The organism is Pseudomonas sp. P4_C4 (genome assembly GCF_056402055.1).
In genome coordinates this window covers 1-112,886 of record NZ_JBFUID010000022.1, presented here as the reverse complement: position 1 = coordinate 112,886, position 112,886 = coordinate 1, and the positions used below count along the sequence as shown (strand labels likewise).

At 59.6% G+C, this 112,886-nt stretch carries 104 protein-coding genes and 1 pseudogene (1 of these 105 running past the window's edge); 50 read left to right on the top strand and 55 right to left on the bottom strand.

The window, feature by feature from the left end; genetic code table 11:
- The 5 genes from AC1DXW_RS13900 to AC1DXW_RS13880 form a co-directional block, all read right to left on the bottom strand.
- Nucleotides 1-250, bottom strand: the 5' portion of a protein-coding gene (locus tag AC1DXW_RS13900) for a helix-turn-helix transcriptional regulator (RefSeq protein ID WP_477756321.1). 392 nt of this gene lie to the left of the window's left edge; 250 of the gene's 642 nt are visible here — the first part of the coding sequence; it begins with the start codon at nt 248-250; its stop codon lies beyond the left edge, outside the window.
- A 108-nt stretch (nt 251-358) separates the two neighbouring features.
- Complete coding sequence (locus AC1DXW_RS13895) at nt 359-1,486, bottom strand: NAD(P)/FAD-dependent oxidoreductase (RefSeq protein ID WP_477756320.1); 1,128 nt, start codon at nt 1,484-1,486, stop codon at nt 359-361.
- 133 nt (nt 1,487-1,619) lie between these two features.
- Complete coding sequence (locus tag AC1DXW_RS13890) at nt 1,620-2,564, bottom strand: ornithine cyclodeaminase family protein (RefSeq protein WP_477756810.1); 945 nt, start codon at nt 2,562-2,564, stop codon at nt 1,620-1,622.
- 137 nt (nt 2,565-2,701) lie between these two features.
- On the bottom strand, nt 2,702-4,192 hold the full coding sequence (gene rhlB / locus AC1DXW_RS13885; RefSeq protein ID WP_477760095.1) for an ATP-dependent RNA helicase RhlB: 1,491 nt from the start codon (nt 4,190-4,192) through the stop codon (nt 2,702-2,704).
- A gap of 98 nt (nt 4,193-4,290) precedes the next feature.
- On the bottom strand, nt 4,291-4,947 hold the full coding sequence (locus AC1DXW_RS13880; protein WP_477754486.1) for an alpha/beta hydrolase: 657 nt from the start codon (nt 4,945-4,947) through the stop codon (nt 4,291-4,293).
- Nucleotides 4,948-5,414: 467 nt separating this feature from the next.
- Here AC1DXW_RS13880 and AC1DXW_RS13875 point away from each other — a divergent pair, with 467 nt between their 5' ends.
- The 6 genes from AC1DXW_RS13875 to AC1DXW_RS13850 all read left to right on the top strand — a co-directional run bounded on the left by AC1DXW_RS13875 (nt 5,415) and on the right by AC1DXW_RS13850 (nt 11,785).
- Nucleotides 5,415-6,446 carry an amino acid ABC transporter substrate-binding protein gene (locus AC1DXW_RS13875; protein WP_477754487.1) on the top strand — a complete coding sequence of 344 codons (1,032 nt, stop codon included), beginning with the start codon at nt 5,415-5,417 and terminating at the stop codon, nt 6,444-6,446.
- Between the two features lie 65 nt (nt 6,447-6,511).
- The gene (locus AC1DXW_RS13870; protein ID WP_477760094.1) at nt 6,512-7,693 is read left to right on the top strand and encodes an amino acid ABC transporter permease; all 1,182 of its coding nucleotides are present in this window, start codon (nt 6,512-6,514) and stop codon (nt 7,691-7,693) included.
- A 10-nt stretch (nt 7,694-7,703) separates the two neighbouring features.
- Nucleotides 7,704-8,801: an amino acid ABC transporter permease gene (locus tag AC1DXW_RS13865; RefSeq protein ID WP_477754489.1), complete on the top strand. Its 1,098-nt coding sequence runs from the start codon at nt 7,704-7,706 to the stop codon at nt 8,799-8,801.
- A 30-nt stretch (nt 8,802-8,831) separates the two neighbouring features.
- Entirely contained in the window at nt 8,832-9,596 is a 765-nt protein-coding gene (locus AC1DXW_RS13860; protein ID WP_223459875.1) for an amino acid ABC transporter ATP-binding protein, read from the top strand.
- 235 nt (nt 9,597-9,831) lie between these two features.
- On the top strand, nt 9,832-10,491 hold the full coding sequence (locus tag AC1DXW_RS13855; RefSeq protein WP_477754490.1) for a FadR/GntR family transcriptional regulator: 660 nt from the start codon (nt 9,832-9,834) through the stop codon (nt 10,489-10,491).
- The gene (locus AC1DXW_RS13850) at nt 10,481-11,785 is read left to right on the top strand and encodes a CynX/NimT family MFS transporter (protein WP_477754491.1); all 1,305 of its coding nucleotides are present in this window, start codon (nt 10,481-10,483) and stop codon (nt 11,783-11,785) included. The genes AC1DXW_RS13855 and AC1DXW_RS13850 overlap by 11 nt, the downstream gene beginning before the upstream one ends.
- A gap of 13 nt (nt 11,786-11,798) precedes the next feature.
- On the opposite strand, the gene AC1DXW_RS13845 is transcribed toward AC1DXW_RS13850, so the two are convergent.
- The 5 genes from AC1DXW_RS13845 to AC1DXW_RS13825 all read right to left on the bottom strand — a co-directional run bounded on the left by AC1DXW_RS13845 (nt 11,799) and on the right by AC1DXW_RS13825 (nt 17,738).
- Nucleotides 11,799-12,449 (bottom strand): DUF1120 domain-containing protein, encoded by a 651-nt coding sequence (locus AC1DXW_RS13845; RefSeq protein ID WP_477754492.1) that lies wholly within the window; start codon nt 12,447-12,449, stop codon nt 11,799-11,801.
- Nucleotides 12,450-12,531: 82 nt separating this feature from the next.
- Nucleotides 12,532-13,146 carry a DUF1120 domain-containing protein gene (locus AC1DXW_RS13840; RefSeq protein ID WP_477754493.1) on the bottom strand — a complete coding sequence of 205 codons (615 nt, stop codon included), beginning with the start codon at nt 13,144-13,146 and terminating at the stop codon, nt 12,532-12,534.
- Nucleotides 13,147-13,232: 86 nt separating this feature from the next.
- The gene (locus AC1DXW_RS13835) at nt 13,233-14,375 is read right to left on the bottom strand and encodes a DUF1120 domain-containing protein (RefSeq protein ID WP_477754494.1); all 1,143 of its coding nucleotides are present in this window, start codon (nt 14,373-14,375) and stop codon (nt 13,233-13,235) included.
- A gap of 10 nt (nt 14,376-14,385) precedes the next feature.
- Nucleotides 14,386-16,869, bottom strand: coding sequence for a fimbria/pilus outer membrane usher protein (locus tag AC1DXW_RS13830; RefSeq protein WP_477754495.1), 2,484 nt, complete (start codon nt 16,867-16,869; stop codon nt 14,386-14,388).
- Between the two features lie 140 nt (nt 16,870-17,009).
- Nucleotides 17,010-17,738, bottom strand: coding sequence for a fimbria/pilus chaperone family protein (locus AC1DXW_RS13825; protein WP_477754496.1), 729 nt, complete (start codon nt 17,736-17,738; stop codon nt 17,010-17,012).
- A 473-nt stretch (nt 17,739-18,211) separates the two neighbouring features.
- On the opposite strand from AC1DXW_RS13825, the gene AC1DXW_RS13820 reads away from it, so the two are divergent.
- From AC1DXW_RS13820 to AC1DXW_RS13805, 4 genes are all read left to right on the top strand, one after another.
- Nucleotides 18,212-18,838 (top strand): response regulator, encoded by a 627-nt coding sequence (locus tag AC1DXW_RS13820; protein ID WP_477754497.1) that lies wholly within the window; start codon nt 18,212-18,214, stop codon nt 18,836-18,838.
- Between the two features lie 120 nt (nt 18,839-18,958).
- Nucleotides 18,959-19,429, top strand: coding sequence for a nuclear transport factor 2 family protein (locus tag AC1DXW_RS13815; protein ID WP_477754498.1), 471 nt, complete (start codon nt 18,959-18,961; stop codon nt 19,427-19,429).
- 40 nt (nt 19,430-19,469) lie between these two features.
- Nucleotides 19,470-19,790 carry a GIY-YIG nuclease family protein gene (locus AC1DXW_RS13810; RefSeq protein WP_477754499.1) on the top strand — a complete coding sequence of 107 codons (321 nt, stop codon included), beginning with the start codon at nt 19,470-19,472 and terminating at the stop codon, nt 19,788-19,790.
- An 88-nt stretch (nt 19,791-19,878) separates the two neighbouring features.
- Complete coding sequence (locus AC1DXW_RS13805) at nt 19,879-20,814, top strand: glutathione S-transferase family protein (protein ID WP_477754500.1); 936 nt, start codon at nt 19,879-19,881, stop codon at nt 20,812-20,814.
- Nucleotides 20,815-20,952: 138 nt separating this feature from the next.
- Here AC1DXW_RS13805 and AC1DXW_RS13800 read toward each other — a convergent pair whose 3' ends face one another.
- A complete protein-coding gene (locus tag AC1DXW_RS13800; RefSeq protein ID WP_477754501.1) occupies nt 20,953-21,303 on the bottom strand; it encodes a glutaredoxin family protein in 351 nt (116 codons plus the stop codon).
- Complete coding sequence (yejK, locus tag AC1DXW_RS13795; RefSeq protein ID WP_008018580.1) at nt 21,303-22,307, bottom strand: nucleoid-associated protein YejK; 1,005 nt, start codon at nt 22,305-22,307, stop codon at nt 21,303-21,305. Before yejK ends, AC1DXW_RS13800 begins: the two co-directional genes overlap by 1 nt.
- A gap of 396 nt (nt 22,308-22,703) precedes the next feature.
- Here yejK and AC1DXW_RS13790 point away from each other — a divergent pair, with 396 nt between their 5' ends.
- Nucleotides 22,704-22,985: an HU family DNA-binding protein gene (locus AC1DXW_RS13790; protein ID WP_007905514.1), complete on the top strand. Its 282-nt coding sequence runs from the start codon at nt 22,704-22,706 to the stop codon at nt 22,983-22,985.
- Between the two features lie 71 nt (nt 22,986-23,056).
- Here the strand turns inward: AC1DXW_RS13790 and rlmF are convergent, their stop codons facing one another.
- The 5 genes from rlmF to AC1DXW_RS13765 form a co-directional block, all read right to left on the bottom strand.
- A complete protein-coding gene (gene rlmF, locus AC1DXW_RS13785) occupies nt 23,057-24,085 on the bottom strand; it encodes a 23S rRNA (adenine(1618)-N(6))-methyltransferase RlmF (RefSeq protein WP_477754502.1) in 1,029 nt (342 codons plus the stop codon).
- A gap of 171 nt (nt 24,086-24,256) precedes the next feature.
- On the bottom strand, nt 24,257-27,103 hold the full coding sequence (locus AC1DXW_RS13780; RefSeq protein WP_477760093.1) for a valine--tRNA ligase: 2,847 nt from the start codon (nt 27,101-27,103) through the stop codon (nt 24,257-24,259).
- Between the two features lie 238 nt (nt 27,104-27,341).
- Complete coding sequence (locus tag AC1DXW_RS13775) at nt 27,342-28,658, bottom strand: MFS transporter (RefSeq protein ID WP_477754503.1); 1,317 nt, start codon at nt 28,656-28,658, stop codon at nt 27,342-27,344.
- 261 nt (nt 28,659-28,919) lie between these two features.
- Nucleotides 28,920-30,152 (bottom strand): transporter associated domain-containing protein, encoded by a 1,233-nt coding sequence (locus AC1DXW_RS13770; RefSeq protein ID WP_477754504.1) that lies wholly within the window; start codon nt 30,150-30,152, stop codon nt 28,920-28,922.
- Nucleotides 30,153-30,164: 12 nt separating this feature from the next.
- Nucleotides 30,165-30,977, bottom strand: a complete 813-nt coding sequence (locus AC1DXW_RS13765) for a cytochrome C assembly family protein (RefSeq protein ID WP_477754505.1) — start codon at nt 30,975-30,977, stop codon at nt 30,165-30,167.
- 210 nt (nt 30,978-31,187) lie between these two features.
- Between AC1DXW_RS13765 and ffh the strand changes: the two genes are divergently transcribed.
- From ffh to AC1DXW_RS13710, 11 genes are all read left to right on the top strand, one after another.
- The gene (gene ffh / locus AC1DXW_RS13760; RefSeq protein WP_056726162.1) at nt 31,188-32,564 is read left to right on the top strand and encodes a signal recognition particle protein; all 1,377 of its coding nucleotides are present in this window, start codon (nt 31,188-31,190) and stop codon (nt 32,562-32,564) included.
- Between the two features lie 250 nt (nt 32,565-32,814).
- Complete coding sequence (rpsP, locus tag AC1DXW_RS13755; RefSeq protein ID WP_108214983.1) at nt 32,815-33,066, top strand: 30S ribosomal protein S16; 252 nt, start codon at nt 32,815-32,817, stop codon at nt 33,064-33,066.
- Between the two features lie 5 nt (nt 33,067-33,071).
- Nucleotides 33,072-33,608 (top strand): ribosome maturation factor RimM, encoded by a 537-nt coding sequence (gene rimM, locus AC1DXW_RS13750; RefSeq protein WP_150754524.1) that lies wholly within the window; start codon nt 33,072-33,074, stop codon nt 33,606-33,608.
- Nucleotides 33,609-33,610: 2 nt separating this feature from the next.
- On the top strand, nt 33,611-34,363 hold the full coding sequence (trmD, locus tag AC1DXW_RS13745) for a tRNA (guanosine(37)-N1)-methyltransferase TrmD (RefSeq protein ID WP_007897583.1): 753 nt from the start codon (nt 33,611-33,613) through the stop codon (nt 34,361-34,363).
- A 45-nt stretch (nt 34,364-34,408) separates the two neighbouring features.
- Nucleotides 34,409-34,759: a 50S ribosomal protein L19 gene (gene rplS, locus AC1DXW_RS13740; protein ID WP_003175895.1), complete on the top strand. Its 351-nt coding sequence runs from the start codon at nt 34,409-34,411 to the stop codon at nt 34,757-34,759.
- A gap of 99 nt (nt 34,760-34,858) precedes the next feature.
- Nucleotides 34,859-35,755 (top strand): site-specific tyrosine recombinase XerD, encoded by an 897-nt coding sequence (xerD, locus tag AC1DXW_RS13735; protein ID WP_477754255.1) that lies wholly within the window; start codon nt 34,859-34,861, stop codon nt 35,753-35,755.
- Between the two features lie 254 nt (nt 35,756-36,009).
- Nucleotides 36,010-36,741, top strand: a complete 732-nt coding sequence (gene dsbC / locus AC1DXW_RS13730; RefSeq protein ID WP_477754254.1) for a bifunctional protein-disulfide isomerase/oxidoreductase DsbC — start codon at nt 36,010-36,012, stop codon at nt 36,739-36,741.
- A gap of 133 nt (nt 36,742-36,874) precedes the next feature.
- Complete coding sequence (locus AC1DXW_RS13725) at nt 36,875-38,179, top strand: homoserine dehydrogenase (protein WP_007998527.1); 1,305 nt, start codon at nt 36,875-36,877, stop codon at nt 38,177-38,179.
- A 66-nt stretch (nt 38,180-38,245) separates the two neighbouring features.
- Entirely contained in the window at nt 38,246-39,655 is a 1,410-nt protein-coding gene (thrC, locus tag AC1DXW_RS13720) for a threonine synthase (protein WP_223459908.1), read from the top strand.
- 119 nt (nt 39,656-39,774) lie between these two features.
- On the top strand, nt 39,775-41,130 hold the full coding sequence (locus AC1DXW_RS13715; RefSeq protein WP_477754253.1) for a transporter substrate-binding domain-containing protein: 1,356 nt from the start codon (nt 39,775-39,777) through the stop codon (nt 41,128-41,130).
- A 160-nt stretch (nt 41,131-41,290) separates the two neighbouring features.
- Nucleotides 41,291-41,578, top strand: a complete 288-nt coding sequence (locus AC1DXW_RS13710; protein ID WP_477754252.1) for a DUF3509 domain-containing protein — start codon at nt 41,291-41,293, stop codon at nt 41,576-41,578.
- Nucleotides 41,579-41,748: 170 nt separating this feature from the next.
- Here the strand turns inward: AC1DXW_RS13710 and AC1DXW_RS13705 are convergent.
- A pseudogene (locus AC1DXW_RS13705) lies at nt 41,749-42,126 on the bottom strand (TIGR02285 family protein); the annotation flags it as partial.
- Between the two features lie 3 nt (nt 42,127-42,129).
- Nucleotides 42,130-43,329: a CaiB/BaiF CoA transferase family protein gene (locus AC1DXW_RS13700; protein WP_477760092.1), complete on the bottom strand. Its 1,200-nt coding sequence runs from the start codon at nt 43,327-43,329 to the stop codon at nt 42,130-42,132.
- A gap of 147 nt (nt 43,330-43,476) precedes the next feature.
- On the opposite strand from AC1DXW_RS13700, the gene AC1DXW_RS13695 reads away from it, so the two are divergent.
- The 3 genes from AC1DXW_RS13695 to AC1DXW_RS13685 all read left to right on the top strand — a co-directional run bounded on the left by AC1DXW_RS13695 (nt 43,477) and on the right by AC1DXW_RS13685 (nt 47,182).
- On the top strand, nt 43,477-44,019 hold the full coding sequence (locus tag AC1DXW_RS13695) for a YaeQ family protein (protein WP_223459916.1): 543 nt from the start codon (nt 43,477-43,479) through the stop codon (nt 44,017-44,019).
- 66 nt (nt 44,020-44,085) lie between these two features.
- Nucleotides 44,086-45,795: a single-stranded-DNA-specific exonuclease RecJ gene (recJ, locus tag AC1DXW_RS13690; RefSeq protein WP_477754250.1), complete on the top strand. Its 1,710-nt coding sequence runs from the start codon at nt 44,086-44,088 to the stop codon at nt 45,793-45,795.
- 280 nt (nt 45,796-46,075) lie between these two features.
- A complete protein-coding gene (locus tag AC1DXW_RS13685; protein WP_477754249.1) occupies nt 46,076-47,182 on the top strand; it encodes an NADH:flavin oxidoreductase/NADH oxidase in 1,107 nt (368 codons plus the stop codon).
- A gap of 67 nt (nt 47,183-47,249) precedes the next feature.
- Here AC1DXW_RS13685 and glpD read toward each other — a convergent pair whose 3' ends face one another.
- The 4 genes from glpD to AC1DXW_RS13665 form a co-directional block, all read right to left on the bottom strand.
- Complete coding sequence (gene glpD, locus AC1DXW_RS13680) at nt 47,250-48,788, bottom strand: glycerol-3-phosphate dehydrogenase (RefSeq protein WP_477754257.1); 1,539 nt, start codon at nt 48,786-48,788, stop codon at nt 47,250-47,252.
- A 199-nt stretch (nt 48,789-48,987) separates the two neighbouring features.
- Nucleotides 48,988-49,743 (bottom strand): DeoR/GlpR family transcriptional regulator, encoded by a 756-nt coding sequence (locus AC1DXW_RS13675; RefSeq protein ID WP_007971301.1) that lies wholly within the window; start codon nt 49,741-49,743, stop codon nt 48,988-48,990.
- A gap of 95 nt (nt 49,744-49,838) precedes the next feature.
- Nucleotides 49,839-51,344, bottom strand: coding sequence for a glycerol kinase GlpK (gene glpK / locus AC1DXW_RS13670; protein ID WP_477754248.1), 1,506 nt, complete (start codon nt 51,342-51,344; stop codon nt 49,839-49,841).
- Nucleotides 51,345-51,418: 74 nt separating this feature from the next.
- The gene (locus AC1DXW_RS13665) at nt 51,419-52,270 is read right to left on the bottom strand and encodes an MIP/aquaporin family protein (protein WP_477754247.1); all 852 of its coding nucleotides are present in this window, start codon (nt 52,268-52,270) and stop codon (nt 51,419-51,421) included.
- A gap of 348 nt (nt 52,271-52,618) precedes the next feature.
- Between AC1DXW_RS13665 and ybaK the strand changes: the two genes are divergently transcribed.
- Together ybaK and AC1DXW_RS13655 are read left to right on the top strand one after the other, a co-directional pair.
- Nucleotides 52,619-53,089 carry a Cys-tRNA(Pro) deacylase gene (ybaK, locus tag AC1DXW_RS13660; RefSeq protein ID WP_477754246.1) on the top strand — a complete coding sequence of 157 codons (471 nt, stop codon included), beginning with the start codon at nt 52,619-52,621 and terminating at the stop codon, nt 53,087-53,089.
- Nucleotides 53,090-53,178: 89 nt separating this feature from the next.
- Nucleotides 53,179-53,961, top strand: coding sequence for a PhzF family phenazine biosynthesis protein (locus AC1DXW_RS13655; protein WP_477754245.1), 783 nt, complete (start codon nt 53,179-53,181; stop codon nt 53,959-53,961).
- 124 nt (nt 53,962-54,085) lie between these two features.
- On the opposite strand, the gene AC1DXW_RS13650 is transcribed toward AC1DXW_RS13655, so the two are convergent.
- Complete coding sequence (locus AC1DXW_RS13650; RefSeq protein ID WP_477760091.1) at nt 54,086-55,195, bottom strand: ABC transporter ATP-binding protein; 1,110 nt, start codon at nt 55,193-55,195, stop codon at nt 54,086-54,088.
- The gene (argF, locus tag AC1DXW_RS13645) at nt 55,192-56,112 is read right to left on the bottom strand and encodes an ornithine carbamoyltransferase (RefSeq protein WP_218426903.1); all 921 of its coding nucleotides are present in this window, start codon (nt 56,110-56,112) and stop codon (nt 55,192-55,194) included. The genes AC1DXW_RS13650 and argF overlap by 4 nt, the downstream gene beginning before the upstream one ends.
- A gap of 573 nt (nt 56,113-56,685) precedes the next feature.
- Here argF and AC1DXW_RS13640 point away from each other — a divergent pair.
- A complete protein-coding gene (locus AC1DXW_RS13640; protein ID WP_477760090.1) occupies nt 56,686-58,794 on the top strand; it encodes a molybdopterin oxidoreductase family protein in 2,109 nt (702 codons plus the stop codon).
- Between the two features lie 97 nt (nt 58,795-58,891).
- Nucleotides 58,892-59,233, top strand: a complete 342-nt coding sequence (gene grxD, locus AC1DXW_RS13635; RefSeq protein WP_007971318.1) for a Grx4 family monothiol glutaredoxin — start codon at nt 58,892-58,894, stop codon at nt 59,231-59,233.
- A gap of 176 nt (nt 59,234-59,409) precedes the next feature.
- On the opposite strand, the gene bfr is transcribed toward grxD, so the two are convergent.
- Together bfr and AC1DXW_RS13625 are read right to left on the bottom strand one after the other, a co-directional pair.
- Nucleotides 59,410-59,883, bottom strand: a complete 474-nt coding sequence (bfr, locus tag AC1DXW_RS13630; protein ID WP_223548157.1) for a bacterioferritin — start codon at nt 59,881-59,883, stop codon at nt 59,410-59,412.
- A 198-nt stretch (nt 59,884-60,081) separates the two neighbouring features.
- Nucleotides 60,082-60,300 carry a bacterioferritin-associated ferredoxin gene (locus AC1DXW_RS13625; protein ID WP_008053520.1) on the bottom strand — a complete coding sequence of 73 codons (219 nt, stop codon included), beginning with the start codon at nt 60,298-60,300 and terminating at the stop codon, nt 60,082-60,084.
- A 311-nt stretch (nt 60,301-60,611) separates the two neighbouring features.
- Between AC1DXW_RS13625 and AC1DXW_RS13620 the strand changes: the two genes are divergently transcribed.
- The gene (locus AC1DXW_RS13620) at nt 60,612-61,214 is read left to right on the top strand and encodes a peroxiredoxin (RefSeq protein WP_477752702.1); all 603 of its coding nucleotides are present in this window, start codon (nt 60,612-60,614) and stop codon (nt 61,212-61,214) included.
- 211 nt (nt 61,215-61,425) lie between these two features.
- On the opposite strand, the gene rnt is transcribed toward AC1DXW_RS13620, so the two are convergent.
- Entirely contained in the window at nt 61,426-62,103 is a 678-nt protein-coding gene (gene rnt, locus AC1DXW_RS13615; protein WP_046043606.1) for a ribonuclease T, read from the bottom strand.
- Complete coding sequence (gene pyrC / locus AC1DXW_RS13610; protein ID WP_477752701.1) at nt 62,100-63,146, bottom strand: dihydroorotase; 1,047 nt, start codon at nt 63,144-63,146, stop codon at nt 62,100-62,102. Before pyrC ends, rnt begins: the two co-directional genes overlap by 4 nt.
- Nucleotides 63,147-63,305: 159 nt before the next feature.
- On the opposite strand from pyrC, the gene AC1DXW_RS13605 reads away from it, so the two are divergent.
- Nucleotides 63,306-64,211, top strand: a complete 906-nt coding sequence (locus tag AC1DXW_RS13605) for a flagellar protein MotY (RefSeq protein WP_477760089.1) — start codon at nt 63,306-63,308, stop codon at nt 64,209-64,211.
- Nucleotides 64,212-64,340: 129 nt separating this feature from the next.
- A complete protein-coding gene (locus AC1DXW_RS13600) occupies nt 64,341-65,558 on the top strand; it encodes an argininosuccinate synthase (protein ID WP_007972320.1) in 1,218 nt (405 codons plus the stop codon).
- Between the two features lie 149 nt (nt 65,559-65,707).
- Here the strand turns inward: AC1DXW_RS13600 and AC1DXW_RS13595 are convergent, their stop codons facing one another.
- Nucleotides 65,708-66,418, bottom strand: a complete 711-nt coding sequence (locus AC1DXW_RS13595) for a hypothetical protein (RefSeq protein WP_477752699.1) — start codon at nt 66,416-66,418, stop codon at nt 65,708-65,710.
- 484 nt (nt 66,419-66,902) lie between these two features.
- Between AC1DXW_RS13595 and AC1DXW_RS13590 the strand changes: the two genes are divergently transcribed.
- Complete coding sequence (locus AC1DXW_RS13590; protein WP_008053528.1) at nt 66,903-67,529, top strand: response regulator transcription factor; 627 nt, start codon at nt 66,903-66,905, stop codon at nt 67,527-67,529.
- A gap of 80 nt (nt 67,530-67,609) precedes the next feature.
- On the opposite strand, the gene AC1DXW_RS13585 is transcribed toward AC1DXW_RS13590, so the two are convergent.
- From AC1DXW_RS13585 to metG, 8 genes are all read right to left on the bottom strand, one after another.
- Nucleotides 67,610-67,789 (bottom strand): PA3496 family putative envelope integrity protein, encoded by a 180-nt coding sequence (locus AC1DXW_RS13585; RefSeq protein ID WP_477752698.1) that lies wholly within the window; start codon nt 67,787-67,789, stop codon nt 67,610-67,612.
- 106 nt (nt 67,790-67,895) lie between these two features.
- Nucleotides 67,896-68,534, bottom strand: coding sequence for an endonuclease III (gene nth, locus AC1DXW_RS13580; protein ID WP_477752697.1), 639 nt, complete (start codon nt 68,532-68,534; stop codon nt 67,896-67,898).
- Between the two features lie 25 nt (nt 68,535-68,559).
- Entirely contained in the window at nt 68,560-69,144 is a 585-nt protein-coding gene (locus AC1DXW_RS13575; protein WP_477752696.1) for an Rnf-Nqr domain containing protein, read from the bottom strand.
- Nucleotides 69,137-69,748: an RnfABCDGE type electron transport complex subunit G gene (locus tag AC1DXW_RS13570; RefSeq protein ID WP_477752695.1), complete on the bottom strand. Its 612-nt coding sequence runs from the start codon at nt 69,746-69,748 to the stop codon at nt 69,137-69,139. Before AC1DXW_RS13570 ends, AC1DXW_RS13575 begins: the two co-directional genes overlap by 8 nt.
- Nucleotides 69,745-70,731: an RnfABCDGE type electron transport complex subunit D gene (locus tag AC1DXW_RS13565; RefSeq protein WP_477752694.1), complete on the bottom strand. Its 987-nt coding sequence runs from the start codon at nt 70,729-70,731 to the stop codon at nt 69,745-69,747. The genes AC1DXW_RS13570 and AC1DXW_RS13565 overlap by 4 nt, the downstream gene beginning before the upstream one ends.
- Complete coding sequence (gene rsxB, locus AC1DXW_RS13560) at nt 70,718-71,731, bottom strand: electron transport complex subunit RsxB (protein ID WP_477752693.1); 1,014 nt, start codon at nt 71,729-71,731, stop codon at nt 70,718-70,720. The genes AC1DXW_RS13565 and rsxB overlap by 14 nt, the downstream gene beginning before the upstream one ends.
- Nucleotides 71,728-72,297 carry an electron transport complex protein RnfA gene (locus AC1DXW_RS13555; RefSeq protein WP_477760088.1) on the bottom strand — a complete coding sequence of 190 codons (570 nt, stop codon included), beginning with the start codon at nt 72,295-72,297 and terminating at the stop codon, nt 71,728-71,730. Before AC1DXW_RS13555 ends, rsxB begins: the two co-directional genes overlap by 4 nt.
- A gap of 126 nt (nt 72,298-72,423) precedes the next feature.
- On the bottom strand, nt 72,424-74,475 hold the full coding sequence (gene metG / locus AC1DXW_RS13550) for a methionine--tRNA ligase (RefSeq protein WP_223459964.1): 2,052 nt from the start codon (nt 74,473-74,475) through the stop codon (nt 72,424-72,426).
- A 245-nt stretch (nt 74,476-74,720) separates the two neighbouring features.
- On the opposite strand from metG, the gene apbC reads away from it, so the two are divergent.
- Nucleotides 74,721-75,815, top strand: coding sequence for an iron-sulfur cluster carrier protein ApbC (gene apbC / locus AC1DXW_RS13545; protein ID WP_477752691.1), 1,095 nt, complete (start codon nt 74,721-74,723; stop codon nt 75,813-75,815).
- Between the two features lie 102 nt (nt 75,816-75,917).
- Here the strand turns inward: apbC and AC1DXW_RS13540 are convergent, their stop codons facing one another.
- Complete coding sequence (locus AC1DXW_RS13540) at nt 75,918-76,676, bottom strand: SDR family oxidoreductase (RefSeq protein WP_477752690.1); 759 nt, start codon at nt 76,674-76,676, stop codon at nt 75,918-75,920.
- A gap of 163 nt (nt 76,677-76,839) precedes the next feature.
- Here AC1DXW_RS13540 and AC1DXW_RS13535 point away from each other — a divergent pair, with 163 nt between their 5' ends.
- The 4 genes from AC1DXW_RS13535 (at nt 76,840) to groL (ending at nt 80,352) form a co-directional block, all read left to right on the top strand.
- Complete coding sequence (locus AC1DXW_RS13535) at nt 76,840-77,571, top strand: HugZ family pyridoxamine 5'-phosphate oxidase (protein WP_477752689.1); 732 nt, start codon at nt 76,840-76,842, stop codon at nt 77,569-77,571.
- A gap of 66 nt (nt 77,572-77,637) precedes the next feature.
- On the top strand, nt 77,638-78,114 hold the full coding sequence (locus AC1DXW_RS13530; RefSeq protein ID WP_477752688.1) for an FxsA family protein: 477 nt from the start codon (nt 77,638-77,640) through the stop codon (nt 78,112-78,114).
- A gap of 248 nt (nt 78,115-78,362) precedes the next feature.
- Nucleotides 78,363-78,656, top strand: a complete 294-nt coding sequence (locus tag AC1DXW_RS13525; protein WP_047532658.1) for a co-chaperone GroES — start codon at nt 78,363-78,365, stop codon at nt 78,654-78,656.
- A gap of 49 nt (nt 78,657-78,705) precedes the next feature.
- A complete protein-coding gene (groL, locus tag AC1DXW_RS13520) occupies nt 78,706-80,352 on the top strand; it encodes a chaperonin GroEL (protein ID WP_150728305.1) in 1,647 nt (548 codons plus the stop codon).
- Between the two features lie 122 nt (nt 80,353-80,474).
- Here groL and AC1DXW_RS13515 read toward each other — a convergent pair whose 3' ends face one another.
- On the bottom strand, nt 80,475-81,218 hold the full coding sequence (locus AC1DXW_RS13515) for a phosphatase PAP2 family protein (protein ID WP_477752687.1): 744 nt from the start codon (nt 81,216-81,218) through the stop codon (nt 80,475-80,477).
- A gap of 54 nt (nt 81,219-81,272) precedes the next feature.
- On the bottom strand, nt 81,273-83,222 hold the full coding sequence (locus AC1DXW_RS13510) for an LTA synthase family protein (protein ID WP_477752686.1): 1,950 nt from the start codon (nt 83,220-83,222) through the stop codon (nt 81,273-81,275).
- 202 nt (nt 83,223-83,424) lie between these two features.
- On the opposite strand from AC1DXW_RS13510, the gene colR reads away from it, so the two are divergent.
- From colR to AC1DXW_RS13485, 5 genes are all read left to right on the top strand, one after another.
- Entirely contained in the window at nt 83,425-84,108 is a 684-nt protein-coding gene (colR, locus tag AC1DXW_RS13505; protein WP_007985839.1) for a two-component system response regulator ColR, read from the top strand.
- Nucleotides 84,098-85,372, top strand: coding sequence for a sensor histidine kinase (locus AC1DXW_RS13500; RefSeq protein WP_477752685.1), 1,275 nt, complete (start codon nt 84,098-84,100; stop codon nt 85,370-85,372). The genes colR and AC1DXW_RS13500 overlap by 11 nt, the downstream gene beginning before the upstream one ends.
- A gap of 154 nt (nt 85,373-85,526) precedes the next feature.
- Entirely contained in the window at nt 85,527-86,195 is a 669-nt protein-coding gene (locus AC1DXW_RS13495) for a class I SAM-dependent methyltransferase (protein WP_477752704.1), read from the top strand.
- Nucleotides 86,196-86,199: 4 nt separating this feature from the next.
- Nucleotides 86,200-86,913, top strand: coding sequence for a lipopolysaccharide kinase InaA family protein (locus AC1DXW_RS13490; protein WP_477752684.1), 714 nt, complete (start codon nt 86,200-86,202; stop codon nt 86,911-86,913).
- A gap of 2 nt (nt 86,914-86,915) precedes the next feature.
- A complete protein-coding gene (locus tag AC1DXW_RS13485) occupies nt 86,916-87,143 on the top strand; it encodes a hypothetical protein (protein WP_477752683.1) in 228 nt (75 codons plus the stop codon).
- A 184-nt stretch (nt 87,144-87,327) separates the two neighbouring features.
- On the opposite strand, the gene AC1DXW_RS13480 is transcribed toward AC1DXW_RS13485, so the two are convergent.
- The 7 genes from AC1DXW_RS13480 to AC1DXW_RS13450 all read right to left on the bottom strand — a co-directional run bounded on the left by AC1DXW_RS13480 (nt 87,328) and on the right by AC1DXW_RS13450 (nt 99,250).
- Nucleotides 87,328-90,354 carry a multidrug efflux RND transporter permease subunit gene (locus AC1DXW_RS13480; protein WP_477752682.1) on the bottom strand — a complete coding sequence of 1,009 codons (3,027 nt, stop codon included), beginning with the start codon at nt 90,352-90,354 and terminating at the stop codon, nt 87,328-87,330.
- A gap of 13 nt (nt 90,355-90,367) precedes the next feature.
- Nucleotides 90,368-91,516, bottom strand: coding sequence for an efflux RND transporter periplasmic adaptor subunit (locus tag AC1DXW_RS13475; RefSeq protein WP_477752681.1), 1,149 nt, complete (start codon nt 91,514-91,516; stop codon nt 90,368-90,370).
- Between the two features lie 197 nt (nt 91,517-91,713).
- Entirely contained in the window at nt 91,714-92,814 is a 1,101-nt protein-coding gene (locus AC1DXW_RS13470) for a DUF1513 domain-containing protein (RefSeq protein WP_477752680.1), read from the bottom strand.
- Nucleotides 92,815-92,828: 14 nt separating this feature from the next.
- The gene (locus AC1DXW_RS13465; protein ID WP_477760087.1) at nt 92,829-93,893 is read right to left on the bottom strand and encodes an imelysin family protein; all 1,065 of its coding nucleotides are present in this window, start codon (nt 93,891-93,893) and stop codon (nt 92,829-92,831) included.
- Nucleotides 93,894-93,920: 27 nt separating this feature from the next.
- Complete coding sequence (locus AC1DXW_RS13460; RefSeq protein ID WP_477752678.1) at nt 93,921-95,348, bottom strand: di-heme oxidoreductase family protein; 1,428 nt, start codon at nt 95,346-95,348, stop codon at nt 93,921-93,923.
- Between the two features lie 280 nt (nt 95,349-95,628).
- Complete coding sequence (locus AC1DXW_RS13455; protein ID WP_477752677.1) at nt 95,629-96,975, bottom strand: imelysin family protein; 1,347 nt, start codon at nt 96,973-96,975, stop codon at nt 95,629-95,631.
- 223 nt (nt 96,976-97,198) lie between these two features.
- Nucleotides 97,199-99,250 (bottom strand): putative bifunctional diguanylate cyclase/phosphodiesterase, encoded by a 2,052-nt coding sequence (locus AC1DXW_RS13450; RefSeq protein ID WP_477760086.1) that lies wholly within the window; start codon nt 99,248-99,250, stop codon nt 97,199-97,201.
- 1,221 nt (nt 99,251-100,471) lie between these two features.
- Here AC1DXW_RS13450 and AC1DXW_RS13445 point away from each other — a divergent pair.
- The gene (locus AC1DXW_RS13445) at nt 100,472-100,738 is read left to right on the top strand and encodes a DUF6124 family protein (protein WP_115947380.1); all 267 of its coding nucleotides are present in this window, start codon (nt 100,472-100,474) and stop codon (nt 100,736-100,738) included.
- 130 nt (nt 100,739-100,868) lie between these two features.
- On the opposite strand, the gene AC1DXW_RS13440 is transcribed toward AC1DXW_RS13445, so the two are convergent.
- The 3 genes from AC1DXW_RS13440 to AC1DXW_RS13430 all read right to left on the bottom strand — a co-directional run bounded on the left by AC1DXW_RS13440 (nt 100,869) and on the right by AC1DXW_RS13430 (nt 102,640).
- The gene (locus AC1DXW_RS13440; RefSeq protein WP_008022038.1) at nt 100,869-101,465 is read right to left on the bottom strand and encodes a superoxide dismutase; all 597 of its coding nucleotides are present in this window, start codon (nt 101,463-101,465) and stop codon (nt 100,869-100,871) included.
- Nucleotides 101,466-101,629: 164 nt separating this feature from the next.
- Complete coding sequence (locus AC1DXW_RS13435; RefSeq protein ID WP_477752675.1) at nt 101,630-102,232, bottom strand: LysE/ArgO family amino acid transporter; 603 nt, start codon at nt 102,230-102,232, stop codon at nt 101,630-101,632.
- 6 nt (nt 102,233-102,238) lie between these two features.
- Complete coding sequence (locus AC1DXW_RS13430; RefSeq protein WP_477752674.1) at nt 102,239-102,640, bottom strand: ACT domain-containing protein; 402 nt, start codon at nt 102,638-102,640, stop codon at nt 102,239-102,241.
- Between the two features lie 96 nt (nt 102,641-102,736).
- Here AC1DXW_RS13430 and AC1DXW_RS13425 point away from each other — a divergent pair, with 96 nt between their 5' ends.
- From AC1DXW_RS13425 to AC1DXW_RS13415, 3 genes are all read left to right on the top strand, one after another.
- Complete coding sequence (locus tag AC1DXW_RS13425) at nt 102,737-103,630, top strand: LysR family transcriptional regulator ArgP (protein WP_477752673.1); 894 nt, start codon at nt 102,737-102,739, stop codon at nt 103,628-103,630.
- Nucleotides 103,631-103,684: 54 nt separating this feature from the next.
- Nucleotides 103,685-104,677 carry an NAD-dependent epimerase/dehydratase family protein gene (locus tag AC1DXW_RS13420; RefSeq protein WP_477752672.1) on the top strand — a complete coding sequence of 331 codons (993 nt, stop codon included), beginning with the start codon at nt 103,685-103,687 and terminating at the stop codon, nt 104,675-104,677.
- 117 nt (nt 104,678-104,794) lie between these two features.
- Nucleotides 104,795-105,667, top strand: coding sequence for an ATPase (locus tag AC1DXW_RS13415; RefSeq protein WP_477752671.1), 873 nt, complete (start codon nt 104,795-104,797; stop codon nt 105,665-105,667).
- Between the two features lie 173 nt (nt 105,668-105,840).
- Here the strand turns inward: AC1DXW_RS13415 and AC1DXW_RS13410 are convergent, their stop codons facing one another.
- Together AC1DXW_RS13410 and pobA are read right to left on the bottom strand one after the other, a co-directional pair.
- Entirely contained in the window at nt 105,841-107,358 is a 1,518-nt protein-coding gene (locus tag AC1DXW_RS13410) for an MDR family MFS transporter (protein WP_477752670.1), read from the bottom strand.
- 78 nt (nt 107,359-107,436) lie between these two features.
- Nucleotides 107,437-108,630, bottom strand: coding sequence for a 4-hydroxybenzoate 3-monooxygenase (gene pobA / locus AC1DXW_RS13405; protein ID WP_477752669.1), 1,194 nt, complete (start codon nt 108,628-108,630; stop codon nt 107,437-107,439).
- A gap of 181 nt (nt 108,631-108,811) precedes the next feature.
- On the opposite strand from pobA, the gene AC1DXW_RS13400 reads away from it, so the two are divergent.
- Entirely contained in the window at nt 108,812-109,708 is an 897-nt protein-coding gene (locus tag AC1DXW_RS13400) for a helix-turn-helix domain-containing protein (RefSeq protein ID WP_477752668.1), read from the top strand.
- A 9-nt stretch (nt 109,709-109,717) separates the two neighbouring features.
- Here AC1DXW_RS13400 and AC1DXW_RS13395 read toward each other — a convergent pair whose 3' ends face one another.
- Entirely contained in the window at nt 109,718-109,894 is a 177-nt protein-coding gene (locus AC1DXW_RS13395) for a hypothetical protein (RefSeq protein ID WP_162837843.1), read from the bottom strand.
- 231 nt (nt 109,895-110,125) lie between these two features.
- Complete coding sequence (locus tag AC1DXW_RS13390; RefSeq protein ID WP_477752667.1) at nt 110,126-111,031, bottom strand: LysR family transcriptional regulator; 906 nt, start codon at nt 111,029-111,031, stop codon at nt 110,126-110,128.
- Between the two features lie 235 nt (nt 111,032-111,266).
- Here AC1DXW_RS13390 and AC1DXW_RS13385 point away from each other — a divergent pair, with 235 nt between their 5' ends.
- Together AC1DXW_RS13385 and AC1DXW_RS13380 are read left to right on the top strand one after the other, a co-directional pair.
- Nucleotides 111,267-112,151 (top strand): MBL fold metallo-hydrolase, encoded by an 885-nt coding sequence (locus tag AC1DXW_RS13385; RefSeq protein ID WP_477752666.1) that lies wholly within the window; start codon nt 111,267-111,269, stop codon nt 112,149-112,151.
- Between the two features lie 56 nt (nt 112,152-112,207).
- Nucleotides 112,208-112,822 (top strand): NAD(P)-dependent oxidoreductase, encoded by a 615-nt coding sequence (locus AC1DXW_RS13380; protein ID WP_477760085.1) that lies wholly within the window; start codon nt 112,208-112,210, stop codon nt 112,820-112,822.
- Nucleotides 112,823-112,886: the final 64 nt, after the last annotated feature.

The window sequence follows — 112,886 nt, the reverse complement described above, 5'->3', positions numbered from 1 at the left end:
AGTTGAGCTTTTCGTAAGGCCCGATGTTTCGCTCGCTGACATCGTCGCTGAGCATGTCTTCCAGCGCCGAGTCGTCGCCGATTTCCCGCTTGGACAGGTTGTTGGCGATGTAGTCGACCTTTTGCGTACGCAGGTCGTGCAGCACCACTTCAGCATGGGGAAAGAACAGTGTGGCGATGGCATCGGCGATCGCCCGGAAGTTATCCAGCGACGCAGTGTTCGGGGCCGAGTCTTTTTCGGGGGCGTTCATACGGTGGAACTCCAGGCAGCGTCAGCGCCCCATCAAAGGGGCTCTGAAAGTGTGCCGTAATCGTGTGGGCGCGTCACCTGAGGATCAGGATCAGGATCAGGATCAGGATCAGCCGAGACGGGCAGGGGAGAGCATTTCGGCATTCAGGCCGAAACGGCCAAGTGACTCGGGCAGCGCTGCACCGCGCACCAGTGCCGCGCTGGCCTGGCCCATGGCTGGCGATGTCTGGATGCCATAACCGCCCTGTGCCGCGACCCAGAACAGCCCCGGTACCTGTGGATCGAAGCCGGACAGCAAGTCGCCGTCGCTGACGAAGCTGCGCAGGCCGGCCCAGGTGCGAGTCGGGCGGCGAATGGTCAGGGTCGTGGCCTCCTCGATCTGGTAGATGCCCATGGCGATGTCCAGCTCTTCGGGCTGTACGTCGTGGGGTTCGACCGGGTCGGCGTTGGCCGGCGAGCCGAGGAACATCCCGGCGTCGGGTTTCATGTAGAAGGATTCGTCGAGGCTGACCAGCATCGGCCAATGGTGGATGTCCACGCCTTCGGGGCCGGCGAAGATGAACGCGGCACGGCGTTTGGGTTGCAGGCCCAGCGGCTTGGCGCCAGCCAGTTCACCGATTTTGTCGGCCCAGGCGCCGGCGGCGTTGATGATGATCGGTGCGCTGAACGTCTGGCTGCCGGTCTGGACGTGCCATGTACCCTGGCCGTCGCGGCTCAGGCTGACGACTTCGCTATCGGTATGCACGTCACCCTGGTTGCGGCGGATACCGCGCAAATAGCCCTGGTGCAGGGCGTCGGTGTCGATGTCGCTGGCGGTCGGGTCGTAGATGGCGCCGTGGACCTTTTCCCGGCGCAGGATCGGCACCAGCGCGCAGGCCTCGTCGACGCCGAGCAATTGCATCTCTGGCACCGTGGTTTTTGCGCTCTGGTATTGCCTGTTCAGTTCGTCCGGGTCACCGGTCAAGTCCACGGTCATTTCGCCACGCGGGGTCAGCAGCGGGTGTTCGCAGAAACCGCTGGGCGGGTTGTCGAAAAAGTCCCGGCTGGCCAAGGTCAACGCCCGCACTTGCGGGGTGCCGTAGGCCGCGGTGTACAGCGCCGCCGAACGACCGGTGGAGTGATAGGCCGGATGGGATTCGCGTTCGAGCACGATCACGCGGCCGTGCTGCGACAGCCAGAAACCCGTGGAAGCACCGGCAATCCCGCCGCCGATGATGATGAAATCTGCCTGGCTCATGAACGTCTCCTGATAACGCGCGATGCCAATGGTTCGGTACCCTTGTAGGAGCGAGCTTGCTCGCGATGGTGGATCAGGCACCACTGTGTCGACTGACACACCATCGCGAGCAAGCTCGCTCCTACAGGGGGGGTTAGTGCTGCAGGCGATAGATCGCATTGGCCAGCGCAATGTCTTCCAGGCCCAGGCCGATGGAGCGGAAGAACACATGGCGGTCGTAGCCGGGACGCTGGACTTTCTCGCTTAGCAGGTCAGGCAGGTCGCCGACAATCGCACTCCTGTCCCAGCCGTGTTGTTCGGCGGCGATCAGCATTTCACCGGCCGAGCCCGGGGTGGTCAGGCGATAGTCGCAGAACACCTGCATGTTGTTGAGGCTTTGCGGCGGCACTTCGTGGGCACGCGGCGCGTTGGTGCTGATGGAGGTGATCAGCGCCGGTTTGCGCAGGCTTGACGGATCGATCACCGGACCGGCGGACGAGGTGCAGAGCATGATCACGTCGGCGTCCTGAACGGCAGCTTCGCGACTGTCGACGATGTTCAGGCGTGGCTCGATGTTTTTCAGCAGGCTCACGGTTTCGGCGTCTTCGCTCACGCTCGGCGAGTACAGGCAGATGCTCTGCCAGTCGCGCAGGCCTTTCACGTAATGCAGGTGCGCCTGGGCCACTTTGCCGCTGCCGATGATGGCCAGGCGATTGGCTGTGAGTGGCGCGAGGGCGTCGACCGCCACGGCGGTGGTGGCCGCAGTGCGCGCGGTGGTCAGTTCTCCGGCATCGCACAGCAACAACGGCTGGCCGGTCTGCATCGACATCAACAGCGTCCACGCTGTCACCAGCGGCCCCTGTTCACGGACGATGTACGGCGATGTCTTGATCCCGTACACGCCGTCTTCGGCCAACACGCCCAGGTAATTGATGAAGTCGCCGGCGCCCTGGGGAAATTCCACCAGTTGCTGCGCCGGTTGCACGGCTTGCCCGGCGGCCAGGTCGCGGAACAGTTTGCGCAGGATCTGCGGCACATCGACTCGCGCCAGATACTCGCGGGCCTGGGCTTGGGTAATCACTTGGGGCGTGCTGGACATGGTCGGCTCCGGGACTTGAAGTAAACTAATTTGTCCATTATGGACTTTTAGTTGTAGCGAGCAAGCTCCTGTTGAAAAAAGCCGGGCGAAAAAAAAGCGCAGTCCGTTTCCGGCTGCGCCTGTTTCTGCAACGTCACTCAGTGCGGACGTTTGCGCTCAACCGCCCGCAACAGGTGGGTCGGTGGCGTTTCACAGCTGATCTTGCGCCCCAGCAGTTCTTCGATGGACGGTAGCTGGTAGGAGTCGTCTTCACCGGCAAAGCTGATGGATACACCGTCGGCACCGGCACGCCCGGTACGACCGATGCGGTGCACGTAGTCGTCCGGCACTTCCGGAAGGGTGAAGTTGATCACGTGGCTGATGCCGTCGATGTGGATGCCGCGGCCGGCCACGTCCGTGGCGACCAGTACGCGGATCTTGCCTTCGCGGAAGCCTTCCAGGGTTTTTATGCGCTTGTGCTGCGGCACGTCGCCGGACAGTTGCGCGGCGTTGATGCCATCGCGCACCAGGCGTTCCTCGATGCGTCGCACTTCATCCTTGCGGTTGGCGAACACGATCACCCGCTCCCAACCATTGTCGTTGACCAGGTTGTAGAGCAGTTTGTATTTGTCGGCACCGGCCACCGCGTAGATGTGCTGCTCGACGTTTTCGCTGGCCACGTTCTGCGCTTCGATCTCGACGATCGACGGGTCGGTGGTCCATTGCTTGGCCAGGTTCATCACGTCTTCGGTGAAGGTCGCGGAGAACAGCAGCGTCTGACGCTCGGACTTCGGTGGCGTCTGGCGAATGATCTGGCGCACTTGCGGGATGAAGCCCATGTCGAGCATGCGGTCGGCTTCGTCCAGCACCATCACTTCGACCATGTCCAGATGCACGTCGCCGCGCTGGTTGAAGTCCAGCAGACGGCCCGGTGTGGCCACGAGGATGTCGCAGTGGCGGGCTTCGAGGTGCTTGAGTTGCTTGTCGAAGTCCATGCCACCGACGAACGTCATGACGTTGAGGCCGGTGTACTTGGTCAGGTCGGCGGCGTCCTTGGCGATCTGCACCACCAGTTCGCGGGTCGGTGCGATGATCAGCGCCCGCGGCTCACCCATGTAGCGCTCTTTCGGCGGCGGGGTTTGCAGCAGCTGGGTGATGATCGAGATCAGGAACGCAGCGGTTTTGCCGGTACCGGTCTGGGCGCGGCCGATGGCGTCTTTGCCCGCGAGGGTGAAGCCCAGCACTTGGGCCTGGATCGGCGTGCAATACGGGAAGCCCAGGTCCTGGATGGCGTGCATCAGCTCGGGGGCGAGTTTGAAATCGTGGAAGCGGGTTTTGCCTTCCTGGGGCTCGACAACGAAGTCTTCGAGTTTCCATGGGATGACCGGCGCCTTGGGCTTGGGTTCGCGGCGCGGTTTGGCGGGTTTCGGCGTTTCGCTGAGCGGCTGCTCCGGGGCTGTTGTCGCCGCAGGCTGGGCAGATATTGCGGTCTTCGGCTCATGCTTGGGTGCCGCGGTGGTGGCGGCCCGTTCAGACTGATTACCGTCGGTGCGGTGGCCGGGAGCGTGAGACGCAGGGCTGGGAACTGGCGCGAGTTGCTCAGTCTCGCTTTTACCGAACATTTTCTTGAGTGCTTTGAGCACGGTCATCTCATCAATTGATTAAGGAATGTACGCCGGCCAGTGTAATGCAAGAAACGGGCGCGGCGTAGGGGGATGGATCAAAGGGCGCTTTTAATCCTGAACGCTCAGCGCAAGCGCTCGGCGAGCCAGATGCCGATGTCGCGAATTTCTTCGGGTAACACTTCGTGACCCATTGGGTATTCCTGCCATGTCACGGTGACACCACGCAGCTTCAAATGCTCATAGGCGCTGCGTCCCATCGAGTTTTGCACCACGTCGTCATACTGGCCGTGCATCGTCAGCACCGGAATGCGCTGCTGGCTGGCGGACAACTCCAGTTCATCGCTGAAGGTCGGTGCATAAGTAGAAAGGGCAACTACGCCACCCAGTGGTCCCTGCCACTTCAGAAACGCGGTGTGGAATACCACGGCACCGCCCTGGGAAAAACCTGCCAGGAAAATCCGCGAGGCGTCTATTCCGCAGGCTCGCTGCGCCTCAATCAATTCGATGATCCAGTTGGCAGACTCTTCAAGTTGTTCGCGATTGATCGCGCGCGCCGGGCTCATGGCCAATATGTCGTACCAGCTCGGCATCTCGTAACCGCCATTGATGGTCACGGCGCGGCTCGGTGCCTGGGGCAAAACGAAGCGGGTGCTCAGCAGGCTTTCCTGTAGCGCTTCGGCCACCGGCAGGAAGTCATAGCGGTCGGCGCCCAGGCCATGCAGCCAGATGACGCAGGCGTCTGCGGTCTTGACGGGTTCAAGAATCAAGGGGTTGGTCATGGCTGCTCCAATGTTGTGCGTGCGCGCTCATCAAGTGCGTGATCCAAGTGCGCGTCAGGTTGATCCGTTAAGAAGATGTCGCAAGGGTACAAGTTTTGCTATTGACCTGCAGTTGAAGCGCTTTGGCAGGCGGTGTGGTACGGGCTTTGCTATGGAGAAACGGTGCAACACATCTCGCGCCCGGCGGTAACACTATCAGTGTACTGCCGACTGTGGGATAGCAATGAATCCGGTGATGGATGTTCGCCAAGGGCCGGTACGGGGCTTCGCGAACGTGAAAGGGCTACAGCCCGTTCGGCCGACTGGTGAGAGTGAGTTTTCCATGACGTGGATTTTCTCCTAATAGACTCATAGCTAACGTCTTACGTCGGTTGACCCCAAAAAAAGCCAACACGGGTCGACTACGCCTCAAAAGGGTGCGACTGGACTCACGCTCCGACACAACAAGAGCAAAACTGGAGGTTTGAATGAAGATGTTGAAATCCACCCTGGCTATCGTGACTGCAGCCGCGGTACTCGGTGTCAGCGGGTTTGCCCAGGCGGGCGCAACCCTGGATGCAGTGATGAAGAAAGGTTTCGTGCAGTGTGGCGTCAGCGATGGCTTGCCAGGCTTCTCGGTTCCGGATTCCACCGGCAAGATCGTGGGTATCGATGCGGACTACTGCCGCGCAGTAGCGGCGGCTGTCTTCGGCGACGCGACCAAGGTCAAGTTCAGCCAGTTGAACGCCAAGGAGCGCTTCACCGCGCTGCAATCCGGCGAAATCGACATCCTGTCGCGCAACACCACCATGACCAGCTCCCGTGACGCGGGCATGGGCCTGAAATTCCCGGGCTTCATCACCTACTACGATGGCATCGGCTTCCTGGTAAACAACAAGCTGGGCGTCAAGAGCGCCAAGGAACTGGACGGTGCAACCATCTGCATCCAGGCCGGTACCACCACCGAACTGAACGTTTCCGACTACTTCCGCGGCAACGGCCTGAAATACACCCCGATCACGTTCGACACCTCCGACGAAAGCGCCAAGTCGCTGGAATCCGGTCGTTGCGACGTACTGACCTCCGACAAATCCCAGTTGTTCGCCCAGCGCAGCAAGCTGGCTTCGCCGAAGGACTATGTGGTTCTGCCGGAAACCATTTCCAAGGAACCTCTGGGCCCAGTCGTGCGTAATGGCGACGACGAGTGGCTGGCCATCGTGCGCTGGACTGGCTACGCCATGCTCAACGCTGAAGAGGCCGGCATCACTTCGAAGAACGTCGAAGCCGAAGCCAAGGGCACCAAGAACCCGGACGTTGCCCGTCTGCTGGGTACCGACGGTGAATACGGCAAAGACCTGAAAGTGAAGAAAGACTGGGTCGTGCAGATCGTCAAGCAAGTGGGTAACTACGGCGAAGTGTTCGAGAAAAACCTCGGCAAGGGCACTCCGCTGGAAATCGACCGCGGGCTGAACGCTCTGTGGAACGCTGGCGGCATTCAATACGCACCACCAGTGCGCTGATGGTTCTATCACCCGGTGGGCCAACCACCGGGTGATGTTCTGTTCCATTATTTGCGGGGCACTTCATGCAAAATTCAATCGGCGCACCAAAGCAGAGGCTCAGCCTCAGCGATCCGAAAGTGCGTGCGTGGCTATTTCAGATCATCACCATTGTCGCGGTGGTCTCGATGGGCTGGTATCTGTTCGATAACACCCAGACCAACCTTCAGCACCGGGGCATCACCTCCGGTTTCGACTTTCTGGAGCGTAGTGCCGGATTCGGCATCGCTCAACACCTGATCGACTACAGCGAATCGGACACCTATGCCCGAGTGTTTGTCATCGGCCTGCTCAACACGCTGCTGGTGACCTTCATCGGCGTGATCCTGGCGACGATCCTCGGGTTCATCGTCGGCGTGTCACGGCTGTCGAAGAACTGGATCATCAGCAAGGTAGCGACGGTGTATGTGGAAGTCTTCCGCAATATTCCGCCACTGCTGCAAATCCTGTTCTGGTACTTCGCGGTGTTCCTGACTATGCCGGGGCCGCGCAACAGCCATAACTTCGGCGACACCTTTTTCGTCAGTAGCCGCGGCCTGAACATGCCGGCCGCCCTGATGGCGGACGGGTTCTGGCCGTTTGTGGCGAGCATTGTGGTGGCCATCGTCGCCATCGTGCTGATGAGCCGCTGGGCGACCAAGCGCTTCGAAGCCACCGGTGTGCCGTTCCACAAGTTCTGGGTGGGCCTGGCGATGTTTCTGGTGATCCCTGCGCTGTGCGCGCTGATCTTCGGCGCGCCACTGCACTGGGAAATGCCGAAACTGCAAGGCTTCAACTTCATCGGTGGCTGGGTGCTGATCCCGGAACTGCTGGCGCTGACCCTGGCCCTGACCGTGTATACCGCGGCGTTTATCGCCGAGATCGTGCGTTCGGGCATCAAGTCGGTCAGCCATGGCCAGACCGAGGCGGCGCATTCCCTCGGCCTGCGCAATGGTCCGACCCTGCGCAAGGTGATCATCCCGCAAGCCCTGCGCGTGATCATTCCACCGCTGACCAGCCAGTACCTGAACCTGGCGAAGAACTCCTCGCTGGCGGCCGGTATCGGTTATCCGGAAATGGTCTCGCTGTTCGCCGGGACCGTGCTGAACCAGACCGGGCAGGCGATCGAGGTGATTGCCATCACCATGAGCGTGTACCTGGCGATCAGTATCAGCATTTCCCTGCTGATGAACTGGTACAACAAGCGCATTGCGCTGATCGAGCGGTAAGGAAAAGCGCATGAGCACTCATACTTTCAAACCTGACATGCCGCCACCGAGCAAAGTCTTCGGGCCGGTGGCGTGGATGCGCGCGAACATGTTCTCCAGCTGGCTCAATACCCTGCTGACCCTGTTTGCGTTCTACCTGATCTACCTGGTGGTGCCGCCGATCCTGCACTGGGCCATCCTCGATGCCAACTGGGTGGGCACCACCCGCGCCGACTGCACCAAGGAAGGCGCCTGCTGGGTGTTCATCCAGCAGCGTTTCGGCCAGTTCATGTACGGCTACTACCCGACAGACCTGCGCTGGCGCGTGGACCTGACGGTGTGGCTGGCAATCGTCGGCGTGGCGCCGTTGTTCATCTCGCGCTTTCACCATAAAGCGGTGTACGGGCTGGGCTTCCTGGTGCTGTACCCGATCTTTGCCTACTTCCTGCTGAATGGCGGCATTTTTGGCCTGACCAGCGTGGCGACCAGCCAATGGGGCGGCCTGATGCTGACCCTGGTGATCGCCACCGTCGGCATCGCCGGTGCGCTGCCGCTGGGGATTGTCCTGGCCCTCGGTCGTCGTTCGAACATGCCGGCGATTCGCGTGGTCTGCGTGACCTTCATCGAGTTCTGGCGCGGCGTGCCGTTGATCACGGTGCTGTTCATGTCCTCGGTGATGCTGCCGTTGTTCCTGCCTGAAGGCATGAACTTCGACAAACTGCTGCGGGCGCTGATCGGCGTGATCCTGTTCCAGTCGGCCTACGTGGCCGAGGTGGTGCGCGGTGGTCTGCAAGCGATTCCCAAGGGGCAGTACGAAGCGGCTGCGGCGATGGGGCTGGGCTACTGGCGCAGCATGGGCCTGGTGATTCTGCCGCAAGCCCTGAAGCTGGTGATCCCCGGCATCGTCAACACCTTCATTGCGCTGTTCAAGGACACTAGCCTGGTGATCATCATCGGCCTGTTCGACCTGCTCAACAGCGTCAAGCAAGCCGCCGCCGATCCGAAATGGCTGGGCATGGCCACTGAAGGCTATGTGTTCGCCGCCCTGGTGTTCTGGATTTTCTGTTTTGGTATGTCGCGCTATTCCATGCATCTGGAACGCAAGCTCGACACTGGCCACAAGCGCTGAAGCGCCGTACCTAATTTAGGAAGTTCTCCAATGAGCGAAGCAATCAAAAAGCCTGTGAGCCCTGAAGGCATTATTCAGATGCAGGGCGTGAACAAGTGGTACGGCCAGTTCCACGTGCTCAAAGATATCAACCTCAACGTCAAGCAGGGCGAACGTATCGTGCTGTGCGGCCCGTCGGGCTCCGGCAAGTCCACCACGATCCGCTGCCTCAACCGTCTGGAAGAGCACCAGCAGGGCCGCATCGTGGTCGATGGCGTAGAGCTGACCAACGACCTCAAGCAGATCGAGGCGATCCGCCGTGAAGTCGGCATGGTGTTCCAGCACTTCAACCTGTTCCCGCACCTGACCATTTTGCAGAACTGCACCCTGGCGCCGATGTGGGTGCGCAAGATGCCCAAGCGCAAGGCCGAGGAAATTGCCATGCACTACCTGGAACGCGTACGCATTCCGGAGCAGGCGCATAAATTCCCGGGGCAACTGTCCGGTGGTCAGCAGCAGCGTGTGGCGATCGCCCGCGCGCTGTGCATGAAGCCGAAAATCATGCTGTTCGACGAACCGACCTCGGCACTCGACCCGGAGATGGTGAAAGAGGTACTGGACACCATGATCGGCCTGGCCGAAGACGGCATGACCATGCTCTGCGTGACCCACGAAATGGGCTTCGCCCGCACCGTGGCCAACCGCGTGATCTTCATGGACAAGGGCGAAATCGTCGAGCAGGCGGCGCCGAACGACTTCTTCGACAAGCCGCAGAATGAACGGACCAAGCTGTTCCTGAGCCAGATCCTGCATTGATCGAACCCAGGCACTGAAATAAACCCGGACTGAGTTCCGGGTTTATTTTTGTCTGCGTTTTTGTGTCCATCCATGTAGGAGCTGCCGCAGGCTGCGATCTTTTGATTTTGTTTTTAAAACGCGAAGATCAAGAGATCGCAGCCTGCGGCAGCTCCTACGGGGGGTTGTGTGGGTAGCTTAACCTGACTAACATGTCAGAAAATTCATCCTATGATTGGATGAGAGGGCGAATTCCATGTCTGAAATCTCTCCATTGGTAAAACGATCCCTGGTCGATCAGGCCCTCGACCAACTGCGCCTGCGTATCAACCAAGGCGTTTGGGTAGTGGGCCAGCGCTTGCCCACCGAGCCTGAGTTGTCCGCCGAGCTGGGCATCAGCCGCAACACCGTGCGCGAAGCCATGCGTGTGTTGGCGTTTTCCGGGTTGATCGAGATCCGTCAGGGCGATGGTAGTTACCTGCGGGCGGTGGTCGATCCGCTGGACACGCTCAAGGCGTTGTCCCGTTGTTCGCTTGAACAGGCTCGCGAGACCCGGCACATCCTTGAAGTCGAGGCCGTCGGCCTGGCAGCCGTGCGCCGCACCAATGAAGACCTGGTTGCATTGCGCGAGGCGCTGGGTGTCAGCGGTAGCCACTACCACGGCGATCTCGACACCTACATCGCCTGCGATCTGGTGTTTCACCGCCGCTTGGTGGACGCCGCGCATAACCCGACCCTCAGCGAGTTGTACCGCTATTTCTCCAGCATCGTCGGCGCGCAGTTGCGCCAGACCCTGAGCGTCGTCCCGCGCCGCCAGGAAGTGTTCGACCTGCACATCGAGTTGCTCGATGCCGTCGAACAACGCGACCCGGAACGGGCTAAAGCCCTGTCGAGGCAGTTGATCAATGAACCTTGAAACCGAGAAGTCCATGCACCGCAGTGATTTATCCGCAGCCTCAAAACGCTCGGCAGAGCTGGAAGAGCTGCTGATCGATGCCGAGGCCGATGACGAACAGGTCCAGCAAACCCACCCGGTTCTGCGCCGGCCGTGGCTGTTGCTGCTGGGGCTGATTCTGGTGGCGCTGAACCTGCGCCCGGCGCTGTCGAGCATGGCGCCGATGCTCAGCGAAGTGTCGAAGTCCCTCGGCTTGTCGGCATCTGCTGCGGGATTGCTGACCACGTTGCCGGTGCTTTGTCTTGGCCTGTTTGCGCCCTTGGCACCCGTGCTGGCGCGGCGATTTGGTGCGGAGCGGGTGGTGCTGGGCATTCTTCTGACTCTGGCGGGCGGGATCATCCTGCGCAGTTCTTTTGGCGAGATGGGATTGTTTGCCGGCAGCGTGCTCGCCGGTGCCAGCATCGGCGTGATCGGGGTGTTGCTGCCGGGCATCGTCAAACGCGACTTCCCGAAACAGGCCGGGACCATGACCGGCGTCTACACCATGGCCCTGTGTCTGGGCGCGGCGATGGCGGCGGGTGCGACCGTGCCGCTCAGTGAGCATTTCGACAAGAGCTGGGCGCTGGGGCTCGGCTTCTGGGTCATCCCGGCATTGGCCGCCGCGCTGTTCTGGTTGCCGCAAGTCGGCCAGAAACACGGCGCGCACAACGTCGCCTATCGCGTTCGGGGATTGCTGCGCGACCCGCTGGCCTGGCAAGTGACCTTGTACATGGGCCTGCAATCGTCCCTGGCCTACATCGTGTTCGGCTGGTTGCCGTCGATCCTGATCGGGCGCGGGCTGACCCCGACCCAGGCTGGGCTGGTGCTGTCGGGTTCGGTGATCGTGCAACTGGTCAGCTCTCTCGCCGCGCCATGGCTGGCAACGCGCGGCAAGGATCAGCGGCTGGCGATTGTGATCGTGATGGCGCTGACCCTCGCTGGTCTGTTCGGTTGTCTGTATGCGCCGATCGAAGGCTTGTGGGGTTGGGCGATCGTGCTGGGGCTGGGGCAGGGTGCCACGTTCAGCCTGGCATTGACCCTGATTGTGTTGCGCTCGCGGGACTCCCATGTGGCGGCGAACCTGTCGAGCATGGCCCAGGGCTTCGGTTACACCCTGGCGTCCATGGGGCCGTTCGCGGTCGGTATCGTGCATGACTGGACCGGCGGCTGGACGGCCGTGGGCTGGATTTTTGGCGTCATTGGCCTCGGTGCGATCATCGCCGGGCTCGGTGCCGGGCGGGCGCTGTATGTGCAGGTCAGCAGTGAGAAAATTTAATCGCGACGCACACCTATAAATAGACAACCTCCAGGGTCGCGGAGCCGTCGAGTGTTGCATCGTCACTCAAGTCCAGTGTTGAGGTGGGGGCAATGACCGTGACGATCGTGACCTGACTGCTCAGGTTCTGAATCGCGACAGGGCCTGCGGTGCTGCCTGCCACATGGGTGAAGCCCAGATAGCTTTTTGCGGCAATCGGTATGGGGCTCGACCTGGATGAACTCCACGCCCGCCCTCCAGTGGTGGAGTCGGTTCGATAGACTTCAGGCCAAGCGTCCACTACGGTGCTGGCGGGATCGAAGTGCAACGAAAACAGCCCAATCCTGTTGTCGCTGCGGTCGAAATTCAGGCCGTAATAGATCTCACTGTTGACGATGGCCGAGCCTTCCCGGTTGTCCCGCATGATCAACGCGAAACGGGCCGCAGCGTTGCAACTGATGTTGAGGTCAAGGAATTGATCACGCAGTTGCGTCCTTTTGTCTACGTTCAGGTCCTGCCGGGATATTTTTCCGTAGTCGACAAGACCGTTATTGGAAAAGAACGGGGTGCAGGCGACTGGAGTGATTGTGCCGTTGACAGTCATATCGGCGGTAGATGCGGCCAGGGCGCAAGTCGTCGTGCTCAGCAACAGCGCTGCGGTCAGGGCTGTAGGGATACGTTTCATCGGTAAATTCCTTTTTGAGAAGAAGGTATAGGTACTGAACCGCCCGTTCATACAGGCAGCGAACGGTTCAGCGCCTTGGTCCTTAGAGGTATTTCACTTCGAACGTCGCGGAGCCATCAATGGTGACTTCGTCGTTCAGGGTCAGCGAGTCGGTGCGGGCAATGTAGGTGTCGACCTCAAAATCAAAGGTGACATCTTTTGCATCAATCGGTGCGTTGCCGCCAGTAGCGGCAACGGACAAGAGATATCCCGCTTGAGCATCAGTTGCTTTCTCCCAGGTTGATCCGCCGTCGTCTGATTTGATTGCATCCAGCGAAGTTGCCCCGTCTTTGACTTGCATGACTTTGGGGAAAAAGTAGCCCAACGGTTCGTTGGCGGGGGTCAGACCGAGGCCAAACCAATCACCCGAAGATGTGCCGTCTTTATTGTCAATTGGATTCAGTGCGAACTTGGCTGAAGCATCACAGGATACGACCAGTTGAATTGGATGTTTCCCAACCAGTGTATTGCTTTCTTTATTAAGGTCTCCTGACGAGATCTTGCCGAGATCAATGACACCGCCGCCGGAGAAGGTCGGCGTGCAAGCGACAGGTGTGATGATGCCTGTAACCGTCAGGTCAGTGCTCGACGCTGCGAGCGCAAAAGGCGCGGCACTGATCAGTGCTGTTGTGGTGAGTGCTGCGAAGTACTTTTTCATGGATGAAACTTCCTTACTACTGTTGTTGACCTTGAATGGCCCGGGGCGCGTGATTGCACCTTGGCTTCAACAAGGCAGGGTGAGTGTTACGGGTAAAGCATTTCGATCGTCGCTGAGCCGTCGAGGTGAACGGCGGTGCTCAGGTCCAGACTGGCGGTGGGGGCAATGACGGCATCGACTGTCACCGTGGTTGTGAGGTTCTGGATCGAGGCGGCCCCTGCGGTGCTGGCGGCGCTGTCGGTAAAGCCCAGGTAGCTTTTCCGGGCGATCGGTATGGGGTTCGAACTGGAGGTGCTCCAGGCCACGCCCTGGGTGGTGGAGTCGGTTCGATACACGCGGGCAAAGCTGTCCGCGCTGGCGTTGGCGGGATCGACATTCAGTGAGTACAGGCCGATCTTGTTGCTGCGGTTATCCAGTCCCAGCCCGTAGTAAATCTCGCTGTTGACCGTCGCCGTGCCTGAGCGGTTGTCATGCATGACCAGGGCAAATTGTGTCGGAGCGTCGCAGCCAACTCGCAGGGTTAAATCCTTGGGTGGCAATCGGGTGTTCCTGTCAGGGTTCAGGTCGTTTTTTGATAACCGGCCGAAATCCACCAGGCCGCCATTGGACAGTTCCACGTTGCACGCGGCGGGCGCGAAACTGGCGCGCAGGGTTATCTCCCTTGAGCGTCCCGTAGCGACCGCATCGAACAGGCCGGTGGTTTCCCAGACAACGGCGTCACGCACCTGCAACGCTTTTTCCTGCGCCCAGGCTGTCAGTTCCAGTTGCGCCGACAGACTTTGCCCTTGCACCGCCACACCGCCCCGAACCGGAACGATGGCTTGCTGCGGTCGCCAAAGCAGACTCGAAGCGGCGGCTTCGGGTACCTGGCCAACGGCGGAAATCAGGCCCAGGTCCACCGGTTGCCCATCGAGCACAGCGTCACTCATGCGCACGGCATAGCTGCCGTGTTCGGCAAAGTGAAAGCGCTCTGCGGTCGCGGCCATGGCGCGGTAGAACAGAGTCATGTCGGTGGGTTGTGGGCAGCTCAGGTTCAGACTCAGGCGGCGCTCGCCCAGGGTTCGCTCTGCGGAGCCATTGGCGCGTATAGCCCTATTCGTCAAACCGTAATCGAGTACCGGCTGACTCAGGGCGAGCTGGCATTCATCGGTGAGCGCCCAGGCCTGTGGCGCAAGTCCGCTCAACATCAAGGTGCCGAGTGTTAACAGCAAAGGGTGGGACAGCTTCATAGAATCATCCTTAAAGAGTCCGGCACTGGGCGGCAGCGGTCTCGTAATACACCTGGGTATTGGCCTTGGCCGGCAGTTCGAAACGCAGTTCGCAGCGCTCAAGCCCCGGTGCGGTTATCCACAGGTCGCGGGTGTCCAGGACGTTGGGCAGAAACACCAGGCCGCCTTCTTGAGCGAGCGTGACGAACTCTCCGTTTGCGGTGCTAACCGTCGCGCCACGGGGCAGGGGGGCACCGTTGTCGGTGGTGACTTTGAGCAAGGCACGGCGGGTCAACGTGACACCGAATTCAACCTTGTCGACGGCGCCGCGCCCGGCCCAAACCACGGCCAGTCCGTTGTTGATATCGAGGTTGCGCGGCAGCGAGCGGGTGTCGACTTCTACCGGGCTGCGACCATAGGCGCTCACTTGAGGAACCACGGCCTGGCCCTGCCAATCGGTCCAGACCGGACCGCTGGGGGTCGAGACTTTGATGGCGCTCGTATCGCCCACCGAAAGCAGCGCGAAGGTGTCCCGCACGGCATATGGCGATAACGTCAAACCGTCGCCGTGCAACACGGCGCCGCCACGCGCGCCAATCTGGTAACTGGAGTGTTCGGCATCGGAGCGGGTGTAGCTCAAATCCAATTGGCTGTAGCGCGGCAGCAGGGAAACCCCCGCCGAGGACTGCACTTGTTTGTCTCGTGTGTCGTGCTCAACACCGACCCGGTAACTCAACTGATCGTTGACCTGTTCGTTCAAGCCGACACCGCTGCGGTATTCGCCTGCGGAGCTGCGTACCCAAGTGCGCGCCCGACGATTTTCACCCAGCGGAATACTGAAACTCAGGTAAACGCTGTCGTCACTGCGTTGGGTGCCATTGACTTGCCATTGTGCCGTGGCCGACACCGACACGCCGCCGATCTGGGTGCCCCAGGACGCCAGCGCGCGGCTGCTGTTCTGTCCGTCGAATGTCGTTGAACGATTGAAGCCGCTGCTGAACGCGCCAAGCCCTGGGTATGACCAGGCCAGCGACAGGCTTTGCCGATCACGGTAACGCGACTGGCTACGTTCCGACTGAGTGTCGAACACGGCCTCGGACAGTTCGCGATAACCGACGGTCCGGTGCGAAGTTCCGGCATTGATCGACCACTGCTCACCCAGGCGTTGCGAAATATTCAGGTCGGCCTGAAGCCCTCTGTCGGCTTCGCGGGTGCTGGTGTCGGCCGCTTGCAGGGTGGTCTGGATCTGTGTGCCGGGCCCCGTCAGCAGGCCAAGACCTGCGCCCGCTGCACGGTAGTCGGCGGTCCCCGTGGCGCCGGCGCTGAGCAGGGCATACGGGTTGAGTGCTCCGCTCCAGCCGCCGCTGATCACCCATGGGTCGCCGCTCTGTGCCACGCCGAGACTGCGTACCTGGCCTGCGGCCAACGAAAAACCGGGTGCCGGCAGGCCAACGCCGAGCATGGCGACGGGAACTGTGAAGCGTTGCTCGCTGCCATCCGCTTCCTTGACGGTGACTTCAACATCGGAGCGACTGTCGAGCCGACGCACGTTACTCAGGGAAAACGGCCCGGCCGGCACCACGGTCGAGTGGATCAGCGAACCGTTCTGGCGAATTTCGACCTGAGCCTGGCTGCGGGCAATCCCTTCGATGGGATTGCTTTGGCTGTCGACCTGGAGCGCCTGCTCGGTCATGACCTGGACACCGGTGATCTGCGCGCCGGCCAGTACCGGGTTGTAGAGATTGACCTGGCCCGCTTGAAGCACCGTCTCATGGCTGGCAAAGGTGCGCTGGGCGTAAGCCGCCAGGTGAGTGGTACGGGACACATCGTTCTGCCAGGTCTGCACCTGACGACTGCGCACAATCCAGTCGCCGGCATTGAAACCGGCTTCGGTATTGGCCGAGATGTAACGGTTCGATTGACTGCCGTATTGGCTGTGAAGGCTGTTGACGTCGTAGTTGAGTAACCCGGCGACGCCGCCGGTTTGATAACCCGAGATATCCCGGACCGTCGGACGTATCGCCTGGGTGGGCACGATCAATGACAGGCCGAGGTTGGCCGGGTCTTGTTCGATTCGGGTTTGCGACCAGGTGGCGAGGACATCGAAACAGCCTTTGTCGTTGGCCGGGGTGGGGGGCACAGTCAGGTTTGCCGCATCGAGCAGGGCACGGTCAAAGCACAAGTCGCCTTCGCGGTTGAACGTGACGTCCACCCGGCCACGGCGCATACCATTGACCATGAGGGTGATCGGATGTCGGCCGGCGGTGAAGTTCGGAGCGGCCAGCAGCAGGGTTGCAAGGCCTGGGTCGATACCGCGTTGTGTCAGCATCTTCTGGTCGAACGAAGTCTGCAACGAAGCGTCATTGAGATCTTCGGCATAGGCGTCGGTCCCCATCACTACATTGCTTAGCAGCAACACCATGCCGGTACGAAGTCGCGACAGATGAGGGAGTTTGCGGATCGCCCGAATCGCAGGCATGGCTTCGCCATCACGGTATTTCAATACGGTGTTCATGAGGTTCACTTGGGGTTTGCCTGTGTGCTGGCCTATTCCGCTACGGCTTCAGACCTGCATGTAGCGACGGAAAAACAGGCCGTCACCTTGAAGTATTGGCGCCAGCTATTCCCTGAACGGCGCTATCGGTGGTGTCAGTTTCAGGGGGCGAGCAGCGCGTCATAGGGAGGCACGGCAAAGCCATAGACGGTCGCGGGATGAATTCGAACCTGGGTGGCAGCCTTTACGGGGACCGGAACGCTGATGTGGTCTCCAGGCAGTACGTAGGTTCGCGGTAGCATTGCACCGCTCCCGGAAGGCAACAGTTGCACTTCCTGAGCCAGACGTACGACATAAGGTGTTTCGTTGCGTACGGTCAGTTGACCATCCTGCAGCGACCATTTCAGGTCGGTCCATGGTGTGCGGTTGGGCGCCAGGCCTGCGGGGTGAAGGATGACCGGCAGGTTCTGGCGCACCGTCACGCCGACACGGGCATGCCCGGCTTCGGGAGCAGATTTGCCTTGTGGGATGCCTTCAAAAATCACCCGCTTCAAACGCTGGGTGAGCAGGGGCTTTTCTGATTGCAGGATGAAGCGCACCAACTGCGTCCCGGAGGCTTCAACGCGTGCCAAGGGGGGCGTCACGAACACCAAAGGCTCGGTGTCTTCGGGAATGTCTTCGAGGGTGACGTGCAGCAGCGCCAGGCTGCTATCGGTATTGGTTACAGAGACAGCGGTTTCCCCGTTGGCTTCATTGACGATGACCACTGAAGTATCGGGCACCATGCCGTCGGCGTGGACCTGTGCGGTCCATAACAGAGCGCAGGCACCGATACCCGTATGGGTCAAACGGCGCACTTGCTTCAACAATATTGTCTTGATGTCTCTCATTGAAATTCCCGGATAAAAGACCGTTGGCATGGCTCGCGATACAGGTAGCGCAGGGATTGCGTGAGTAAGAATGCAGCGCGCAGGGTCATTGGCGTCTTGTTCACGTATTCGATAGTCAGGCAGAGAGTGAGCGCAGTTCTTTACGGCTACGGCCGGACTGCTTGGCAGGCGACAATTTATCGAGCAGGCGGAGCGGGAGGAATGCAACTAGTACGAAAAGAGAGGGGGGTATGTATGAAAGGGTGTTGCGGACTACGTAACGTTTTCTAACGAGGAATCCTTTGGTTGTAATCCTCATGCGTAGTCTTCAGCGCGCTGCAATGTAGGAACCATCTGTTTGTTAGATGGGCAAAGAGTCAGCTCATTGAATACATTGAGGGGGCGACGTTAGAGGTTTTTTCGGGGCGTTGTGGAATGGGTAAGAACGGCGCTATTTTCCGCGCCTTCGCGCCACAAGCAGGAGGTATCCCACAATGCGAGTCGTTATTGCTGACGACCATTCCGTCGTTCGTGTCGGGCTGCGCATACTCATCAACGCCAGTCGACGATGTGTGATCGTCGGTGAGGCCGACAGTGTCGACAGCCTGATGAATCTGCTTTCAAGCACGCCCTGCGACCTGCTGATCACGGATTTCTCCATGCCGGGGGGGCAGCAGGCCGATGGCTTGAAAATGTTGAGTACGATTCAGCGCCGTTACCCGGCCTTGCCGATCATTCTGGTGACGATGTTTACCAGTGTGGCGACAGCAAGGGCTGCGTTGGCTCAAGGGGTGATGGCCGTCGTCGCCAAAACCGCATCGGCGACTGAGTTGCCCCTGGCAATCAATGCGGTGCAGGCAGGGCGCCGCTACCTCAGCGAGTCCCTGCGCACACTGCTGGCCAACACCTGCAATCAACTGCACGAATCGCCACTGTCAGCCAAGGAGCACGAAGTGGTTCGAATGCTCGCCAGTGGCATGACCGTCAGCGAAATCGCCATTCATTTCAATCGCAGCGTGTCGACCATCAGTAAACAAAAGAACATGGCCATGCACCGGCTGGGTATTTCCACGGATGTTGATCTTTTTTCCTACGCCCGGGACAACGGAATGTCGTACTGAAATGACAGGAATAATCATCGCGTTATTTTCGTCATGAATGCCGATAGTGTTCGATGCATTTGCAGACTATCGTGCAGGCAATCTTTCGAAGCCATTATGCAAATCCTGGGGAACCCGCAAATGAGTGAAGCCCATAGCGTCTTGATCACCCGTTTCTACCAGGCTTTCCAGCGCCTGGATGCCGAAGCCATGGCTGCCTGCTACACCGATGATGTGGTGTTCAGCGACCCGGCGTTCGGCGAGCTTCGCGGTCGCGATGCCGGTGACATGTGGCGCATGCTGACCACTCGGGCCAAGGATTTTTCCCTGACCTTCGATCATGTTCACGCCGATGAGCGCACCGGTGGTGCCCATTGGGTCGCGACCTATCTGTTCAGCCAGACCGGCAACACCGTGGTCAACGATATCCAGGCGCGTTTCGTCTTTCGTGATGGCAAGATCTGCGAGCATCATGACCGTTTTGATCTGTGGGCCTGGTCGCGTCAGGCGCTGGGTTTCAAAGGTCTGTTGCTGGGCTGGACGCCACTGGTGCGCAACGCCGTTCGCACCCAGGCATTGAAGGGGCTGAAGGCATTCCAGGCCAGTCGCTGATAAGATTGCGGCCTGTTTTCCCTCAAGCCCGGATCGTTACGTGACCACCCTCAGCGAAAGCCCTGTCGACGCCGACACCTGCGCGGGCAAAACCTGGTTCGTCTACCTCGTTCGCGCGGCCAACGGTTCGCTCTATTGTGGGATCAGCGATGATCCCCTGCGTCGCTTCGCCAAGCATCAAAGCGGCAAGGGCGCACGGTTCTTTCTTTCCAGCCCTGCCATGGCCCTGGTCTACACCGAACGCTGTCGCGACAAAAGCGATGCGTTGCGTCAGGAACGGCTGATCAAAAAACTCAAGAAGAGTGCCAAGGAATGCCTGGTGGCGAACGCAGCGAACGCCGCCTCTGGCTTATCACTCTGAATGATCAGTTCCCATCAGGCAGATCTGTAGGCTGCCAGGTGATTGCGCGCTAAGCTGCGGATTCCTGATCCTTGCGGCGGAGCCGAGCATGTCCGAGTTGATTCTGCATCATTACCCGACGTCCCCCTTTGCCGAGAAGGCCCGCCTGCTGCTGGGCTTCAAGGGCTTGTCCTGGCGCTCGGTGAAGATCTCGCCAGTGATGCCCAAACCGGATCTCACGGCGCTGACCGGTGGCTACCGCAAGACACCGGTGTTGCAGGTCGGTGCAGATATCTATTGCGACACGGCATTGATTGCCGGGCGACTGGAACAGGAAAAAGCCTTGCCGGCGTTCTTCCCTGAGGGTCAAGAAATGATCACCGCGTCATTTGCAGCCTGGGCCGACTCAGTGGTGTTCCAGCATGCGGTCAGCCTGGTGTTCCAGCCGGAATCGATAGCGGTGCGCTTTGGCAATTTGTCGCCGGAAGCGATCAAGGCGTTTATCGCCGACCGCGCCGGTTTGTTCAGTGGTGGCAGCGCGACCAGGTTGTCCGCCGAGCAGGCCAAACACCAGTGGCCAACGATCATGTCTCGCCTGGAGCAACAGTTGCAGCGCGAAGAAGGCGATTACCTGTTTGGCGAACCGTCGATTGCCGACTTCGCCCTGGCTCATTCACTGTGGTTTCTCAAGGCGACGTCGGTCACGGCACCCTTGGTCGATGCTTATCCGGCGGTTGCCGCCTGGCATGCGAGGGTTTTGGGCTTCGGTCATGGTGCGTCCAGCGAGATGAGCTCCGAGGAGGCTCTGGCAGTGGCGCGCGCGTCCACGCCAGCGGCATTGCCGGATGAGCAGTTCGTCGATCCCAATGGATTCAAGGCGGGGCAGCAGGTAGTGATTGCAGCCACGGACTATGGCGTTGATCCGGTGGCGGGGGAGTTGTTGTTTGCCGGCCGCGAAGAGCTGATTGTACAGCGCGAGGACGAGCGTGGCGGTGTGGTGCATGTGCACTTCCCGCGGTTTGGTTTCCGTATCGAAGCAATCTGAAGATCCCTTGTAGGAGCGAGCTTGCTCCGGGCGGCGTTCCGACGATGGTCGTCAACGATTACGCGGCGAGCCTGATACCCCGCGGTATTTTCGGATTCATCGCGAGCAATCGAGCGTCGACCGGCTGCTCCTACAGAGTTATTTCAGTGCCGCCAGAATCGCATCCGGGTCATACCCGCGAATCAGGGTTCCGTTTACATCGATGATCGGAATCCCGCCGCCACCCAAGGCTGCATAGTCCCCGCGCGCGACGGCATCCTTCTCGATATCGAATTCCTTGTACGGAATGCCTTTCTGATCGAGAAAGCGCCGGGTCAGCTTGCAGTAACCACACCAATCGGTGGCGTAGAGCACGACGTTGGCCTGGGCCTGCGTCTGTGCAGGTACCACTTGCGAAGGGTTGAACACTCGCTCGATCTTGCCCCAGTTCTGGTAAGCCACGACCACCAGCAGGATCAGCAGGAATTTTTTCAGTACGCCGCCGAGCATCAGTTGCGACGCTTCAGCTGATCGGTGAGCGAAGTGGGCAGGCCCTTGATGATCAACGTGCCGGCTTCTTCGTCGTACTCGATCTTCGAGCCCAGCAGGTGGGCTTCGAAACTGATCGACAGGCCTTCGGCGCGGCCGGTGAAACGGCGGAACTGGTTCAGGGTGCGTTTGTCAGCCGGGATTTCCGGCGACAGGCCGTAATCCTTGTTGCGGATGTGATCGTAGAAGGCCTTCGGGCGTTCTTCGTCGATCAGTCCCGACAACTCTTCCAGACCCATCGGTTCGCCGAGTTTGGCCTGGCTGCTGGCGTAATCCACCAGGGTCTTGGTCTTCTCGCGTGCGTCGTCTTCCGGCAGGTCTTCGCTTTCGACGAAATCACTGAAGGCTTTGAGCAGGGTGCGGGTTTCACCCGGACCGTCGACGCCTTCCTGGCAGCCAATGAAGTCGCGAAAATACTCCGAAACCTTTTTGCCGTTCTTGCCTTTGATGAACGAAATGTACTGCTTGGATTGTTTGTTGTTCTGCCACTCGGAAACGTTGATCCGCGCCGCCAGGTGCAATTGACCCAGGTCCAGGTGACGGGACGGGGTCACGTCCAGTTCGTCGGTCACGGCCACGCCTTCACTGTGGTGCAGCAGGGCGATGGCCAGGTAGTCGGTCATGCCTTGCTGATAGTGCGCGAACAGCACGTGGCCGCCGACCGACAGGTTCGACTCTTCCATCAGTTTTTGCAGGTGCTCGACCGCCACGCGGCTGAATGCGGTGAAATCCTGGCCGCCCTCCAGGTACTCCTTCAGCCAGCCGCTGAAGGGGAACGCGCCGGATTCCGGATGGAACAGGCCCCAGGCTTTACCCTGTTTGGCGTTATAGCTTTCATTGAGGTCGGCGAGCATGTTCTCGATGGCCGCGGACTCAGCCAGTTCAGAGTCACGGGCGTGGAGAACTGCAGGTGTGCCGTCGGGTTTTTTGTCGATCAGGTGGACGATGCAATGACGGATCGGCATGGGCTTCTCGGCTGAATGAAGAGAGGAGGGCGTGCTCCCCCGAAAAAGCGCCCAGTGTACCGCAACCACTGGTTTTGGCGCGGTGCGAAGGGCAATTGGCGGGCGACCGGCGGCGCTTATGCGTTTTTTTCATGTTTTAGCGCAATAAAGCTGACCAAATGGGTAGCTAGAGGCGGATATTTCCACGTCTCTGTGCTAGTTTTGCCCGGTCTTGCGCGAAGTCACTGCGTTAAGCCTGCAGTCAGCTTTTGTCAGGTCGAACCAAACCCTGATTTCGGTATCTATAACCCCGATCCCGAGGTTATTTGGCCGAGGGTGCCAGATCCAGAAGATCGGGCTCGATGGCTGACATTGCACTCTGCAATCCATATGAATTTGATAGGGAAGGAACACTAAATGGCTCTTACTAAAGACCAACTGATCGCCGACATCGCTGAAGCTATCGACGCGCCGAAAACCACCGCGCGTAACGCTCTGGACCAACTGGGCCAAATCGTTGCCGATCAGCTGGAAAACGGCGGCGAAATCACTCTGCCAGGTATCGGCAAACTGAAAGTGACTGAGCGCCCTGCCCGTACTGGCCGTAACCCTTCGACTGGCGCTGCCATCGAAATCGCTGCCAAGAAAGTGATCAAGCTGGTTGTGGCCAAAGGCCTGACCGACGCTGTTAACAAGTAAGACTTGTTAAAAAAAACCGTGCGCCGGAGCGATCCGGGCACGGTTTTTTTGTGGGCGCGATAAAGCGCTCACTACGCTGAAGCGTTGCTCCATCGCGCCTGGCGCCAGGTTTGTTGCTGCGCTTTGTTCTGGAAGGTCCAGGCGACGAAGCGGCTCTGCTTCTGCCCTTGGGACATTTCCACTACCTGGCTTTCCAGGGCACCGGCCTTTTTCAGGGCGGTCTGGATCGCTGGCAGGTTGGACGCCTTTGATACCAATGTACTGAACCACAGCACCTGCTGAGCGACTTGCACGCTTTCGCTGACCAGTTGGGTCACGAAGCGTACTTCACCGCCTTCGCACCACAACTCGGCCGACTGGCCGCCAAAGTTCAACACCGGCAGCTTGCGTTTCGGATCGGCCTTGCCCAGGGCGCGCCATTTGCGCGTGCTGCCCCGTGTGGCCTCGTCCAGCGAGGCGTGGAATGGCGGGTTGCACATGGTCAGGTCGAACCGCTCTGCGCTCTCCAGCAGGCCTGTGAGGATCTGCTTGGGGTTGCTCTGCTGGCGTACCTGGATCGCTTTGTTCAGGCCATTGGATTGAATGATGGCCTTCGCCGCGGCAATGGCGGTCGCATCGATATCGGAACCAAGGAACTGCCAGCGATAGTCGCTGTAACCGATCAGCGGATACACGCAGTTGGCGCCCATACCGATGTCCAGTACCTTCACGGCGGCGCCCCGGGGGATCACACCGTCATTGCTGCTGGCCAGCAGGTCGGCGAGGAAGTGCACGTAATCGGCACGGCCTGGCACCGGTGGGCACAGGTAGTCGGCCGGAATGTCCCAGTGAGCGATGCCATAGAACGACTTGAGCAGTGCGCGGTTGAACACCCGCACGGCTTCCGGGCTGGCGAAGTCGATGCTTTCCTTGCCGTACGGATTGATGATCACGAATTTCTTCAGTTCCGGGGCGCTTTTGATCAGCGCCGGAAAGTCGTAGCGACCCTGATGGCGATTGCGCGGATGCAGGCTGGCCTTTTCCTTCGGGGAGACGGCCGTGGCCGGAGTCTTCGGAGCAGGCTTTTTGCGCGCAGGCTTGGGGGGGCGGGGGGCGGTCATGGGTGTGGTCGATTCGGGTATGGCGAGCTGCCGCAGGCTGCGATCTTTTGATTTTGATTTAAAACAAAATCAAAAGATCGCAGCCTGCGGCAGCTCCTACAGGGGATTTGTTGTGTTTTTGGATAAAAAAGGGAGGCCACCCGGGCCTCCCTCTTTCATCGCGACTTGCCGTTACAAACTGGCAATCCGCGCATGCTGCTCGGCCAGTTTGCCCAGGGCCTGTTCGGCCTCGGCCAGTTTGGCGCGTTCTTTCTCGATGACTTCGGCTGGCGCCTTGTCAACGAAACCGGCGTTGGACAGCTTGCCGCCGACACGTTGCACTTCACCTTGCAGACGCTGGATTTCCTTGTCCAGACGCGCCAGTTCCGCACCTTTGTCGATCAAGCCGGCCATTGGCACCAGCACTTCCATCTCGCCGACCAGAGCGGTAGCGGACAGCGGTGCTTCTTCGCCAGCAGCCAGCACGGTGATCGATTCGAGGCGGGCCAGCTTCTTCAGCAGGGCTTCGTTCTCGGTCAGGCGACGCTGATCCTCGGCGCTGACGTTCTTCAGGAACAGCGGCAGCGGTTTGCCCGGGCCGATGTTCATTTCGCCACGGATGTTGCGAGTGCCGAGCATCAGGCCCTTGAGCCATTCGATGTCATCTTCGGCGGCCTGATCGATGCGTGTTTCGTTGGCCACCGGCCAAGGTTGCAGCATGATCGTCTTGCCATCGATGCCCGCCAGCGGCGCGATGCGCTGCCAGATTTCTTCGGTGATGAACGGCATGAACGGGTGCGCCAGGCGCAGGGCGACTTCCAGTACGCGAACCAGGGTGCGACGGGTGCCGCGCTGGCGTTCGACCGGTGCGTTTTCGTCCCACAGCACAGGCTTGGACAGTTCCAGGTACCAGTCGCAATACTGGTTCCAGATGAACTCGTACAAGGCTTGCGCGGCCAGGTCGAAACGGAACTGGTCAAGCTGGCGGGTCACTTCGGCTTCGGTGCGTTGCAGCTGCGAAATGATCCAGCGGTCAGCCAGGGACAGCTCAAAGGCTTCGCCGTTCTGGCCGCAGTCTTCGCCCTTGTCCAGCACGTAGCGCGCCGCGTTCCAGATCTTGTTGCAGAAGTTGCGATAGCCTTCGACGCGACCCATGTCGAACTTGATGTCACGACCGGTGGACGCCAGCGAGCAGAAGGTGAAGCGCAGGGCGTCGGTGCCGTAGCTGGCGATGCCTTCGGCGAACTCGTCGCGGGTCTGCTTCTCGATCTTCTTCGCCAGTTTCGGCTGCATCATGCCGGAGGTGCGTTTCTGCACCAGTTCTTCCAGCTCGATGCCGTCGATGATGTCCAGCGGGTCAAGGACGTTGCCCTTTGACTTGGACATTTTCTGGCCTTGGCCGTCACGCACCAGGCCGTGAACGTACACCGTCTTGAACGGTACCTGCGGCGTGCCGTCTTCGTTTTTCACCAAATGCATGGTGAGCATGATCATCCGGGCAACCCAGAAGAAAATGATGTCGAAGCCGGTCACCAGGACGTCGGTGGAGTGGAATTTCTTCAGGAACTCGGTTTTTTCCGGCCAGCCGAGGGTGGAGAACGTCCACAGGCCCGAGCTGAACCAGGTGTCGAGAACGTCATTGTCCTGTTGCAGCGCAACGTCCGGTCCGAGGTTGTGCTTGGCCCGAACTTCGGCTTCGTCGCGACCGACGTAGACCTTGCCCGACTCGTCGTACCAGGCCGGAATCCGGTGGCCCCACCACAGCTGGCGGCTGATGCACCAGTCCTGGATGTCGCGCATCCACGAGAAGTACATATTTTCGTACTGTTTCGGCACGAACTGGATACGGCCGTCTTCAACGGCGGCAATCGCAGGCTCGGCCAATGGCTTGGTGGACACGTACCACTGGTCGGTCAGCCAAGGCTCGATGACGGTGCCGGAGCGGTCGCCTTTCGGCACTTTCAGGGCGTGATCGTCAACGCTGACCAACAGGCCGGCAGCGTCAAACGCGGCGACGATCTGCTTGCGCGCTTCGAAGCGGTCGAGACCGGCATATTCGGCCGGGATCTTGCCGTCGATGGTTTCGTTCAGCGTGCCGTCGAGGTTGAACACCTGGCACGCTGGAAGAACGGCTGCGTTCTTGTCGAAGATGTTCAGCAGCGGCAGGTTGTGACGCTTGCCGACTTCATAGTCGTTGAAGTCGTGGGCCGGGGTGATTTTCACGCAGCCGGTGCCGAATTCAGGGTCGCAGTAATCGTCGGCGATGATCGGGATACGGCGGCCAACCAGTGGCAGCTCGACAAATTTGCCGATCAGGGCTTTGTAGCGTTCATCGTTCGGGTTAACGGCCACGGCGGAGTCGCCGAGCATGGTTTCCGGGCGAGTGGTCGCGACGATCAGGAAATCGTTGCCTTCAGCGGTCTTGGCGCCGTCGGCCAGCGGGTATTTCAGGTTCCACAGGAAACCTTTCTCGTCGTGGTTCTCCACTTCGAGGTCGGAAATCGCCGTGTGCAGCTTGGTGTCCCAGTTGACCAGGCGCTTGCCGCGGTAGATCAGGCCGTCTTCGTGCAGGCGTACGAAAGCTTCTTTAACGGCTTCCGAGAGTCCGTCGTCCATGGTGAAGCGCTCGCGGCTCCAGTCAACCGACGAGCCGAGGCGGCGGATCTGACGGCTGATGTTGCCACCGGACTCATCCTTCCACTCCCAGACTTTCTCGAGAAATTTCTCGCGGCCCAGGTCATGGCGGCTCTGGCCCTTGGTTTCGAGCTGACGCTCTACCAGCATCTGCGTGGCGATACCGGCGTGGTCGGTGCCCGGCTGCCACAGGGTGTTGCGACCCTGCATGCGGCGGAAACGGATCAGGGCGTCCATGATCGCGTTGTTGAAGCCGTGACCCATGTGCAGGCTGCCGGTGACGTTCGGCGGCGGGATCATGATGGTGTAGGACTCGCCCGCGCCTTGCGGGGCGAAGTAATTCTCTGACTCCCAGGTGTTGTACCAGGAAGTTTCAATGGCGTGCGGCTGGTAGGTCTTATCCATGCGCGGCGGGACCCTATTGGCATTTATTCAGGAAAAGCCGGGAAGTATAGCGGGGATGAGCCGATGCGCGTAGAGCGAGGTGACAATGGGTGGGGGAAAGTTGTGGTTTTTCGGGGGGTGTTTTGTCAGTGAGGGCGCCATCGCGGGCAAGCCCGCTCCCACAGGGATATGTGTCGTACCAGCATTTTGTGAACGACACTCAACCTGTGGGAGCGAGCCTGCTCGCGATGGCGGTCTGTCAGGCGACCTGATTCAAATCGTTATGCCGCGTTTCCTTCAGGCACAGCACCGCAATCAAACTCAGCACCGCCGCCCCGGACACATAACCGCCGACGTAACTCAACCCGCCCATCGCCACCAGTTTCTGGGCGAAGAACGGCGCTGCGGACGCACCGACGATACCGCCCAGGTTGTAGGCCGCCGAAGCGCCGGTGTAGCGCACGTGAGTGGGGAACAGCTCCGGCAACAGCGCACCCATCGGCGCAAACGTCACGCCCATCAGAAACAGCTCGATGCACAGGAACAGCGCCACGCCCCAGGTCGAACCTTGGGTCAGCAGCGGTTCCATGAGGAACCCTGACAGGATCGCCAGCACACCACCGATGATCAGTACCGGTTTGCGCCCGTAACGGTCGCTGGCCCAGGCCGACAGCGGGGTGGCGGCAGCCATGAACAGCACCGCGAAGCACAGCAGGCCGAGGAAGGTTTCGCGGCTGTAGCCGAGCGTTGTCACACCGTAACTCAGGGAAAACACGGTGGAGATGTAAAACAGCGCGTAGCACACGACCATCGCGCCAGCGCCCAGCAATACGGGCGCCCAGTATTGGCCGAACAGCTCGAACAGGGGGATCTTCACCCGTTCCTGGCGTGCCATGGCATTGGCGAACACGGGGGTCTCATGCAGCTTGAGGCGCACGTACAGGCCGACCATCACCAGTGCGGCGCTGAGCAGGAACGGAATACGCCAGCCCCATGAGCGGAACTGTTCATCATCCAGAACCACGGCCAGGGTCAGGAACAGGCCGTTGGCCGCCAGAAAGCCGATGGATGGACCCAGTTGCGGGAACATGCCGAACCACGCGCGCTTGCCTTTGGGTGCGTTCTCCGTGGCCAACAACGCCGCACCACCCCATTCGCCGCCCAGCCCCAAGCCCTGGCCGAAGCGCAGGACACACAGCAGGACCGGTGCCCAGGCGCCAATGCTGTCGTAACCCGGCAGAACGCCGATCAGGGTGGTGCACACGCCCATCAGCAGCAGCGAGGCGACCAGGGTACTCTTGCGGCCGATACGGTCGCCGAAGTGACCGAAAAGGGCCGAACCCAAGGGGCGCGCAAGGAAGGCGATGCCGAACGTGAGAAACGCCGAAAGCATCTGGGCGGTGCCGGATGTCTGCGGAAAGAACACCGGACCGATCACCAGCGCGGCGGCGGTGGCATAGACGTAGAAGTCGTAGAACTCGATGGCGGTACCGATGAAACTCGCGGTGGCCACGCGGGTGGCGGAGTTCGTCGGTTGTGCAGGTGTGGAGTCGCTGTAAGTCGTGCTGGTCGTCATGCGGTTATCCCTGACAGTCATGTGCTCCAGTGGAGCGAATTATTATGGTCGAGAACCCAGGGATGTGGGTGGAGGCACGGTCGCTGTTCAAGGTAGGAACAGTCGTCGGTTTGTTGCGGGCTTTGCGGGTGGACAGGCCGGAAGTTGTGAAGTGCGGGGTAAGCACGGGGCCGGCGAGGCTTGGGTAAGCGGTTCGATTATAGGAAGGTGGCTAACGATCGAGCAAGAGGGCCCCCTCGCCACAGGGATTTGTGTCGGGTTTTAGATAACCACAGGCATCGAGCTGGTCTGCCAGATCAGCACCCGCGTGACACGGTTGTCCTCGGTCTCGAGAATTTCCAGGCGGTAGCGGCCGATCTTCAGGCACACCGTGCTTTCGGGAATGGTTTCCAGGGCCTCGGTGACCAAGCCGTTCAGGGTTTTCGGGCCATCGCTGGGCAGGTGCCAGCCGAGGCTCTTGTTCAGCTCGCGAATGGAGGCGGCACCGTCGATCACCAGGCGTCCGTCGGCTTGCGGATGAATGTGCGGATTGTCCACGCTGTGTTGGCTTTCGAACTCACCGACGATTTCTTCGAGAATGTCTTCCAGGGTGACGATGCCCAGCACTTCGCCGTATTCGTCGACCACCATGCCCAGGCGCCGCTGCTGCTTGTGGAAGTTGAGCAGCTGCAACTGCAACGGGGTACTTTCCGGCACGAAGTACGGCTCGTGGCTGGCCGCCAGCAACGCTTCCCTGGTCAGGATCGCATCGGGCAGCAAGTGAAGGATGTGTCGGGTGTTGAGGACGGCTTCGACCTGGTTGATATCACTGTGGAACACCGGCAGGCGCGTGCGCTTGTTGTGGCGCAATTGTTCGATGATTTCTTCGATGGAGTCATCGAGATTGATGCCGTCCACGTCGCTGCGCGGTACCAGGATGTCATTGACGGTGATGTTGTCCAGCGCGTGGATGCCTGGCAGCGGGTGAGGGCGGCTTACGGTTTCGGAGGGCGCATGCCGCTCCGTCAGCGCCTCGTCTTCACTTTGTTGCACTACTTTGGTTTTACGGGCGAATGGTCGCGTCAGCAACTGACTGATGCTATTGAGCAGCCATGCCGCGGGATAGATGATTTTCAGCGGCACCCGCAGCAGATTGTTGCCCTGGGCCAGGATCGCATCCGGATAGCGGGTGGCGAGGGCGCGTGGCAAGTAGTCGGAAAACACCAGCAACATGGCACCCGTCCCGAGGCAGGCGACCCACGGGCCGTTCTCGGCCCAGGTGAAAATGGCCAGCAAGGTGCTGATGACTACCACCAGTGCACGGCACAGGGTGTTGCAAAAAATCAGGCTGGCCAGGGGGAAGCTGAGTTTCGCCACCGGTTTGTCGCTGGAGCGCGTTGCGGTGCGCTGGGCCAGCAAATGCTGGTGCGCCGCTTCGATGGCGGTAAACAGCCCCGACCATAAAATCAGCAGGGTCACTACCGCGAGCATCGGCCCTATGGGCAAGTCGTCCATTAATGCCGCCCGTCAGATATGCAGGATGTATTCACGAACCAGCTTGCTGCCGAAATACGCCAGCATCAGCAGGCAAAAACCGGCCAGGGTCCAGCGAATCGCTTTGTGCCCGCGCCAGCCGAGGCGATTGCGTCCCCACAGCAGCACGCTGAAGACGACCCAGGCCAGGCAGGCCAGCAGGGTTTTGTGCACCAGATGCTGGGCGAACAGGTTCTCGACGAACAGCCAGCCGGAAATCAGCGACAGCGACAACAGCGTCCAGCCGGCCCAGAGGAAACCGAACAGCAGGCTTTCCATGGTTTGCAGTGGCGGGAAGTTCTTGATCAGCCCGGAGGGATGCTTGTGCTTGAGCTGGTGGTCTTGAACCAGCAGCAGCAAGGACTGGAACACCGCGATGGTGAACATGCCGTAGGCCAGAATCGAAAGCAGGATGTGGGCGAGGATGCCAGGCTCTTCATCGATGACCTGCACCGTACCGGCCGGCGCGAAATGCGCCAGTGACACGGTCAAGGCCCCAAGCGGGAACAGCAGGATCAGCAGGTTCTCTACCGGAATCCGCGAGCAGGCCAGCAGGGTCAGTGCGATGACCGCCACGGCAATCAGGCTGGCGGCGCTGAAGAAGTCCAGGGCCAGGCCGCCCGGGGTCAGCAGGTGGGTGAGCAGGCTGGCGCTATGGGCCAATACGGCGAGCACGCCGAGCATGACCAGCAGGCGTTTGTTGGCCTTGGCGCCGGAAGCCAGGCGAGTGCCCTGGTAAATGGTCGCAGCGGCATACAAGCAGGCGGCGGCGAGGGTAGTTAGCAAGCTGGGTGACAAGGGGAGCATAAATCCTGTTAGGCAAGCCCGAAAGTCGCTGAGTTTGGCATAGAACCCCCGCCGCACGAAAGACCGCGCAACCCGACAGCGAGGTGTCCGCCGGCCACAGTCTTCGCTATAATCCGCGACCTGCCCACGCCGCAGGCTCGCCGAGCACACGTTTAGTCCGGTCCGGGCCGCCATTATCCCGGTCTACACAGGGCCTGAAAGGATCGCGCAATGTTTGAAAACTTAACCGACCGTCTCTCGCAGACGCTGCGCCATGTCACCGGCAAGGCCAAGCTGACTGAAGACAACATCAAAGACACCCTGCGTGAAGTGCGCATGGCGTTGCTCGAAGCCGACGTCGCCCTGCCGGTGGTCAAGGACTTCGTCAATTCGGTCAAGGAGCGTGCCGTCGGTACCGAGGTGTCGCGCAGCCTGACGCCGGGCCAGGCCTTCGTGAAGATCGTCCAGGCCGAACTTGAAAGCCTGATGGGCGCGGCCAACGAAGATTTGAACCTGAGCGCCGTGCCGCCAGCGGTCATCCTGATGGCCGGTTTGCAGGGCGCTGGTAAAACCACCACTGCCGGCAAGCTCGCGCGCTTCCTCAAAGAGCGCAAGAAGAAGTCGGTCATGGTGGTGTCCGCCGACGTTTACCGTCCCGCGGCGATCAAGCAGCTGGAAATGCTCGCCGGTGAAGTCGGCGTTACCTTCTTCCCGTCCGACCTGAGCCAGAAGCCGGTCGAGATCGCGCAAGCGGCTATTAAGGAAGCGAAACTCAAATTCATCGACGTGGTCATCGTCGATACCGCTGGTCGTCTGCACATCGATGAAGAGATGATGGGCGAGATCAAGGCCCTGCACGCCGCGATCAACCCGGTCGAAACCCTGTTCGTGGTCGACGCCATGACCGGCCAGGATGCCGCCAACACGGCCAAGGCCTTCGGCGATGCATTGCCGCTGACCGGTGTGATCCTGACCAAGGTCGACGGCGACGCCCGTGGCGGTGCCGCTCTGTCGGTGCGTGCGATCACCGGCAAGCCGATCAAGTTCATCGGTATGGGCGAGAAGAGCGAAGCGCTCGATCCGTTCCATCCTGAGCGTATCGCCTCGCGCATCCTCGGCATGGGTGACGTACTCAGCCTGATCGAGCAGGCGGAAGCGACCCTCGACAAGGACAAGGCCGACAAACTGGCCAAGAAGCTGAAGAAGGGCAAGGGCTTCGATCTCGAAGACTTCCGCGATCAGCTGCAACAAATGAAGAACATGGGCGGCCTCGGCGGCCTGATGGACAAGCTGCCGAACATGGGCGGCGTGAATCTGGCGCAGATGGGCAACGCCCAGGGCGCGGCAGAGAAACAATTCAAGCAGATGGAAGCCATCATCAACTCCATGACCCCGGCCGAGCGCCGCGACCCTGAGATGATCAGCGGTTCGCGCAAGCGTCGGATCGCCATGGGTTCTGGCACTCAGGTGCAGGACATAGGCCGCTTGATCAAGCAGCACAAGCAGATGCAGAAGATGATGAAGAAGTTCTCCGCGAAAGGCGGAATGGCCAAGATGATGCGCGGCATGGGCGGAATGTTGCCCGGCGGCGGCATGCCTAAAATGTAATGAATTCGCGCCGGCCATCAGGTCGGCGCAGCCCCACACGGACGTGGGATATACAGCAAACCCGCACTTGGCGGGAGCTGACCGGCCGTTTTCAACGACGGCTCTATAGCAAATCTGCATGGCGGCCGATAGACCGCCGGAAAAAGTCATTTGCAAAAGTCCGGATATTCCTTAGAATATGCGGCCTTTCGGGCACCCATGCCCGCTGTGCCTTTAGATTTGCAGCACCGACTACAGGAACGATGTTCACATGCTAACAATCCGTCTTGCCCTTGGCGGCTCCAAAAAGCGCCCGTTTTACCACTTGACCGTAACCGACAGCCGCAACCCGCGCGACGGTTCGCACAAGGAACAGGTTGGCTACTTCAACCCTGTTGCTCGTGGTCAGGAAGTTCGTCTGTCCGTGAACCAAGAACGCGTAGCCTACTGGCTGAGCGTTGGTGCACAACCTTCTGAGCGCGTTGCTCAGTTGTTGAAGGAAACTGCTAAGGCTGCGGCCTGAGCAATATGAACGCGACGCCAGCCATTGCTGATGATTTGATCGTTATCGGCAAGATTTATTCTGTTCACGGCGTTCGCGGCGAAGTGAAGGTGTACTCCTTTACTGATCCGATTAAAAACCTGCTGGACTACAAAACCTGGACGCTCAAGCGTGACGGCAATGTAAAGCAGGTAGAGCTGGTCAGCGGACGCGGGAACGACAAGTTCCTGGTCGCAAAGCTCAAGGGTCTCGATGATCGCGAAGAAGCTCGTCTTCTGGCCGGTTATGAGATCTGCGTGCCGCGCAACCTGTTCCCTGAACTCACCGACGGCGAGTACTACTGGTACCAGCTGGAAGGTCTCAAGGTCATCGACACTCTCGGACAACTGTTCGGGAAAATCGATCACCTGCTGGAGACCGGCTCGAACGATGTCATGGTGGTCAAGCCTTGCGCTGGCAGCCTGGATGATCGCGAACGCCTGTTGCCCTATACGGAGCAATGCGTGTTGGCCATCGACCTGGCCGCGGGCGAGATGAAGGTGGATTGGGACGCGGATTTCTAAGCGTGGCTAACTTGCGCGTAGAAGTGATCAGTCTGTTTCCCGAGATGTTTTCCGCCATCAGCGAGTACGGCATCACCAGTCGGGCGGTGAAACAGGGGCTCTTGCAGCTCACCTGTTGGAATCCGCGAGACTACACGACGGATCGACATCACACTGTGGACGATCGCCCGTTTGGCGGTGGTCCGGGCATGGTGATGAAGATCAAGCCCCTGGAAGATGCTCTGGTTCAGGCCAAGGCAGCAGCCGGGGAGGCGGCGAAGGTGATTTACCTGTCCCCCCAAGGCCGTCAACTGACTCAGTCGGCGGTACGCGAGTTGGCGAATCTGGATGCATTGATCCTGATTGCCGGCCGCTATGAAGGCATTGACGAGCGTTTTATTGATGCTCATGTCGATGAAGAGTGGTCGATTGGCGACTATGTACTGTCTGGCGGCGAGCTGCCGGCAATGGTCCTGATCGATGCGGTTACACGACTGCTGCCTGGAGCTTTAGGGCATGCGGACTCCGCCGAGGAAGATTCCTTTACGGATGGTTTGCTGGATTGCCCGCACTACACCCGACCGGAGGTGTATGCGGATCAGCGTGTTCCCGACGTATTGCTAAGTGGCAATCACGCGCACATCCGGCGTTGGCGTTTACAGCAGTCCCTTGGTCGGACTTTTGAACGACGCGCCGATCTTCTGGAAAGCCGCTCGCTTTCTGGAGAAGAGAAGAAGCTGCTCGAGGAATACATCCGCGAGCGGGACGATAGTTAACAACGTATCGATGGTAGATCCGACGATTTACCTTAGGAGCACAGCATGACTAACAAAATCATCCTTGCACTCGAAGCAGAGCAGATGACCAAAGAGATCCCTACCTTTGCCCCGGGCGACACCATTGTCGTTCAGGTGAAAGTGAAGGAAGGCGACCGTTCGCGTCTGCAAGCGTTCGAAGGTGTTGTTATCGCCAAGCGTAACCGCGGCGTAAACAGTGCATTCACCGTTCGTAAAATCTCCAACGGTGTTGGCGTAGAGCGTACTTTCCAGACCTACTCCCCGCAAATCGACAGCATGGCTGTCAAGCGTCGCGGTGACGTACGTAAAGCCAAGCTGTACTACCTGCGCGACCTGTCGGGTAAAGCAGCTCGCATCAAGGAAAAACTGGCTTAAGTCCAGCTTCCGATGCAAAAAAAAGCAGCCTGCGGGCTGCTTTTTTGTTGTCTGCGATTTATCTTCCCTGGCCGTATTGCCGGTCTTGCCTGAGCCTTTATGCCTGCCATTGATCATCCCCTGATTGACCAGTTTCTCGACGCTCTTTGGCTGGAGAAAGGTCTCTCCGATAACACTCGAGACGCCTATCGTAGTGACCTGGCGTTGTTCAACGGCTGGTTACAGGACAATGGACTGGAGCTGGTCAATGCCGGGCGAGAGTTGATTCTCGACCACCTGGCCTGGCGCCTGGAGCAAAACTACAAGCCTCGTTCCACTGCTCGATTTCTCTCGGGTGTGCGTGGCTTTTATCGCTACTTGCTACGGGAAAAGTTGATTACAGTCGATCCGACGTTACGCGTCGATATGCCGCAACTTGGCAGGCCATTGCCAAAATCCTTGTCGGAAGCAGACGTGGAAGCGCTGCTGAAGGCGCCGGATCTGAGCGAAGCCATCGGTCAGCGCGACCGCGCCATGCTCGAAGTGCTTTACGCTTGCGGCTTGCGGGTGACCGAGCTGATCAGCCTCACCCTGGAACAGGTCAATTTGCGCCAGGGCGTGTTGCGGGTGATGGGTAAGGGCAGCAAGGAGCGACTGGTGCCAATGGGTGAGGAGGCGATTGTCTGGGTCGAGCGCTACATGCGTGATGCGCGCAGTGAACTGCTGGGCGGGCGTCCCAGCGATGTGTTGTTTCCCAGTCAGCGTGGCGAGCAGATGACCCGCCAGACCTTCTGGCACCGGATCAAGCATCAGGCCAAGGTGGCGGGGATCGGCAAGTCACTGTCGCCACACACCTTGCGTCATGCCTTCGCCACGCACCTGCTCAACCACGGTGCAGACCTGCGGGTGGTGCAGATGCTGTTGGGGCACAGCGACTTGTCGACGACCCAGATCTACACCCATGTTGCCCGGGCACGGCTGCAGGATCTGCATGCCAAACACCACCCCCGGGGTTAACCGAAACCCTGTGGGAGCGAGCTTGCTCGCGATAGCGGCCTGACAGTCGATACATGTTTTGGATGTGATGCCGTCATCGCGAGCAAGCTCGCTCCCACAGGGGGTTGTGGTGATCACAATGTCTTGCATCAGGTGCATTCGGCCATGCGAACCTTATGTGATAGGCTGGGCCAGTTTGCACGATGGGCGGTTATGACCCGGTGTTTCGGCACGGGCGTTCTGATCGTCCCATATGTTCGCCTTCAGGAGTTCTCATGCGTCTGACCCAGATTTTCGCCGCCGCAGCCATTGCGTTGGTCAGCACCTTTGCCGTCGCCGATGACGCGGCCGACAAAGCCATTCGTAAAAGCCTGGAAAACCTCCAGCTCGAAGTGCCAGTGGAAAGCATCACCGCCAGCCCGTTGCCAGGCCTGTACGAAGTCAAGCTCAAAGGCAGCCGCGTGCTGTATGCCAGTGCCGACGGCCAGTACGTAGTTCAGGGCTACCTGTTCGATCTCAAGGACGGCAAGCCGGTCAACCTGACCGAGAAAACCGAGCGCCAGGGGATCTCCAAGCTGATCAACGACATCCCGGTTGCCGAAACCGTTGTCTACCCGGCCATTGGCGAAACCAAGTCGCACATCACCGTATTCACCGACACCACCTGCCCGTACTGCCACAAACTGCATGCCGAAGTGCCTGAGCTGAACAAGCGCGGCATCGAAGTGCGTTACGTCGCGTTCCCGCGCCAGGGCCTGGGCTCGCCGGGTGACGAACAGCTGCAAGCGGTGTGGTGCTCGAAGGACAAGAAGGCGGCCATGGATAAAATGGTCGACGGCAAGGAAATCAAGGCCGCCAAGTGCGATAACCCGGTTTCCAAACAGTTCGCACTCGGCCAGTCGATCGGCGTGAACGGTACACCGGCCATCGTTTTGGCCGACGGTCAGGTCATTCCGGGCTACCAGCCTGCGCCACAAGTCGCCAAACTGGCGCTGGGCGCAAAGTAAATTCGCATCGTCACGGCAAGCCTTGACGATCATGGTCCGGTAGCGACATTCGCCGGGCCATCAATAGAGAGCCGCGAGTCTGCGGTTGTTTTCACGGCCGGCCTCGAGTCGGCCGTTTTATGGGGAGTTCACAGTGAAACCGGTCAAAGTAGGCATCTGTGGGTTAGGAACCGTCGGTGGCGGTACCTTCAACGTACTTCAGCGCAACGCCGAGGAAATTGCTCGTCGTGCCGGGCGTGGGATCGAAGTGGCACAAATTGCCATGCGCACGCCAAAGCCTCAGTTCCAAACGACCGGTATTGCGATTACCAACGATGTCTTCGAAGTGGCCACGAACCCTGAGATCGACATCGTTATAGAGCTGATGGGCGGCTACACCGTTGCCCGCGAGCTGGTACTCAAGGCCATCGAGAATGGCAAGCATGTGGTCACCGCGAACAAGGCACTTATCGCCGTTCACGGTAATGAAATTTTCGCCAAGGCCCGCGAGAAGGGCGTGATCGTTGCGTTCGAAGCGGCGGTAGCCGGTGGTATTCCAGTGATCAAGGCGATCCGCGAAGGCCTGTCGGCCAACCGCATCAACTGGGTGGCCGGTATCATCAACGGCACCGGCAACTTCATCCTGACGGAAATGCGCGAGAAGGGTCGCACCTTCGAAGACGTATTGGCCGAAGCCCAGGCACTGGGTTACGCCGAAGCCGATCCGACCTTCGACGTCGAGGGTATCGACGCCGCTCACAAGCTGACGATCCTGGCGTCCATCGCGTTCGGTATCCCGCTGCAATTCGACAAGGCCTACACCGAAGGCATCACCAAACTGACCACCGCCGACGTCAACTACGCCGAAGCGCTGGGCTACCGCATCAAGCACCTGGGCGTGGCGCGCAGCACCGCGGCGGGTATCGAACTGCGCGTGCACCCGACGCTGATCCCGGCCGATCGCCTGATCGCCAATGTCAACGGCGTGATGAACGCGGTGATGGTCAACGGCGATGCTGCCGGTTCGACCCTGTTCTACGGCGCTGGCGCCGGCATGGAACCGACCGCTTCGTCGGTGATCGCCGACCTGGTGGACGTGGTCCGCGCCATGACTTCCGACCCGGAAAACCGGGTGCCGCACCTGGCATTCCAGCCGGATTCGCTGTCGGCTCACCCGATCCTGCCGATCGAAGCCTGCGAAAGCGCCTACTACCTGCGTATTCAGGCCAAGGACCATCCGGGCGTATTGGCTCAGGTCGCAAGCATCCTCTCGGAGCGCGGCATCAACATCGAGTCGATCATGCAGAAGGAAGCCGAGGAGCACGACGGCCTGGTGCCGATGATCCTGCTGACCCACCGCGTGCTGGAACAGCACATCAACGACGCCATCGCTGCTTTGGAAGCCTTGGCGGGTGTGGTCGGTCCGGTTGTACGGATCCGTGTCGAGCACCTGAACTAAGCCGATATCGTTGAGCGGGTTCGCTTGCGGGCCCGGCACTACGAACACTGTCCATTGGAGTCAGTCATGCGTTACATCAGTACCCGCGGCCAGGCACCGGCCCTGAATTTCGAAGACGTCCTGCTGGCAGGCCTTGCCACCGACGGCGGTCTGTACGTCCCGGAAAACCTGCCACGTTTCACCCAGGAAGAAATCGCGTCCTGGGCCGGCCTGCCGTATCACGAGCTGGCCTTCCGGGTCATGCGCCCGTTCGTTACCGGCAGCATCCCCGACGCCGATTTCAAGAAAATCCTTGAAGAAACCTACGGCGTGTTCGCCCACAGCGCCGTTGCGCCGCTGCGTCAGCTGAACGGCAACGAATGGGTGCTGGAGCTGTTCCACGGCCCGACCCTGGCGTTCAAGGACTTCGCCCTGCAATTGCTCGGTCGCCTGCTCGACTACGTGCTGGAAAAGCGCGGCGAGCGCGTGGTGATCGTCGGTGCCACCTCCGGTGACACCGGCTCGGCCGCCATCGAAGGCTGCAAGCACTGCGAAAACGTCGACATCTTCATCCTGCACCCGCACAACCGCGTGTCCGAAGTGCAGCGTCGGCAGATGACCACCATTTTTGGTGAGAACATCCACAACATCGCCATCGAAGGCAACTTCGATGACTGCCAGGAAATGGTCAAGGCGAGCTTCGCCGACCAGGGTTTCCTCAAGGGCACTCGCCTGGTGGCCGTGAACTCGATCAACTGGGCGCGGATCATGGCCCAGATCGTTTACTACTTCCACGCGGCCCTGCAGCTGGGCGGCCCGGCGCGTTCGGTGGCGTTCTCGGTGCCGACCGGCAACTTCGGCGACATCTTCGCCGGTTACCTGGCGCGCAACATGGGCCTGCCGATCAACCAGTTGATCGTCGCCACCAACCGCAACGACATCCTGCACCGCTTCATGAGCGGCAACCAGTACGTCAAGGAAACCCTGCACGCCACGCTGTCGCCGTCCATGGACATCATGGTGTCGTCGAACTTCGAACGCCTGCTGTTCGACCTGCACGGTCGCAACGGTGCGGCCATCGCCGGGCTGATGGATTCGTTCAAGCAGGGCGGCGGTTTCAGCGTCGAGCAAGAGCGCTGGACCGAAGCCCGCAAGTTGTTCGACTCGCTGGCCGTGGATGACGCGCAAACCTGCGAAACCATCGCTGAAGTCTACGAGCAGACTGGCGAAGTGCTGGATCCACACACGGCCATCGGCGTGAAAGCTGCGCGGGAATGCCGTCGCAGCCTGGACATTCCAATGGTGATCCTGGGCACCGCCCACCCGGTCAAATTCCCGGACGCCGTGGAAAAAGCCGGTGTAGGAAAAGCGCTCGAGCTGCCTGCACATCTTTCTGATTTGTTTGAACGAGACGAACGTTGCACCGTATTGCCAAATGACCTGAAGGCCGTGCAGGCCTTTGTCAGTCAGCATGGCAACCGCGGCAAGCCGCTGTAACCGGTCAGCGCTGTTACATTTTGAAGCCCGTCTCCTGACGGGCTTTTTCATTTCTGCATGCACACTTGTCGTGTTATCGCCGCGAAGGGACAGGCGAATGGATCACCAAGGACGTGGGAATGCTGTTTACAAGTGTGTTCAAGCCAGTCGCACGCTGGCTGTTTTTATTCGGCATGCTGGGAATCGCCGAATGGGGAGGGGCGAACCCTGCATCGATTCCGGAACGCGGGATGTCTGCCCCCCACTCAAAGGTCGTGCTGAATGACCAGGAGTTGCAATGGATGGCCAGCCATCCACGGGTCGTGGTCACGGCACTGGAATATCCGTTGTACCTGTTCAAGGATGAACATGGCCAATGGACGGGCTTGAACAGTGATCTGCTCAAGCGCATCAGTGACATGACGGGGTTGCAGTTCGTTTACGAACAGTCTTTTTCCACCGATCAGATGCTGGCCCATCTGGAAAGCGGCGCGGCGGATTTGAGTACGACCCTGGCGATGAATGACGAACGCAAGGTATTTCTCGATTTCAGCCATGCGTTCGGCGGTGCCGGATGGGTCTTTGTCGGGCAGGCTGGGGCGCCGCCGGTGCAGTCGCTGGAGGATATGGCGACGCGGGTACTGGTGCTGCCGACCCGGCATGCACTGGAAGCGGTGATCCGTCGTGATTATCCGTCCATCGAATTGCGTTCGGTTAAAACCTACGCCGAAGCCCGTGCCTGGGTTGAAAGCGACGAAGCCTACGTCACCATCGAAAACGAAATCGGCGCCCAGCATTTTCCGTCGGGTCGGCTGCAGATCGGGGCTGTAGTGCCGGGCAAATGGGATGCGGATTATCTGACGTTGCGCAAAGGTCAGCCGCAGTTGCTGAGTATCCTCAACAAGGCGCTTGAGGCGTTTCCTGCGCAGGAGCTGCGCGACCTTCGCCTGAAGTGGTTCGGCGGCGCTACCGTGCCACAGCCGCCTGGTCTCTGGCAGCGGATTGACCAGTGGGTCTGCTGGGGCATGTTTGTGCTCAGCCTGTTCGGGCTGTTGTCCCTGCTCTGGAATCGGCGGTTGGCGGTGGTGGTCAGGCAACGGGTCGAGGCCCAAAGGAGCCTGCGCGATCAGCTCGCCTTCCAGCATGCCCTGATGGATGCCATGCCTGACCCGATGTTTGTCCGTGATCTGCAAGGGCGCTTGATCATGTGCAACAAAAGTTATGAGGACGCCTTGTCGACACGTTTTGACCGGATGCAGGGGCGGCAGTTGATCGAGGTCGATGTCATGCCCAGACAAACCGCGGAACTGCTGCATGCCGAGTTTCTGGCGCAGTTGAGTACGCGCAGGACGCGCTTTTTCGAGCGTCAATTGATGTTCAAGGAAGGCGTCAGGGATATCTACCAGTGGACGGTGCCGTTTTACACGGCAGATGGCCAGCTACGAGGATTGTTGGGGGGCTGGGCCGACATCGCCCGTCGTACCCGACAGATGTGATGGTTGCGTTTTTTCTCTGTCATGTTCGCCGTGCATGCTCTCTTGACTGGGCTGCAGGTTCGCTTGCGGTCAGTACCCAGAACTTTCTTCTCGGGCCAGCGGTCATCTTTTTCAGGCATGCCCCAGGCACGTTGTTTCGGACTATTGAGTGGTGATCGGGATGGAAAGTATCAGTCTGTTGCTCGGTGAGGCGCTGAGCCCGTATCAGGTCACGTTGACCCCGTCAGGCATTCGTGGCGAATGCCGGATAACCTTGAAGAATGCTATCGGCGCGACCGTGGTCGAGCGCGCGTTCAATCAGGTCCAGTTGAATGACAAACGGCTGCTGACGGATGTGGTCGACGGTTTGCATCGCGACGTGCTGATCGCTGAAGGGCGCCTTGAGCCTTGTGTCATCGCGGCATTGCGTAATGCGGCGCAGGACAAGCTTCTGGCCAGCCGCAATTGAACGGATATTTGTGGGAACCTTCCCGCGCCCAGGTCAGTCAGACCTTGTAACAGCAGGATCGAGCATTGTGCTCCGGTGCTTGTAGCTTGCTGCTACTGGTCTCTAGGCAGGCCATGTTTAACCCCGGGTCGTCTCCCCACTTCCCGGGGTTTCTTTTTGCCCGGGATTTGTCAGGGCTGCGCCAGATTGTCGAAAAACGCCTTGGTGTCTTTCAGGTAATCGCTGCGACTCTCCGGATCCAGCCAGGCGGCGTAGGCCTCGTCAAGGCGTTCACGGGGAAGGGTGCGCAGTACCTGGTTGATCTCGACAATGGCCTGCCGGCCCTTTGGCGTGTCGGTGCAGCCGATGTAACCGGACAGGTACTTGCCAGTGCCACGGATCGGATAGAACTGCAATTCATCTTCGGCGATACCTTGCAGTGAGGCCTGGTAACGAATTTCCGGGCGATAACCCAACAGCAGGCGCAAGCGCCCCAGGCGCTGCATCTGTAGCAGGCTGCCCAAGGCGTCATTGCCGTAATGAGCGGTCAGCGCGTCGGCTGGCGCTTCAGCTTAGATGGCTCCGTCTTTGCGCAACTGTGCGATCTGCGTCGCGTCATAGCCAAGTTCCTGGAGTACCTGTGCGTTGTGCTCACCCAATTGTGGCCCGACCCATTCACATTCCCCAGGTGTCTCTGAGAGTTTCGGCACAATGCCCGGCATCTTGAAGTCTTTGCCGTCCGGCAGCTTGGCCTGCAGGAACATTTCCCGCGCCAGGTACTGAGGGTCATTGAACATGTCTTCGGCGCTGAAGATCCGGCTGGCCGGCACCTCGGCCTGATTGAGCCGCGCCAGCACCGTGTCCAGCGGCAACGAGTTGACCCAGCGATCGATGACGCCATAAATCTCGTCGCGTCGGGCATCGCGGCCATCGTTGCTGGCAAGCAGAGGATCGTTGGCCAGGTCTTCCCGGTCAATGATCAGCATGAAACGTTTGAAAATCGCGTCGCCATTGGCGCCGATCTGCACGTGCTTGCCATCGGCGCTGGTGTGGATCGAGGACGGGGTGATGCCCGGCATGATGTTGCCCGTGCGTTCGCGAATGAAGCCGAACACATCGAACTCCGGGACCATGCTTTCCATCATCGCGAAGATGGCTTCGTACAGCGCCACGTCCACCACTTGCCCCTGGCCACCGTTGACCTCGCGATGACGCAGGGCCATCAGTGCGCCGATCACGCCCCAGAGCGCGGCAATCGAGTCGCCGATGGAAATGCCGGTGCGCACCGGTGGCCGGTCTTCGAAGCCGGTGATGTAGCGCAGGCCCCCCATGGATTCACCAACTGCGCCAAAGCCGGGCTGATCTTTCATCGGGCCGGTCTGGCCGAAACCCGACAGCCGCACCATGACCAGTTTCGGGTTCAAGGTGTGCAGGACGTCCCAGCCCAGGCCGAGTTTCTCCAGGACGCCGGGACGAAAGTTTTCGATCAGAATGTCTGCTTCACCCAGCAGCTGTTTCAGGATCGCCTGACCGTCAGGGTGCTTGAGATTGAGGGTCAGGGACTTTTTATTGCGGGCCTGGACGAACCACCACAACGAAGTGCCTTCATACAACTTGCGCCATTTGCGCAATGGATCACCGCCGTCCGGGGACTCGACCTTGATCACATCGGCACCGAATTCAGCGCAAATGCGCGAAGCAAACGGGCCGGCAATCAAGGTACCCAATTCGATGACTTTCAGACCGGAAAGCGGTTTGGCGGTGAGCGGCATGCGGGATCCTGCAGGACAAGGGATGAGCGATTAGAGCGTTTTAACATAGCCGACTGTCAGGCGCTCCAGCTTGATTGTGTTCAATTCGTGGATTGCCCGTCGCATCGGTTAGACTTGCCGCCTTTCCTCGTATCAAGAAGCCCGTTCATGGCCCAGCCGTCCACGACCTACAAGTTTGAACTGAACCTCACCGACCTCGACCGCAGCGTCTACGAGAGCGTGAAGCAGACCATCGCCCGTCACCCTTCGGAAACCGAAGAGCGCATGACCGTGCGCCTGCTGGCCTACGCCCTCTGGTACAACGAGCAACTGTCTTTTGGCCGTGGTCTGTCGGAAGTGGATGAACCGGCCTTGTGGGAAAAAAGTCTGGATGACCGCGTCCTGCACTGGATCGAAGTCGGCCAGCCCGATGCCGAGCGCCTGACCTGGTGCTCGCGCCGCACCGAGCGCACCAGCCTGCTGGCCTATGGCAGCCTGCGCGTCTGGGAAACCAAAGTGATCCCGGCGATCAAAAATCTGAAAAACGTACATATCGCGGCTGTTCCGCAGGAAGTCCTGGAAACCCTGGCCAAAGACATGCCGCGCGTTATCAAGTGGGACGTGATGATCAGCGAAGGAACGATTTTCGTCACCGACGACCGTGGTCAGCACGAAGTCCAGTTGCAGTGGCTGGCCGGTGAGCGCGGCTGATTATTCGCCATTGCACCGCGTCACCCGGTTTTATCCTACGTATCGAAGAGAAGCATCATTCACCCCATGCGCATCGAACCTCGCCTGCTGCCCGACACCCTGCCATTCCTCGGTGATATTCCGCCGCTGCTGACCCGCCTGTACGCGGCGCGGGGTGTGCAATCCGAGGCAGAACTGGACAAGAGCCTGGCGCGGTTGATTCCGTTCCAGCAGCTCAAGGGCATCGATGCCGCCGTGGATCTGCTGGTGACGGCGCTCGAACAGCGCCAGCGCATTCTTATCGTCGGCGACTTCGATGCCGACGGCGCGACGGCCAGCACTGTGGGCACGCTGGGCCTGCGTTTGCTGGGCGCGGCGCATGTCGATTATCTGGTGCCAAACCGTTTCGACTACGGCTACGGCCTGACACCGGAGATCGTCGCGGTGGCGCTTGAGCGTCAGCCGCATTTACTGATTACCGTCGACAACGGCATCTCCAGCGTCGAAGGCGTGGCCGCGGCGAAAAAGGCCGGGCTCAAGGTGCTGGTTACCGATCACCACTTGCCCGGTGACGAGCTGCCGTTAGCCGACGCCATCGTCAATCCGAACCAGCCAGGTTGTGAGTTCCCGAGCAAGGCACTGGCCGGGGTCGGGGTGATTTTCTATGTGCTGATGGCCCTGCGTGCGCGGTTGCGCGAACTGGGCTGGTACACAAGCAAGCCGCAGCCGAATATCGGCGAACTGCTCGATCTGGTGGCCTTGGGCAGTGTGGCCGACGTGGTGCCGCTGGATGCCAACAACCGGATTCTGGTGCATCAGGGCCTGGAGCGCATTCGTGCCGGACGTTCCCGGCCGGGGATCAAGGCGATCCTCGAGGTGGCCAAGCGTGACCATGCACGTATCACTTCCACCGACCTGGGCTTCATTGTCGGCCCGCGGCTGAACGCGGCGGGGCGCCTGGATGACATGAGCCTGGGCATCGAATGCCTGCTGACCGAAGACGCCGGTCTGGCCCGTGAGATGGCGGCGCAACTGGACGGCATGAACCAGGATCGCAAATCCATCGAGCAAGGCATGCAGCGTGAAGCGCTGGCGCAGCTCAAGGATCTGCCGGTGGAGTCGATGCCGTTCGGCTTGTGCCTGTTCGATCCCGAGTGGCATCAGGGCGTCATCGGTATCCTCGCGTCACGGATGAAAGAGCGCTATTTCCGCCCGACCATCGCCTTTGCCGATGCCGGAGATGGCCTGCTCAAGGGCTCGGGGCGTTCGGTCCAGGGCTTTCACATCCGCGACGCCCTGAGCGTGGTGGCGGCGCAGCATCCGAATCTGATCACCAAATACGGTGGCCACGCGATGGCGGCCGGCCTGACGCTACCGGAAGAAAATTTCCCCATGTTCGCCGAAGCCTTTGACGCTGAAGTGCGCCGGCAACTGCGCGAAGAAGACCTGACTGGCCGCCTGTTGTCGGACGGCACCCTGGCGGTGGAAGAGTTTCACCTGGAGCTGGCCCGTGCCCTGCGGCATGCCGGTCCTTGGGGGCAGCACTTCCCGGAACCCTTGTTTCATGGGGTGTTCCAGTTGGTCGAGCAGCGCGTCGTTGGCGAACGGCACCTTAAAGTCGTACTGAAAAGTGAATGTGGTTCGGTGAAACTCGACGGCATTGCCTTCGGGATCGACCGCGACATCTGGCCGAATCCGACCATCAAGTGGGTGGAACTGGCCTACAAACTCGACCTCAACGAGTTTCGTGGCAACGAGACGGTCCAGCTGATGATTGCCCACATCGAACCGCGTTGAGCCCACACCTGTAGGAGCGAGCTCGCTCGCGATGGACGTGAACGATGGCGCCGGGAACCTGATACCCCGCGGTGTCCTGTCGTCCATCGCGAGCGAGCTCGCTCCTACAAGGGGGCGACATCCGTCGATGTCGACTAGGCTCTAAGCACTGCTTGATTTTGGCCTTGTGACGTCTTGTCGAATTTTTTGCCCGCGGGGGCGGGTGCTGTACCTTTTTCCTGTCACTCGTCGACTATTCAAACAGAACCTGGAGCCTGCCCACTGATTCGAGAGGTGCCCCATGAGTCTGCTGCTTGAACCCTTTACCCTTCGCCAATTGACCCTGCCCAACCGCATCGCGGTATCGCCGATGTGCCAGTACTCCAGTGCCGATGGCCTGGCCAATGACTGGCACCTGGTCCACCTCGGCAGCCGCGCTGTCGGCGGGGCCGGGCTGGTGTTTACCGAAGCCACGGCGGTCACCGCCGACGGGCGTATCACCGCTCAGGACCTCGGTCTGTGGAATGACGAGCAGATCGAACCCCTGCAACGCATCACCCGCTTCATCAACGCCCAGGGCGCCGTTGCCGGCATTCAGCTGGCCCATGCCGGGCGCAAGGCCAGCACCTACCGGCCGTGGCTCGGCAAGCATGGCAGCGTCAAGCCCGATGAGGGCGGCTGGGTGCCGGTCGGACCTTCACCGATCGCGTTCGATCCACAGCACACCCAACCCAGACAATTGGATGACGGCGAGATCGCGAAGGTGATCCAGGCCTTTGTCGATGCGGCAAAACGCTCACTGACGGCCGGTTTCAAGGTGGTCGAAGTGCACGCGGCCCATGGTTACCTGCTGCATCAGTTCCTGTCGCCGTTGAGCAATCAGCGTCGCGATCAATATGGCGGCTCCTTCGAAAATCGTATTCGGCTGGTGCTGCAGGTCACCGAAGCGGTGCGTGCGGTGTGGCCTGAAGAGTTGCCGGTGTTTGTCCGGGTCTCGGCCACCGACTGGGTGGAAGATGGCTGGAACCCCGATGAAACGGTGGAACTGGCACGCCGCCTCAAAGCCCTGGGGGTCGACCTGATCGACGTCTCGTCGGGCGGGACGGCGGTGAATGCGGAGATTCCCACAGGACCGGGTTACCAGACCCGCTTCGCCGAGCGTGTACGCAAGGAGTCGGGCATGGCCACCGGCACGGTTGGCATGATCACCGAGCCGGCCCAGGCCGAGCACATCCTGCGCACCTGTCAGGCGGACATCATCTTCCTGGCCCGTGAGTTGTTGCGCGATCCCTACTGGGCGTTGCATGCAGATGACGATCTGGGCGGGCACAAGGCCGTGTGGCCGGCGCAGTATCAGCGGGCGACTCACCGTGAGCAGCCGATTCATGAATCGGATTTGCGCGACTGAAATCCATCGATACGAAAAAGCCCCTGAATCGCGAGATTCAGGGGCTTTTGTTTATGCCGGTGACCGATCAGGCCGCTTCGATCTTGCTGCGGTTCTGTTCGACCTGGTTCAAGTAATCCTTGAGCTTTTCCTGTTCGGCCGCCGTCGTGAACAAACCGAGCTTGCTGCGACGCCAGAGGATGTCGTGGGCGCTGGTGGCCCATTCTTCGTTGCACAGATAGTCGACTTCGCGGGTGTAGAGACCGCCGCCGATGTGCTCGCCCATATCGCTGAGGTCCTGTACGCCTTCGAGCATACGCCAGGTACGGCTGCCGTAGGTGGTGGCCCAGCGGCGAGCGATCTCGCTCGGTACCCAGTCGAATTTGTCGCGGATACGCGAGCTCAAGGCTTGCGGGGTGGTCATGTCTTCACCGCCCGGCAGCGTGGCGCTGGCGGTCCAGCTTGGCTTGATGTGTTTGAAATACGGTGCCAGTTGCGCCAGCGCCGACTCGGCCAGTTTGCGATAGGTGGTGAGCTTGCCGCCGAACACCGACAGCAACGGAGCCTCTTCGCCTGTGCCAGACAGCGCCAGGGTGTAATCGCGGGTCACGGCCGACGGGTTGTCGGATTCGTCGTTGCACAGCGGGCGCACACCGGAATAGCTGTGCAGGATGTCGTCGCGGCTGATCTGCTTTTTGAAATGGGCATTGACCACGTTCAGCAGGTAATCGGTTTCGCCATCGGTAATTGCCACTTTCGCCGGATCGCCGGTGTACTCGCGGTCGGTGGTGCCGATCAGGGTGAAGTGATTCAGGTACGGAATGGTGAACACGATGCGCTGATCTTCGTTCTGCAGGATGTGCGCGTGTTCGCCTTCGTATAGTTTCGGCACGATCAGATGGCTGCCCTGGATCAGGCGGATGCCGTATGGCGATTCCATCTTCAAGTCATCGCGAATGAACTTGGCGACCCATGGCCCGGCCGCATTGACCAATGCCTTGGCGCGGATCGAAAACAGACTGCCATCGGCACGCTCCAGGTGCAGGTGCCACAGGCCCTTGGTGCGACGCGCGCTGACGCAGCGGGTCTGGGTGTGAACGTGGGCGCCGTTTTCCCGGGCGGCCATGGCGTTCAACACCACCAGGCGCGCGTCATCCACCCAGCAATCGGAGTATTCGAAGCCCTTGGTGATCTCGCTTTTCAGTGCGTTGTCAGGGCCGAACTTCAGGCTTTTCGAACCTTGCAGTTGCTCGCGCTTGCCCAGGTTGTCATAGAGAAACAGACCGGCGCGAATCATCCACGCCGGGCGCAGGTGCGGGCGGTGCGGCAACACGAAACGCATTTGCTTGACGATGTGCGGAGCCTTGGCCAGCAGTACTTCACGTTCGGCCAAGGCTTCACGCACCAGGCGGAATTCGTAATGCTCGAGGTAGCGCAGGCCACCGTGAATCAGCTTGCTGCTGGCCGACGAGGTATGGCTGGCCAGGTCATCCTTTTCGCAAAGGAACACCGAGAGACCGCGACCGGCGGCATCCGCTGCGATCCCCACGCCATTGATCCCGCCACCGATGACGGCGATATCGTAAACCTCGGCGAGAGGGGGCGTGGGCAAGGTGGAAGTGGGCATCGGCTCGGCCTCGGAGTTCTTTGATGTTCTGTATTTGAATTCGAACATTAATGTTCATTTGCGAAAATACTAGCCCATAAAGACGCGCACAGCCAGCCAGCTTCGATTGAAAATACTCATCGAAGGGCCGTTAAAGGAAAATTTACGAACATAAAAGCAAAAGATCGCGCTCGGGCGATCTTTTAAGACTGGAAAGGGTTTAAACGACTTCCAGCCGAACCTTGTGCTGGTTCAGCAGTTGCGCCAGCGCCGGGGAAGGCTGCTGATCGGTGACCAGGCAATCGACGAGGCTGATCGGCCCCAGGCGAATCATGGCGTTGCGTCCGAATTTGCTGGAGTCGGCCGCGAGGATCACTTGCCGGGCATTGGCGATGATCGCCTGGGATACCCGCACTTCCTGATAGTCGAAGTCCAGCAGGCTGCCGTCTTCATCGATGCCGCTGATGCCCACCAGGGCGAAGTCGACCTTGAACTGATTGATGAAATCGACACTGGCCTGACCGACCACACCGCCGTCGCGCCGTACGTTGCCACCGGTCAGCAGCACGTCGAAGTCGTCCTTGGCGCTGAGCATCGAAGCCACATGCAGGTTGTTGGTGATGATTTTCAGGTGACTGTGGTTGAGCAGTGCCCGGGCAATGGATTCGGTGGTCGTGCCGATGTTGATGAACAACGAGGCATGGTCGGGAATCTGCGCGGCAATGGCTTCGCCGATACGCTGTTTCTCGTCGCGCATCTGATCGGCGCGCATGGCGTAGGCGGTGTTTTCAACGCTGGAGTCGTAAGCCGCGCCGCCGTGGTAGCGACGCAACAAATTGGCTTCCGCGAGCTGATTGATGTCGCGGCGGATGGTCTGCGGGGTAACAACGAACAACGTGGCCATTTCCTCGATACTGACATAGCCGCGTTCGCGGACCAGTTCGAGGATTTGCTGCTGACGGGGAGGCAGATTCATTGGGCGTCCTTTGGGCTGCCGTGCAAAATTTGCCCATGATGCCGCAGGAATCCGCTCCCGACCAGTTACATACAGATACGAGCCCGTATCCCGGTTTATTCAGCCTCGTCTTCAGCTGCCCAATTGCGAGTACGGCTGACCGCTTTTTTCCACCCTGCGTAGAGTTTTTCCTTCGCGGCTTCGTCCAGCGTCGGCTCGAACTGGCGCTCGATCACAGCCTTGCCACGCAACTCTTCCAGGCTGCCCCAGAAGCCACAGGCCAGGCCTGCCAGGTAAGCCGCACCCAGCGCCGTGGTTTCGCGCATTTGCGGGCGCTCGACCTGCGTGCCGAGGATGTCGGCCTGGAACTGCATGAGGAAATTGTTGGCCACTGCACCGCCGTCCACGCGCAGAGCTTTCAGACGCTCCCCAGAGTCTTGCTGCATGGCGTCCAGCACGTCACGGGTCTGGTAGGCAATCGATTCCAGCGCGGCCCGAATGATGTGATCCACGCGTACGCCGCGGGTCAGTCCGAACAATGCACCACGGGCGTACGGGTCCCAGTACGGTGCGCCAAGTCCGGTGAAGGCCGGCACCAGGTACACGCCGTTGCTGTCCTTGACCTTGTTGGCGAAGTATTCGGTGTCGTGGGCGTCGTTGATGATCTTCAGTTCGTCACGCAGCCATTGCACGGTGGAGCCGCCGTTGAACACCGCACCTTCCAGGGCATAGGCCACCTCGCCACGCGGGCCGCAGGCGATGGTGGTCAGCATGCCGTGTCGGGATTTCACGGCTTTGTCGCCAGTGTTCATCAGCAAGAAGCAGCCAGTGCCGTAGGTGTTTTTCGCCTGGCCTGGCTCGACACACATCTGGCCGAACAGAGCGGCTTGCTGGTCACCGGCAATGCCGCCGATGGCGATGCCGCTTTTGGTGTGGCCGTAGATCTCGGACGACGATTTGACTTGCGGGAGCATCTCACGCGGGATGTCGAGGACTTCCAGCATCTTCGCGTCCCACTCCAGGGTGTGGATGTTGAAGAGCATGGTGCGCGAAGCGTTGGTGTAGTCGGTGACATGCACCTTGCCGCCGGTAAATTTCCAGATCAACCAGCTGTCGACGGTGCCGAACAGCAGCTCACCGTTGCGCGCGCGTTCGCGGCTGCCTTCGACGTTGTCGAGGATCCACTTGAGCTTGGTGCCGGAGAAATACGGGTCGGTGACCAGGCCTGTGGTGTCGCTGATGTATTGCTCGTGGCCATCGCGCTTCAGTTGCTGGCAGATCTCGGTGCTGCGTCGGCACTGCCAGACGATTGCGTTGTAGATCGGGCGGCCGGTGTTCTTGTCCCAGACCACGGTGGTTTCGCGCTGGTTGGTGATGCCGATGGCTGCTACCTGGTCATGGTGCAGGCCGGCTTGTGCAAGGGCCTCGACCATCACTGCGCTCTGGGTGGCGAAGATCTCCATCGGATCGTGCTCAACCCAGCCGGCTTGCGGGTAATGCTGAGCGAACTCCCGTTGGGCGGTGCAGACCACGTTCGCGTCGCGGTCGAAAATGATCGCGCGGGAGCTGGTCGTACCCTGATCGAGGGCAATGATGTAGTTCTTATTCTGTGTGTCGGTCATGTCGATTGCCTTGGACGAAATAAGGGAGTGAGGTCTGGCGCGTGATCAAAGGGCAGGGGCACGCGCCAACGGTATCAAGAAGTTCTGGGTTTGCCGTCAATGGCAGCTGTTGCATCCTTTGTAGCAGGTACAGCGCCGTGCAGATGGCGGGCAATCAGCCCGCGATAGGCGGCGGCGCCGAGGCAGGCACCGACAATCGGTGCAAAAACAGGAATCAGGAAATACGGAATATCGCGTCCGCCGGTGAAGGAAATTTCACCCCAGCCAGCGAAGAAAGTCATCAGTTTAGGACCGAAGTCCCGCGCAGGGTTCATGGCAAAACCGGTCAGCGGTCCCATCGAACTGCCGATCACCGCAATCAGCAGGCCGATCAGCAGCGGTGCCAACGGGCCTTTTGGCAGGCCATTGTTGTCATCGGTCAGGGACATGATCACGCCCATCAGGATGGCTGTAATGATCACCTCGACCAGAAATGCCTGGGCGGTGGTCAGCACAGGATTCGGGAAGGTGGAGAACACGGAGGCCAACTCAAGGCTGGCTTGAGTGCCGCGAACCATGTGGTGCGTTTGTTCGAATTCGAAGAATAGATTGCTGTAGAGCGTGTAGACCAACAGCGCTCCACAGAAGGCACCCGCCACTTGGGCGAGTACGTAGAAAGGCAATTTACGCTTTTCGAAGTCCGCGAAAATGCTCAGGGCAATACTGACGGCAGGGTTCAGATGAGCCCCGGAAACCCCGGCGGTAAGGTAGATCGCCATGCTGACGCCGACGCCCCAGATAACGCTGATTTCCCACAAGCCAAAACTGGCACCCGCGACCTTGAGCGCGGCAACACAGCCTGTACCAAAAAAGATCAGCAGCGCTGTACCCAGAAACTCGGCCATGCATTGGCTCGAGAGCGACGGTTGTTGTAAAGCAGTTGTCATTGAAACCTCAATTTTTTTTGTTGTCTGGCGCTTTTCCCATCATGGTCGGAGCGCGGTTTTCGCCGAGGCAGGATCCCCATCCTGGTCGCGGTTTACTGCTGGGTGCAGCGGTAGGACGTTTCGTACAGTTTCAGAAACGAAAAAATATAGACAAGAAACGCTGATGTCAAAGGTCGAAAGTGAACCATCGGTCACAAAAAAACTATTCGTTGCATGAATGAATGAGTCATTGCGCAATGGGATGGCCAGGCGATGGCGTTATGGATGCGCCGCCGTAGAGCCTTTTAACGATCAATGTCCTAGAATCGGGCGCAGTATTTTTCTTCTGCCGCCCAGTCTGGAGCTGTCATGACCCCCGCATTGGATTTGTTGAAAAAGGTTCGGGCCGAACATCGCGTACACAGTTACGAACATGACCCGAAGGCCGCCTCCTACGGGTTGGAAGCGGCGGAAAAACTCGGGCTCGATCCGGCGCAGGTGTTCAAGACTTTGCTGGCGGCCAGCGAAAAGGGCGAGTTGCTGGTGGCCGTGGTGCCGGTTGTCGGCAGCCTGGACTTGAAAGGGCTGGCCCACGCCGCGGGCGTGAAAAAGGTCGAAATGGCCGACCCGGCGGCAGCGCAACGCTCTACTGGCTATCTATTGGGCGGGATCAGTCCGCTGGGGCAGAAAAAGCGCTTGCGCACATTCATCGATAATTCAGCCCAGTCCTTCGCCAGTATTTTTGTCAGTGCGGGTCGACGTGGACTGGAAGTCGAACTGGCACCGGCCGTGCTGGCCGAGCACACCCAGGCGAAATTTGCCGATATCGGTCGGGTGTGAGCGCTGTATGGTGAAAATCTGCCCGCTCTGTCACTGGCGCTCGTTCGGCCGGCGCTGCATGCTCAGCGGACAAACCAAGGGAGAAGGTTATGCAGCTTGAGTTTCATCAGGTCGACGCGTTCAGCAATCAGCCGTTCAGTGGTAACCCGGCGATGGTCTATCGGCTCGATACCTGGCTCGCCGATGAGTTGATGCAAAAGATTGCCGCCGAGCACAACCTCGCCGAAACGGCGTTTGTCGTGCGCGAAGGGCAGGGCTGGCACATCCGCTGGTTTACGCCGACCACCGAGGTGCCATTGTGTGGTCACGCGACGCTGGCTAGCGCCTATGTGCTGTTTGAGATCTATAAAGAGCCTGTCGAGCGACTGGACTTCACCTGTAAGTCCGGCCCGTTGAGCGTGACGCGGGAGGGCGCAGGCCTGTGGCTGGACTTCCCGGCGATCACTGCGTCACCGGTGAACGCGGTCTCGGAAATCGAGCGTGCACTGGGTGTGAAGGCTGTTGAGGTACTGGGTTCGAATGAACTGTTTGTGGTGCTGGAGTCCGAGCAAGCCGTGCTCGACTGCAAGCCGGACATGGTGGCCCTGGCGAAACTGCCATGGTTGGGCGCCATCGTGACCGCGCGGGGCGAGCAGCACGATTTCGTTTCCCGCTATTTCGCCCCGGCAATCGGCATCAATGAAGACCCGGTGACCGGATCGACCCATTGCCTTCTGATTCCGTACTGGTCAAAGCATTTGGGCAAGTCGAGCCTGACGGCTTTTCAGCGTTCGGCGCGGGGTGGGGAATTGTTCTGTCGACTGGAAGGCGATCGGGTGAAGATCGGCGGGAATGCGACGCTCGTAGCAAGCGGAACGCTGATGTTGGGTTAACGCAAATCCAATGTAGGAGCGAGCTTGCTCGCGATGGACGACAACGATAACGCGTGCAACCGGAAGGAACGCGTTATCCAGACGTTTTTCGCGAGCAAGCTCGCTCCTACAGGGTTTTTGTGTATCAGCTAGCGGCGCTGTAACGCCGGACACCTGATTCAACAGCAGGAATCTGCGCCGCCGTGCTGCCGGACGCCTGGAACAGCACCAGGTGTTCAGCCGCGACACGAATACCCACATCCGCCCCAACCTGGCGATCGACATGGCTCGGGAAGATCGATTCCAGCTGTGCGCCTGTCGGCAGCTGCAAGCGATACAGGGTCGACGCACCCAGGAACGTCTTGCCGGCGATTCGCGCCTTCAGTGCGCTATCCGGCGCGTAGACGATATCGTCCGGGCGCAGCAGCACATCAACCGCACCCCCTACCGGCCAGGTGTAGGCCCGGTTGCCGCGCAATTCGCCGAGCTCGGTTTGCACCGATTCCGGGCTGCTCAACTGACCGCGAATGAAATAGCCCTGGCCGATGAAACTCGCCACGAAGGGTGTCAGCGGTTCGTGATACAGGTTGTAGGGCGTATCCCACTGTTCCAGGCGACCTTCCTTGAACACGCCAATGTGGTCACTGACTGCGAAGGCTTCTTCCTGGTCGTGAGTCACCAGAATCGCGCTGGTGCCTCGGGCCTTGAGGATGTCGCGTACTTCGTGGCTGAGCTTGCGGCGCAATTCACCATCGAGGTTGGAGAACGGCTCGTCGAGCAACAGCAATTGCGGATCCGGCGCCAGTGCGCGGGCCAGGGCGACACGTTGCTGCTGGCCACCTGAAAGTTCGTGGGGGAAGCGCTTGCCGAGGTTCTTCAGGTTGACCAGTTCCAGCAGTTCTTCGGTAACGCGATCCATTTGCGGATGCTTGCGAATGCCGAAGGCGATGTTGTCGGCCACGCTCAAATGCGGAAACAGCGCGTAGTCCTGGAACACCATGCCAATGCGACGTTTCTCCGGAGCAAGGGTGAAGCCGGCGCTGGAGATGGTTTCGCCCGCCAGCTGGATTTCGCCTTCATGTATCGGTTCAAAGCCGGCAATCGCCCGTAGTGTGGTGGTCTTGCCGCAGCCCGAAGAGCCGAGCAGGCAACCGATGTCACCAGCGTTCAGATGCAGGTTCAGGTTCTGTACTACACGCTGGTCCTGATAGCCGCAGGCGAGGTTGCGCAGGTTAAGCAGTAAAGGCTGGCTCATGCGTGGTGGTACGCCGGTTCGACGAGAAACTCGAGCAAGGCCTTTTGCGCGTGCAGGCGGTTTTCGGCTTGATCCCAGGCCACCGAACGTTTGTCGTCGAGCAGGTCGACGCTGATTTCTTCGCCGCGGTGCGCCGGCAGGCAATGCATGAACAGTACGTCTTCAGCGGCCAGGTCAAGCAGGGCGCGGTTGACCTGGTACGGTGCGAACAGCTTCAGACGCTTGGCGGTTTCTTCTTCCTGACCCATGGAGGTCCAGACGTCGGTGCTCACCAGGTGTGCACCGCGCACGGCTTCTTTCGGGTCGCGAACGATGGTGACCCGATCGCCGGCTTTGGCCACGAATTCAGGATTGGGCTCGTAGCCTTCCGGGCAGGCCACGCGCAACTGGAAGTCGAACTGGATCGCCGCTTCTATATAACTGTTGCACATATTGTTGCCGTCGCCGATCCAGGCCACGGTCTTGCCCTGGATGGAGCCGCGGTGTTCGAGGAAGGTCTGCATGTCCGCCAGCAACTGGCACGGATGCAGGTCATCGGACAGGCCGTTGATTACCGGTACGCGGGAGTTGGCGGCGAATTCGGTCAGGTTGCTGTGGGCAAAGGTACGGATCATCACTGCGTCGAGCATGCTCGACATGACGATGGCGCAGTCGCCGATCGGCTCGCCACGACCCAACTGGGTGTCACGTGGCGACAGAAAGATCGCCTGGCCGCCGAGCTGGATCATGCCGGCCTCGAAGGAGATCCGGGTGCGGGTCGAGGATTTCTCGAAAATCATCCCCAGGACGCGGTTTTTCAGAGGCTCGAACAGTACGCCGCGGTTACGCAGGTCCTTGAGCTCAACGCCTCGACGGATCACGCTGACCAGCTCTTCGGGCGTGCAATCCATCAGGGAGAGAAAGTGCCTTGCGCTCATCATTGACTACCTTTTGCTACAAACCGCAGATGCTCAAAGCCTTGTTTAACGGAACAACGGGCGAGACCTGCGGCGTAAGCCGCACGGGGCGACGAAATAGGGGAAGGCGCGATCTTATAATTAAATGTCGCGTCTTACCAATAGGGCTACAGTTTTTAGGGAGTTTCAGAGGTGCTACGGGTTTACCGAGGTAGCGCTTTTGAAGCCTGTTTCCTGATAGCAGCGCCTCATTTGTACACCGGCCTCTCGGGGCTTGGCAATCAGGCTGGGCGGCAATGGTGCGCTGACAGTCGGTTTCTGACCTGTCATTCATCAGCGCCGGGCTCGACGAACACCGGCGCCGGATCGACGAACTGAGCGGCGTGCGGGACCCCCACGGGCCAATTATGCCCTTCAGGAAATCCACTTGCTGGCGCCGTCCAAGCTGCCCTCGAACTGAACTCCGGCGGCCATCGGCTGGCCTGATAACCCTCGATTCACAAGACGAACGTCGCTGGCGCAGTGTTGGGTCTGGCGCCATAGTTTTGTTTCCGCGGCCAACGTTGCCCGCCAAAAACAAGACAGAGACTGGCCATGACCAAGACTCTCCATCACCGTGCGTGCCATTTGTGCGAAGCCATCTGTGGCCTGACCATCGAAACCACTGAGGTCGAAGGCGGTAACGTCCAGATCACTTCGATCAAGGGCGACCCCCAGGATACGTTCAGCCGTGGGCACATCTGCCCCAAGGCCGTGGCCCTGCAAGACATTCAGAACGATCCGGATCGTTTGCATCAGCCGATGCTGCGAGTAGGCAATGAATGGCAGCCCATCGAATGGGAGGCGGCATTCAATCTGGTCGCCGAACGCCTCGCCGCCATTCAGGAGCGTCACGGGCAAAACGCCGTGGCGGTCTATCAGGGCAATCCGAGCGTGCACAATTACGGGCTGATGACCCACAGCAATTACTTCCTCGGACTGCTGAAAACCCGCAACCGGTTTTCCGCCACTTCGGTCGATCAATTGCCCCATCACCTGACCAGTCATTTGATGTACGGCCACGGTCTGTTGCTGCCGATCCCGGACATCGATCACACCGATTTCATGCTGATCCTGGGTGGCAACCCGCTGGCTTCAAACGGCAGCATCATGACCGTGCCAGATGTGGAAAAACGCTTGAAGGCGATACAGGCCCGGGGCGGCAAAGTGGTGGTGGTCGATCCGCGCCGTAGTGAGACGGCGGCGATTGCCGATCAGCATCTGTTTGTGCGCCCGGGTGGTGATGCCGCGCTGTTGTTCGGCATGCTCAATACCTTGTTCGCTGAAGGTCTGACCCGCGACAGCCATCTGCCGGTGGACGGCCTGGAGGACGTGCGCGAGGCCGTCGCGCCGTTCACTGCCGAGGCCATGAGTCCGTTGTGCGCCGTACCGGCCGAACAGATCCGCCAGTTGGCGCGGGACTTCGCCGCGGCACCGAGTGCAGTCTGCTATGGCCGCATGGGCGTTTCGACCCAGGCCTTCGGTACGCTGTGCCACTGGGTGGTGCAGTTGATCAATCTGGTCACCGGCAATCTCGATCGCGTGGGTGGTGCCTTGTGCACCGAGCCAGCGGTGGATCTGGTGGCGACGACTTCGGGCGGGCATTTCAATCTGTGGCAGAGCCGGGTTTCCGGGCGCCCGGAATACGCCGGAGAACTACCTGTCTCGGCGCTGGCCGAAGAGATGCTCACCGAAGGGGAGGGGCAAGTCCGGGCGTTGATCACTGTGGCAGGCAATCCGGTGCTGTCCACGCCCAATGGCCGAAAGCTCGAGCAGGCGCTGGACGGGTTGGAGTTCATGGTCAGTATCGACCTGTACATCAATGAAACCACGCGTTACGCCGACTTGATCCTGCCGTCCACATCGGCGCTGGAAAACGACCATTACGACACCACGTTCAACCTGTTTGCGGTGCGCAACGTCAGCCGCTTCAACCGCGCCATCCTCTCCAAGCCCGAAGGTGCATTGCACGACTGGGAGATCTTCGTCGGCCTGGCCAAGACATTTGCCGCCAGGACCGGTAAAGAGTTGAAACCCACCATCGCCCCCGCACAAATGATCGATCGCGGTCTGCGCATGGGGATGTACGGCGACACGTCAGAGCACAAACTTTCGCTGGCGACTTTGTTCGATCATCCCCATGGCGTCGACCTGGGCGCTCTCAAGCCTAACCTGGCACCCCGCCTGAAGACTGCCAATCAACGCATCCAGGCCGCGCCGGCCGCGATTCTCGCTGACCTGACGCGCTTCGCAGCCTTGCAGGCGCCGGCCGCCGACGAGTTGTTGATGATTGGCCGCCGGCATGTACGCAGCAACAACTCATGGATGCATAACTATCATCGGTTGGTGAAGGGCAAACCACGTCACCAGTTGCTGATGCATCCGGACGACCTGGCCAGTCGCGGGCTCAGTGACGGGCAACGTGTGCGGGTCAGCTCGCGGGTGGGGGTAATTGAGGTCGAAGTGCTTGGCAGTCTGGACATGATGAAAGGCGTGGTCAGCCTCCCTCACGGCTGGGGTCACGCGCGGCCGGGCGTGCAAATGTCGATTGCCAGCAGTCAGCCGGGCTCAAGCGCCAACGACCTGACCGACGAATGCCGGCTTGACGAACTGTCGGGAAATGCCGCGCTCAATGGCGTACCGGTGACCGTGGCCGCAGCTTGAGTCAGTCTGACGGAGAGACCGAGCAGCGCGCTCGGCTTTCCGTTACAATGCGCCACCGTGCCGACCCATGAGTCGGAAAGTTCAGCCGAGGTGCTCCATGGATATCATCGAAACGATTAAAGAGCAGATTGCCAACAACACCATTCTGCTTTACATGAAAGGCTCGCCGAATGCCCCGCAGTGCGGCTTCTCCGCGAAAGCCGCGCAGGCCGTGATGGCGTGTGGCGAAAAGTTTGCGTACGTGGACATCCTGCAGAACCCGGAAATCCGCGCCAACCTGCCAAAATACGCCAACTGGCCAACCTTCCCACAGCTGTGGGTCGCCGGTGAGCTGGTCGGCGGTAGCGACATCATGACTGAAATGGCTGCTGACGGTTCGCTGCAGAGCCTGATCAAGGACGCCGCCGCCAAGGCAGCTGCTCCAAAGACCGAAGCCTGATTCGCTTGGCTCCCCTGTAGGAGCTGCCGCAGGCTCGGGCCGCGTTCGGACGATCTTTTGATCTTCGGCAAATAAAAAGCCCCGCTACTCGAAAGAGTGCGGGGCTTTTTATTGTGTCTGGATAGTTACTGCAAAGTTGCCGCTGCAATCCCCAGGATCGCAGCCTGCGGCAGCTCCTACTCTTCGCCCATCTGCGATTGCAGATAGTTCTCGAGTCCGATTTTATCGATCAGGCCCAACTGGGTTTCCAGCCAGTCGATATGTTCTTCTTCGGACTCGAGGATATCTTCAAGCAGCTCACGGCTACCGAAGTCGCCGACTGTTTCGCAATGAGCGATAGCCACCTTGAGGTCAGCGTGACCGGTGCGTTCGATACGCAGATCGCACTCCAGCATTTCCTTGGTGTGCTCGCCGATGTGCAGCTTGCCCAGGTCCTGGACGTTCGGCAGGCCTTCAAGGAACAGGATCCGCTTGATCAGCTTGTCCGCGTGCTTCATCTCGTCGATGGATTCGTGGTACTCGTGCTTGCCGAGCTTGTTCAGGCCCCAATCTTCATACATGCGCGCATGCAGGAAGTATTGATTGATCGCGACCAGCTCATTGGCGAGGATCTTGTTGAGATGCTGGATGACTGTAACGTCGCCTTTCATGATGGGGTCCTGCCCTTTATTAGCTGTCAATAGGGCAGAGTCTGAGCCGCGTATTTAAGGGTGTCAAACCTAAGTTATTGAAACTTAAATGAAAATTAATCTGAATAAGAATGTTTGTGTTCCGCGTCTAGAGCATAACTAGTTGATTTTGAGGCATAAAAAAACCGGACGTATGTCCGGTTCTTTGATATTCGATAGTTAGGCCGCGGTAAATTCTGCTGGAAAGGGAATTGCAGCCTGGGCCGTTTGCAGTTTGGTCAGGGTCTCGCGGACCACTTCCTTGGCGAGGCAGGCACATTTGCCGCATTGACTGGCAACGCCGGTAGCCACACGGACTTCCTTGTAGCTGCAGCATCCTTCATAGATCGCATCGCGGATTTGACCGTCGGTGACGCCAGTGCAGAGGCAAACATACATAAGGAAGGTCCGTCGCTGATTGTGACTCAATTGCGATGGATCTTAATGTTAACGAGAATGATTGTCAAAGTGGTTTCAGGGCACTTTTTGTCATAAATGGGTATGGCTGACGAACGGTCTGCCTGGCAAATTGGTGATGCAAAACCGTCGGGGATTTCATCGTACGGGGAAAAAACAGCTAAGCCAGCTCAAACACGCGGTGTATGATGGCCGGTCTTTTGCGACCGGGGATCGTGTCACAGGGCTGTCGCCTCAGGGTGGCAGGCTGATGCGAACCCTGTTTCTCACGCTATTACACCAGGAGATATCCAATGAGCGTACTCGTAGGCAAGCAAGCCCCTGACTTCACCGTACCGGCCGTACTCGGCAATGGCGAGATCGTTGACAGCTTCACCCTGTCCTCGGCGATCAAAGGCAAATACGGCCTGGTGTTCTTCTACCCACTGGACTTCACCTTCGTTTGCCCGTCCGAGCTGATCGCTCTGGACAACCGCATGTCTGAGTTCAAGGCACGCAACGTTGAAGTGATCGCTGTTTCGATCGACTCGCACTTCACCCACAACGCATGGCGCAACACTCCAGTGAACAATGGCGGTATCGGCCAGGTTCGCTACACCATGGCTGCCGACATCAAGCAGGACATCATGAAGGCCTACGACGTTCAGTCCGCTGACGGCGTGGCTTTCCGTGGCGCGTTCCTGATCGACGACAAAGGCGTTGTCCGCTCGCAGATCATCAACGACCTGCCGCTGGGCCGTAATATGGAAGAGCTGCTGCGTCTGGTCGACGCTCTGCAATTCCACGAAGAGCACGGCGAAGTCTGCCCTGCCAACTGGAAAAAAGGCGACAAAGGCATGAACGCTTCGCCTGAAGGCGTTGCGGCTTACCTGACCGAGCACGCTGCCGCTCTGTAAGGCGCACGCTCCAGCTATAAAAAGCAGGTACAAAAAAACCGGCCATCGAGGCCGGTTTTTTTATGGGCGGGATTTTTGCCCACTGTAGGAGCGAGCTTGCTCCGGGCGGCGATCCGACGATGGTCGTCAACGATGACGCTGGGAGCCTGACACCCCGCAGTGTTCTTTAGTCCATCGCGAGCAGGCTCGCTCCCACAAAGAGCCAACAGCATCAATCGTCGAAATCTTCCCAGCCGCCCATTTGCTTCCAGCGATTGACGATGCCGCAGAACAGCTCAGCGGTCTTCTCGGTGTCGTAACGGGCCGAGTGAGCCTCGCGGCCATCGAAATCGATGTCCGCAGCCTGGCACGCCTTGGCCAGCACGGTTTGGCCGTAGGCCAGGCCCGCGAGCGTTGCGGTATCGAAACTGGAGAACGGATGGAACGGATTGCGCTTCATGTCCAGGCGCGCAACCGCTGCATTCAGGAAGCCCAGGTCGAAGCTGCTGTTATGCCCGACCAGGATCGCCCGTTTGCAACCATTGGCCTTGAGGGCTTTGCGCACGCCGCGGAAGATATCGTTCAGGGCAGACTCTTCACTCACGGCCATGCGCAGCGGGTGATCGAGCTTGATCCCGGTGAACTCCAGGGCCGCCGCTTCGATGTTCGCGCCTTCGAACGGCTCGACACGGAAGAAGTAGGTGTGATCCGGATAAACAAAACCCTTTTCATCCATGGCGATGGTGGTCGCGGCGATCTCCAGAAGGGCGTCGGTGGCCGAATTGAAGCCACCGGTTTCTACGTCGACGACAACCGGCAGGTAACCACGGAACCTGGCCGCCATTGGATGACGAGGGCCGCCTCCGCCGCCATTGCCTTCCAGTTCGTCGTCGAAATGGTCTTCACTCACGCGTGTTCCTCCAGCAGGCGCCAGCGCAGTTTTTCACCGGCGCGCAGCGGGATAACGGTCAGCTCGCCAAATGGCAGGCTGGTCGGGGTGGTCCATTCTTCGCGGACCAGGGTGATGCGATCGGTGTTGGCCGGCAGGCCGTAGAAGCGCGGGCCGTTGAGGCTGGCGAAGGCCTCGAGCTTGTCCAGCGCATTGCGCTGTTCGAAGGCTTCGGCATACATCTCGATTGCCGCATAGGCGGTGTAGCAACCGGCGCAACCGCAGGCCGCTTCCTTGGCGTGCTGGGCGTGGGGCGCCGAGTCGGTGCCGAGGAAGAACTTCTCGCTGCCGCTGGTGGCGGCGTCGAGCAGGGCTTCCTGGTGGGTATTGCGCTTGAGGATCGGCAGGCAATAGAAGTGCGGCCGGATCCCGCCCACCAGCATGTGGTTACGGTTGTACAGCAGGTGGTGAGCCGTGATGGTCGCGCCGACGTTGGCCGAAGCCGAGTTGACGAACTGCACGGCGTCCGCGGTGGTGATGTGCTCGAAGACCACTTTGAGGGTCGGGAAGCGCTCGACCACACGGCGCATGTGTTCATCGATGAAGATTTTTTCGCGGTCGAACACGTCGACATCACCACGGGTGACTTCACCGTGAACCAGCAACGGCATCCCGACTTCGGCCATGGCCTCGAGTGCGGGGAAAATCTTGTCGATGCTGGTGACGCCAGAGTCCGAGTTGGTGGTCGCGCCGGCCGGGTACAGCTTGGCGGCGTGAATGAATCCGCTGGCCTTGGCCTCGCGAATTTCTTCAGGCTGGGTGCGGTCGGTCAGGTACAGGACCATCAGTGGCTCGAACAGGCTGCCGGCCGGGCGGGCAGCGAGAATCCGCTGGCGATAGCCGTCGGCTTCGGCCGCGTTGCGCACCGGTGGAACCAGGTTGGGCATGATGATGGCGCGGCCAAAGGTGCGCGCGACATCCGCGACGGTATTGGTCAATACGGCACCATCGCGAAGATGAATATGCCAGTCGTCGGGACGCAGCAGGGTCAGGCGGTCGGACATGAGGGGATTCCAGGCGGGTCAAACTCAAGGGAATGCTACCGGAAAAGACTCTTGCAGGCACTCGCTATCAAGTTTTGCGCGAAGCTTCCGATATCCAACGGGTATGCCGTAAACATGTGTGTGTCGGTCTTTTTGTTGTAGAAGCCAGTGGAGCCTCCCGTGCGCCAGCGTTTTTTTGCCTTGCTCAGTGTGTTTGCCAGCCTTCCCGCGATGGCGCTCACTTTCCAGACCCGTCTGGAGAGCATTGAGTGGACGGTCGAGGGTGACAAGTTCGAATGCCGCATGACTCAGCCGATTACCGACTTCGGTTCGGGCGAGTTCGTGCGTCGTGCCGGCGAGCAGGCGACGTTTCGTCTGAAAACCTACAACCCGATGATTGGCGGTGGCTCGGCGACGCTGCTGGCCGCTGCCGCGCCGTGGCAACCGGGGCGTAACGATATCAACCTGGGCACGGTGAGAATCGGCAGCGGCAACGTGGTGTTCAACAGTTCACAGGTTCAGGCCGGACGCCTGATCAGCGGACTGATGGACGGTCGCAGCCCGGTGGTTCGCCATTTCGCGGGGGATGGCCGGGTGTCGGAAGTGCGCTTGCTGCCGGTCAGGTTCACCAAGGCGTTTGCCGATTACCAAAGCTGCGTGGCCAAACTGTTGCCGCAGAACTTTGAGCAGGTGAAACAATCCGAAATCGGCTTCCCCGGCGGCGGAATCGAGCTCGACGGCGCCGCGAAGGCCAAGCTGCAGGTGATGCTGGAGTACATGAAGGCCGATCCGACGGTCAATCGCATCGAGCTCGACGGTCACTCCGACAACAGTGGCAACCGTCTGACCAACCGCGACTTGTCGCGGCGCCGGGCCCTGGCAGTGATGGAGTTCTTCAAGGCCAACGGCATCCAGGAGTCGCAAATCACCGTGCGTTTCCATGGTGAGCGTTATCCGTTGGCGCCTAATACCAACAACGCCAACCGCGCGAAGAACCGACGGGTAGCGGTACGCCTGGAGCGCGGAGCACCTGTGGAACAAGTCGCCCCGCAAGCGACGAAAGCGGCCACTTCGGCAACTTCCTGACCCGGCGGTCATCGTCGCGCCCTCGACAGAATCTGTCGCTTCGTCGTCATAAGCTGTCGCGCCACTGTAAATTATTCTGTATGAGCGGTAGACTTCCCGGCTTTCCGTAGAACCCCGTGGAGTGATGGCATGGCGGACGTAAACAAGGTCGTTCTGGCGTATTCCGGCGGCCTGGACACTTCGGTGATCCTCAAGTGGCTGCAGGATACTTATAACTGTGAAGTGGTGACCTTCACCGCTGACCTGGGTCAGGGCGAAGAGGTCGAACCTGCACGCGCCAAGGCTCAGGCCATGGGCGTGAAAGAGATCTACATCGACGACTTGCGCGAGGAGTTCGTGCGCGATTTCGTTTTCCCGATGTTCCGCGCCAACACCGTTTACGAAGGCGAGTACCTGCTGGGTACTTCCATCGCTCGTCCGCTGATCGCCAAGCGCCTGATCGAAATCGCCAACGAAACCGGCGCTGACGCCATTTCCCACGGCGCCACCGGCAAGGGCAACGACCAGGTTCGTTTCGAATTGGGCGCGTACGCCTTGAAGCCTGGCGTGAAAGTGATCGCTCCGTGGCGCGAATGGGACCTGCTGTCCCGTGAAAAGCTGATGGATTACGCCGCGAAGCACGCGATTCCGATCGAGCGTCACGGCAAGAAGAAATCCCCGTACTCGATGGATGCCAACCTGCTGCACATCTCCTATGAAGGCGGCGTGCTGGAAGACACCTGGACCGAGCACGAAGAAGACATGTGGCGCTGGACCGTTTCCCCGGAAAACGCACCCGACAAGCCGCAGTATCTGGAACTGACCTACCGCAACGGCGACATCGTCGCGCTGGACGGCGTCGAAATGACTCCGGCCACCGTGCTGGCGACCCTGAACCGTATCGGTGGCGAACACGGTATCGGCCGTCTCGACATCGTCGAGAACCGCTACGTGGGCATGAAGTCCCGTGGCTGCTACGAAACCCCGGGCGGCACCATCATGCTGCGTGCCCACCGTGCGATCGAATCGATCACCCTGGACCGCGAAGTGGCTCACCTCAAGGACGAGCTGATGCCCAAGTACGCCAGCCTGATCTACACCGGCTACTGGTGGAGCCCTGAGCGTCTGATGCTGCAACAGATGATCGATGCGTCCCAGGTCAACGTGAACGGCGTTGTGCGCCTGAAACTGTACAAGGGCAATGTGATCGTCACTGGCCGCAAGTCCGACGACTCGCTGTTTGACGCCAATATCGCGACCTTCGAAGAAGATGGTGGCGCGTACAACCAGGCGGATGCAGCGGGCTTCATCAAGCTCAACGCCTTGCGCATGCGCATTGCAGCGAACAAAGGCCGGAAGCTGTTCTGAGACCTTTGATATCGTGATGGATGCCTGATCTCGTCCAGGACGAGGTCAGGCACCTGAAAACGGGGTGTGACGCCAGTTACTACGTTGTCGGGTGTTTTCGTTTTCGCTGATGATTTTCTGTTTTTCTCCTGCCAATGGTTTGTCCTGTTCTACGTGTTGTTGTCTGCTGGTTGTCCGGCTTGATCAATGACCGACAACCTGTGCGAGTCCAGATTGTAGGCAACATAAAAGGCGACGCAGCGCTTCCTGGTCTGCTTTGAATGTTTAAGCGCACTGGCTTTCAGTAAAGCCTCCGAAACGGCACAAGTGACAAACAGAATCACGTACGCCTCCTTTTCCCGTGGCCTCTGGATTTTTTCCAGCAGCGCTCCAAACTCGACCTCCTTGCTCATCCAGCGTGCATCCACGATGTACAGGTCTTTTATAAACTCCGGTAACTGAAGTTGATGCTGAACAAATACGGTGGTTTGCAGGCCAATCTCCATTGGCGGGTCCTGTGCGCCGCAGGGCGTCCGAGCTGACTGCCGGTCATTCGTTGACGTTTCCAGAGCGGAACTCCCAGAGGACTTCCCGGACGCTTTTTTTTCCGGCCGCCCGGCATCATCCATAACCTTCATGAAGTGTTTGCCCTTTTCAAAGTCGGAAGGCGCATAAAGTGATTTGTAGTTGAAGTTGAGTGTCGCGAAAAAAAGCAAAAGTAAATAAAACGGAAAGCTGATCAGAAACCAGACATAGAGTTCTCTTTCCTCTTGGTCAAGGAAGGGTAGGGAAACGGCTGCCGAAGTTTCAGAGAGCGCTGCAAATATCGCGATAATTGTCATCGGGTTGTTAATTCGTTTTTTATCATGTTCTATATTCATGCTCTATTGTCTTTTCTTGAATGGTTTATGAAAATGGTTTGATGTGGTAGTTGTTGTTGTGTTTTCTTCGATTTTTTTGAGTGCTGGTGGTGCTTTAATGATTGCTCAAAAAATATTATTTGCTGTAAGAGTAATTGGATGCTTGGTGTGTGATATTTCCGGTGTGAATGTTGAGTGCGAAAATATCAGTTACGTTTTAACGAAGGAGTAGAGGCTTATGTTTGTCAGGGCGCGACTGTTCAGGCCGGCTCTCGGAAAATTTTGGTCGTAAATCGATAGAGGCAGCTGCTGGAAAGTGCGACACACTGACGCTGACACAGTTTTCAACTCATTCCGTTCGAGGGATTATTGTAGGAGAAATCCGTGTTGTTTGTAGGGGATGTCTCTTGGTGTGGGTGGCCGGAAGGGACGACATGCCATGGGTGAAACGACTAGGCTATTGTGCGGGCTCTAAAAATTCGAACAGCGAAAATTGGACTTGCCCATGAATAAAGTGCTGATCGTGGATGATCACCCCGTCATTCGTCTTGCGGTACGTATGCTAATGGAACGTCATGGCTACGAAGTTATTGCAGAAACCGATAATGGTGTGGATGCACTGCAACTAGCCCGTGAACTTATGCCGGATATTGTCATTCTGGATATCGGGATTCCGAAGCTGGACGGGTTGGAAGTCATCGCGCGTTTGTCTTCGACCTCAATGCCGATGAAAGTTCTGATCCTGACTTCCCAGGCGCCGGGGCATTTTTCAATGCGTTGCATGCAATCCGGTGCGGCCGGTTATGTCTGCAAACAACAAGACCTGACGGAGTTGCTCAGTGCGATAAAGGCCGTGTTGTCAGGCTACAGTTACTTTCCTAATCAAGCCTTGCATACCGTGCGTTGCAGTTTGGGGAACGCCAGTGAGGCCGATATGGTTGATCGATTGTCGGGGCGGGAAATGATGGTCCTGCAACAGTTGGCCCGAGGAAAGACCAATAAAGAGATTGCCGATGGAATGTTTCTCAGCAATAAAACAGTCAGTACTTACAAGACCCGCCTGTTGCTCAAACTGAATGCGAGGTCTCTGGTCGATTTGATCGAGTTGGCACAACGCAATGGTCTGGTGTGATGACGTAACTGTGCGACAAGGGGCGTCTGCGAGAGTATGGCACTTAAAAAAAAGCCTCCGTTTCGGGAGGCTTTCAGGTGTCATAAGTCAAAATCGTAATCGGCCAATTGCTTTTGCAGTCGGCGCTCCTCCAGCAGATTGTCGATGGTGCGGCGTTTGCTCAGATTAGTTTTCGCTACTTCAACCACCGGCTCAGCGTCATCGGTGTCGGCGGTGGTGAAGTCGTCTTCTACGTCCAATTGCTCTTTGCCAGTACTCATTTAGTTACTCCAGGCTAAGAAGGCCTTTGGCGCTCCTTATATCGACAATCTCCCGGCGGGTAAAAAAGATTTTTTCAATCGATAAATCAAAAAACCCAAGAGCGCCTCAATCGTCGGAGGTTTTGTGCTTGTATTCGCACAAGTCCTCGATCCGGCAGCTTCCGCATCGTGGCTTGCGAGCCAGGCAAACATAGCGGCCGTGAAGGATCAGCCAGTGATGGGAGTCGAGCAGGTACTCCCGGGGCACGAATTTCATCAGTTTTTTCTCGACTTCCACCACATTCTTGCCAGGAGCAATGCCGGTCCGGTTGCTGACCCGGAAAATATGCGTGTCGACGGCCATGGTCAGCTGACGGAATGCCGTATTGAGTACCACATTCGCAGTTTTGCGGCCGACACCGGGCAGCGCCTCAAGCTCTTCGCGCGTTTGTGGCACTTCACCGGTGTGGCGCTCGACTAGCAAGCGGCAGGTCTCGATCACGTTTTTCGCTTTGCTGTTGTACAGGCCGATGGTCTTGATGTACTCCGACAGTCCTTCGACACCCAGGGCATGGATCGCTGCCGGGGTATTGGCGATCGGGAACAGCTTGGCTGTGGCCTTGTTGACGCCGACATCGGTCGACTGCGCCGAGAGAATCACGGCAATCAGCAATTCGAACGGTGAGGAATAGGCCAGTTCGGTCTTTGGTTCCGGGTTGTCCTCGTGCAGCCTGCGGAAAATTTCCAGACGTTTTGCGGCATTCATGGGCAGTACGTTTCCTCGAAGACGATCAATGTGTGGACTTGGGTCGCCAAGCCTGCCAGGCGGCGATCAGCAGTCCGAGCAGAATGAACCCGCCAGGGACCAATGTGGCCAGGCGCAGACCGCCATCCGCCATCAGCACCCAGCCTTGCCAGTCAGCTTGCGTTGTGCCGGTCAGCCACGACAAGTGGCTTCCAAGTGTCCCGTTGCCGATGAGTTCGCGCAGCAGGCCCAGCGCGATCATCAGAGTGGCAAACAGGCCATTGAGTCGCAGGCGTTGGCGCCAGCCGTTCTGAAAGAACCCGGTGTGCTCGAGTACGACGCATTGCAAGGCGATCAAGGCGCCATAAAACCCCAGATGCTGCTGCCACTGTAGCGACCAGGCCTGTGCCATGAGTTCCGCGCAACTGATGAGCGTGGCCGCCAACAGGATGCTGGCCAGCAAGCGGGTCGCCGGGACCAGTCGGGATCGCAGGGCGCCCATGGCCAGACTGAACAACTGGGTCACCACCATGAACATCAGGCACAGGCCAAGTGCGGCCATCAGCGACTCGGTAGCGCCGATCAGCGGCGTCAGCATCAAGGCGTTGCGCGGAGTCGATGAGTTATCCATGGGCAGGGTTTCCGAGCAGTTGTTGCCGGTGTTCATCGAAGTAGCGCAACGCATCGTGGACGGCATTGATCACCGCCCTTGAGGTGATAGTCGCACCAGCGATCTGATCGAACTGCCCCTGATCCTTTTTCAACGCCCAGCCACTGTCGCCCGGTTCTGTTCGAGACTTGCCGGAAAAAACCTGAAGCCAGGTATTGGGCCAGTCGGCGATCCGCGCACCCAGTCCTGGGGTTTCCGACTGTTTGAGGGTTTTGACGCCCAGCAACCTGCCATTGGCGTCGACAGCGATCAACAGGTCGATGGCACCAGCGTAGCCAAGGGTTTGACTGCGCAGCAATACCGCGACGGGTTGATCGGTTTTGGTCGCCAGATAACCCCCGAGCAAGGTGCTGTTGGCCAAGGCGGTTGCTTCGAGATTTATGGGGTGTTCGAGTGGTTGATTGTCGTAGCTGTCTGACGGGATCAGGTCCAGCAGATTACGGCTGTCGATCAGGCGCTGTTCGGCTGCAATGCGCGGCGCGCTGCCGAGCTGCACGAAGTACGTCACACCAAGGCCCAGTGCGGTCAAAAGCACCAGAAGCGCGATGCTTGACGTCCGGCTCATGGTGCCTCCGGCTGTTGTCTGGCCGCCACGAACCGCTCCAGTGCCGGCACGCACAGGTTCATCAACAGCACGGCAAAGGCGATGCCGTCCGGATAGCCGCCCCAGGTACGAATCAGATAAGTCAGCAGTCCGACGCCAGCGCCGAACAGCAGTCGCGCGCCAGGGCTTCTGGCGCCGGACACCGGTTCGGTGATGATGAAGAACGCCCCCAGCATGGTCGCGCCGCTCAGCAGATGAAACAGCGGTGAACCATGGGAGTCGGAGCCCGAACCGTTCCAGCACAGCAGGCTGATGACGAACAGGCTGGCCAGCATGCCGACTGGTGCATGCCAGCTGATCACCTTTCGTTGCAGGAGAAACATTCCACCCGCCACAAAGGCCAGGTTCAGCCATTCCACCCCTCGGCCGCCAAAGTGGCCGAATGCCGGGTTGCCGGCAAACAGTTCATCCATGGTCAGGCTTTTGTTGATCCGCAGACTGTCCAGTGCCGTGGCCTGCACCCATGCATCCGGCGTTTGGCCGACACCGAACACTTGCTGCAGGCCACTCAGCAGATCCATGCCATGGGACGATGGCCAATGGGTCATTGGTTGGGGAAAGGTCACCAGCACCAGAGCAAAACCGAGCATCGCCGGGTTGAAGGGATTCGAGCCGACGCCGCCATACAAGTGCTTGCCAAACACCATGGCAAAAGCGGCAGCACTGAGGGGCAGCCACCATGGGCAGTAAGGTGGTAGCGCCAAAGTCAGCAAGGTGGCACTGACCAACGCGCTACCGTCACTCAGGGTTGGTCGCAGCGGCCGCTTGCGCCATTGCACGACGGCGGCCTCGACGGCCAGCGCAGCAGCGGCCGCCAGAACCAGGTTGATCAACACGCCCCAGCCGTATAGCCAGAACGCCACCAGCATTCCCGGCAGCGTGGCCAACAGCACCAGTTTCATCGCCTGTTGCAGGCGATCATCAATCGCTTCAAGGGCTGGCATGGGCGTCCACCTGGCGTTCGGCTTCGCCGAGTGCGCGCTCCAGGGCTTCGATTTGCTCCGCCGGTGCTTCACTGGCCTGAGCCTTCTTGAGTTCGGCGCGGCGCATGGCCAACTGGATCTTGGCCCGTTTCAGATCGGCGTCATTTGACGACACCGCTGCGACCGTCGGCGCAGGGGCTGGTGGGGCGATGCTTTCCAGTTGCGCCAGGTTTTGTTCGGCGGCTTCGAACTGCTGTTGCAGGACGATCAACTGCGATTGCTGTTCGAAGGTCGGTGGATGCCCGAAGGCCTTCAGCGATTTGTGCAGTTGCGCCCGACTCATCGCCACATCGATTTTCGCCTTTTTCAGCGCGGCATCGGCATTGGCAGCTTTCTGTGCGCGGACACGTTCGAGAGCAGCCTGCACCGGATCGACTGCCGCTTCGGCAGGTTGCGCGGCTCGCTGCCTTGCCTGGCGTTCGGCGATTTTCTGTTGTTCTTCGCGCTGCAAGCGCGCGTTGCGTTGTTCGAAGCGGCGCCGTGCGTGATCGCGCTTGAGGGTGCGGGCCTGCCGCGCTTGCGGTGTGAGGGCCAGGCCCCCGACAACGGGCAGTACCGTGTCCGGCGGCAGCGGGCGCATTTCGATGCAGTCCACCGGGCACGGTGCCACGCAAAGATCGCAACCGGTGCACTCATCGATGATCACCGTGTGCATCAGTTTGGCCGCACCGACAATGGCATCGACCGGACAGGCCTGAATGCACTTGGTGCAACCAATACACTCGGCTTCGCGGATATAGGCGATCTGCGCAGGTGCCGAGCCGCGAGTGATGTCCAGTTCCAGCAGCGGCACCTTCAGCAACTCGGCCAGGGCCGCGATGGTTTCGTTGCCACCGGGCGGACACTTGTTGATCGGCTCACCGCTGGCGATGCCTTCGGCGTACGGCTTGCACCCGGGGTGGCCGCATTTGCCGCATTGGGTTTGCGGCAAGAGTGCGTCGATGAGTTGAATCAGACTCATGTTTTGATCAGTCCGCTGAATCCGAGAAAAGCCACAGCGATCAGGCCGGCACCAATCAGGTCGATCGGCAAGCCGCGAAAGGGCAGGGGAACATCGTTGTCGGCCGTGCGTTCACGCAAATCAGCGAACAGGCTCAACACCAGCCAGAAACCCAGCCCTGCACCGAGGCTCAAGGCTGTGGCGTGAAAGAAACCCTTGTCTTGCTGAGCATTGAGCAAGGCTACGCCGAGCACGCCGGCATTGCCCAGCAGCAACGGCCAGAGGCCTTCAAACGGCAGTGTCGAAAACAACCGCGCCAGCAACTTCAGCAACGGGCTGATCAGCAGCACGCTCAATGGCAGAAACACAAACAGACGCAGCGGCGTCAATTGCAGCGGCACCAGCAGCCAGTGATAGAGCGCGTAGCCGAGCATGCCCACGACCAGCATCAGGCACGTCGTCGCAATGCCCAAGGCATGGACCTGACGGCGCTGGCTGCCCAACAGCGGATCGACGCCCAGCGGCCAGTGCAACACAAGGTTGTTGATCAAGGCGGCGCTGATGAGCGTAAGCAGTGTTTCGGTCATGATCGTCCATATCCGATGCTGGATAACTCCTACGAGATGAAGCCAGACCTGAAAGACAGTATGGGCCAGACGTGAAAATCCCACAGTCGCGCCAGGCACGACTGTGGGATCGGTTTTGCGCAGGCCTTACTTGATGCGCTGACCAGGCTTGGCGCCGCTGTCAGGGCTGAGCAGGTAGATTTCTTCGCCACCAGGGCCGGCGGCCATCACCATGCCTTCGGAGATGCCGAACTTCATTTTCCGTGGCTTGAGGTTGGCGATCATCATGGTCAGGCGACCATTGAGCTTGGACGGGTCCGGGTAAGCGCTCTTGATCCCGGAGAACACGTTGCGTTGCTCGTCACCGATGTCGAGGGTCAGGCGCAACAGCTTGTCGGCGCCTTCCACGTGTTCGGCCTTGACGATCAGAGCGACTCGCAGGTCGACGGCGGCAAAGGTGTCGAACTCGATTTCCGGCGACAGCGGATCCTTGGCCAGTTCGCCATTGCCGGCAGGTGCGGCTGCGCCGGTGTCGGTCTGGCTGGCGGTCAGGTCTTCCTTCGAGGCGTCGGTCATGGCTTGTACCTTGACCGGGTCAATGCGGGTCATCAGCGGCTTGAACTCGTTCAACTGGTGATTGCTGAGCAAGGTCGCGTGGTCGTTCCAGGTCAGCGGCGCGACGTTGAGGAACGCCTCGGCGTCGGCGGCCAGCAGCGGCAGTACAGGCTTGAGGAAGATCACCAGTTGGCGGAACAGGTTGACGCCGGTGGCGCAGATGGCCTGGACTTCATCCTGCTTGCCTTCCTGTTTGTTCAGCGACCACGGTGCCTTGTCGGCGATCCAGGCGTTGGCGCGGTCGGCCAGGCCCATGATCTCGCGCATGGCGCGGGCGAAGTCGCGGGCTTCATAGGCGTCGGCGATGCTCGGCGCGGCGGCCAGGAAGGCTTCGGTCAGTTCAGGCGCGGCGTTGGTGTCGACCATCACGCCGGCATTGCCCTTGTTGATGAAACCGGCGCAACGGCTGGCGATGTTGACGACCTTGCCCACCAGGTCGGAGTTGACCTTCTGCACGAAGTCCTCGAGGTTCAGGTCGAGGTCGTCTACGCCACGGCCCAGCTTGGCCGCGTAGTAGTAGCGCAGGTATTCCGGCGACAGGTGATCAAGGTAAGTGCGGGCCTTGATGAAGGTGCCACGGGACTTGGACATTTTCTGGCCGTTGACGGTCAGGTAGCCGTGCACGTTGATCCCGGTCGGCTTGCGGTAGCCCGCGCCTTCGAGCATGGCTGGCCAGAACAGGGCGTGGAAGTTGACGATGTCCTTGCCGATGAAATGGTACAGCTCGGCGGTGGAGTCCTTGCCCCAGAACGCATCGAAGTCCAGCTCCGGCGTACGGTTGCACAGGTTCTTGAAGCTGGCCATGTAGCCGATCGGCGCATCCAGCCACACGTAGAAGTATTTGCCCGGCTCGTCGGGGATTTCAAAACCAAAGTACGGCGCATCGCGGGAGATGTCCCACTGTTGCAGGCCGGCGTCCAGCCATTCGGCGATCTTGTTGGCCACGGCGTCCTGCAGGGTGCCGCTGCGGGTCCAGGTTTGCAGCATGGCCTGGAAGTCTGGCAGCTTGAAGAAGAAGTGCTGGGAATCCTTGAGTACCGGGGTGGCGCCGGAGATTGCCGACTTCGGATCCTTCAGGTCGGTTGGCGCGTAAGTCGCGCCGCATTTTTCGCAGTTGTCGCCGTACTGGTCTTCGGTGCCGCATTTCGGGCAGGTGCCCTTGATGAAGCGGTCGGCCAGGAACATTTTCTTTTCCGGGTCGAAGTACTGGGTGATCGAGCGCGTGGCGATGTGCCCGGCGTCACGCAGCTTCAGGTAGATCTGGCTCGACAGCTCACGGTTTTCTTCGGCGTGAGTGGAGTGGAAGTTATCGAAATCCACCAGAAAGTCGGCAAAGTCGGCGCTGTGTTCAGCCTGGACGTTGGCGATCAGTTGTTCCGGGGTGATGCCTTCCTTTTCCGCGCGCAGCATGATCGCCGAACCGTGGGCGTCGTCGGCGCAGACATAGATGCATTGATTGCCGCGGTGCTTCTGGAAGCGCACCCACATATCGGTCTGGATGTATTCCAGCATATGGCCGAGGTGAATCGAACCATTGGCATAGGGCAGGGCGCTGGTGACGAGGATCTTGCGTGGCTCGGACATGGGGCTCGGCTACTTGATGAAACGGAGGTCGGCCACTATAAAGCGCTGGCGCATATTTTTCACCTTGTGAGCCTGTTTCATTGGATGTGCGGACAGAAAAGATCGCAGCCTGCGGCAGCTCCTACAGGGAATCGGCGTACATCTGTAGGAGCTGCCGCAGGCTGCGATCTTTTGAGCATCCCGCCAAACGATCAGAACAGGTACGATACCCGTTATCTTTTCCAGTCCTGTTTTCGGAGTTGCCCATGAGCGCCGTCAATCGCGCAGCGGTGGAAGCCGTCCTTCGCCAATACACCGACCCATACCTGAACCAGGACCCGGTCAGCGCCGGGTGCGTGCGCAACATCGAGATCCAGGGTGACCGCGTTAGCGTTCAGCTTGAATTGGGATACGCCGCCGGCCTGTTCAAGAGTGGTTGGGCACAAATGCTGGAAATGGCTATTCAGGGGCTGGATGGCGTAGCCAGTGCCAAGGTCGACATCACCAGCGTGATTGCCGCACACAAGGCTCAGGCACAGATTCCGGGCCTGGCCAACGTCAAGAACGTGGTGGCTGTCGCGTCCGGCAAGGGCGGCGTGGGTAAATCCACCACCGCGGCCAACCTTGCGTTGGCACTGGCCCGCGAAGGCGCCAAGGTCGGGATTCTCGACGCGGACATCTACGGTCCGAGCCAAGGCATCATGTTCGGCATCCCTGAGCGCACCCGTCCAGAGGTCAAGGACCAGAAGTGGTTCGTGCCGCTCAAGTCCCATGGTGTCGAGGTCATGTCCATGGCCTTCCTCACCGATGACAACACACCGATGGTCTGGCGTGGTCCGATGGTCTCCGGCGCCTTGCTGCAATTGGTGACGCAGACTGCGTGGGGCGACCTGGACTACCTGGTCATCGACATGCCGCCAGGCACCGGTGACATCCAGCTGACCCTGGCGCAGAAAGTGCCTGTGGCCGGTGCGGTCATCGTTACCACTCCGCAGGACCTGGCATTGCTGGACGCGCGCAAGGGCGTGGAAATGTTCCGCAAGGTCAACATTCCGGTGCTGGGCGTGGTGGAAAACATGGCCGTGCACATCTGCTCCAATTGCGGACATGCCGAGCATCTGTTCGGTGAGGGCGGTGGCGTGAAACTGGCCAACCAGTATGGCGTCGAACTGCTGGCCTCGTTGCCGCTGTCGATGGTCATCCGCGAGCAGGCCGATGGCGGCAAGCCAACGGTGATCGCCGAGCCTGACAGCCAGATCGCCATGGTCTACCAGGAACTGGCTCGCCATGTCGGTGCACGGATCGTATTGCAGGAAGCGTTGACACCGGCGATGCCGAACATCAGCGTCAGCGACGATTGATCCCGGTCGCCTGTTAAAAGATCGCAGCCTGCGGCAGCTCCTACAGGGTGAACATCAATTCCATGTAGGAGCTGCCGCAGGCTGCGATCTTTTGATCTTGCTTTAGATCCGCAACCCACCATCCATCTCCAGAATCCGACCGGTGTAATAGTCGTTCTCGAAGATGTAAGCCGCCGAATGGGCGATTTCCTCAGGTTTGCCCATACGCTTGAGCGGAATACCGGTGGTCATTTTCTCCAGCGCTTCAGGTTTCATCCCCAGAGTCATTTCGGTTTCGATGAAGCCCGGTGCAATGCCGGCGACGCGAATGCCGTAGCGCGCCAGTTCCCTGGCCCAGGTCACGGTCGCCGCCGCAACACCGGCCTTGGCCGCCGAGTAGTTGGTCTGGCCGACGTTGCCGGCGCGGGAAATCGACGAGATATTGATGATCGCGCCGCTGTTGTTCAGCTCGACCATCTTCGCCGCGACTTCACGGGTGCACAGGAACACGCCGGTCAGGTTGACGTCGATGACCGCCTGCCACTGGGCCAGGCTCATCTTGGTCATTTCGCCATCCTTGACCTTGAGCAACAGACCGTCGCGCAGGATCCCTGCGTTGTTGATCAAGCCATGGATCGCGCCGAAGTCTTCAGCGACCTGGGCGACCATGTGGGTCACTTGCTCTTCGTTGGCCACGTTGCACAGGTAGGCGCGGGCCTCGACACCTTGGGCCTTGCAGGCCGCGACGGCGTCGTCGAGTTTTTCCTGGTTCAGGTCCACCAGCGCGAGTCTCGCGCCAAGGCCTGCGAAATACTCGGCCATGGAGCGGCCTAAACCCTGGCAACCGCCCGTGATAATGATTACTTTGTCAGTGAGTTGCATTCGCATGCCCCCGGTAGCAGGTCTGAGTGTTTCCTTGTAGAGAGCCTCTCGATCTGCGCCTGACGTGGCCCGGCTGCACATGAGAACTGTCCCGATGGCGTGCTGGGACTTTCACCAGCAGCTCGTCCGTTTTTGTGACGGATTCTATTTAAGGAGTCATAAATTGAGCGTTGAAGCGGCTAAGCATGCACGAGAATTGCTCCTCAAGGAATACCGTGGGGTGCTCTCGACGCACTCCAAATCGATGCCCGGTTTTCCGTTCGGCTCCGTGGTTCCGTACTGCCTGGACGAGCTGGGCCGGCCGCTGATCCTGATCAGCCGCATCGCCCAGCACACTCATAATCTGCAGAAAGATCCGAAGTGCTCGCTCTTTGTCGGCGAACGTGGCGCCGAAGATGTCCAGGCCGTTGGTCGACTGACTTACCTGGCTGAGGCGCAGCAGCTCGAAGACGAAACCGCCATCGAAGCCGCCTCCGAGCGTTACTACCGCTACTTCCCGGAGTCGCAGGGTTATCACCAGGCCCACGATTTCGATTTCTGGGTGCTCAAGCCTGTACGCCACCGTTACATCGGCGGTTTTGGCGCCATTCATTGGGTCAACGACCTGACCCTGGCCAACCCGTTCGCCGGCAAGGCCGAAGTGAGCATGGTCGAGCACATGAACGCCGACCACGCCAAGGCCATTGCCCATTACGTCGAGCTGGCCGGACTGCCGAAAAACGTACCGGCGCAAATGGCCGGTATCGACAGCGAAGGCATGCATCTGCGCATTGGCCAGAGCCTGTACTGGTTGCCGTTTCAAGCGCCTTGTAATACGCCGACACAAGTCCGCGAAGCCTTGGTTTCTCTGGCCCACGCCGAGCATTGGCCGAAAAATGAAGTGGCCGATGCTTGAATTCACGAAACGGCGACGTCATCTAAGGTGAACTGGCAAGGCATTCTTGCGTTGAGGAATCATTTGATGCGCCCTTTTTTGTTGCTCTTTCTGCTGTTCCCGGTGTTAGAGCTGTTCGTATTCGTCAAGGTGGCAGGGTCGATCGGGTTTTTCCCGGCCCTGCTGCTGATCATTCTCGGCTCGATGTTCGGTGTGTTCGTGCTGCGCGTCGCCGGCCTGGCCACGGCCCTGCGTGCCCGTGAGAGCCTGAACCGCGGCGAGCTGCCGGCCCAGACCATGCTCGAAGGCCTGATGCTGGCATTGGCCGGCGGCCTGTTGATTCTTCCCGGTTTCATCAGCGATGTGATCGGCCTGTTCATGCTGCTGCCGTTCAGTCGTCGCCTGCTGGCGGGTAAAATGCGCCAGCGCGCCGAAGAGCAGGCCATGCGTCAGCGAGCGTTCGCCGATGACCTCCAGACCCGTGGCGGCCCGGCACCTCGCGAGCCGCTGGGCCGCGAGCCCAACGTGATCGAAGGCGAGTTCGAACACCGCGATACCAAGTAATGCGCACATCGACACGGCACCTTCGGGTGCCGTGTTCGTTTGTGGGGCAGCGAACTGAAATTTTTTCGATCCTCGCCCTTGTAATAAGCTTATGCGCCCTTATGTAACGGTCACCGCAAGGTTTCTGGCGAACACGCCAGACAGACTTCCGCGGTTCGCTTGACGAACCGCACCCGGCACCGCCGGACTTTGTTAAACCCGCCGGGACTACACCGGCCGATGAAAACCACAATTAGGAGAGATCGACAATGAAGCTTCGTCCTCTGCATGACCGCGTCGTCATCCGTCGCAGCGAAGAAGAAAAGAAAACCGCTGGCGGTATCGTCCTGCCAGGTTCGGCTGCTGAAAAAGCCAACAGCGGCGAAATCCTCGCTGTAGGCACCGGCCGCGTACTGGACAACGGTGAAGTGCGCGCACTGGCCGTGAAAGTGGGCGATAAGGTTGTGTTCGGTCCTTACTCCGGCAGCAACACTGTGAAAGTCGACGGCGAAGACCTGCTGGTAATGAGCGAGAACGAAATCCTCGCTGTTATCGAAGGCTGATACCCCCGTTCATTTTCCGCTACTACAAAGTATTTAAGGAATATCGATCATGGCTGCTAAAGAAGTTCTGTTTGGCGATTCCGCCCGCAAGAAAATGCTCAAAGGCGTCAACGTCCTGGCTGACGCAGTAAAAGCGACCCTGGGCCCGAAAGGCCGTAACGTGATCATCGAGAAGAGCTTCGGCGCTCCGACCATCACCAAGGACGGCGTTTCCGTCGCCAAAGAAATCGAACTGGAAGACCGTTTCGAAAACATGGGCGCGCAGCTGGTCAAAGACGTTGCCTCCCGTGCCAACGATGACGCTGGTGACGGTACTACCACCGCTACCGTTCTGGCTCAGTCGATCGTCAACGAAGGCCTGAAAGCCGTCGCTGCCGGCATGAACCCGATGGATCTGAAGCGCGGCATCGACAAGGCGACCATCGCCATCGTCAAAGAGCTGAAAAACCTGTCCAAGCCATGCGCTGACACCAAGGCCATCGCTCAGGTTGGCACCATCTCGGCCAACTCCGACAACTCCATCGGCGACATCATTGCCGAAGCCATGGAAAAAGTCGGTAAAGAAGGCGTGATCACCGTTGAAGAAGGCACTGGCCTGGAAAACGAACTGTCGGTTGTAGAAGGCATGCAGTTCGACCGTGGCTACCTGTCCCCGTACTTCGTCAACAAGCCGGAAACCATGGTTGCCGAGCTGGACAACCCGCTGGTTCTGCTGGTCGACAAAAAGATCTCGAACATCCGCGAAATGCTGCCAGTGCTGGAAGCCGTTGCCAAAGCCGGCCGTCCGCTGCTGATCGTTTCCGAAGACGTTGAAGGCGAAGCCCTGGCGACTCTGGTCGTGAACAACATGCGTGGCATCGTTAAAGTCGCAGCCGTCAAGGCTCCAGGCTTCGGCGACCGCCGCAAGGCCATGCTGCAGGACATCGCCGTTCTGACCGGCGGTACCGTTATCTCCGAAGAGATCGGCCTGAGCCTGGAAGCAGCCACCCTGGAAAACCTGGGCAGCGCCAAGCGCGTGACCATCTCCAAGGAAAACACCATCATCGTTGACGGTGCTGGCGTAGCAGGCGACATCGAGTCCCGCATTGCTCAGATCCGTGCTCAGGTTGCCGAAACTTCCTCGGACTACGACCGTGAAAAACTGCAAGAGCGTCTGGCCAAGCTGTCCGGCGGCGTTGCAGTGATCAAGGTTGGCGCTGGTTCCGAAGTAGAAATGAAAGAGAAAAAAGCCCGCGTTGAAGACGCCCTGCACGCAACCCGTGCAGCCGTTGAAGAAGGCGTGGTACCTGGCGGTGGCGTTGCGCTGATCCGCGCTCTGGAAGCAATCCTCGACCTGAAAGGCGACAACGCCGACCAGGACGTGGGTATCGCCGTACTGCGTCGTGCCATCGAAGCACCGCTGCGTCAGATCGCTGCCAACAGCGGTGACGAGCCGAGCGTTGTGGTCAACGAAGTCAAGAACGGCAAAGGTAACTTCGGTTACAACGCTGCGACTGGCGAATACGGCGACATGATCGAAATGGGTATCCTGGATCCGACCAAGGTCACCCGTTCCGCGTTGCAAGCTGCATCGTCGATCGGCGGTCTGATCCTGACCACCGAAGCCGCGGTAGCTGATGCACCGAAGAAAGACGGCGGTGCTGGTGGCGGTATGCCAGACATGGGCGGCATGGGTGGCATGGGCGGCATGATGTAAGCCAGCCTTACCCCTGTACGAAAAAACCCCGCCTGCGAAAGCAGGCGGGGTTTTTTATCGCCCGGATTTCAGTGGTCACATCGATCCAATGTGGGAGCGAGCTTGCTCGCGATAGCGTCAGGTCAGGCGCTGACCGGTTCAGCCTTTGTCTCGTGCTCAGTCTTGAGTGCAGGCCGATACAGAACGTAGTAATACGACCCCAGACAAATCAGCCAGCAGAACACTGCCGTCCACACGTTGTGCGAGAAGAAGTGCGCGCCCTGCATCATCCGCCCGATGGAAAACACCGAGCCGAGGGCGAAGGCGAAGACAAACGCTGCGCGAGCCATGCGCGGGCGACGGTCACGCAATACGAAAAACAGGGCAAACAGGGTGAAACCGGTGGCCGCATGGCCGCCGGGCCAGCAACGTCCCGGTTTTTCGGTGTGCGGGCGAGGGCTCAGCAATTCGCTGTACGTCTCGTGACCGCCGAATTGCTCAAGGCTCCAGGGGCATTGCACCGCGGTCACCGCTTTCATGGGCGTGACAAAGGAAGTCGCCAGGCCCAGGGACAGCACCAGACAACCCAGTTCGCGCTTGTACGGCTTGAGTTTGGCCATGAAGAACGAAGCGATGTAGCCGAGGATGGCGAACACCGAAAATGCAATGACGACCTGCTTGGCGCGGGTATGCAGGATGTTTTCCAGGAAGTAACTGTGCCGTCCGATGAAGTCACCCGCGACCGGGTCGTAGAACAGCTTGGCAAGGTCCATGTCCAGTGAGGTCAGTTCGAGCAACACCAGAATGATCGCCGCAACGGCGGGAACCCCCAGGCACACCCAGAAGTTGAGTGGGCGAGGGGCAGGGCGGACAGCGGTTGATGACATGGTGGATCCTGAACAAAGGAAAAAGCCCCGGGGCATCAGCCCGGGGCGATTCGGTTAACGTTCGCCGACTTGACCGGCACCCTCCTTGGGCGCCTTCCAGCCAAGCAGCTGTTGCTTGAAGCCATAACTGGCGGTTTGGTAATAGGTGATGGCGCGGGTAATCAGCGGGTCATCGGCGGTCGACCGGGACTCGCGGCTTTCGGTCAGTGCGTCATCGTGACGACGCAATCCCTGGCGTGGGCTCAAAATTGCCAGGTCCTTGCCGTCAAACAACCCCAGGTGCTGGTAGTTACCAACCACCACGCGTGGCGGCAGCGGGTTGTCCTGCAACAGGTTACGGCCAAAGAACGTCGATTCATAATCCAGATTGAGCAAGCCCAGCAGCGTTGGCGCCAGATCGATCTGGCTGGCCAGCTGTGCCGTTTCCCGAGCTTCGATCAACTTGGGCGCGTAGATGAACAGCGGAATCTGATAGTTGGCGATAGGCAAGTCTTCCTTACCGGCGCTGCCTGCGGTGTGGTCGGCGACAAAGACGAAGATTGTATTGTCAAACCAGGGTTTTTGACGCGCCTGATCGAGAAACTGACCGATGGCGTAGTCGGTGTATTTCACCGCGCCGTCACGGCCGTTGCCGGACTTGATGTCGATCCGGTTGTCCGGATAGGTGTAAGGGCGATGGTTGGACGTCGTCATCAGCTGCAGCAGGAATGGCTGCTGCCTGGCATAGTCGGCATCGGCCAGTTTCAGGGTCTGGTTGTAGAGATCCTCGTCTGCCATGCCCCAGGCATTCTTGAAGTGAATCTCCGACTCCTCGACGCTGCTCTGGTCTACAACGCGATAACCATTGCCACTGAAGAACGCATTCATGTTGTCGAAGTAACCGCGGCCGCCGTAAACAAACACGCTGTCGTAGCCCACGGCATTGAGTTGCTGGCCAAGGCTGGCAAAGCCGCTTTCACGACCCACGCGCTTGACGATCGAGCGACCCGGTGTCGGCGGAATCGCCAGGGTGATGGCTTCCAGGCCTCGGTCGGTGCGGGTGCCGGTGGCGTAGAAGTTATTGAAATACAGGCTCTGCTTGCGCAAGGCATCAAGGTAGGGGGTCAGGTTACGGGTGTCACCGTTGCTGCCCATGTACTTGGCGCTGAAGCTTTCAATGGTGACCAGTACGATGTTGGGCTTGCGCGGTGTGCCCGGGTTATCGATTTGCCGACGGATGTCCTGCGGGTCCTGGCCAACGAAGCGGGCATTGGGTTCTGCCAGTTCGGCGCGAATCTGCTGGGCAACGACTGCCTCCGGCAGCGTTTTGTAGAACTGCGGGTAGTCCAGTTCGTTGTTACGGAACGCGGCGAAGAACTGGTAGGGACCATTGCTCGCCAGTTCGTTCTGATAGGCATTGCCGCCCTGGGCGCGCGGGGCATCCTGGCTGAGCAACTGCATGCTCAGGCCGGCGACGATCAACAAACCGAGAGCATTCAGTAAGCGGCCGCGTAGGGGCGGCAATGGCGCATCAAGTGCGGCGTTGAAGAATTTGCGCAATGCAAGACTCAGGACCACGGCCAGCACGGCGAGAATGCTCAGCAGCGTGCCGATCGGGTATGACTCCAGCAGGTTGTTCAGTACTTCGTCGGAATACACCAGGTAGTCGACGGCGATGAAGTTGAAGCGCACGCCGAATTCATCCCAGAACAGCCACTCGGCCACCGAGGTGAACAGCATCGCGAACAGACTGACGGTCAGCAGACCCTGAAGAAACCAGCGATGGCCACGAGTGCGCCACAAGGCCGGCGGACACAGCAACAGGTAGAGGCCCATGGGCAGCGCTGCGTAAGCGATAAAACCCATGTCGTAAAGCAGGCCGATACCAAACACCGACAGGAAGCCGCTACCGGCCTCATTCAGATGAGTGAGGAGCAGGACTGTTCGAGTCAGAAAAAAAATTGCCAGCCAGGAGCCGGTCACCAGCAGCAAAAAGCGCATGGGTGCCGTCTTCAAATAGTCCATTTTCTATATTCCTTATTATCAATCGCGTGACAGTCTTCACCGCCCGCTGTAGGGAGCGTGTGAATCGATAGTGAAAAACTCGTCAATCATACCTGTTGGTTGAGTGAATTGATCCATGCACAGCCTTCCCCTAGCCGTGGGCCACACTTGGCCTTAAGCTGCGCGGGCCATGACGGCCGTTACTGTGGACGGAGAGATACCCATGCGAATTCTATTGGTTGAAGACAACCGCGATATCCTGGCCAACCTGGCCGATTACCTGGGGCTCAAAGGCTATACCGTGGATTGCGCGCAGGACGGTCTGTCGGGTCTGCATCTGGCGGCCACCGAGCATTACGATTTGATCGTGCTCGATATCATGCTACCCGGCATTGATGGCTACACCCTGTGCAAGCGCCTGCGCGAAGATGCCCGCCGCGAAACGCCGGTGATCATGCTCACGGCCCGCGATCAACTGGATGACCGCCTGCAAGGCTTCAAGTCCGGCGCCGATGACTACCTGATCAAACCGTTCGCCCTGTCTGAGCTGGCGGCGCGTATCGAAGCGGTCATGCGCCGTACCCAGGGCGGCGGACGGCGGACCTTGCAGGTCGGCGACCTGAGCTATGACCTCGACACCCTGGAAGTCACTCGCGAAGGCCGGTTGCTGAAACTCAACCCGGTCGGCCTGAAGCTGCTGGCCGTGTTGATGCAGAAAAGCCCGCATGTATTGCGCCGTGAAATTCTTGAAGAAGCCCTGTGGGGCGACGACTGCCCGGACAGCGACAGCCTGCGCAGCCATGTCCACCAACTGCGCCAGGTGATCGACAAACCGTTCGCCAAGCCATTGCTGCAAACCGTGCACGGTGTGGGGTATCGCTTGGCCGAGGGGCGTGATGGAGTTTAAGCAGAGCCTTTCTCAACGAATCATCATTGCCTTTGCGCTGATGAGCGCACTGGTGGCGGGTGCCTTTGCCATGGGCATTGTGGCGACCGTGCACCTGGTGGAAGAAAAACTGATTTCGGCAGGTCTGGGTGGCGATTTGCAGCGCCTGTTGCTGATGGACAGTGTCACGGACTGGCGCCATCGTCCCGAACCGGACCAATTGTTCTACTTCAGCAGCGGGCCAGGCGATTTCAGATTGCCCAAGGATTTGCGGCACCTGGAGCCGGGTTTCCATGAAGTGTTCCGTGAAAACCTGTCGTACCACGCCATGGTCGAAATCGTCGACGGCCGACGTTACGTGCTGTTGCAGGACCAGAGCGACTTCGAAGAGCGTGAGCGGGTGCTGTTTGCCGTGGCGCTGGTGGGTTTCGTACTGAGCCTGGTGCTGGCGGTGTTTCTCGGCTGGGTCCTGGCACGCAAGGTCATGGCGCCGGTGGTACGGTTGGCCCGCCAGGTACGCCATCGTGATCAACTGCTGGGTTTGGCTCCTCCGTTGGCTCCGGACTATGCCGCTGACGAAGTGGGCGAACTGGCCGTGGCCTTCGACGCCACCCTCGGGCGCTTGCGTCAGGCCTTGACCCGCGAGCGGTTGTTCACCAGCGACGTCAGCCACGAATTGCGTACGCCCCTGATGATATTGGCCAGTTCCTGCGAGTTGTTGCTGGAAAACCCCGGTATCGATCAGCGCGGTCGCGCTCAGGTCGAGCGCATTGCCCGAGCGTGTGAAGAAATGCGTGAGCTGGTGCAAACCTTCCTGATGCTGGCACGTGCCCAACGCGAAGACGCCAGCATGTCGCCGCAACAGTCTCTTAGCCAGGTGGCCGAAGGCCTGCTCGGTCTGTGGCGTGAACCTATCGAAAGCAAAGGGTTGGAGCTGATCTTCGAACCGGGCAACCCCGAGGCCAAGGGCTACAATGCGACGTTCTTGCACGCGGTGATGGGTAACTTGCTGCGCAATGCCTTGCATTACACCGAGCAGGGCTTCATCCGCCTGACCCTGACGGGTACGGGCTTTCTGGTCGAAGACAGTGGCGTGGGCATTCCCGAGGAAAAACGCGAGGCGATGTTCGAACCCTTCGTCCGGGGCACTGAAAAGCGTGGGGAAGGCTTGGGCCTGGGGCTTTCACTGGTGCAGCGGATCTGTGAAAACCAGGGCTGGAGCGTCAGCCTGACAACCATGGAGCCCAATGGCTGCCGTTTTCAGGTGGAGTTGTCGCGAATTTGAACAGTTGAGTCGGGCGTCCAGTAAACCCTATCAATTCTGTAAAGCTCTGTAATACTTCCAGGTTTCCCATTACGAACTTTTCACAAATGGATCACCTGTCAACGACACCACGAAACCTAAGGTGGTTGCTATCAGAAGTTCAGGAGCCCTGATGATGGACGGCCCGATCAAGCTCGATTTCTCCGAAAAGTACGACGATCAACACGCGCAACGTTATCTGCACAAACACCAGGAAGGTCTCGGCCGTCGATTGTCCCATTGGCGTGACGAACAACTGGCGCGCAAGGCGCTGGCCCTGGTTGGCGAGCCTGGCCTGGTTCTCGATTTGCCGTGTGGTGCAGGGCGTTTCTGGCCCTTGCTGGCGGAAAAATCCAACCGCGTGATCATCGGTGCCGATAACTCGCAGTCCATGCTGAAGATCGCAACCCAGGCGCAACCTGCCGACGTGGTGAAACGGGTACAACCCTTGCACACGTCTGCATTCGACATCGCCTTGCCGGACAACGCCGTCGACAGCATTTTTTGCATGCGCTTGCTCCACCACATCGGTGAAGCCGAGCATCGCATGGCTATCTTGCGCGAATTCGAGCGAGTTTCCCGTGACAGCGTGATCCTTTCGCTATGGGTCGATGGCAACTTCAAGGCCTGGAAACGCAAGCGTTCGGAGAAAACCCGTGGGCAGGAAGGTTACCAAAACCGGTTTGTGTTACCGGCCGCTACCGTAGAAAAGGAATTTGAGCAGGCGGGATTCCGCATCCAGGAACAACTGGACTTTTTGCCGCTCTATGCGATGTGGCGAGTTTACGTATTACGCAAGAGGTAACAGGATGGCAGTGCAGTGTGCAGCAGAAACGGAAGTCGCTCCCCAGGACCGCTTCGATTACTTTTGGAATCAGCGCGGTGAATGGGTGGAGGAACCCAACGTCCGTCGCGGCGGGGAAAGCGGCGTTCAACGCCTGATGGGCAGTGATGGTCAGCTGCTCTACGTCAAGCGCCAGACCGGGCATATCCATCGTAGCTGGCAGCACCCCTTCGGGCGGCCTACGGTACTGCGCGAGCATGCTGCGCTCATCGGTGTGACCGCGCTTGGTGTACGGGTTCCGGAAATCGTTTTCTGCGGCGCACAGCGCGACCCTGTGCACAAGTGGCGTGCCTTGCTGCTCACCAAGTCGCTGGACGGCTTCGAGGAAATCGATCGCTGGTACGCCGGTGGCGGTCGCGAGCGTCATGGTGAAGCCATAAACGACCGAGTGCTCAAGGACCTGGCTGAAAACCTGGCTCGCATGCACAAGGGCCGCTGGCAGCACGGTTGCCTTTACGACAAGCACGTATTCGTTCGCGTGACCGGTGAGGGCGAGACGGCCAAGGTCGAAGTGGCCCTGATCGATCTGGAGAAATGCCGACGGCGTTTGACCGCCAATCGTGCAGCTGTCCATGACTTGAAGCAGTTGCGTCGCCACTCGTCGTTCAGCGCGGCAGACTGGAAAAAGCTGGTCTATTTTTATGAGACGGCGTTTGGCAGCGCCATCAAGGGTTTATAGCGATGAAACTCGAAATTGCACGAGGTTTGTTTCTGGTAGGAGCCTTGGCAGTTGCATCAATCGCGATGGCAACCTGGGAGCAACCGCGCCCCCGGGTTCTCAGCTCGATAAGCGCAGAAGAACATTGTCCATTGCCACGGGTTGCAAAGGCATCCGTGGCCACTCGACCCGATCATGATCTGTTGTTGTTCATGTTCGGACTTTCTCAAGGATTGAGGCCGCAAAATTGAACCGATTGAAGCCCAAATGAAAGGCCTCGCTGATGCGAGGCCTTTTTTTTGCGTGCAGTGTAGGAGCGAGCTTGCTCGCGATGGTCGTTAACGATAGCGCGTATTTACTGGCCAAACGCGGCGCTCTTGAGTCCATCGTCGGAACGCCGCCCGGAGCAAGCTCGCTCCTACAAGTTCATCTGTGTCAGGGTTGATCGGGTTTGGCCAGCAACGTGTAGATGCAGGGCAACACAAACAGGGTGAACAACGTGCCGATCGACATGCCCGTCGCGATGACCGTGCCGATGTCGAACCGGCTGACTGCGCCAGCACCGGTGGCGATGATCAATGGCACCATGCCGAACACCATCGCCGCGGTGGTCATCAAGACCGGTCGCAGCCGGATGGCCGCCGCTTCCTCTACCGCTTCCCGTGCCGTCAGGCCCTTGTCCTTGCGTAGCTGGTTGGCGAACTGGACGATCAGAATGCCGTGCTTGCTGATCAGCCCGATCAACGTCACCAACCCGACCTGGGTGTAGATGTTCATGCTCGACCAACCCAGGAACAGCGGAATCAATGCGCCGCAGATGGACAGGGGCACGGTGACCAGGATCACCAGCGGGTCGCGGAAGCTTTCGAACTGGGCCGCCAGCACCAGGAAAATGATCGCCAGTGCCAAGGCAAAGGTGACCCATAGGGCACTGCCTTCCTGAACGTACTGCCTCGATGCTCCGGCGTAGTCGAAGGCAAAGCCGGCGGGTGCCTCTTCCCGGGCGATCTGGCGCACGAGGTCGATGGCTTCCCCCATGCTCACCAGCGGTACTCCGGACAGGATGGCCGAGTTGAGTTGCTGGAACTGGTTCAGTTGTCGCGGTCGAGCACGGTCGGTGATGGTGATCAGGGTCGACAATGCCAACAGCTCGCCCTTGGTGTTTTTCACGTAGTAATTGTTCAGCCAGTCCGGATTGTCACGGAACGGCCGTTCGACCTGGGCAATGACTTTGTAGCTGCGACCTTCAATGGTGAAACGGTTGATCTCGGCTTCACCCAGCAGGGTCGCCAGGGTTCCCCCCAGATCCTGCATGGAAACCCCCATCTGCGCGGCCTTGGCGCGGTCGATATCCACCACCACTTCCGGCTTGTCGAAGGCCAGGTCAACGTGGACAAACGCAAACTTGCCGGATTCCTTCGCCCGTTTTTTTACCCGGTCGGCCACCTGCAGCAGCAACTCGTAATCGTTGGCGGAGTTGATGACGAACTGGAACGGCACACCTTCGCCGGTGCCCGGCAGGGACGGCAGGTTGAAGCCGAAAATCTGCAACCCCGTGATCTTTTCCAGTTTGGCCTGCACCTTGGGCAGGATCGCCATTTGCGTGCGACTGCGCTCGTTCCACGGCTTGAGCAGGAAACCGCCGATGCCCGATTGCACGCCGTTGAAACCGTTGATCTGGAAGGACGAGTAGTACTCCGGAAACGCCTTGAAGATCGAGATGAACTCGTCGGTGTAGGTGTTCAGGTAGTCGAGGTTGGTCGGTTGCGGGGCGTTGGCTATCATGAAAATGATGCCCTGGTCCTCATCCGGCGCCAGTTCCGATTTGGTGAATTTGAGAAAGACCGGAATCAGGCACAACACGATCACGGCGAACACCAGCACCACCGGCCGGGTGTTTAGGGTGCCGTGAAGCAGGCTCTGGTAGCGGCGCTTGAGTCTTTCGAAAATCATGTCCAGGCGATGGGCCAGGCCACTGGGGTTCTCGTCGTGGCGCAGCAGAAACGCACACATCATCGGCGACAGGGTCAGGGCGACGATACCGGAAATCACCACCGCGCCGGCCAGGGTCAGGGCGAACTCCTTGAACAACGCCCCGGTCAGGCCGGTCAGGAAGCCGATCGGTGCATATACCGCGGCCAGGGTGATGGTCATCGAGACCACCGGCATGGCGATTTCCCGGGCGCCTTCAATGGCGGCGTCGAGCGGTGTCTTGCCTTCCTCGATGTGGCGATGAATGTTTTCCACCACCACGATGGCGTCGTCCACCACCAGGCCGATGGCCAATACCATTGCCAGCAGGGTGAGCAGGTTGATGGAGTACCCCATCATCTGCATGAAGAACATGACGCCGATCATCGACAGCGGGATGGTCACCACCGGGATCACCACCGAACGCAGGGCGCCGAGGAACAGGAACACCACCACGATCACGATCAGCACCGCTTCGAACAGGGTTTTCACCACTTCGTCGATCGAGGCCTGGATGAACAGGGTGGCGTCGTAGGCGATCTCACCCTTGAGGTTCGGCGGTAGCTGGGCCTCCAGGTCTGGCATGATCTTGCGCACTTCCTTGATCACTTCCAGCGGGTTGGCACCGGGCGTCGCCTTGATGCCGATGTACACCGAAGGGGTGCCACCGAACGAGCTGATGGTGTCGTAGTTTTCCGCACCCATTTCCACACGCGCCACATCGCGCAGCAACACACGGCTGTCGCCATCGACCTTGAGCGCAATCGCCCCGAAGGCTTCGGCGGACTTGAGTTCGGTATTGGCGTTGATGCTGGTGACCACGTATTCGCCTTTCACCTCGCCGGCGGCCGAGAGGAAGTTGTACTGGCGCACCGCGTTGGTCACATCGCTGGCACTGAGGCCGAAACCAGAGAGCTTCATCGGGTCCAGCCAGAGGCGCATGGCAAAGACCTGGTTGCCGAGGATCTCAGCTTCGGCCATGCCGGGCAAGGTCGCCAGTTTCGGCTGGATCACCCGCGACAGGTAATCGGTAATCTGCGGGTTGCTCAATTCCTTGCTGAAAAAGCTCATGTACATCAGCACTGACGCATCGGCAGATTGTTTGCTCAGCACCGGGTCTTCAGCGTCCTGGGGCAGCTGGCTCTTGACCTCGTTGGCCTTGGCCAGCAGTTCGGTAAACAGACGGTCGCTGTTGGAGCCGACGCGCGCGTAGATCGAGATCACCGAAAAGTTCTGGCGACTCACCGAGGTCATGTAGTCGATGCCCTCGGCGCTGGCCAGGCTTTGCTGCATCGGTTGGGTGATGTAGCCCTGGATGGTCTCGGCGTTGGCCCCGGGGTAGGCGGTGGTCACCGTGATCAGGGCGTTTTCCATTTGCGGATACTGGCGCAGGGGCAGCTTGCCCCAGGCCTGGAAGCCCAGCAGCACAATCAGCAGGCTGACCACGGTTGCGAGAACCGGGCGGCGGATGAACGGATCGGTAAAAGCCATGGGGATTCCTTGATCAGTCCGCGCGTGGCGGGCTGTTCCGCTCGGCCAGCGTCTTGTCGTCGCTGATGGCAATGTGTGCGCCGTTGTCCAGTTTGAGCTGGCCGGCGGTCACCACTTTCTCGCCGCTCTGCACGCCTTTGGTGATCATCACTTGCCCATCGCGGCGTTCGCCGGTTTCGACAAAACGCCGTTCGGCGATCAGCACCGGCTGGCCCTTGTCGTCCTTTTCCGGGCTGCCATCTTCGGCCTTCTTTGGTACGGCCACATACACCGAGTTGCCGTAGAGCGTGTAGGTAATCGCGCTTTCCGGTACCACGATGCGCGGTTGCGGGTCGGGCAGGAGCACCTGGAGGCTGGCGAACATGCCTGGCATCAACTTGCCATCGGGGTTGGCCAGGGCGGCGCGGACCTGCACGTTACGGGTGCTGTTCTCGACTTTGGGGTTGATTGCACTGATGGTGCCGGGGTACTCCTGGGTCGGATACGCCGCGACAATGACCTGCACGGGCTGGCCGAGAGCAATCTTCGGCACCGACTGCTCGGGCACGAAAAAGTCGACATACAGGCTACTGAGGTCTTGCAGGGTGGCGATCATGGTGCCGCTGGCAAGATAGTCGCCAACGTCTACCTGACGAATGCCGATGGTGCCGCTGAAGGGCGCGACGATGCTTTTTTTGCCGAGCGCAGCCTTGAGTTGATTGACCGTGGCCTTGCTCTTTTTCAGCACCGCCGAAAGCCGGTCGAACTCGCCTTTGGAAATCGCCTGGCTGCCGACCAGTTGGCTACCGCGACCGTAATCGAGCTGTGCCAGCCCGAGGTCGGCCAGAGCAGTTTCCAGCAGGGCACTTTCCACGGCGCTGTCGAGGCGCAGGAGTGGTTGACCGGCCTTGACCTTTTGCCCTGACTCGAACTGCAAATCGATGACGGTGCCATCGGTCTCCAGGCTCAGGTCCACGCCTTGCAATGCCTTGAGCGTGCCAACGCTAGGCAGGCGGGCTTGCCATGGGCGCTCGGTGGCGGTGGCCACGGCAACGCTGATGGCCGGTCTGGGCGCAGAGTAGCCTTGAACCATCGTGTAGATCGAGAAGGCTTTGTACGCGGCCAAGACCAGCACAATCAGTAGAACGACACCCAACATGATCAGCATGCGGCGACGCAGCATATCCAGTTCCTTGGAGAGAATCAGGTGAGACAGCGGGGCACATTACCGGGAGTGTAGAGGGTAATCCAACTGCCGTTTTTACATGTTGTGAGGTATTAGAGGGGTGAAAGCCTGAAAAGATTCGCCGCCTTGGGCCGCGCCTGCGGGATGTTCGTCATCTCGCAGGTGCGGCCCAAGGCGGCGATCTTTTCAATGATTTACGCCATCAGATGCAGATGGTTGTCCCAGAGCCCGGCGGGTAGCTCCAGCGGTTTTGCAACAAGGTTTGTCTGGCGACAGTCGTAGTAGCGGCAGCGACCCTGACCCGAGGTCACGACAAAACCATCGGCCACGGCGCCGACCCCGGCGCAATCGGGCAGAGGCGCATCCAGGCGTACTTCACCGCTGTCCAGGTCCCAGATGAAAAAGCGGTTGCCCCGCGGCGCAGTCAACGCCACCAGGCGCAAGTCGCTGTGTACCGCGACGCTGGCGGTGTAGTGCCCCATGGCCTGTAACTGGTGCTCGGGCACCGGGAACGCGACGAAGGGCTGACCGGGCCGCTTGATCGCCAGCAACTCCGACGACTCGTGGGCCGCGCCCATGAACTGCTGGCTGGCGACGATGGTGCCGTCGCTGGCGATGGCCAGATGGCGCACGCTGTTCATCTGCTGGGCGAGGGTTTCCTTGCTCAGCAGGGTGCCGTCACGTTGCATCAGGACCAGGCTCGGTTCCATAGCGTTGAGGTTCATCTCCACCCGGCTTTCGGCCTCGGTGCGAATCCCGCCGTTGGCCACCACCAGGGTTTCGCCATCGGGCATCCACGACACCTGATGGGGACCGAGGCCGTGGGTGGAAATCTCACCGCTGTGCACCAGCCGTTCACCCTCGAATTTGTACACGCCGAGCAGGCCGCGACCCGGATCGCTGGTGTCGTTTTCGGTGGCGTACAGCCAGTCACCGCTGTGGTGAATGACCGCGTGTCCGTAGAAGTGCCGGTTTGGCCGTGACACCACGGTTTGCAGGAGCACGCCGTCGCGCAGGTCGATCAGGTAGCTCTCGGTGCCCGGACGGCGAGCGACGAACAGTGCAATCGGCAGTGTCGGGTGGTTGACGATGTCGTGGCAACGCTGGCCGACCCGGGTGGCGAACACCTGGGTGCCATCCAGGCGATAACCGACGGCGTAATGCCGGCCATCGGTATCGTCCCGTGCCGACAGCAACAACGGACTCTGGTCCTTTTGCTTGAACAGCTTCCAGCCGCCCAGCGTCACCGCACCCAGCAACAAACTACCTAAGGTCAGAACCTGGCGTCGCAGCATGGAACTTGCCCTCATCAGTCACCGTCGTTGGCATTGAAGCCCAGTTGGATGCCCAGCGCCTTGGCCAGATCGGCCTCGTGCAGGCGATGGACGACGTTGAGGCTGTCATACAGATCGTTGAGTTGCTGGCGGCCGGCGTCGTCACCGAGCATTTCGGTCAGCGAGCGCTGGTTGCTGGCGAACAGTTTCAGCGAGGCGGCATAGGCGGCATCGATCTTGTCGGCCAACGGTTTCTGCTCGCTCGGCAACAGGCTGCGCAGGCCTTTGTTATCCACACCTTCCCAGACTGTCTTGGCAGCCGCGAGGCTGGCTTCGAGGCTGGTCAGGGACGACTGGCTACGCCATGCATCGGCCTGGAACGGTTGCGGCACACCCTTGGTCTGGCGGCCCATCGGCGTGCCGAGTTTTTTCTTCAGGGTGTCGATGGCCGTGACTTGCACACGCAGCAGATCGGCGATCGCTTCGTGGGAGTCCGCGTAGCGCTGGTTCGGGAATTTGCTCATTTGCGCGAGCATGCCGTCGGTGTTGTTCCAGGTTTGCAGAATGTCTTCGGCCAACTGTTTCTGGCGCTCACCGATGGCGACCAGCAACGGGCAGTATCTGGCCTTCTGCTCAGCGTTGGCCACGTCAGGCTTGCTGTCGAACAGAATGTATTCGTAGGCCGAAAGACCCTGTACCACAACGCTGGACTTGGCCAGGGCGGCGGCATCGATTTGCGGCTGGGCGGTAACCAGTTGTTCGACCTGACGACCGACCAGGTTTTTCTTGTCCGGCCAGAACTGTACTTGCCACGAACGGTTGCCTTCGGCTAATGGCCCGATCAGCAGCGGTTGCAGTTCGGCCCAGGCTTTTTGCGCGTGCAGGAAATCGGCACGAGCGGTTTCCAGGGTTTCCTTGCCTTCGCAGTAGGCGAGGGCGCTGACCGCCAATTGACGGTCGGCTTCAACCCAGCGGGTGTAGGTCGGCAGGATCACCGACTTGGCGATAGCCGACGACGTGACCGCTTGTGGGTCTTGGGGCGAGCAGGCGCCCAGGGCGAGTGCGGCAAGGCTGGTGAACAACAGTTTGGGACGGAACATGTCGGGCTCCCGCGAGTGGAATACGTGTTAAAGGGAATTCAGGAACGCCAGCAACGCAGCGCGTTGCTCGGCATCGAAAGACAAAACCTGTTGCTGCGCCGCTGTCGCCTCGCCGCCATGCCAGAGCACGGCTTCGAGCAGGTTGCGAGCGCGGCCGTCGTGCAGGAACTGGGTGTGGCCGCTGACCGCCTGTGTCAGGCCGATGCCCCACAATGGCGGGGTACGCCATTGGCGGCCGCTGGCCTGGAATTCGCTACGGTTGTCGGCCAGGCCGTCGCCCATGTCATGCAGCAGCAGATCGCTGTACGGGCGAATCACTTGATTGGCCAGTTCGGGTTCGGCGGCGTTGGCGGCGGTGGTGTATTTCGGGGTGTGACAGGACTGGCAGCCCGCCTGATAAAACAGGGACTTGCCGGCCAGCACTTCAGGTGCGTTGACGTCACGACGGGCCGGTACGGCGAGGTTACGGCTGTAGAACAGCACCAGGCGCAGGATGTTGTCGCTGACTTCCGGCTCGCCATTCGGGCCGTTGCCACTGGGTGCCTGTTTGCAAGCCGTTTGCGCGTCCGTGCAGTCATCAAACGGTCTCAGGCTGGTCGTGAGGCCCATATCACCCGAAAACGCGTGAACATTTTGTTGATTGAGGTTCGGTTGTCCGGCTTTCCAGCCAAATCGTCCCAACACTGTCTTTTGTTGGGCATCGTCCCACACCTGGTTCGGGCGTCCGGCGATGCCGTTGTTCGCCTTGGCCTGTGCCTCGGCGTTGGCCAGGATCGCTTCGTCGGGGATCGCTTCGAGCAGGCCCAGGCCAATCATCGGCGGCGCTACACGTGCCGAGAAACGGGTGTCGGGGTGCATCGGGCCGTAGCCCAACTGGGTGATGTTGAGGCTTGGTTTGCGCAATTCGACTTCGGTGCCGTCCTTGAAGCGAACCGGCACGGCGGTGTAATCGACCCGCACTTTGCCTTCGGGGGCCACGCCGGGTACGGCCATGTCCTGGAACTGACCGCCGTAGACGGGCTCCGGCACCACGCCGAGCTGTTCGATGACCTTGGCATACGCCGGGGCGTCGGGAATCGACAGGCGTACCAGCATCGACACGGCGTTCACATCGTCGGGAGTCGGCGGATGGCCGCGGCCGTCCTTGATGTGGCAGCCCTGGCAGGCATTGGTGTTGAACAGTGGACCGAGGCCATCGCGAGCGGTCGTCGTCGACGGGGCGATCACCCAGGGGCTGCGGAAGAAGCTGTTGCCGACGCTGAAATCCACGCGCCGTGACGGCGGCAGATTCGCCGAGGGCATGGAAAACGCATTCTGATCGGTCTTGCGCACCGTCGCACTACCGCCGGAGCGGGCTTCACCAGGTTCGGCCTGGGTGAATTTCGGGGCGTCATCGCAGGCACTCAGGCCCAGGGCCAGAAACAGTGCGGACAAGCGAAGAGGCAGCGAGGGCATCAGACATCCTGCAAGACGAGCAAAACAAGGGCGCAAAGTCTAACAGGGGATGGGAATTTGAATAAGAGGAATTATCGTTTGCTTGATGTGGGGCAATTGTCGCGGCCAACCCTGAACCCTGTGGGAGCGAGCCTGCTCGCGATTGCGGTGTGTCATCCAAAACTGATGTCGACTGACACGGCCCCATCGCGAGCAGGCTCGCTCCCACAATGGGCTGTGTATGGCAGATATGAAAAAGGCGACCCGAAGGTCGCCTTATTACTCACTCAGCCAGCGTTGATCAGAATTCGTGATCAGCGTTGTCCGGGTTCAGGTCGTTGATGCCCAGTTTGCCTGCAGCGGCTTCGATCGAACCGGTCTGCTTGACCAAGGACGCGATAGCGTCGCGGACGATCTGGTTGCCCGCGGTGTTGCCAGCGGCGATCAACTGGTCGTAGTGCTCACCCTTGTTGGCGTGGTCGACCATGATCTGGATCTTGGCTTCGGTAGCAGCCAGGTCGTCTTTCAGTGCGGTGTCAGCAGCCGGATCAGCCTTGGCCACCAGGGACGACAGGCTGGCGCCAGTCATTTTGGTGCCRTCGACACGGGAGTATTCGCCCAGGTACACGTTACGAATGCCCTTGGCATCGTAGAAGTGCGAGTTGTGGGTGTTGTCGCTGAAGCAATCCTGTTCGTCTTCCGGGGAGTTGGCTTCCAGGGAAACCTTCATGCGCTCGCCCGCCAGTTCGCCCAGGGACAGGCTGCCCATGCCGAACAGCATTTTGCGCAGGCCGGTTTCAGCCGGTTCCGCTTCCAGGGTGGCGCGGTAGTTGTCGGCCACGTTTGGCTTCCAGTTACCGACCATTTCTTCCAGGTCGCTGACCAGCAGTTGGGTCACGGCTTTCAGGTAGGCACGACGACGATCGTTGTGACCGCCAGTGGCGCCTTTGCCTTCCAGGTAGTCCGAAGCCGGACGGTTGCCGGCGCCAGGGCCGGTGCCGTTCAGGTCCTGGCCCCAGAGCAGGAATTCGATGGCGTGGTAGCCGGTGGCAACGTTGGCCTCGGAACCGCCCAGCTCGTTCAGGCTGGCGAGTTTTTCCGGGGTGATGTCTTTGACATCGACCTTGTCTTCGCCGATCTGTACTTCAGTGTTGGCGATGATGTTGGCAGTGGCACCCGGGTTGCCCAGGGCGTGTTCGTAGGACTTGTCGACGTAGTCGATCAGGCCCTCGTCCAGCGGCCAGGAGTTCAGCTGACCTTCCCAGTCGTCAACGATGGTGTTACCGAAGCGGAACACTTCGCTCTGCAGGTAAGGCACGCGGGCGGCAACCCAGGCTGCCTTGGCGGCTTTCAGGGTGTCGGCATTCGGCTTGGCGAGGAAGGCGTCGACGGCGGTTTGCAGGGTCTTCGCGGTGGATTCGGCATCGCTGTAAACGGCGAAAACGATGTCGGCGTAATGGGCGACAACGGCTTTGGCGGCGGCTTCGTCGACTTTACCGGCAGCGGCAGGCGCAGCGGCTGGAGCAGCCGCAGTGCTGGCAGCTGGCGCAGGCGCGGCAGCTTTTTCCTGGTCTTTACCTTCGCCGCAACCGGCGAGGGAAATAGCGATGGCCAACAGACTGGCGGTAGCCAGAGGCATACGAATCATGGCGAACATCCTGCTTCGATAAGGGGGGAGTGGTGCGATGCGCACGCAAAACTGCGACATAATGCAAATCTTTCGCATTATGTGTAAAGGGTTGTACCTGTAAATATTTCTTATTCACTGTAGGAGCGAGCTTGCTCGCGATGGACGTGAACGATGACGCGTTCATTCTGAATGAGCGTGTTGCTCTCAGGTTCATCGCGAGCAAGCTCGCTCCTACAGGGGATTACAAAATAGCGGCATTGCTGCGTTGGGCCTGCTTCAGGTAAACGCCCAGTTCCCGTGCCGGCAGCGGCTTGCTGTAGAGATAGCCCTGACCTTCGTGGCAGCCTTCGGAGATGATGTAGGCCTCTTGCTCGGCGGTTTCCACGCCTTCGGCAATCACCTGCATGCCGAGGCTCTTGCCCAGCTGGATGATGGCCCGAACGATGGTCGCATCGTCGTCGTCATCGAGCAGGTCCTGAACGAAGCTCTTGTCGATCTTGATCTTGTCCAGCGGCAGGCTCTTCAGATAGCTCAAGGATGAATAGCCGGTGCCAAAGTCATCGATGGCGATCAGCGCGCCGGAGCGGCGCAGGCTGAGCAGGTGCTGGGCCGCCGTGCTGATGTCTTCCATCAGACCGGTTTCGGTGACTTCCAGCTCCAGGCTGCGTGGTGGCAGGCGATACATCTGCAGCAGGTTGTTGACCACCCGTGGCAGTTCGGCGTGGTGCAATTGAACCGTGGACAGGTTTACCGCCATGCGCAGGTCGCTGAAGCCCTGGTCATGCCACTCGCGTAATTGTTTGCAGGCCTGGTCAAGCACCCATTCGCCGATGGCAATGATGGTGCCATTCTGTTCGGCCAGCGGGATGAACAGGTCAGGCGGTACCATACCGTGCTCGGGGTGTTGCCAGCGAATCAGGGCTTCGACGCCCACCACGCGGTTGTCGCGATAGCTGATTTGCGGCTGGTAGACGAGGTAGAACTGATTGCGGATCAGGGCATCGCGCAGGTCTTTTTCCAACTCGCGGCGGCGGCGCATTTCGGTGTCGACGCTGGCGATATAGAACTGATAGCGGTTGCGCGAACGGGTCTTGGCCAGCGTCATGGTCTGCTCGGCCTTTTGCAGCAACTTCTCGGTACTGTCGCCGTCCTCGGGGAACAGAGTGATGCCGATGGTGGCGCGCAGGCGGATCTCCTGATGGTCGAGGGCAAACGCCGCTTCCAGATCATCAAGAATGCTTTGCGCCAGCTCGGCGGCTTCGTAGGGCTGCTCGATATCGGCCTGGACCAGAGCGAACTGGTCGCCACCGAGACGGGCGAGGGCACCCAGGCGACCGCTATGACCGCGCAGGCGATCGGCCAGGGCCAGCAACAACTGGTCGCCGGTCTGGTAGCTGAACTGCTCGTTGATGCCCTTGAAGTCATCGAGGCCGACACACAACACCGCGACCCGGCGCTGCAGTTTGCCGGCGTCGATGAGGATCTTGTCCAGTTGCTGCTGCAATTGCTGCCGGTTCGGCAGTCCCGTCAGGAAATCGTACTGGGACATGCGCAACAGGCTGTTTTCGGCTTCGTGGCGCAGATGGGTATTGCGTTCGATGGATTCGAGCAACTGGTTGGCGGTGTTGATCCAGATGCCCAGTTCGTTTTTCTCGTGGCCCTTGAGCAGCGGAATCTTGTGCTCGCTGGGACGATCCGGATTGATTTCCGTGAGGTGCTCGATGATCCGCGACAGCGGCTTGGTCAGCAGCCAGTGATAGACCAGATACAACACCAGCCCCATGGCGAGCGCGCGCAGTACGCCGGAAATGAAGATGATCACCGAGCTGACAATGAACCCCTGGCCGTAAGTGGCGGTATCGAGGGTGATGCTCAGATCGCCGTAATACTCGCTGTAAGGCCCGCGACCGACCAGTTGGGTGGTGAAGGTGCGTTCCTTGCCAAGAATCGGGTCGGTCAGCCAGCGACTGTGGGAGTGCTGCAACTCGCGGTTTTTTTGCGCGAGCATGGCTTCGTTGGGATGGCCGATGGAGGCCTGGCGCACGGCGTCGTCCTGAAACAGGCCTTCGATGACCTGCATGCCCATTTCCCGGTCCAGGCTATAGACAGCCTGGGTCGAGGGGTCGCGAAACATGTCGAGGATACGCTGGGCATCGCTGGCGACGGCCTGGCGTGTTTTATAGGCATCGAACACAATCTGAGCGCAGCTCAAGACCACGCCGACGATCAATGCCGACAGGAGCACGACCCGCAGCAACTTCACCGACAAGCTGTTCTTGAGTTCCAGCTTCAAAGGGTTATTCCTTGTTCCGTGCGGGTAGCATCAAGTTGCCATGAGTATTGGCAATCCCGTGATGGCAGTCAAAGTGACAATCATCCTTGGGGGATTTTGCCTGCAGCTTGGCCGATTTGCAGTTGTCTTGACGAGTTAGCCTATTAGCACTGTGTCGGTTGTCGAGTCCTTCAACTTGAGGGGCGGGGTGGAGATATTTTCCTTTTGTTTGATGTTAGTCGTCTGCGGCTGGGGAGCAAGGACCAGGGGGCTTGTTTCATCGTCGGGAAATGCCTTGGATTCTGTAGGTTGGTTTGGATATTTAACGGAGTACATATCCATTGCTGCGGTAACGGCGGCTGGCGGTTTCGCCCTTACGGCGAGTCCCTTTTGTCAAACGACACAAAAGGAACCAAAAAGTCTCGCCCCTTACGTACGGCCCCTCGCTGAGGCTCGGGGTTCCTTCGCTCCGGTGTTCATCCGGGGGCATTGCCCTCCGGTCGGCTTCGCTTCGACCTACATGCAATGAGTTCGACTGCGTCGAACGGCGCTGCGCGCCAATCCCCGGATGAACACCTCCACTCAGCCTGCCGAGGGGGCGGGTGGATCAAGATCAAAAGCTGCAGGCGAGCTAACGCTCGGCCCTGTAGGAGCGAGCTTGCTCGCGATGGACGTCAACGATAACGCGTGCTGCCTGAATGCCCGCGTTGTCCTGGAGTTTTTCGCGAGCAAGCTCGCTCCCACGGGGATCTTCAGTGGCCGGAAGTCCCGACTAAAAACCGGGGGCCCAATGTGAGCGAGCCTGCTCGCGAAGATGGCGGGACAGTCGACATTGCATTTTCAGCCACACCCCAACATATCGTTTCCACACGCCCGCGTGGGAGTGCTGCCAGGGACGCTCCGCGTTACGTTTTTGCGGGTTAGCGGTGTAGGAAAGCGCCAGAAGTTTCCCACGCAGTTTTCAGGTTGTCCGTCGGAAGCGGACTCAATAGCCTCTGACTGTCGCTGAAAACTCAGCGATCGGGTGTGAGAACCCGGCAAGTCATAGTCATCCAGTGCCAGTATCCGCATAATTGCCGCCAGCTTATCCGCTGTCTGTAAATGCGTTATGGCGGCTGTGTGCGGGCAGACTTTTGTCTGGCCGGGTGGCCTATGACCGGTTTTCTCACCTCGCACATAGCTGCCACCTCTTTGCCGTGTGAGAACGGCAATTGGCGGCACCCACCGCATAGGAATATTTCAGTGGATAAGTTAATCCCCGATCCCCCCAACAACACCACCAAACCCTACACCCCCAACACCATGTTCATGATCGTCCCGGACATGGATACCGAATCCCTGCTTGCCCATGCCTGTGAATCACTGGCTTCGGCCAACGTCATGGCGAGTGATTTCGCCACCTTCCTGACTGGCCCCCAGCGCAACACGGCGTTGGCCATTGCGCAGATCATCATGCTGGCGGAACTGGCGGTGAATCGTGCGTTGGATAACGTCGATCCGCAGGGATAGGTATTCAGTCAGGTTGACCGCGTCATCGTTCATCGCGAGCCTGCTCGCGAAGGGGCCCTGCCGAACGCTGAAAATCCCGGGCAATAAAAAACCCGGCTAAAAAGCCGGGTTCTTTTGACTGGCGTCGAGCTTAAGCGGTGAAGGTTTTGCCTTCGAACTGCTCAGCCACGAATTTCCAGTTGACCAGGTTCCAGAACGCTTCGACATACTTTGGACGCAGGTTGCGGTAGTCGATGTAGTAAGCGTGTTCCCAGACGTCGCAGGTCAGCAGCGGGGTGTCGCCGTTGGTCAGCGGGTTGCCGGCGCCGATGGTGCTGGCCAGGGCCAGGGAACCGTCAGCCTTCTTCACCAGCCAGCCCCAACCGGAACCGAAGGTACCGATGGACGTCTTGCTGAACTCTTCCTTGAACTTGTCGAACGAACCGAAAGCCGCGTTGATGGCTTCAGCCAGAGCGCCGGTTGGTTGACCGCCGGCGTTTGGCGCCAGGCAGTTCCAGTAGAAAGTGTGGTTCCAGACCTGAGCGGCGTTGTTGAAGATACCGCCCGAGGAAGTCTTGACGATTTCTTCCAGGGTCTTGCCTTCGAACTCGGTGCCTGGCACCAGGTTGTTCAGGTTCACGACGTAGGTGTTGTGGTGCTTGTCGTGGTGGAACTCCAGGGTTTCCTTGGAGATGTGCGGCTGCAGGGCATCGTGTGCGTACGGCAGTGGCGGCAATTCGAAAGCCATGATGATTCTCCTAATCAGGTCAGTTGCGGTGAGCGCAAGGCCGATCACGGGCGGCCAGACAAGCGCCGGGGAGTTTGTACTCTTTGCGGCGCAGGGAGTCGGATCATAGCACCGGGGGGGCGGCATAACCACGCAACAACTGTGTGGAATAGAGGTTCCGCGAATCAGCTGGCCGCGATCAACTGGAGCGCTACGGCAAACATCATCATAGCCACCAACAGATCGAGAATTCGCCAGGTGCTGGGGCGGGCGAGCCACGGTGCCAGCCATGCCGCACCGAGCGCCAGGGTGAAAAACCACAACAGCGAGGCGCTGGCCGCGCCGACGACATAAGCGCCGGGCTCGGTTTGTTGGGCGCCCAGGGAGCCGATCAGCAAAACGGTGTCCAGATAGACGTGCGGGTTGAGCAAGGTCACCGCCAGCGCGCTGAGCATCACCGCCCGCAGCGAGCGTACGGTCTGGCCTTCGCCCTGCTCAAGGCTCTGCTTCGAGAAGGCCCGGCGCAGCGCCTGGCTGCCATACCACAACAGGAACGCTGCGCCGCCCCAGCGGGCGATGGCCAGCAGCGTCGGGTTATGCGCCAGCACCGTCGCCAGGCCAAATACCCCGGCGGCCACCAACAGGGCATCGCAAGCCACGCAGAGCGCCGCCACCGGCAGGTGATGTTCACGCCGCAGGCTTTGCGCCAGGACAAACGCATTCTGGGTGCCGATCGCCATGATCAGGCCGAAGGCCACGAGCAGCCCGTTCACATAACTTTGCCACATGATTATTTACTCCGCGTTGGCTGCCAGATCCCGCAGCACCTGCAGGGCACGGTCGGCGTCGGCCTGGCCGACAAACAAATGGTCGTGGTAGTAGCCGGCAATCACGTTGCAGCTGATTCCGGCCTGGCCCAATGCCGTGGCGAACGCGGCGGTCAGGCCGACGGCGTCGAGGGCCGAATGTACGTTCAAGGTGATCCAGGCGGCGATGTAGTCGAAGCTGAAACCGGCTTTTTCGGCGTGGGAACGTTCGAGAATCACGGTCAGGCCTTCCTGCTCGCGGAAGCTGCCGACAATCTCCAGATCCTTGGGCAACTTGCCGTCACGCAGGGTGCAGAACACGTATTCGCCGGCGTTGAGTTGCGGGCTCATACTGCGCAGCAGCGTTGCCAATGAAGTTTCGCCAGCCATGTGGGTGATCCTTGTTCAAGAGTTCTTGCTGGTCATTGTCCTTGTGAAGGCTGTATAAGAAAAACCAATCTTGCTGATCGCTCATTAGGAAAACTGATGTTCGACTATAAATTGCTTTCTGCCCTGGCCGCCGTGGTTGAACAGGCCGGTTTTGAACGGGCGGCCCAAGTGCTGGGCCTGTCGCAATCGGCAATTTCCCAACGTATCAAACTACTGGAAGCGCGGGTCGGCCAACCGGTACTGGTGCGGACTACACCGCCAACGCCGACGGAAATCGGTCGACGGCTGCTCAACCACGTGCAGCAGGTGCGCTTGCTTGAACGGGATTTGCAAAGCCTGGTGCCGGCGCTGGATGAAGAGGGCCTGCCGGAGCGCCTGCGGATCGCCCTGAACGCCGACAGCCTGGCCACTTGGTGGGCGCAGGCCGTGGGGGCGTTTTGCGCGGAACAGCATCTATTGATGGATCTGGTGGTCGAAGACCAGACCGTCGGCCTCAAGCGCATGCGCGCCGGTGAAGTGGCGGCCTGCGTCTGCGCCAGCGAGCGCCCGGTGGCGGGTGCGCGCAGCGTGCTGCTGGGGGCCATGCGTTACCGGGCACTGGCCAGCCCCGCCTTTATTGCCCGGCACTTTCCGCAGGGCGTACGGGCCGATCAGTTGGCCCGCACCCCGGCGCTGGTGTTTGGCCCGGACGATTTCCTGCAGCATCGGTACCTTGCGTCCCTCGGCGTCGAGGGCGGTTTCGAACACCATTTATGCCCGTCCTCCGAAGGTTTCATTCGTCTGACGGAAGCCGGGCTGGGTTGGGGGCTGGTTCCGGAACTGCAGGTACGCGAGCAACTGGAAAGGGGCGTATTGCAGGAGCTGCTGCCAGATAAGCCGATCGATGTGCCGTTGTACTGGCATCATTGGCGTAATGGCGGCCAGCTGCTGGGGCTGCTCACCGATCAATTGGTACGCGCATCGAAGCAATGGCTGGTGCCCTTGGACTGACGCGCAGCGTCAAGACCTCACGTAATACGCAAAACGAAAAATTCGGAGCAATTCATGAAGATTCTGGTTACCGGCGCAAGCGGCTTCATCGGCGGGCGCTTTGCGCGTTTTGCCCTGGAGCAGGGCCTGGACGTGCGGGTCAACGGTCGCCGGGCCGAGAGTGTGGAGCATCTGGTACGCCGGGGAGCCGAGTTCATCCAGGGTGACTTGAGCGACCCGGAACTGGCTCGCGAACTGTGTTCGGACGTCGAGGCCGTGGTGCATTGCGCCGGTGCCGTCGGTTTGTGGGGGCGTTATCAGGACTTCCATCAGGGCAATGTCCAGGTCACTGAGAACGTGGTCGAGGCCTGCCTGAAGCAACGGGTACGGCGGCTGGTGCATTTGTCGTCGCCGTCGATCTACTTCGATGGTCGCGATCACCAGGGCCTGAGCGAAGAACAGGTGCCCAAACGCTTCAAGCACCCTTACGCCGCCACTAAGTACCTGGCCGAGCAAAAAGTCTTCGGCGCCCAGGAGTTCGGCCTCGAAACCCTGGCCCTGCGCCCGCGTTTCGTCACCGGGGCCGGCGACATGAGCATCTTTCCGCGCCTGTTGAACATGCAGCGCAAGGGGCGCCTGGCGATCATCGGCAACGGTCTGAACAAAGTTGATTTCACCAGCGTGCAAAACCTCAACGAAGCGTTGCTCAGCAGTTTGCTGGCCAGCGGTTCCGCGTTGGGCAAGGCTTATAACATCAGCAACGGCACGCCGATTCCGTTGTGGGACGTGGTCAATTACGTCATGCGCAACATGGAGGTTCCACAGGTAACCCGTCACCGTTCCTACGGTCTGGCCTACAGCGTGGCGGCGCTCAACGAGGGTGTGTGCAAGTTGTGGCCGGGGCGTCCCGAACCGACGCTGTCGCGTCTGGGCATGCAGGTCATGAACAAAAATTTCACCCTGGACATCAGCCGCGCCCGGCATTATCTGGATTACGATCCCAAGGTCAGCCTCTGGACGGCCCTCGATGAGTTCTGTGGCTGGTGGAAGGCCCAGGATATTCGCTGATGCCCGAACAACGACTCCTTACTGAACCGGATACGGGGCTTGGGGGTCAATGGTTACGGCTGTGGGGTTTATACTGCGCGGCATAAAGCCATCATTTGTTTCACTAAGGTTGATTCAATGTCTATGCGTAACGATGCCAACGACGACTTCGACGAAGTACCGAGCCTGCGTGCAGATGTTCTCGACGACGACTTTCCACCCACTGCCCGCACGGCCGTGCATTCGCGCACGGCGCCGGTGGTGAGGGTCAAGGCGGCGAGCACTGGCCCACTGTGGGCGTTGGTCGGGGCGTTGATCTTTGCGTTCGCGGGCCTGGCTTGGTGGAGCTTCCAGCAGATCTCCCTGATGGAACAGCAACTGGTGGCGACCCAGGAAAGTTTCGCGCGGATCAGTGAGGAAGCGGCTGGGCGCCTGCAGGACATTTCCGGAAAGGTCGTTGCCAGCCAGACCAGTGTCACCACCGACAGCGAGGCCTTGAAGCTGCAAATCCGCCAGCTGGAAAGCAAACTCAAGGACCAGGGCGCCCAGCAGCAAGGTGTTGCCGGCCAGGCCTCGGATCTGGACAAGCGACTGGCACAAATGACCGCGCAATCCACCGAACTGGACAAACGCCTGGCGCAGTTGACTGCCCAGGACACCGAGCATCAGACGGCCAATATGCAGTTGCAGGCCCAGGTCAAAGCCTTGAGCGCTGAATTGGCCGCCTTGAAAAGTACCCCGTCCGACTCGGAAAAACTCGACGCACAGCTGAAAAGCCTGGGCGCCGACATTACCGCGCTGAAAAAACAAGGCAACCCGAGCGCTGCCATCGAGCGTCTCGAGCAAGACATGATCGTGCTCAAGAGCCAGCAGGACAACCGTCCGGCCGCCGCACAGGGTTCGACCAACACTGCCGAGTTCGATGCCTTCCGCAGCCAGGTCACCCGCAACATCAATACCCTTCAGGCGCAGATCCAGAACCTTCAGCAGCAACTGCGCGCCCGGCAATAATCGCCTGCATGCGGATCTTACTGATTAGGCTGAATGCCATGTTGCGGGACGGCACCGAATAGCGGTGACGAGTGGCATGGTGAAGACAGTTGCTCCCACAAGGACCATGCAAATCCTGTGGGAGCGGCGGTGCGGCGATCCGACTTGCCCGCGATGAAGGCAACGCGGTCTACCTACCGAACCTTGTCCTCGCGCCCGCGCAACAACATGTTCGGCATGGCAATCGCTGCCGCCAGCCCCAGCAGCGACACCACAGCGCTGACCGTCAGCAAGTGCCGGAACGTCAACAACAACTCGGCACGCAGGGCGTTCTGCGCGTCACCCGGTGCGGCGTTCAACCCGTCCAGCAACACATTCCCCGAACTGCCTTCGGCAATCAGCGACGAGCCGGCCAGATGCGCAAAACTCGAATCCTGCAACAACGCCAACAGCAGTGCCGACATCAACGCCACGCCGACCGCACCACCCAGCGAACGGAACAGATTGGTGGTGCTGGTGGCCACGCCGATGTCTCGCTGGTCCACCGAGTTCTGCGTGCCGACCAATGACGTCGGGAACTGCATGCCGGAGGCAATCCCGCAGAGCAGCATGAACAGGCTGCTCAAGACGAACGCCTGCGGCGGGCTGAACGCCATGCCAAGAATCGCGATGGGCATCAGCGCAGCACCGGTGAGGATCATCGGTTTGTAGCGCCCGGTCACGGAGGTGCGACGGCCGGCGAAATACGCGCCAATCGGCAAGCCCATGGCCAGCGGCAGCAGATGCAGGGCGGCACTGTCGGCACCGGCGCCGGTGACGCTCTGGAAGCGCAGCGGCATCAATACGATCAGCGAGATGGCCTGGAAACTGGTGAAGAAAATCGTGCACCAGCACAGGATCGCGTTGCGGTTGGCGAACAGGTGCATGGGCAACAGCGGCTCCCGTGCCCGCCGCTCGTGGACGACGAACAACCCCAGCACCAGCACTGCACAAGCGAGCAGCGCCAGCACTTCGGCACTGCGCCACGAATGGCCCTGACCGACCTGCGTGATGCCCAGTAACAACGCCGTCAGCCCGATGATCATCAGCGCGGTGCCCAGGTAATCGATGATCGGTTTGCGTTGCGGAATCGGCAGGCCTACCAGCGTGCGGTCAGCCACCAGCCAGGCGCCCAGGCCCAATGGCAGGTTGATCAAAAACACCCAGCGCCAGGACAGGTATTCGGTCATGTAGCCGCCAAGCACCGGGCCGGCCACGCTGGCCACCGCGTACATGCTGCTGAAATAGCCCTGATAACGACCGCGCTCCCGTGGCGGCACGATGTCGCCGATGATCGCCTGGCTCACCGAGATCATCCCGCCGGCCCCGATGCCCTGGAGGATCCGCGCCAGCACCAGTTGCTCCATGCTCTGGGCCATGCCGCAGAACACCGACGCCAGGGTGAACAGGCCCATGCCGAACAGCATCAGCTTGCGCCGCCCGTACAGATCGCCCAGTTTGCCGTAGATCGGCACTGCCACGGTCATGGCCACCATGTAGCCGGAAATCACCCAGGCCAGCAGGCTGACGTCCTTGAATTGTGCGGAAATGGCCGGCATCGAAACGGCGACGATGGTCTGGTCCAGCGCCCCGAGAAAGATCGCCAGCATCAGCGCGATCAGCACGCTGCGGATGGCGGGTTTGGGCATTTCAGGCTGGTGGAGATTGGTCACGGGAAAACCTGCGGGCAGTGATTGACCCGCAAGTAGCAAGGCGAGCGGGGATGCTCGTCAGTGTAAGTCGATAGGAAGCTATTCGATAGCCTCATAAGGAAGCCCGACGTAGTTTTCTGCAATGGTCTTGCGACCCGCCTCGGAATCGATGAAATACTCCAGTTCCGACTCGGCAATGCGCTGACTGAAGGCATCGTGATCATCGAAACGGTGCAGCATCGAGGTCATCCACCAGGAAAACCGCTCGGCTTTCCACACCCGGCGCAGGCAGATTTCCGAGTATTTCTCCAGCAGATCAAGGCGATCTTCGCGGTAAACCTTGAGCAGGATATTGAACAGCGTACTGACGTCACTGGCCGCCAGGTTCAGGCCCTTGGCGCCGGTGGGCGGGACGATGTGCGCGGCGTCTCCGACCAGGAACATCCGCCCGTATTGCATGGGTTCGACGACGAAGCTGCGCAGTGGCGCGACGCTTTTTTCGATGGACGGGCCCGTTACCAGTTTGTCCGCCAACTGTTGTGGCAGTCGCGACTTGAGTTCGTCCCAGAAGCGTTGATCCGACCAGTTATCCACATGATCGCCGGTGGGCACTTGCAGGTAGTAACGGGTGCGAGTCGGCGAGCGCATGCTGCACAGCGCGAAACCGCGCTCATGGCGGGCGTAGACCAGCTCTTCGTGGACCGGCGGGGTATCGGCCAGGATCCCGAGCCAGCCGAACGGATAGATCCGTTCGAAGACTTTCAGGCTGTCGGCGGGAATCGATTGCCGCGCCACTCCATGGAAGCCGTCGCAACCGGCGATGTAGTCGCAATCGAGACGATACAGCTCGCCGTCCTGCTCAAAAGTGACAAACGCTTCATCGGTTTTCATGCCGTGGGGAACAACGTTGTCGGCTTGATAAATCGTCTGCGCGCCAGCCTCCCGACGAGCGGCCATCAGGTCGCGGGTGACTTCGGTCTGGCCGTAGATCATCACGGTTTTGCCACCCGTCAGGGCGTGCAGATCGATGTGGACCTGGCGTCCGTCGAGGGCCAGTTCGAAGCCGCCATGCACCAGTCCCTCGGCGTCCATGCGCTGACTCACGCCGGCCTGGCGCAACAGCTCTACCATGCCTTGTTCAAGCACGCCGGCGCGGATTCGGCCGAGCACATAGTCCGGGGTCTGGCGTTCTAGAATGACGGTGTCGATACCGGCGTTGTGCAGCAATTGGCCGAGCAACAGGCCTGAAGGGCCGGCACCAATGATGGCGACTTGGGTTTTCAGCGTTTTCATTGTTGTTATGACTCGCAAGCTTCACGCGACCAGGGCCGGTGAATGATTTTTATGGATCGAGTGCTTGCATTTTTCCCTTGCGCGTCTGTCAATTGAAGGTGAAAACTGAGCCGATACCTGTACATTCTGCCAATCGGTGCGATTATCGCCCGCCATCTACTCCGAGGCCTGGATTGAAGTGATGAACAAGCCTGACCTGCCTTCGATTCCGGTGTTCAAGCTCTACGGTGAAAGCCTGGATTGGCCGACCCCGGACTTGCTGCACTGTGAAACCATTTCCAAACGCAGCCGCGAACATCATTGGGAAATCAAACCCCACCGCCACGCTGATTTGTGCCAGTTGCTCTTCGTGTTCAAAGGTCAGGCAGAGCTTGAAATCGAAGGCCAGCGTACGCAACTGGTGGAACCGGCGATCCAGATCCTGCCACCGCTGTCGGTGCACGGCTTTCGCTTTTCCGAGGATGTGGAAGGGTTTGTCGTGACCCTGGCCGCGCCGCTGATCGCCCACCTGCAGATGCAGTTGGGACACTCGGTCAATGCCCTGGCCCAGTCCGAAAGCTACCCGGCAGGCAAGGACGCCGAGTACCTCAACAGCCTGTTCAGTGCCTTGCAGAACGAATACACCAGCCATCAACCGGCGCGGGAAATGCTCATGCATTCGCTGGTCAGTGTGATCATGGTGTGGGTCAGCCGTCAGGTGATCCAGCGTCGCACTGCCATGGCGCGACCGCAGCGGGCCCGGGAATACCTCAATGGCTTTATTCAGCTGGTGGAAGAGACCTATCGGCAGCACGTCAAGGTCGAGGACCTGGCGCACCGGCTGGGGATTTCCGTGTCCCACCTCAACGGCACCTGTCGTGAGCTGGCGGGGCAACCGGCGTTGCAGATCATGCACGAACGGCAATTGCTGGAGGCCAAGCGTTTGCTGACCTACACCAGCATGACCATTTATGAAATGTCCGACGTGTTGGGGTTTTCCGATCCGACCAACTTCACGCGCCTGTTCCGGCGTCGTGTGGGGATTTCGCCCAAAGCATTTCGCGACCGCTTGAAGGCCGATCAGGACAACGAAGCCTGACCCCTTTCGTTACCGGAGGGCGTTGAGGGTGGCGTTGTGGGGGATGCAGCGCTCGAAGTTGCAGCTCGCGTATTCACGGGGCAGGTTGCGCAATTGCTCTACGCGCCAGGCGGCAGCGCCATACAGCCCGAGCGTGACCGCACAGGTGATGAAAATCGCGAGGTATCTTCTTGTTTTGATGTTCATGGCGTTGACCTCTGAACGAATACCTTTCGGTATTACTTTGAGCATAGGTCAGCGCGGGTGAGTTGCCAGCAAGCCGGGGTTGGCATTTGACGCGGTATTCAGAACGCTGATGCCTCCTGTGGGAGCGAGCTTGCTCGCGATAGCGGTGGATCAGTCGACATCATTGGTGAATGGTCTGCAGCCATCGTCGGAACGCCGCCCGGAGCAAGCTCGCTCCCACAGGGTTTCCATTTACAACCCGATATCCCACTCCGGCTCCTCCGGAAATCTAAGCACCAGAAAATCCAGCAAGCTGCGCAACGCCGCTGGCATGTGCTTGCGTGAGGCATACACCGCATACACGTTCATTTGCCGTGGTTCGGCCGCCGGCAGCAGGCGAATCAATTCGCCGCTGTGAATGTGCACGCCGGCCTGATACGTGGGCAGCATCGCCACCCCGGCGCCGGCGATCGTTGCGCGTAGCAGCGTGCTGGCCTCGTTGGCGCTGATGTTGCCCTGCACCGGTACTGAAACCTGCTCGCCGTCCTGCTCGAAATGCCAGAGGCTTTTGCCGAAGTAGGAATGGGTCAGGCAATTGTGCCGGCTCAGGTCCTCGACCCGTTGCGGCGCCGGGTGCTCGCGCAAGTAAGCGGGGGATGCGCAGATCACCGAGCGACAAACCGTCAGGCGGCGGGCGATCAGGTTCGGGTCCAGGTCGTTGCTGGTGCGGATCGCCAGGTCGATGCGCTCATCGATCAGGTTCACGGTGCGGTCGAGCATCTGCATGTCGATGCTCACGCCGGGGTAGCGTCGGACATAGGCGGCCATGGCATCGGCCAGTTGTGCCTGGCCGAAGGAGGTGCTGACGCTGATCCGCAGCAGGCCGCGCGGTGCGTCATCCGGTTCGCTGACGGCGGCTTGCATGTCGCTGGACAAATCGAGCATCTGCCGACAGCGGGGCAGGATCTCGTTGCCGGCGGCGGTAAGGCTCAACTTGCGCGTGGTGCGATGCATCAGGCGCGCGCCAACCCAGTCTTCCAGTTCCGCGAGATACCGCGACACCACCGGCCGTGACAGATCCAGATGATCGGCGGTGGCCGACTGGCTGCCGAGGTCGACCACCGTGACGAACACGCGCATTGCTTGAAGACGATCCATGATTTGCCCGCTTTCAGAAACAAACTATGTCCAAGCATCGCATTTTTTGTACTGAGTCAGGCAACTAAGCTCTGTTCCACTGTAGGAGCGAGCTCGCTCGCGATGGTCGTTAACGATAACGCGGGTTACCGGTTAAACGCGGCGTCTTCGATTCCATCGTCGGAACGCCGCCCGGAGCAAGCTCGCTCCTACAAAAGACATCGCCATGCAAGGCCATCGGACAACGGAGCAACAGATGATCGGTTTCACCACTTTAAAGCGCATTTTGCTGGTAGGCGCCGCCCTCGGTTTCGCCGCCCATGCAGCCGCCTCGACCCTGACGCTGGATGTCTACAACCCCGGCGAAAAAGCCATCTTCCCGGTGACCTCGGTGCTGGTCAGCGGCGAGAAAGAAGCGATCCTGGTGGATGCGCAATTCGGCAAGTCCCAGGCCGAACAGGTGGTGGAAAAAATCCGTGCCAGCGGCAAGCAGCTGACCACCATCTACATCAGCCACGGTGACCCGGACTACTACTTCGGCCTCGAAACCCTGACGGCCGCGTTTCCCAAGGCCAAGATCCTCGCTTCGCAGCCGACCGTTGACCACATCAAGCAAACAGTCGACGGCAAACTGGCGTTCTGGGGCCCGAAAATGGGGGCTGATGTGCCGGGCAAAACCATCGTGCCGGACGTGCTCAAGGGCGATAGCCTGAACCTTGAAGGGAAGAAATTGCAGGTGGTCGGTCTTGAGGGCCCGCAGCCGGATCGCAGCTTCGTATGGATTCCGTCGATCAAGGCCGTGGTCGGAGGTGTCGTGGTGGCGCAAAACATCCATGTGTGGATGGCTGACACGCAAACGCCACAGTCCCATGCCGATTGGTTGGCTACGCTGCACTCCATTGAAACCCTGAAGCCGCAGACCGTGGTACCGGGGCATTACCTGGGCGAGAACGATCGCTCACTGACGGCAGTGCAGTTCACTTCCGCTTACATCAAGGCTTTCGACGAGGAAACCGCAAAGGCCAAGGATTCTGCTGAACTGATTGCGGCAATGAAAAAACGCTTCCCGGCACTGGGCGATGAAAGTTCGCTGGAGTTGAGTGCCAAGGTCGCCAAGGGGGAGATGAAGTGGGGTGAATGAAGTTAAGAGGTAGTAGGCCTTTGATATCAATGCTTTCAAGCCAACTGGAGAACGTCATGAGCAAAATCGCAATCATCGGTGCCACCGGTCGTGCCGGTAGCCAATTGCTGGAAGAAGCCCTGCGTCGCGGTCACAGCGTTACCGCGATCGCCCGCAACACGGCGAAAATCGGCCCGCGTGCCGGATTGGTCACACGCAACGTCGACGCTCTGGATGCCAGTGCTTTGCAAGCGGCCATCGAGGGGCATGACGTAGTCGTCAGCGCCGCACATTTCGCGACCCTGCCTGCCAGCGCCGTCATCGGGCCGGTGAAGAAGGCCGGGATCAAACGCTTGCTGGTGGTGGGCGGTGCCGGTTCGCTGTTGTTGCCGGATGGTACACGAGTGATCGACAGCAAAGGTTTTCCGGACGCGTACAAGGCCGAAGCCAGTGCCGGTGCCGAGTTCCTCGCTAACCTGCGTCAGGAAAAGCAACTGGACTGGACCTTCCTGTCGCCATCGGCCGAATTTGTCGAGGGCGAGCGCACCGGGAAATTCCGCATCGGTCAGGATGATTTGCTGGTGAGCAGAGAAGGGCGCAGCTGGATTACTTTTGCCGACTATGCGATTGCAATGCTCGACGAAGTAGAAGCGCCGAAGCATTCGCGGCAGCGGTTTACTGTCGGGTACTAACACCGCAATCCATGTAGGAGCTGCCGCAGGCTCGGTCCGCGCTCGGGCGATCTTTTGATTTTGA

Bases quoted from the DNA above. Each gene is read 5' to 3' on its own strand.
- rpsP (WP_108214983.1), top strand. From the start codon at position 32,815: ATGCTAACAATCCGTCTTGCCCTTGGCGGCTCCAAAAAGCGCCCGTTT.
- pyrC (WP_477752701.1), bottom strand. From the start codon at position 63,146: ATGTCCGACCGCCTGACCCTGCTGCGTCCCGACGACTGGCATATTCAT.
- AC1DXW_RS13460 (WP_477752678.1), bottom strand. From the start codon at position 95,348: ATGCCCTCGCTGCCTCTTCGCTTGTCCGCACTGTTTCTGGCCCTGGGC.
- AC1DXW_RS13595 (WP_477752699.1), bottom strand. From the start codon at position 66,418: ATGAATATAGAACATGATAAAAAACGAATTAACAACCCGATGACAATT.
- AC1DXW_RS13440 (WP_008022038.1), bottom strand. From the start codon at position 101,465: ATGGCTTTCGAATTGCCGCCACTGCCGTACGCACACGATGCCCTGCAG.
- AC1DXW_RS13825 (WP_477754496.1), bottom strand. From the start codon at position 17,738: ATGAGAGACATCAAGACAATATTGTTGAAGCAAGTGCGCCGTTTGACC.
- AC1DXW_RS13880 (WP_477754486.1), bottom strand. From the start codon at position 4,947: ATGACCAACCCCTTGATTCTTGAACCCGTCAAGACCGCAGACGCCTGC.
- AC1DXW_RS13555 (WP_477760088.1), bottom strand. From the start codon at position 72,297: ATGACCGAAACACTGCTTACGCTCATCAGCGCCGCCTTGATCAACAAC.
- AC1DXW_RS13895 (WP_477756320.1), bottom strand. From the start codon at position 1,486: ATGAGCCAGGCAGATTTCATCATCATCGGCGGCGGGATTGCCGGTGCT.
- AC1DXW_RS13840 (WP_477754493.1), bottom strand. From the start codon at position 13,146: ATGAAAAAGTACTTCGCAGCACTCACCACAACAGCACTGATCAGTGCC.
- nth (WP_477752697.1), bottom strand. From the start codon at position 68,534: ATGAATGCCGCAAAACGTCTGGAAATTTTCCGCAGGCTGCACGAGGAC.
- AC1DXW_RS13395 (WP_162837843.1), bottom strand. From the start codon at position 109,894: ATGAACATCAAAACAAGAAGATACCTCGCGATTTTCATCACCTGTGCG.
- AC1DXW_RS13465 (WP_477760087.1), bottom strand. From the start codon at position 93,893: ATGTTCCGTCCCAAACTGTTGTTCACCAGCCTTGCCGCACTCGCCCTG.
- AC1DXW_RS13855 (WP_477754490.1), top strand. From the start codon at position 9,832: ATGTCTGAAATCTCTCCATTGGTAAAACGATCCCTGGTCGATCAGGCC.
- AC1DXW_RS13875 (WP_477754487.1), top strand. From the start codon at position 5,415: ATGAAGATGTTGAAATCCACCCTGGCTATCGTGACTGCAGCCGCGGTA.
- AC1DXW_RS13715 (WP_477754253.1), top strand. From the start codon at position 39,775: ATGCTGTTTACAAGTGTGTTCAAGCCAGTCGCACGCTGGCTGTTTTTA.
- AC1DXW_RS13385 (WP_477752666.1), top strand. From the start codon at position 111,267: ATGATCGGTTTCACCACTTTAAAGCGCATTTTGCTGGTAGGCGCCGCC.
- AC1DXW_RS13675 (WP_007971301.1), bottom strand. From the start codon at position 49,743: ATGAATCTGCCTCCCCGTCAGCAGCAAATCCTCGAACTGGTCCGCGAA.
- AC1DXW_RS13800 (WP_477754501.1), bottom strand. From the start codon at position 21,303: ATGCTCGGCGGCGTACTGAAAAAATTCCTGCTGATCCTGCTGGTGGTC.
- xerD (WP_477754255.1), top strand. From the start codon at position 34,859: ATGCCTGCCATTGATCATCCCCTGATTGACCAGTTTCTCGACGCTCTT.
- recJ (WP_477754250.1), top strand. From the start codon at position 44,086: ATGCGCATCGAACCTCGCCTGCTGCCCGACACCCTGCCATTCCTCGGT.
- apbC (WP_477752691.1), top strand. From the start codon at position 74,721: ATGAGCGCCGTCAATCGCGCAGCGGTGGAAGCCGTCCTTCGCCAATAC.
- AC1DXW_RS13685 (WP_477754249.1), top strand. From the start codon at position 46,076: ATGAGTCTGCTGCTTGAACCCTTTACCCTTCGCCAATTGACCCTGCCC.
- AC1DXW_RS13420 (WP_477752672.1), top strand. From the start codon at position 103,685: ATGAAGATTCTGGTTACCGGCGCAAGCGGCTTCATCGGCGGGCGCTTT.
- AC1DXW_RS13540 (WP_477752690.1), bottom strand. From the start codon at position 76,676: ATGCAACTCACTGACAAAGTAATCATTATCACGGGCGGTTGCCAGGGT.
- AC1DXW_RS13765 (WP_477754505.1), bottom strand. From the start codon at position 30,977: ATGCTCCCCTTGTCACCCAGCTTGCTAACTACCCTCGCCGCCGCCTGC.
- AC1DXW_RS13845 (WP_477754492.1), bottom strand. From the start codon at position 12,449: ATGAAACGTATCCCTACAGCCCTGACCGCAGCGCTGTTGCTGAGCACG.
- AC1DXW_RS13510 (WP_477752686.1), bottom strand. From the start codon at position 83,222: ATGGACTATTTGAAGACGGCACCCATGCGCTTTTTGCTGCTGGTGACC.
- AC1DXW_RS13415 (WP_477752671.1), top strand. From the start codon at position 104,795: ATGTCTATGCGTAACGATGCCAACGACGACTTCGACGAAGTACCGAGC.
- AC1DXW_RS13860 (WP_223459875.1), top strand. From the start codon at position 8,832: ATGAGCGAAGCAATCAAAAAGCCTGTGAGCCCTGAAGGCATTATTCAG.
- AC1DXW_RS13400 (WP_477752668.1), top strand. From the start codon at position 108,812: ATGAACAAGCCTGACCTGCCTTCGATTCCGGTGTTCAAGCTCTACGGT.
- rsxB (WP_477752693.1), bottom strand. From the start codon at position 71,731: ATGAGTCTGATTCAACTCATCGACGCACTCTTGCCGCAAACCCAATGC.
- rplS (WP_003175895.1), top strand. From the start codon at position 34,409: ATGACTAACAAAATCATCCTTGCACTCGAAGCAGAGCAGATGACCAAA.
- glpK (WP_477754248.1), bottom strand. From the start codon at position 51,344: ATGACCGACACACAGAATAAGAACTACATCATTGCCCTCGATCAGGGT.
- argF (WP_218426903.1), bottom strand. From the start codon at position 56,112: ATGAGCGCAAGGCACTTTCTCTCCCTGATGGATTGCACGCCCGAAGAG.
- AC1DXW_RS13600 (WP_007972320.1), top strand. From the start codon at position 64,341: ATGGCGGACGTAAACAAGGTCGTTCTGGCGTATTCCGGCGGCCTGGAC.
- AC1DXW_RS13525 (WP_047532658.1), top strand. From the start codon at position 78,363: ATGAAGCTTCGTCCTCTGCATGACCGCGTCGTCATCCGTCGCAGCGAA.
- AC1DXW_RS13830 (WP_477754495.1), bottom strand. From the start codon at position 16,869: ATGAACACCGTATTGAAATACCGTGATGGCGAAGCCATGCCTGCGATT.
- AC1DXW_RS13515 (WP_477752687.1), bottom strand. From the start codon at position 81,218: ATGTCATCAACCGCTGTCCGCCCTGCCCCTCGCCCACTCAACTTCTGG.
- AC1DXW_RS13870 (WP_477760094.1), top strand. From the start codon at position 6,512: ATGCAAAATTCAATCGGCGCACCAAAGCAGAGGCTCAGCCTCAGCGAT.
- AC1DXW_RS13590 (WP_008053528.1), top strand. From the start codon at position 66,903: ATGAATAAAGTGCTGATCGTGGATGATCACCCCGTCATTCGTCTTGCG.
- AC1DXW_RS13790 (WP_007905514.1), top strand. From the start codon at position 22,704: ATGGCTCTTACTAAAGACCAACTGATCGCCGACATCGCTGAAGCTATC.
- groL (WP_150728305.1), top strand. From the start codon at position 78,706: ATGGCTGCTAAAGAAGTTCTGTTTGGCGATTCCGCCCGCAAGAAAATG.
- AC1DXW_RS13530 (WP_477752688.1), top strand. From the start codon at position 77,638: ATGCGCCCTTTTTTGTTGCTCTTTCTGCTGTTCCCGGTGTTAGAGCTG.
- AC1DXW_RS13640 (WP_477760090.1), top strand. From the start codon at position 56,686: ATGACCAAGACTCTCCATCACCGTGCGTGCCATTTGTGCGAAGCCATC.
- AC1DXW_RS13890 (WP_477756810.1), bottom strand. From the start codon at position 2,564: ATGTCCAGCACGCCCCAAGTGATTACCCAAGCCCAGGCCCGCGAGTAT.
- AC1DXW_RS13775 (WP_477754503.1), bottom strand. From the start codon at position 28,658: ATGACGACCAGCACGACTTACAGCGACTCCACACCTGCACAACCGACG.
- AC1DXW_RS13805 (WP_477754500.1), top strand. From the start codon at position 19,879: ATGTCCGAGTTGATTCTGCATCATTACCCGACGTCCCCCTTTGCCGAG.
- AC1DXW_RS13865 (WP_477754489.1), top strand. From the start codon at position 7,704: ATGAGCACTCATACTTTCAAACCTGACATGCCGCCACCGAGCAAAGTC.
- AC1DXW_RS13850 (WP_477754491.1), top strand. From the start codon at position 10,481: ATGAACCTTGAAACCGAGAAGTCCATGCACCGCAGTGATTTATCCGCA.
- AC1DXW_RS13475 (WP_477752681.1), bottom strand. From the start codon at position 91,516: ATGCTGCGTCGCCGCATGCTGATCATGTTGGGTGTCGTTCTACTGATT.
- AC1DXW_RS13470 (WP_477752680.1), bottom strand. From the start codon at position 92,814: ATGCTGCGACGCCAGGTTCTGACCTTAGGTAGTTTGTTGCTGGGTGCG.
- rlmF (WP_477754502.1), bottom strand. From the start codon at position 24,085: ATGACCGCCCCCCGCCCCCCCAAGCCTGCGCGCAAAAAGCCTGCTCCG.
- grxD (WP_007971318.1), top strand. From the start codon at position 58,892: ATGGATATCATCGAAACGATTAAAGAGCAGATTGCCAACAACACCATT.
- bfr (WP_223548157.1), bottom strand. From the start codon at position 59,883: ATGAAAGGCGACGTTACAGTCATCCAGCATCTCAACAAGATCCTCGCC.
- AC1DXW_RS13390 (WP_477752667.1), bottom strand. From the start codon at position 111,031: ATGGATCGTCTTCAAGCAATGCGCGTGTTCGTCACGGTGGTCGACCTC.
- AC1DXW_RS13575 (WP_477752696.1), bottom strand. From the start codon at position 69,144: ATGGATAACTCATCGACTCCGCGCAACGCCTTGATGCTGACGCCGCTG.
- AC1DXW_RS13585 (WP_477752698.1), bottom strand. From the start codon at position 67,789: ATGAGTACTGGCAAAGAGCAATTGGACGTAGAAGACGACTTCACCACC.
- AC1DXW_RS13770 (WP_477754504.1), bottom strand. From the start codon at position 30,152: ATGGACGACTTGCCCATAGGGCCGATGCTCGCGGTAGTGACCCTGCTG.
- yejK (WP_008018580.1), bottom strand. From the start codon at position 22,307: ATGCCGATCCGTCATTGCATCGTCCACCTGATCGACAAAAAACCCGAC.
- AC1DXW_RS13565 (WP_477752694.1), bottom strand. From the start codon at position 70,731: ATGCCAGCCCTTGAAGCGATTGATGATCGCCTGCAACAGGCGATGAAA.
- thrC (WP_223459908.1), top strand. From the start codon at position 38,246: ATGCGTTACATCAGTACCCGCGGCCAGGCACCGGCCCTGAATTTCGAA.
- metG (WP_223459964.1), bottom strand. From the start codon at position 74,475: ATGTCCGAGCCACGCAAGATCCTCGTCACCAGCGCCCTGCCCTATGCC.
- AC1DXW_RS13500 (WP_477752685.1), top strand. From the start codon at position 84,098: ATGGAGTTTAAGCAGAGCCTTTCTCAACGAATCATCATTGCCTTTGCG.
- glpD (WP_477754257.1), bottom strand. From the start codon at position 48,788: ATGCCCACTTCCACCTTGCCCACGCCCCCTCTCGCCGAGGTTTACGAT.
- rhlB (WP_477760095.1), bottom strand. From the start codon at position 4,192: ATGACCGTGCTCAAAGCACTCAAGAAAATGTTCGGTAAAAGCGAGACT.
- AC1DXW_RS13820 (WP_477754497.1), top strand. From the start codon at position 18,212: ATGCGAGTCGTTATTGCTGACGACCATTCCGTCGTTCGTGTCGGGCTG.
- AC1DXW_RS13700 (WP_477760092.1), bottom strand. From the start codon at position 43,329: ATGCCGCTCACCGCCAAACCGCTTTCCGGTCTGAAAGTCATCGAATTG.
- colR (WP_007985839.1), top strand. From the start codon at position 83,425: ATGCGAATTCTATTGGTTGAAGACAACCGCGATATCCTGGCCAACCTG.
- AC1DXW_RS13650 (WP_477760091.1), bottom strand. From the start codon at position 55,195: ATGAGCCAGCCTTTACTGCTTAACCTGCGCAACCTCGCCTGCGGCTAT.
- dsbC (WP_477754254.1), top strand. From the start codon at position 36,010: ATGCGTCTGACCCAGATTTTCGCCGCCGCAGCCATTGCGTTGGTCAGC.
- AC1DXW_RS13435 (WP_477752675.1), bottom strand. From the start codon at position 102,232: ATGTGGCAAAGTTATGTGAACGGGCTGCTCGTGGCCTTCGGCCTGATC.
- ybaK (WP_477754246.1), top strand. From the start codon at position 52,619: ATGACCCCCGCATTGGATTTGTTGAAAAAGGTTCGGGCCGAACATCGC.
- AC1DXW_RS13695 (WP_223459916.1), top strand. From the start codon at position 43,477: ATGGCCCAGCCGTCCACGACCTACAAGTTTGAACTGAACCTCACCGAC.
- AC1DXW_RS13780 (WP_477760093.1), bottom strand. From the start codon at position 27,103: ATGGATAAGACCTACCAGCCGCACGCCATTGAAACTTCCTGGTACAAC.
- AC1DXW_RS13485 (WP_477752683.1), top strand. From the start codon at position 86,916: ATGAAACTCGAAATTGCACGAGGTTTGTTTCTGGTAGGAGCCTTGGCA.
- AC1DXW_RS13495 (WP_477752704.1), top strand. From the start codon at position 85,527: ATGGACGGCCCGATCAAGCTCGATTTCTCCGAAAAGTACGACGATCAA.
- AC1DXW_RS13665 (WP_477754247.1), bottom strand. From the start codon at position 52,270: ATGACAACTGCTTTACAACAACCGTCGCTCTCGAGCCAATGCATGGCC.
- pobA (WP_477752669.1), bottom strand. From the start codon at position 108,630: ATGAAAACGCTGAAAACCCAAGTCGCCATCATTGGTGCCGGCCCTTCA.
- AC1DXW_RS13655 (WP_477754245.1), top strand. From the start codon at position 53,179: ATGCAGCTTGAGTTTCATCAGGTCGACGCGTTCAGCAATCAGCCGTTC.
- AC1DXW_RS13380 (WP_477760085.1), top strand. From the start codon at position 112,208: ATGAGCAAAATCGCAATCATCGGTGCCACCGGTCGTGCCGGTAGCCAA.
- AC1DXW_RS13480 (WP_477752682.1), bottom strand. From the start codon at position 90,354: ATGGCTTTTACCGATCCGTTCATCCGCCGCCCGGTTCTCGCAACCGTG.
- AC1DXW_RS13570 (WP_477752695.1), bottom strand. From the start codon at position 69,748: ATGAGCCGGACGTCAAGCATCGCGCTTCTGGTGCTTTTGACCGCACTG.
- AC1DXW_RS13815 (WP_477754498.1), top strand. From the start codon at position 18,959: ATGAGTGAAGCCCATAGCGTCTTGATCACCCGTTTCTACCAGGCTTTC.
- AC1DXW_RS13625 (WP_008053520.1), bottom strand. From the start codon at position 60,300: ATGTATGTTTGCCTCTGCACTGGCGTCACCGACGGTCAAATCCGCGAT.
- AC1DXW_RS13425 (WP_477752673.1), top strand. From the start codon at position 102,737: ATGTTCGACTATAAATTGCTTTCTGCCCTGGCCGCCGTGGTTGAACAG.
- AC1DXW_RS13710 (WP_477754252.1), top strand. From the start codon at position 41,291: ATGGAAAGTATCAGTCTGTTGCTCGGTGAGGCGCTGAGCCCGTATCAG.
- AC1DXW_RS13835 (WP_477754494.1), bottom strand. From the start codon at position 14,375: ATGAAGCTGTCCCACCCTTTGCTGTTAACACTCGGCACCTTGATGTTG.
- rimM (WP_150754524.1), top strand. From the start codon at position 33,072: ATGAACGCGACGCCAGCCATTGCTGATGATTTGATCGTTATCGGCAAG.
- ffh (WP_056726162.1), top strand. From the start codon at position 31,188: ATGTTTGAAAACTTAACCGACCGTCTCTCGCAGACGCTGCGCCATGTC.
- AC1DXW_RS13620 (WP_477752702.1), top strand. From the start codon at position 60,612: ATGAGCGTACTCGTAGGCAAGCAAGCCCCTGACTTCACCGTACCGGCC.
- AC1DXW_RS13430 (WP_477752674.1), bottom strand. From the start codon at position 102,640: ATGGCTGGCGAAACTTCATTGGCAACGCTGCTGCGCAGTATGAGCCCG.
- AC1DXW_RS13490 (WP_477752684.1), top strand. From the start codon at position 86,200: ATGGCAGTGCAGTGTGCAGCAGAAACGGAAGTCGCTCCCCAGGACCGC.